The organism is Caballeronia sp. LZ032, from assembly GCF_031451315.1.
Taxonomy (GTDB): Bacteria; Pseudomonadota; Gammaproteobacteria; order Burkholderiales; family Burkholderiaceae; genus Caballeronia.
Genome location: NZ_JARUXP010000001.1, coordinates 2513426 through 2622408, shown reverse-complemented (window position 1 = coordinate 2622408; position 108983 = coordinate 2513426). Strand labels below are relative to the sequence as shown.

The 108983-nt window shown below is 64.4% G+C and carries 121 protein-coding genes, 1 tRNA gene, 1 pseudogene and 1 riboswitch (1 of these 124 cut by a window edge); of the genes and pseudogenes, 85 read left to right on the top strand and 38 right to left on the bottom strand.

The features are described 5' to 3' along the window. The 3 genes in view from QCE69_RS12330 to rsmA are tightly spaced (at most 31 nt apart) and all read left to right on the top strand, a layout consistent with a single transcriptional unit that may run on beyond the window. Positions 1-173: the 3' portion of a peptidylprolyl isomerase gene (locus tag QCE69_RS12330; protein WP_309809721.1), read on the top strand. The gene continues 1189 nt to the left of window position 1, outside the view; only the last 173 of its 1362 coding nucleotides appear in the window; its start codon lies beyond the left edge, outside the window; its stop codon occupies positions 171-173. A gap of 4 nt (positions 174-177) precedes the next feature. Continuing rightward, positions 178-1161: a 4-hydroxythreonine-4-phosphate dehydrogenase PdxA gene (gene pdxA / locus QCE69_RS12325; RefSeq protein ID WP_309930987.1), complete on the top strand. Its 984-nt coding sequence runs from the start codon at positions 178-180 to the stop codon at positions 1159-1161. Positions 1162-1192: 31 nt separating this feature from the next. After that, entirely contained in the window at positions 1193-2023 is an 831-nt protein-coding gene (gene rsmA / locus QCE69_RS12320) for a 16S rRNA (adenine(1518)-N(6)/adenine(1519)-N(6))-dimethyltransferase RsmA (RefSeq protein WP_309918347.1), read from the top strand. Positions 2024-2043: 20 nt separating this feature from the next. Here the strand turns inward: rsmA and QCE69_RS12315 are convergent, their stop codons facing one another. After that, the gene (locus QCE69_RS12315) at positions 2044-2292 is read right to left on the bottom strand and encodes a hypothetical protein (protein ID WP_309930985.1); all 249 of its coding nucleotides are present in this window, start codon (positions 2290-2292) and stop codon (positions 2044-2046) included. A gap of 174 nt (positions 2293-2466) precedes the next feature. Between QCE69_RS12315 and QCE69_RS12310 the strand changes: the two genes are divergently transcribed. Both QCE69_RS12310 and QCE69_RS12305 read left to right on the top strand, forming a co-directional pair. Beyond that, positions 2467-3723 carry a DNA repair exonuclease gene (locus QCE69_RS12310; protein ID WP_309930983.1) on the top strand — a complete coding sequence of 419 codons (1257 nt, stop codon included), beginning with the start codon at positions 2467-2469 and terminating at the stop codon, positions 3721-3723. 4 nt (positions 3724-3727) lie between these two features. After that, positions 3728-7189 carry an AAA family ATPase gene (locus QCE69_RS12305; protein ID WP_309930981.1) on the top strand — a complete coding sequence of 1154 codons (3462 nt, stop codon included), beginning with the start codon at positions 3728-3730 and terminating at the stop codon, positions 7187-7189. 22 nt (positions 7190-7211) lie between these two features. On the opposite strand, the gene QCE69_RS12300 is transcribed toward QCE69_RS12305, so the two are convergent. Beyond that, positions 7212-8036, bottom strand: coding sequence for a Sir2 family NAD-dependent protein deacetylase (locus QCE69_RS12300; RefSeq protein WP_309930979.1), 825 nt, complete (start codon positions 8034-8036; stop codon positions 7212-7214). After that, complete coding sequence (locus QCE69_RS12295; protein ID WP_309930978.1) at positions 8033-9130, bottom strand: WYL domain-containing protein; 1098 nt, start codon at positions 9128-9130, stop codon at positions 8033-8035. The genes QCE69_RS12300 and QCE69_RS12295 overlap by 4 nt, the downstream gene beginning before the upstream one ends. Positions 9131-9320: 190 nt before the next feature. Here QCE69_RS12295 and QCE69_RS12290 point away from each other — a divergent pair, with 190 nt between their 5' ends. The 54 genes from QCE69_RS12290 (at position 9321) to QCE69_RS12025 (ending at position 55776) form a co-directional block, all read left to right on the top strand. Then, positions 9321-9458: a hypothetical protein gene (locus QCE69_RS12290; RefSeq protein ID WP_309930976.1), complete on the top strand. Its 138-nt coding sequence runs from the start codon at positions 9321-9323 to the stop codon at positions 9456-9458. A 37-nt stretch (positions 9459-9495) separates the two neighbouring features. Beyond that, positions 9496-10392 carry a hypothetical protein gene (locus QCE69_RS12285; protein ID WP_309930975.1) on the top strand — a complete coding sequence of 299 codons (897 nt, stop codon included), beginning with the start codon at positions 9496-9498 and terminating at the stop codon, positions 10390-10392. A gap of 1 nt (position 10393) precedes the next feature. Next, positions 10394-10555 (top strand): hypothetical protein, encoded by a 162-nt coding sequence (locus tag QCE69_RS12280; RefSeq protein ID WP_309930973.1) that lies wholly within the window; start codon positions 10394-10396, stop codon positions 10553-10555. Positions 10556-10589: 34 nt separating this feature from the next. Then, positions 10590-10844: a hypothetical protein gene (locus QCE69_RS12275; protein WP_309930972.1), complete on the top strand. Its 255-nt coding sequence runs from the start codon at positions 10590-10592 to the stop codon at positions 10842-10844. 45 nt (positions 10845-10889) lie between these two features. Further along, the gene (locus QCE69_RS12270; RefSeq protein WP_309930971.1) at positions 10890-12587 is read left to right on the top strand and encodes a DNA-directed RNA polymerase; all 1698 of its coding nucleotides are present in this window, start codon (positions 10890-10892) and stop codon (positions 12585-12587) included. Between the two features lie 110 nt (positions 12588-12697). Further along, positions 12698-13624: a hypothetical protein gene (locus tag QCE69_RS12265; protein ID WP_309930969.1), complete on the top strand. Its 927-nt coding sequence runs from the start codon at positions 12698-12700 to the stop codon at positions 13622-13624. A gap of 92 nt (positions 13625-13716) precedes the next feature. After that, positions 13717-14337 carry an ssDNA-binding protein gene (locus tag QCE69_RS12260; RefSeq protein WP_309930967.1) on the top strand — a complete coding sequence of 207 codons (621 nt, stop codon included), beginning with the start codon at positions 13717-13719 and terminating at the stop codon, positions 14335-14337. Next, the gene (locus tag QCE69_RS12255) at positions 14318-14704 is read left to right on the top strand and encodes a RusA family crossover junction endodeoxyribonuclease (protein WP_309930965.1); all 387 of its coding nucleotides are present in this window, start codon (positions 14318-14320) and stop codon (positions 14702-14704) included. The genes QCE69_RS12260 and QCE69_RS12255 overlap by 20 nt, the downstream gene beginning before the upstream one ends. Positions 14705-14706: 2 nt before the next feature. Continuing rightward, complete coding sequence (locus QCE69_RS12250; protein ID WP_309930964.1) at positions 14707-14949, top strand: hypothetical protein; 243 nt, start codon at positions 14707-14709, stop codon at positions 14947-14949. Between the two features lie 61 nt (positions 14950-15010). Continuing rightward, complete coding sequence (locus QCE69_RS12245; RefSeq protein ID WP_309930962.1) at positions 15011-15217, top strand: helix-turn-helix domain-containing protein; 207 nt, start codon at positions 15011-15013, stop codon at positions 15215-15217. Positions 15218-15407: 190 nt separating this feature from the next. Then, positions 15408-15626, top strand: coding sequence for a hypothetical protein (locus QCE69_RS12240; RefSeq protein ID WP_309930960.1), 219 nt, complete (start codon positions 15408-15410; stop codon positions 15624-15626). Beyond that, positions 15626-15826, top strand: coding sequence for a hypothetical protein (locus QCE69_RS12235; RefSeq protein WP_309930958.1), 201 nt, complete (start codon positions 15626-15628; stop codon positions 15824-15826). Before QCE69_RS12240 ends, QCE69_RS12235 begins: the two co-directional genes overlap by 1 nt. Positions 15827-15966: 140 nt before the next feature. Further along, the gene (locus QCE69_RS12230; protein ID WP_309930955.1) at positions 15967-16680 is read left to right on the top strand and encodes a hypothetical protein; all 714 of its coding nucleotides are present in this window, start codon (positions 15967-15969) and stop codon (positions 16678-16680) included. 3 nt (positions 16681-16683) lie between these two features. After that, positions 16684-17310, top strand: coding sequence for an RNA ligase family protein (locus QCE69_RS12225; RefSeq protein ID WP_309930954.1), 627 nt, complete (start codon positions 16684-16686; stop codon positions 17308-17310). Then, entirely contained in the window at positions 17307-17477 is a 171-nt protein-coding gene (locus QCE69_RS12220) for a hypothetical protein (RefSeq protein WP_309930952.1), read from the top strand. Before QCE69_RS12225 ends, QCE69_RS12220 begins: the two co-directional genes overlap by 4 nt. Next, positions 17474-17731, top strand: a complete 258-nt coding sequence (locus QCE69_RS12215; protein ID WP_309930950.1) for a hypothetical protein — start codon at positions 17474-17476, stop codon at positions 17729-17731. Before QCE69_RS12220 ends, QCE69_RS12215 begins: the two co-directional genes overlap by 4 nt. Position 17732: 1 nt before the next feature. Beyond that, positions 17733-19394 (top strand): DnaB-like helicase C-terminal domain-containing protein, encoded by a 1662-nt coding sequence (locus QCE69_RS12210; RefSeq protein ID WP_409021182.1) that lies wholly within the window; start codon positions 17733-17735, stop codon positions 19392-19394. A gap of 8 nt (positions 19395-19402) precedes the next feature. Continuing rightward, positions 19403-19852: a hypothetical protein gene (locus QCE69_RS12205; protein WP_309930947.1), complete on the top strand. Its 450-nt coding sequence runs from the start codon at positions 19403-19405 to the stop codon at positions 19850-19852. 1 nt (position 19853) lies between these two features. Further along, a complete protein-coding gene (locus QCE69_RS12200; protein ID WP_309930945.1) occupies positions 19854-20075 on the top strand; it encodes a hypothetical protein in 222 nt (73 codons plus the stop codon). Beyond that, positions 20072-21940 carry a DNA polymerase gene (locus QCE69_RS12195; protein ID WP_309930944.1) on the top strand — a complete coding sequence of 623 codons (1869 nt, stop codon included), beginning with the start codon at positions 20072-20074 and terminating at the stop codon, positions 21938-21940. Before QCE69_RS12200 ends, QCE69_RS12195 begins: the two co-directional genes overlap by 4 nt. Continuing rightward, positions 21940-22347, top strand: coding sequence for a group I intron-associated PD-(D/E)XK endonuclease (locus QCE69_RS12190; RefSeq protein ID WP_309930942.1), 408 nt, complete (start codon positions 21940-21942; stop codon positions 22345-22347). Before QCE69_RS12195 ends, QCE69_RS12190 begins: the two co-directional genes overlap by 1 nt. After that, positions 22344-22910, top strand: coding sequence for a hypothetical protein (locus QCE69_RS12185; RefSeq protein WP_309930940.1), 567 nt, complete (start codon positions 22344-22346; stop codon positions 22908-22910). The genes QCE69_RS12190 and QCE69_RS12185 overlap by 4 nt, the downstream gene beginning before the upstream one ends. Before the next feature lie 181 nt (positions 22911-23091). Beyond that, positions 23092-23223 (top strand): hypothetical protein, encoded by a 132-nt coding sequence (locus QCE69_RS12180; protein ID WP_309930937.1) that lies wholly within the window; start codon positions 23092-23094, stop codon positions 23221-23223. 191 nt (positions 23224-23414) lie between these two features. Beyond that, the gene (locus QCE69_RS12175; RefSeq protein ID WP_309930935.1) at positions 23415-24212 is read left to right on the top strand and encodes a hypothetical protein; all 798 of its coding nucleotides are present in this window, start codon (positions 23415-23417) and stop codon (positions 24210-24212) included. After that, positions 24190-24759: a hypothetical protein gene (locus tag QCE69_RS12170; RefSeq protein WP_309930932.1), complete on the top strand. Its 570-nt coding sequence runs from the start codon at positions 24190-24192 to the stop codon at positions 24757-24759. The genes QCE69_RS12175 and QCE69_RS12170 overlap by 23 nt, the downstream gene beginning before the upstream one ends. Beyond that, entirely contained in the window at positions 24759-25361 is a 603-nt protein-coding gene (locus QCE69_RS12165) for a hypothetical protein (RefSeq protein ID WP_309930930.1), read from the top strand. Before QCE69_RS12170 ends, QCE69_RS12165 begins: the two co-directional genes overlap by 1 nt. Positions 25362-25509: 148 nt before the next feature. Beyond that, the gene (locus QCE69_RS12160) at positions 25510-25656 is read left to right on the top strand and encodes a hypothetical protein (protein ID WP_309930928.1); all 147 of its coding nucleotides are present in this window, start codon (positions 25510-25512) and stop codon (positions 25654-25656) included. 520 nt (positions 25657-26176) lie between these two features. After that, on the top strand, positions 26177-27697 hold the full coding sequence (locus tag QCE69_RS12155; RefSeq protein WP_309930926.1) for a portal protein: 1521 nt from the start codon (positions 26177-26179) through the stop codon (positions 27695-27697). Further along, positions 27694-28506 (top strand): capsid assembly protein, encoded by an 813-nt coding sequence (locus QCE69_RS12150; protein WP_309930923.1) that lies wholly within the window; start codon positions 27694-27696, stop codon positions 28504-28506. Before QCE69_RS12155 ends, QCE69_RS12150 begins: the two co-directional genes overlap by 4 nt. Before the next feature lie 110 nt (positions 28507-28616). Then, positions 28617-29615 carry a hypothetical protein gene (locus QCE69_RS12145; RefSeq protein ID WP_309930921.1) on the top strand — a complete coding sequence of 333 codons (999 nt, stop codon included), beginning with the start codon at positions 28617-28619 and terminating at the stop codon, positions 29613-29615. A gap of 93 nt (positions 29616-29708) precedes the next feature. Continuing rightward, complete coding sequence (locus QCE69_RS12140) at positions 29709-30263, top strand: hypothetical protein (RefSeq protein WP_309930920.1); 555 nt, start codon at positions 29709-29711, stop codon at positions 30261-30263. An 89-nt stretch (positions 30264-30352) separates the two neighbouring features. After that, positions 30353-32617: a hypothetical protein gene (locus QCE69_RS12135; protein WP_309930918.1), complete on the top strand. Its 2265-nt coding sequence runs from the start codon at positions 30353-30355 to the stop codon at positions 32615-32617. Next, positions 32617-33156, top strand: coding sequence for a hypothetical protein (locus QCE69_RS12130; protein ID WP_309930915.1), 540 nt, complete (start codon positions 32617-32619; stop codon positions 33154-33156). The genes QCE69_RS12135 and QCE69_RS12130 overlap by 1 nt, the downstream gene beginning before the upstream one ends. Next, on the top strand, positions 33113-33607 hold the full coding sequence (locus tag QCE69_RS12125) for a hypothetical protein (protein ID WP_309930913.1): 495 nt from the start codon (positions 33113-33115) through the stop codon (positions 33605-33607). The genes QCE69_RS12130 and QCE69_RS12125 overlap by 44 nt, the downstream gene beginning before the upstream one ends. Then, positions 33608-36163: a hypothetical protein gene (locus QCE69_RS12120; RefSeq protein WP_309930911.1), complete on the top strand. Its 2556-nt coding sequence runs from the start codon at positions 33608-33610 to the stop codon at positions 36161-36163. Then, entirely contained in the window at positions 36163-37080 is a 918-nt protein-coding gene (locus tag QCE69_RS12115; protein WP_309930908.1) for a glycoside hydrolase family protein, read from the top strand. Before QCE69_RS12120 ends, QCE69_RS12115 begins: the two co-directional genes overlap by 1 nt. A 4-nt stretch (positions 37081-37084) precedes the next feature. Next, positions 37085-41497: a hypothetical protein gene (locus QCE69_RS12110; RefSeq protein WP_309930905.1), complete on the top strand. Its 4413-nt coding sequence runs from the start codon at positions 37085-37087 to the stop codon at positions 41495-41497. 6 nt (positions 41498-41503) lie between these two features. Continuing rightward, on the top strand, positions 41504-43687 hold the full coding sequence (locus QCE69_RS12105; protein ID WP_309930903.1) for a phage tail fiber protein: 2184 nt from the start codon (positions 41504-41506) through the stop codon (positions 43685-43687). Continuing rightward, positions 43687-44031 carry a hypothetical protein gene (locus tag QCE69_RS12100; protein WP_309930902.1) on the top strand — a complete coding sequence of 115 codons (345 nt, stop codon included), beginning with the start codon at positions 43687-43689 and terminating at the stop codon, positions 44029-44031. The genes QCE69_RS12105 and QCE69_RS12100 overlap by 1 nt, the downstream gene beginning before the upstream one ends. Beyond that, on the top strand, positions 44031-44732 hold the full coding sequence (locus QCE69_RS12095; RefSeq protein WP_309930900.1) for a hypothetical protein: 702 nt from the start codon (positions 44031-44033) through the stop codon (positions 44730-44732). The genes QCE69_RS12100 and QCE69_RS12095 overlap by 1 nt, the downstream gene beginning before the upstream one ends. Before the next feature lie 7 nt (positions 44733-44739). Then, on the top strand, positions 44740-46431 hold the full coding sequence (locus tag QCE69_RS12090) for a hypothetical protein (RefSeq protein ID WP_309930898.1): 1692 nt from the start codon (positions 44740-44742) through the stop codon (positions 46429-46431). Continuing rightward, positions 46431-46625, top strand: a complete 195-nt coding sequence (locus QCE69_RS12085; protein WP_309912966.1) for a hypothetical protein — start codon at positions 46431-46433, stop codon at positions 46623-46625. The genes QCE69_RS12090 and QCE69_RS12085 overlap by 1 nt, the downstream gene beginning before the upstream one ends. A gap of 15 nt (positions 46626-46640) precedes the next feature. Next, complete coding sequence (locus QCE69_RS12080; protein ID WP_309930895.1) at positions 46641-46862, top strand: hypothetical protein; 222 nt, start codon at positions 46641-46643, stop codon at positions 46860-46862. Continuing rightward, positions 46862-47137: a holin gene (locus QCE69_RS12075; RefSeq protein ID WP_309930893.1), complete on the top strand. Its 276-nt coding sequence runs from the start codon at positions 46862-46864 to the stop codon at positions 47135-47137. The genes QCE69_RS12080 and QCE69_RS12075 overlap by 1 nt, the downstream gene beginning before the upstream one ends. Continuing rightward, the gene (locus QCE69_RS12070) at positions 47134-47466 is read left to right on the top strand and encodes a hypothetical protein (protein ID WP_309930891.1); all 333 of its coding nucleotides are present in this window, start codon (positions 47134-47136) and stop codon (positions 47464-47466) included. The genes QCE69_RS12075 and QCE69_RS12070 overlap by 4 nt, the downstream gene beginning before the upstream one ends. Continuing rightward, a complete protein-coding gene (locus QCE69_RS12065) occupies positions 47430-47750 on the top strand; it encodes a hypothetical protein (protein ID WP_309930888.1) in 321 nt (106 codons plus the stop codon). Before QCE69_RS12070 ends, QCE69_RS12065 begins: the two co-directional genes overlap by 37 nt. Positions 47751-47806: 56 nt before the next feature. Further along, complete coding sequence (gene terL / locus QCE69_RS12060; protein ID WP_309930885.1) at positions 47807-49612, top strand: phage terminase large subunit; 1806 nt, start codon at positions 47807-47809, stop codon at positions 49610-49612. 1484 nt (positions 49613-51096) lie between these two features. Next, a complete protein-coding gene (locus QCE69_RS12055; RefSeq protein WP_309930883.1) occupies positions 51097-51327 on the top strand; it encodes a hypothetical protein in 231 nt (76 codons plus the stop codon). 288 nt (positions 51328-51615) lie between these two features. Beyond that, the gene (locus QCE69_RS12050; RefSeq protein WP_309930881.1) at positions 51616-51834 is read left to right on the top strand and encodes a hypothetical protein; all 219 of its coding nucleotides are present in this window, start codon (positions 51616-51618) and stop codon (positions 51832-51834) included. An 85-nt stretch (positions 51835-51919) separates the two neighbouring features. Then, positions 51920-52336 carry a hypothetical protein gene (locus tag QCE69_RS12045; protein ID WP_309930879.1) on the top strand — a complete coding sequence of 139 codons (417 nt, stop codon included), beginning with the start codon at positions 51920-51922 and terminating at the stop codon, positions 52334-52336. A 97-nt stretch (positions 52337-52433) separates the two neighbouring features. Then, complete coding sequence (locus QCE69_RS12040) at positions 52434-53000, top strand: hypothetical protein (protein WP_309930878.1); 567 nt, start codon at positions 52434-52436, stop codon at positions 52998-53000. A gap of 314 nt (positions 53001-53314) precedes the next feature. Next, the gene (locus QCE69_RS12035; protein WP_309930876.1) at positions 53315-53488 is read left to right on the top strand and encodes a hypothetical protein; all 174 of its coding nucleotides are present in this window, start codon (positions 53315-53317) and stop codon (positions 53486-53488) included. Between the two features lie 795 nt (positions 53489-54283). Continuing rightward, the gene (locus QCE69_RS12030; protein WP_309930874.1) at positions 54284-54595 is read left to right on the top strand and encodes a hypothetical protein; all 312 of its coding nucleotides are present in this window, start codon (positions 54284-54286) and stop codon (positions 54593-54595) included. Continuing rightward, complete coding sequence (locus tag QCE69_RS12025) at positions 54595-55776, top strand: site-specific integrase (protein ID WP_309930872.1); 1182 nt, start codon at positions 54595-54597, stop codon at positions 55774-55776. Before QCE69_RS12030 ends, QCE69_RS12025 begins: the two co-directional genes overlap by 1 nt. 482 nt (positions 55777-56258) lie before the next feature. Here QCE69_RS12025 and QCE69_RS12020 read toward each other — a convergent pair. From QCE69_RS12020 to ydfG, 9 genes are all read right to left on the bottom strand, one after another. Beyond that, positions 56259-56334: transfer RNA gene (locus QCE69_RS12020), tRNA-Lys, on the bottom strand. A 139-nt stretch (positions 56335-56473) separates the two neighbouring features. After that, positions 56474-57223 carry a tol-pal system protein YbgF gene (ybgF, locus tag QCE69_RS12015; RefSeq protein WP_309918331.1) on the bottom strand — a complete coding sequence of 250 codons (750 nt, stop codon included), beginning with the start codon at positions 57221-57223 and terminating at the stop codon, positions 56474-56476. A 35-nt stretch (positions 57224-57258) separates the two neighbouring features. Then, positions 57259-57765 (bottom strand): peptidoglycan-associated lipoprotein Pal, encoded by a 507-nt coding sequence (gene pal / locus QCE69_RS12010; RefSeq protein ID WP_309809705.1) that lies wholly within the window; start codon positions 57763-57765, stop codon positions 57259-57261. 54 nt (positions 57766-57819) lie between these two features. Further along, positions 57820-59112, bottom strand: a complete 1293-nt coding sequence (tolB, locus tag QCE69_RS12005; protein WP_309809704.1) for a Tol-Pal system beta propeller repeat protein TolB — start codon at positions 59110-59112, stop codon at positions 57820-57822. A 145-nt stretch (positions 59113-59257) separates the two neighbouring features. Next, positions 59258-60376 carry a cell envelope integrity protein TolA gene (tolA, locus tag QCE69_RS12000; RefSeq protein WP_309930869.1) on the bottom strand — a complete coding sequence of 373 codons (1119 nt, stop codon included), beginning with the start codon at positions 60374-60376 and terminating at the stop codon, positions 59258-59260. Beyond that, positions 60373-60816, bottom strand: a complete 444-nt coding sequence (tolR, locus tag QCE69_RS11995; RefSeq protein ID WP_309809701.1) for a protein TolR — start codon at positions 60814-60816, stop codon at positions 60373-60375. The genes tolA and tolR overlap by 4 nt, the downstream gene beginning before the upstream one ends. A gap of 14 nt (positions 60817-60830) precedes the next feature. After that, the gene (tolQ, locus tag QCE69_RS11990; protein ID WP_016346195.1) at positions 60831-61508 is read right to left on the bottom strand and encodes a protein TolQ; all 678 of its coding nucleotides are present in this window, start codon (positions 61506-61508) and stop codon (positions 60831-60833) included. A 175-nt stretch (positions 61509-61683) separates the two neighbouring features. Then, positions 61684-62133 (bottom strand): tol-pal system-associated acyl-CoA thioesterase, encoded by a 450-nt coding sequence (gene ybgC / locus QCE69_RS11985; RefSeq protein WP_309930867.1) that lies wholly within the window; start codon positions 62131-62133, stop codon positions 61684-61686. Positions 62134-62260: 127 nt separating this feature from the next. Next, positions 62261-63007 (bottom strand): bifunctional NADP-dependent 3-hydroxy acid dehydrogenase/3-hydroxypropionate dehydrogenase YdfG, encoded by a 747-nt coding sequence (gene ydfG / locus QCE69_RS11980; protein WP_309809694.1) that lies wholly within the window; start codon positions 63005-63007, stop codon positions 62261-62263. 206 nt (positions 63008-63213) lie between these two features. After that, positions 63214-63312, top strand: a riboswitch (ZMP/ZTP riboswitch). A gap of 190 nt (positions 63313-63502) precedes the next feature. On the opposite strand from ydfG, the gene glyA reads away from it, so the two are divergent. From glyA to QCE69_RS11945, 7 genes are all read left to right on the top strand, one after another. Beyond that, positions 63503-64750 (top strand): serine hydroxymethyltransferase, encoded by a 1248-nt coding sequence (glyA, locus tag QCE69_RS11975; protein ID WP_309930865.1) that lies wholly within the window; start codon positions 63503-63505, stop codon positions 64748-64750. An 18-nt stretch (positions 64751-64768) separates the two neighbouring features. After that, positions 64769-65251 carry a transcriptional regulator NrdR gene (gene nrdR, locus QCE69_RS11970; RefSeq protein WP_309809690.1) on the top strand — a complete coding sequence of 161 codons (483 nt, stop codon included), beginning with the start codon at positions 64769-64771 and terminating at the stop codon, positions 65249-65251. Between the two features lie 157 nt (positions 65252-65408). Further along, positions 65409-65966, top strand: a complete 558-nt coding sequence (locus tag QCE69_RS11965) for a GspH/FimT family pseudopilin (protein WP_309930863.1) — start codon at positions 65409-65411, stop codon at positions 65964-65966. After that, complete coding sequence (locus QCE69_RS11960) at positions 65963-66346, top strand: prepilin-type cleavage/methylation domain-containing protein (protein ID WP_309918319.1); 384 nt, start codon at positions 65963-65965, stop codon at positions 66344-66346. The genes QCE69_RS11965 and QCE69_RS11960 overlap by 4 nt, the downstream gene beginning before the upstream one ends. Next, the gene (locus QCE69_RS11955) at positions 66343-67143 is read left to right on the top strand and encodes a PilW family protein (protein ID WP_309930861.1); all 801 of its coding nucleotides are present in this window, start codon (positions 66343-66345) and stop codon (positions 67141-67143) included. The genes QCE69_RS11960 and QCE69_RS11955 overlap by 4 nt, the downstream gene beginning before the upstream one ends. A gap of 3 nt (positions 67144-67146) precedes the next feature. Then, on the top strand, positions 67147-67650 hold the full coding sequence (locus QCE69_RS11950; protein WP_309930859.1) for a pilus assembly PilX N-terminal domain-containing protein: 504 nt from the start codon (positions 67147-67149) through the stop codon (positions 67648-67650). Between the two features lie 9 nt (positions 67651-67659). Next, positions 67660-68130 (top strand): type IV pilin protein, encoded by a 471-nt coding sequence (locus tag QCE69_RS11945; protein ID WP_309930857.1) that lies wholly within the window; start codon positions 67660-67662, stop codon positions 68128-68130. Between the two features lie 15 nt (positions 68131-68145). Here QCE69_RS11945 and QCE69_RS11940 read toward each other — a convergent pair whose 3' ends face one another. The 4 genes from QCE69_RS11940 to QCE69_RS11925 form a co-directional block, all read right to left on the bottom strand. Then, positions 68146-68649 carry a DUF3318 domain-containing protein gene (locus QCE69_RS11940; protein ID WP_309930855.1) on the bottom strand — a complete coding sequence of 168 codons (504 nt, stop codon included), beginning with the start codon at positions 68647-68649 and terminating at the stop codon, positions 68146-68148. A gap of 27 nt (positions 68650-68676) precedes the next feature. Continuing rightward, positions 68677-69057, bottom strand: coding sequence for a phage holin family protein (locus QCE69_RS11935; RefSeq protein WP_309919834.1), 381 nt, complete (start codon positions 69055-69057; stop codon positions 68677-68679). 195 nt (positions 69058-69252) lie between these two features. Beyond that, positions 69253-69555, bottom strand: coding sequence for a DUF883 family protein (locus QCE69_RS11930; protein WP_309809675.1), 303 nt, complete (start codon positions 69553-69555; stop codon positions 69253-69255). A gap of 293 nt (positions 69556-69848) precedes the next feature. Then, positions 69849-71039, bottom strand: a complete 1191-nt coding sequence (locus tag QCE69_RS11925; protein ID WP_309930853.1) for an acyl-CoA dehydrogenase — start codon at positions 71037-71039, stop codon at positions 69849-69851. Between the two features lie 133 nt (positions 71040-71172). Between QCE69_RS11925 and QCE69_RS11920 the strand changes: the two genes are divergently transcribed. Then, entirely contained in the window at positions 71173-71973 is an 801-nt protein-coding gene (locus QCE69_RS11920) for an IclR family transcriptional regulator (RefSeq protein WP_309930851.1), read from the top strand. A gap of 12 nt (positions 71974-71985) precedes the next feature. On the opposite strand, the gene kynA is transcribed toward QCE69_RS11920, so the two are convergent. Genes kynA through kynB form a run of 3 tightly spaced genes read right to left on the bottom strand, consistent with a single transcriptional unit; the run spans position 71986 to position 74831 of the window. Then, the gene (kynA, locus tag QCE69_RS11915) at positions 71986-72897 is read right to left on the bottom strand and encodes a tryptophan 2,3-dioxygenase (protein WP_309930848.1); all 912 of its coding nucleotides are present in this window, start codon (positions 72895-72897) and stop codon (positions 71986-71988) included. 13 nt (positions 72898-72910) lie between these two features. After that, a complete protein-coding gene (gene kynU, locus QCE69_RS11910; RefSeq protein ID WP_309930846.1) occupies positions 72911-74161 on the bottom strand; it encodes a kynureninase in 1251 nt (416 codons plus the stop codon). Positions 74162-74204: 43 nt separating this feature from the next. Next, positions 74205-74831, bottom strand: a complete 627-nt coding sequence (gene kynB, locus QCE69_RS11905; RefSeq protein ID WP_309918295.1) for an arylformamidase — start codon at positions 74829-74831, stop codon at positions 74205-74207. A 134-nt stretch (positions 74832-74965) separates the two neighbouring features. Between kynB and QCE69_RS11900 the strand changes: the two genes are divergently transcribed. Continuing rightward, complete coding sequence (locus QCE69_RS11900; protein ID WP_309918292.1) at positions 74966-75511, top strand: Lrp/AsnC family transcriptional regulator; 546 nt, start codon at positions 74966-74968, stop codon at positions 75509-75511. Between the two features lie 18 nt (positions 75512-75529). Here the strand turns inward: QCE69_RS11900 and QCE69_RS11895 are convergent, their stop codons facing one another. After that, positions 75530-76042: a flavin reductase family protein gene (locus tag QCE69_RS11895; protein ID WP_309809660.1), complete on the bottom strand. Its 513-nt coding sequence runs from the start codon at positions 76040-76042 to the stop codon at positions 75530-75532. A gap of 317 nt (positions 76043-76359) precedes the next feature. Between QCE69_RS11895 and msrA the strand changes: the two genes are divergently transcribed. Then, positions 76360-76929: a peptide-methionine (S)-S-oxide reductase MsrA gene (msrA, locus tag QCE69_RS11890; protein ID WP_309918290.1), complete on the top strand. Its 570-nt coding sequence runs from the start codon at positions 76360-76362 to the stop codon at positions 76927-76929. Between the two features lie 22 nt (positions 76930-76951). On the opposite strand, the gene QCE69_RS11885 is transcribed toward msrA, so the two are convergent. The 3 genes from QCE69_RS11885 to pdxH form a co-directional block, all read right to left on the bottom strand. Beyond that, on the bottom strand, positions 76952-78040 hold the full coding sequence (locus QCE69_RS11885; protein WP_409021205.1) for a DUF72 domain-containing protein: 1089 nt from the start codon (positions 78038-78040) through the stop codon (positions 76952-76954). After that, entirely contained in the window at positions 78037-79251 is a 1215-nt protein-coding gene (locus tag QCE69_RS11880) for a cyclopropane-fatty-acyl-phospholipid synthase family protein (protein WP_309918288.1), read from the bottom strand. The genes QCE69_RS11885 and QCE69_RS11880 overlap by 4 nt, the downstream gene beginning before the upstream one ends. A gap of 89 nt (positions 79252-79340) precedes the next feature. After that, complete coding sequence (gene pdxH / locus QCE69_RS11875) at positions 79341-79982, bottom strand: pyridoxamine 5'-phosphate oxidase (protein WP_309918285.1); 642 nt, start codon at positions 79980-79982, stop codon at positions 79341-79343. A gap of 293 nt (positions 79983-80275) precedes the next feature. On the opposite strand from pdxH, the gene QCE69_RS11870 reads away from it, so the two are divergent. Further along, positions 80276-81118 carry a tRNA threonylcarbamoyladenosine dehydratase gene (locus QCE69_RS11870; protein ID WP_309930844.1) on the top strand — a complete coding sequence of 281 codons (843 nt, stop codon included), beginning with the start codon at positions 80276-80278 and terminating at the stop codon, positions 81116-81118. Between the two features lie 76 nt (positions 81119-81194). On the opposite strand, the gene trxA is transcribed toward QCE69_RS11870, so the two are convergent. Then, positions 81195-82043: a thioredoxin gene (gene trxA / locus QCE69_RS11865; RefSeq protein WP_309918280.1), complete on the bottom strand. Its 849-nt coding sequence runs from the start codon at positions 82041-82043 to the stop codon at positions 81195-81197. A gap of 73 nt (positions 82044-82116) precedes the next feature. Beyond that, positions 82117-83016: a pirin family protein gene (locus QCE69_RS11860; RefSeq protein ID WP_309930842.1), complete on the bottom strand. Its 900-nt coding sequence runs from the start codon at positions 83014-83016 to the stop codon at positions 82117-82119. A 186-nt stretch (positions 83017-83202) separates the two neighbouring features. Between QCE69_RS11860 and QCE69_RS11855 the strand changes: the two genes are divergently transcribed. Both QCE69_RS11855 and QCE69_RS11850 read left to right on the top strand, forming a co-directional pair. Beyond that, positions 83203-83466 (top strand): hypothetical protein, encoded by a 264-nt coding sequence (locus tag QCE69_RS11855; RefSeq protein ID WP_309918276.1) that lies wholly within the window; start codon positions 83203-83205, stop codon positions 83464-83466. 148 nt (positions 83467-83614) lie between these two features. Continuing rightward, positions 83615-84496 carry an EamA family transporter gene (locus QCE69_RS11850; protein ID WP_309930838.1) on the top strand — a complete coding sequence of 294 codons (882 nt, stop codon included), beginning with the start codon at positions 83615-83617 and terminating at the stop codon, positions 84494-84496. A 19-nt stretch (positions 84497-84515) separates the two neighbouring features. Here the strand turns inward: QCE69_RS11850 and QCE69_RS11845 are convergent, their stop codons facing one another. Together QCE69_RS11845 and tsaE are read right to left on the bottom strand one after the other, a co-directional pair. Continuing rightward, complete coding sequence (locus tag QCE69_RS11845) at positions 84516-86036, bottom strand: N-acetylmuramoyl-L-alanine amidase (RefSeq protein ID WP_309930836.1); 1521 nt, start codon at positions 86034-86036, stop codon at positions 84516-84518. Further along, the gene (gene tsaE / locus QCE69_RS11840) at positions 86018-86596 is read right to left on the bottom strand and encodes a tRNA (adenosine(37)-N6)-threonylcarbamoyltransferase complex ATPase subunit type 1 TsaE (protein WP_309918266.1); all 579 of its coding nucleotides are present in this window, start codon (positions 86594-86596) and stop codon (positions 86018-86020) included. Before tsaE ends, QCE69_RS11845 begins: the two co-directional genes overlap by 19 nt. Before the next feature lie 18 nt (positions 86597-86614). On the opposite strand from tsaE, the gene queG reads away from it, so the two are divergent. The 3 genes from queG to xerD are packed head-to-tail and all read left to right on the top strand — an operon-like array spanning position 86615 to position 89348. Next, on the top strand, positions 86615-87868 hold the full coding sequence (gene queG / locus QCE69_RS11835) for a tRNA epoxyqueuosine(34) reductase QueG (protein WP_409021181.1): 1254 nt from the start codon (positions 86615-86617) through the stop codon (positions 87866-87868). After that, the gene (locus QCE69_RS11830) at positions 87865-88341 is read left to right on the top strand and encodes a methylated-DNA--[protein]-cysteine S-methyltransferase (protein ID WP_309930832.1); all 477 of its coding nucleotides are present in this window, start codon (positions 87865-87867) and stop codon (positions 88339-88341) included. Before queG ends, QCE69_RS11830 begins: the two co-directional genes overlap by 4 nt. Further along, positions 88338-89348 (top strand): site-specific tyrosine recombinase XerD, encoded by a 1011-nt coding sequence (gene xerD / locus QCE69_RS11825; protein ID WP_309930830.1) that lies wholly within the window; start codon positions 88338-88340, stop codon positions 89346-89348. The genes QCE69_RS11830 and xerD overlap by 4 nt, the downstream gene beginning before the upstream one ends. 20 nt (positions 89349-89368) lie before the next feature. Here the strand turns inward: xerD and QCE69_RS11820 are convergent, their stop codons facing one another. Further along, on the bottom strand, positions 89369-90529 hold the full coding sequence (locus QCE69_RS11820; protein ID WP_309930828.1) for an acyl-CoA dehydrogenase family protein: 1161 nt from the start codon (positions 90527-90529) through the stop codon (positions 89369-89371). Positions 90530-90634: 105 nt separating this feature from the next. Here QCE69_RS11820 and ybaK point away from each other — a divergent pair, with 105 nt between their 5' ends. Then, on the top strand, positions 90635-91126 hold the full coding sequence (gene ybaK / locus QCE69_RS11815; RefSeq protein WP_309918252.1) for a Cys-tRNA(Pro) deacylase: 492 nt from the start codon (positions 90635-90637) through the stop codon (positions 91124-91126). Between the two features lie 36 nt (positions 91127-91162). Continuing rightward, positions 91163-91798 carry a glycerol-3-phosphate 1-O-acyltransferase PlsY gene (plsY, locus tag QCE69_RS11810; protein WP_309918250.1) on the top strand — a complete coding sequence of 212 codons (636 nt, stop codon included), beginning with the start codon at positions 91163-91165 and terminating at the stop codon, positions 91796-91798. Between the two features lie 18 nt (positions 91799-91816). Here the strand turns inward: plsY and QCE69_RS11805 are convergent, their stop codons facing one another. Next, the gene (locus QCE69_RS11805) at positions 91817-92038 is read right to left on the bottom strand and encodes a hypothetical protein (RefSeq protein ID WP_309918247.1); all 222 of its coding nucleotides are present in this window, start codon (positions 92036-92038) and stop codon (positions 91817-91819) included. Positions 92039-92207: 169 nt separating this feature from the next. Between QCE69_RS11805 and QCE69_RS11800 the strand changes: the two genes are divergently transcribed. Continuing rightward, the gene (locus QCE69_RS11800) at positions 92208-93419 is read left to right on the top strand and encodes a DUF2252 family protein (RefSeq protein ID WP_309930825.1); all 1212 of its coding nucleotides are present in this window, start codon (positions 92208-92210) and stop codon (positions 93417-93419) included. A 91-nt stretch (positions 93420-93510) separates the two neighbouring features. On the opposite strand, the gene QCE69_RS11795 is transcribed toward QCE69_RS11800, so the two are convergent. After that, the gene (locus tag QCE69_RS11795; protein ID WP_309918242.1) at positions 93511-93996 is read right to left on the bottom strand and encodes a YajQ family cyclic di-GMP-binding protein; all 486 of its coding nucleotides are present in this window, start codon (positions 93994-93996) and stop codon (positions 93511-93513) included. A gap of 145 nt (positions 93997-94141) precedes the next feature. Between QCE69_RS11795 and murB the strand changes: the two genes are divergently transcribed. Then, complete coding sequence (murB, locus tag QCE69_RS11790; RefSeq protein WP_309918239.1) at positions 94142-95173, top strand: UDP-N-acetylmuramate dehydrogenase; 1032 nt, start codon at positions 94142-94144, stop codon at positions 95171-95173. 75 nt (positions 95174-95248) lie between these two features. Here murB and argF read toward each other — a convergent pair whose 3' ends face one another. Then, a complete protein-coding gene (argF, locus tag QCE69_RS11785) occupies positions 95249-96178 on the bottom strand; it encodes an ornithine carbamoyltransferase (RefSeq protein ID WP_309930823.1) in 930 nt (309 codons plus the stop codon). 540 nt (positions 96179-96718) lie between these two features. Between argF and QCE69_RS11780 the strand changes: the two are divergent. Continuing rightward, positions 96719-97036, top strand: a pseudogene (locus QCE69_RS11780) (DUF3579 domain-containing protein); the annotation flags it as partial. A 229-nt stretch (positions 97037-97265) separates the two neighbouring features. Here QCE69_RS11780 and rpsT read toward each other — a convergent pair. Beyond that, positions 97266-97544, bottom strand: a complete 279-nt coding sequence (gene rpsT, locus QCE69_RS11775; RefSeq protein ID WP_309918231.1) for a 30S ribosomal protein S20 — start codon at positions 97542-97544, stop codon at positions 97266-97268. Between the two features lie 422 nt (positions 97545-97966). On the opposite strand from rpsT, the gene murJ reads away from it, so the two are divergent. Continuing rightward, the gene (gene murJ / locus QCE69_RS11770; RefSeq protein ID WP_309918228.1) at positions 97967-99517 is read left to right on the top strand and encodes a murein biosynthesis integral membrane protein MurJ; all 1551 of its coding nucleotides are present in this window, start codon (positions 97967-97969) and stop codon (positions 99515-99517) included. Further along, complete coding sequence (locus QCE69_RS11765) at positions 99517-100362, top strand: SirB1 family protein (RefSeq protein ID WP_309918225.1); 846 nt, start codon at positions 99517-99519, stop codon at positions 100360-100362. The genes murJ and QCE69_RS11765 overlap by 1 nt, the downstream gene beginning before the upstream one ends. A gap of 54 nt (positions 100363-100416) precedes the next feature. Here the strand turns inward: QCE69_RS11765 and QCE69_RS11760 are convergent, their stop codons facing one another. The 5 genes from QCE69_RS11760 to lpxK form a co-directional block, all read right to left on the bottom strand. Next, on the bottom strand, positions 100417-101175 hold the full coding sequence (locus tag QCE69_RS11760; RefSeq protein ID WP_309918222.1) for a 3-hydroxyacyl-CoA dehydrogenase: 759 nt from the start codon (positions 101173-101175) through the stop codon (positions 100417-100419). Positions 101176-101375: 200 nt separating this feature from the next. After that, positions 101376-102041 (bottom strand): adenylate kinase, encoded by a 666-nt coding sequence (gene adk, locus QCE69_RS11755; RefSeq protein WP_309918220.1) that lies wholly within the window; start codon positions 102039-102041, stop codon positions 101376-101378. Positions 102042-102336: 295 nt separating this feature from the next. After that, positions 102337-103128: a 3-deoxy-manno-octulosonate cytidylyltransferase gene (gene kdsB / locus QCE69_RS11750; RefSeq protein WP_309918217.1), complete on the bottom strand. Its 792-nt coding sequence runs from the start codon at positions 103126-103128 to the stop codon at positions 102337-102339. Between the two features lie 23 nt (positions 103129-103151). After that, a complete protein-coding gene (locus QCE69_RS11745) occupies positions 103152-103367 on the bottom strand; it encodes a Trm112 family protein (protein ID WP_309809605.1) in 216 nt (71 codons plus the stop codon). After that, complete coding sequence (gene lpxK, locus QCE69_RS11740; protein WP_309930821.1) at positions 103348-104364, bottom strand: tetraacyldisaccharide 4'-kinase; 1017 nt, start codon at positions 104362-104364, stop codon at positions 103348-103350. The genes QCE69_RS11745 and lpxK overlap by 20 nt, the downstream gene beginning before the upstream one ends. Before the next feature lie 504 nt (positions 104365-104868). On the opposite strand from lpxK, the gene xseA reads away from it, so the two are divergent. The 3 genes from xseA to QCE69_RS11725 all read left to right on the top strand — a co-directional run bounded on the left by xseA (position 104869) and on the right by QCE69_RS11725 (position 107525). After that, positions 104869-106236, top strand: a complete 1368-nt coding sequence (gene xseA, locus QCE69_RS11735) for an exodeoxyribonuclease VII large subunit (protein ID WP_309930819.1) — start codon at positions 104869-104871, stop codon at positions 106234-106236. Between the two features lie 210 nt (positions 106237-106446). After that, positions 106447-107028: a Fe-Mn family superoxide dismutase gene (locus tag QCE69_RS11730; protein ID WP_309930817.1), complete on the top strand. Its 582-nt coding sequence runs from the start codon at positions 106447-106449 to the stop codon at positions 107026-107028. A gap of 344 nt (positions 107029-107372) precedes the next feature. Beyond that, entirely contained in the window at positions 107373-107525 is a 153-nt protein-coding gene (locus tag QCE69_RS11725; RefSeq protein WP_309930814.1) for a hypothetical protein, read from the top strand. 69 nt (positions 107526-107594) lie between these two features. Here QCE69_RS11725 and QCE69_RS11720 read toward each other — a convergent pair whose 3' ends face one another. Next, complete coding sequence (locus tag QCE69_RS11720) at positions 107595-108869, bottom strand: EAL domain-containing protein (protein ID WP_309918202.1); 1275 nt, start codon at positions 108867-108869, stop codon at positions 107595-107597. Between the last annotated feature and the right edge of the window lie 114 nt (positions 108870-108983).

Sequence of the window (108983 nt, the reverse complement as noted above, 5' to 3'; positions counted from 1 at the left end):
TCCAGGTGCTCGGCCGTCGCGAGGCGGAAGGCTCGGCGACGCAGCAGCTCGACATCGCACGTCAGGCGATCGGTCAGCGCAAGGCGGAACAGGCCTATTCCGACTGGCTGCGCGAACTGCGCGACACCGCCTACGTCCAGTACAAGGGCGTCGCTGCCCAGGCGCAGCAGTAAGCAGATGAGCACCGCCGACCCCCGCCCGCTCGCCATCGCCATCACGACGGGCGAGCCGGGCGGCGTCGGCCCGGAACTGACGGCGGCGGCGCTCGCGCAGGCCCGCACGCGCTGGCCGCAGGCGCGCTTCACGGTGCTCGGCGACCGCGCGCTGCTCGCCGAACGTGCCGGCGCAAGCTGGCCGGCGGCGGGTGAGCCTGTCGAACTGGAACATCACGCGCTTGCCGTGCCCGCCGAGGCAGGCAAGCTGAACGCGGCCAACGGGCGCTATGTGCTCGGCCTGCTCGATGCCGCCATCGACGGCGCCGTGTCCGGCTGTTTCGACGCCATCGTCACCGCGCCGCTGCAAAAGAGCACCATCAACGACGCCGGCGTGCCCTTCACCGGCCACACCGAATATCTCGCCGAACGCACGCATACGCCGCGCGTGGTCATGATGCTGGCGGGTTCGGGCGAGCGTCCGCTGCGGGTCGCGCTGGCCACCACGCATCTGCCGCTGAAGGACGTGTCGGCCGCACTGAGCGTGGCGGGACTCGTCGAGACCTTGCGCATCATCCATCACGACCTGCGCGCGCATTTCGGCCTGGCCGCGCCGCGCATCCTCGTCACCGGCCTCAACCCGCACGCGGGCGAGAACGGCTATCTGGGCCGCGAGGAAATCGACGTGATCGCGCCTGCGCTCGGACAGGCGCGCGCGCTCGGCATCGACGCACCGGGACCGTATCCCGCCGACACCCTGTTCCAGCCGCGCTATCTGCAGGACGCGGACTGCGTGCTGGCGATGTTCCATGACCAGGGCCTGCCGGTGCTGAAATACGCCACGTTTGGCGAAGGCATCAACGTGACGCTGGGCCTGCCGATCATCCGCACCTCGGTGGATCACGGCACCGCGCTCGATCTCGCCGGCACGGGCCGCGCGGACGCGGGCAGCATGATCGCCGCAATCGACGCCGCCGTCACGATGGCGCGCCACAAACGCACGGCCTGAAAGCCGCCGCGCGAGCTTCATTCAAACGAACATGCCGACCAAACATCAAGGCCATTTCGCGCGCAAGCGCTTCGGGCAGAACTTCCTCGTCGATCAGGGCATCATCGATTCGATCGTCGACACCATCGCGCCCCGCCGCGGCGAGCGCATGGTCGAGATCGGGCCGGGCCTGGCCGCGCTGACCGAACCGCTGATCGAAAGAGTGGCGACGCCGGAATCGCCGCTGCATGCGGTGGAGCTGGACCGCGACCTGATCGGGCGGCTGGAGAAGCGTTTCGGCGAGCGTCTGGTCGTGCATTCCGCCGATGCCCTCGAATTCGATTTCGGCGCGCTTGCTCAAGCTGATGAGAGCGGCAAGCCTACGCTGCGCATCGTCGGCAATCTGCCGTACAACATTTCGAGCCCGCTGCTGTTTCATCTCACGCGTTTCGCGCACCGGGTGATCGACCAGCACTTCATGTTGCAGGACGAAGTGGTGGACCGGATGATCGCTGAACCCGCCAGCAAGGACTACGGGCGCCTGTCCGTGATGCTGCAATACCGCTACGTGATGGACAAGCTGCTCGACGTGCCGCCCGAATCGTTCAATCCGCCGCCGAAGGTAAATTCCGCGATCGTGCGCATGATTCCGTTCGCGCCGCACGAGTTGCCCGACGTGGATGAGAACGCGCTGTCGGACGTCGTGAAGGCGGCCTTCGCACAGCGTCGCAAGGTCTTGCGCAACAACCTGTCGGCTTACCGCGAGTCGATCGATTTCGATGCCATCGGTTTCGATCTCACCCGCCGCGCCGAGGAAGTGCCGGTCGCGGAGTTCGTCGCGCTGGCGCAGGCGCTGCAACGCTCGCGCCGGGCGCCATCCTGACATCAGGACTGAATCGGGCACTACTGTGCGCCGGCATCGGCGAGCCGGTTCATCAGGCGTTCGAGCCTTGCACGCTGGTCACGCTGAAGTCCACGCGTCGCGCTCACCTGGCACACGCGGCTGCGCCAGTAAGTCTGGCCAAACAGCGAATTCGCGCCTTCCGCCGAGAGCACGCGTTCCAGATGGCGGATCGCGGCATCGACGTTGCCCGGCGTGTACGGGCTCGTGATCGCGGCGTGTCGCTGGTGTCGTTCGAGTGTTTCGTTCATCGTTCTGGCCTCGTGTCGCGTTGATTCCGGACGGCTGATTCTGTGGGCCGCGCGGGACATCCGGCGTCCCGAACGGTCAGGGCACACCGGGACACGATTTGTCCGGAGCGGCTGTCAGAATCGACCGCCCGGTCCTCGCGGGCCGGCGGCAACCTTTCATCACGGAGACAGCGCATGCGCTTCATACACGCGGCGGACATCCATCTGGACAGCCCTCTGCACGGCTTGTCCGCCTACGCCGACGCACCCGCCGACATGCTGCGCAACGCCACGCGCGAGGCCTTCTCGAGGCTCGTTACGGTCGCGGTGGACGAGCAGGTCGACTTCATGATCATTGCCGGCGATCTTTACGACGGCACCTGGCGCGACCACAACACCGGCATCTTCTTTTGCCGCGAGATGGGCCGTCTGCGCCGCGCGGGCATTCCGGTGTATGTGCTGTTCGGCAACCACGACGCCGAAAGCGAAATGACGAGCCAGTTGCAGCTGCCGGACAACGTCCGTACGTTCTCGGCGAGAAAGCCGCAGACCTTCCGCATCGACGCGCTCAAGGTCGCGCTGCACGGCCACAGCTTCAAGGAAAAGGCCGTCACGACGAACCTCGTCACCGCGTATCCGGCGCCGGTCGCGGGCTACTTCAACATCGGCGTGCTGCATACCGCGCTCGAAGGCGCCGCGCAGCACGCGAGCTACGCGCCGTGCTCGGTCGCGGAACTGCACGCGAAGCAGTATCACTACTGGGCGCTCGGGCACGTGCATGAATATGCGATCTGGCAGGACGCGTCGACCATCGTGTTTCCGGGCAATCTGCAAGGACGCAACATCCGCGAGACCGGGCGGCGCGGCGCCGTGCTGGTGACGGTGTCGGAGGCGGAAGAGGTGAGCGTCGAGCGGCTGTTCATCGACGTGCTGCGCTGGGAAGCCGTGAGCGTCGATGCCTCGCAGGCCGCGACGCTCGATGAAGTCGCGCGCGCGGTCGGCCGTGCGCTCGAAGCGCTGGTGGACGATGCGGCGTCGCCGGTGCCGCATGCCGTGCGCGTGACGATCACCGGCGCGACCCAGGCGCACGGCGAGCTGTTCGGACTCGCGACGCAATTGCGCGCCGAAGTGCTCGCGCAGATCGCGGCGATCAGCCACGACCGGCTGTGGCTGGAAAAGGTGAAAGTCGCGACCCGGCCGCTGTCGCAGGAAGTGCCCACGGCCGGACGCAGCGACGCGCTCGCCGACCTGCACGGCCTCCTGATCGAAGCGGAATCCGACCCGGAGTTTCTGGAGATGCTCAAGGAAAGACTGATCGTGCTGGCGACGCAGGCGCCGAGCGAGTTGCAGAAGGCCGTGCCCGAGCTCGAGCAGGTGCGCAACGGCCAACTGGCGGCGCTCGTGAGCGAGGTGCGCTCCGGGCTCATCGCGCAGCTGGCGGACGCGGAGTAAGCCCATGCGCATCGGCAGACTCGAACTCATCCGCTACGGCAAATTCACCGGCCACGACGTGGATTTCCCGGTGGCGGAGCATGACTTTCATTTTGTCGTCGGTCCGAACGAGGCCGGCAAGTCGACCATCAAGAACGCCATTGCCGAGCTGCTGTTCGGCATGCCGCACAGCTCGCCGCTCGCGTTCGTGCATCCGCAGAGCGATCTGCGGCTCGGCGCGTCGCTCGAACTGGACGGCTCGGCGTTCGCGTTTCATCGCACGAAGAGCCGCAAGTCGTCGCTCACGGCGCCGAACGGCGACCCGCTCGCCGCCGACGCGCTCACGCCGTTCCTCGGCGCCGCCGACAAGCACTTTTTCGAGCAGATGTACTGCCTGAATCACGACGCGCTGCGGCGCGGCGGCGACGCCATTCTCGATGCCTCGAGCGATGTCGGGCAGGTGCTGTTCCAGTCGGCGGCGGGCATCGCGAGTCTCGGCGACGTGCGTCAGCGCCTCGCGGACGAAGCGGACCGGCTGTGGGCCCGGCGCAAGTCGGGCGATCGGGCGTATTACGCCGGTCTCAAGCAATTCGACGAAGCCAGCGCCGAGCTGAAGACGGCCAGCGTGCGCACGGCGCAATGGCGGCGCGCGCAGGGCGCGGTCGAGGAGGCTGAGGAGAAGCGCCGCGAACAGGACCTCCAGCGTGCGGCGCTCGAAGCGCAGCGCGGCCGGCTCGAACGCGTGAGGCGCGTGGCGCCGCATCTGAACGTGTGGCGCGAGAAGAGCGCCGAGTTGCGCGAGCTGGGCGAGGTGCGGGAGTTGCCGGCCGACGCCGGAGCGACGCTGCAGAATGCGCTGACGCGGCTGGCGTCCGCTGAACGGGCGGTCGAATTGCATGTGGCTGAAGCGGCGCGCTTGCAGATCGAAGCGGATACCATCCAGCCCGACCGGACAATGCTCGCCGCGCAGGCGCGCATTCGTGCGCTCGATGCCGCGCGCGAACGCACGGCGAATCACGCCGGCGAGATCGCGCGGCTGGAAAACGAAGTGGACATGCGGCAGCGGCAGGTCGCGCAGCACAGCGCGCAACTCGGCTGGCCGCAGGACGAAGCGGGCGCGCGTCACGCGCTGCCCGGCGCGCTCGTGCTCCAGACCCTGTCGAGCCTGATGCTGGAGCGCGGCGGATTGCAGCAAACGGCGCGCAACGCCGGGCAGGCCGCCGATGAAGCCGCGAAGCAGATCGATATGCTGAAGACGCGGCTGGCTGGAATCGACGGCGGCGAGGTGTCGCCGGCGTTGCGTGCCGCCTTGCGCGCGGCGCAGAAGTATCGCGATTCGGGCACCGAGCAACGGCGTCTCGAAGACGCGAAGCGCGAAGCCGAGCAGGCGCTCGACGCGGGTCTCGCCGCGCTCGGACGCTGGACGCGGCCGGTCGACGCGTTGCAGTCGATGACGCTGCCAGCGCAGGAGCGCATCGCGACGCTGCGACGCGAGCGGCAGGAGCGGGCATCGCGCGTGACGCTCGCCGAGGATCGGCTGGACGAGGCGCGCGACGATCGGCGCGCGGCGCAGCATGCGCTGGACGAACTGGTCGAAACACACGACGTCGTGACCGCCGCCGAAGTGCGCGATGCCCGTGCGACGCGCGATGCCGCGTGGCACGCGATCCGTTCGGGCGAAGTTGCGCTTGCCGCGGGCGCGCCGGGCTTCGAGCAGCAGCTGCATGCATCGGACGGGCTGGCGGACCGCCAGTTGGGCTCGGTCGGGCAGGCGACGCAACTGACGGCGCTGAAGCGGCGCATCGTCAGCGCGGAAGAAACACTCGCGCGGCGTGAGGAAGCTGTGCGCGAAGCCGCGACCGCATTGACGCAGTTCAACGACGACTGGCGCGCGCTCGCCGTGCAGGCGGGCCTCGCGGAGATGCCGCTGGACGATGCGCCGGCGTGGATGGCATCGCGCGATGCGGTGCTGACGGCGGCGCAGGCGCTGCACGCTTGCAGCGCGGAACTGACGCGCGAAGCCGCCGATGCCGCCGCGCGCCGCGATGAACTCGCGCGTCAGTTGAGTGCATCCGGCGCACCGGAGGATCTGCACGCCGGTATCGATGCGCTGTGCGACAGCGCCGAGGCACGCATTGCCGCCATCGACGAAGCGGGCGTGACGCGGCGCAATCTCCAGGCACAGCTCGACGAAGCGCAGGCCGAACGCGGCGCACGCGAAGGCGCGGCCAAGGCGGCGCGTGAAGCGTTCGAGCGCTGGCAGCGGGACTGGACGGCGGCGCTCGACAAGGCAGGCCTCGCACGCGCCGTGGATTCGCAGGCGGCGGCCGAAACGGCGCTCGACATCGTGAAGCAGATCGGCGAGCAGTTGACGCACGTGGACGGCATTCGCAGCGGTCAGATCGAAGCCAGGCGCCACGCGCTTGCCACGCTCGATGCCGAGGCCGAGCAACTGGCGCAGGAACTCGACGCGTCGCTGACCGCAGCGGGCGCGTCGCGGATCGCGACGGAGCTGTCGGCGCGGCTCGATCGCGCCGTGGCCGCGCAGGCCGACAGCGATCGGCTGAAGAAGGAACATGCGGCGGCGGAGACGCAGGTGAGCCACGCGAGACTCGAAGTGGAGGAAGCGAAGGCCACGTTGCGGCCGCTCTACGAACTGGCGGCGGTGGACACGCCCGATGCGCTCGCGCCGCTGATCGCGCAATCGCATCAAAAGGGGCAGCTCAAGGCCGCCGCCGACGACGCGCGCGCCGCGCTCATCCAGGGCGGCGATGGCCTCGCGCTCGACGAGCTCGTCGCGGAAGTGGAGGGCGCGGACATGCCGAACGTGGCGGCGGAACTGTCGCGGATCGGCGCGGCGCTGTCGGAGTCGGTGAATGCGGCGCACGACATCGCGGCGGCGCTCGAAAGTGCGCGGCGCGAACTGGCGGCCATTTCTGGCGACGCCAACGCCGCCCGCGCCGAGGCGAAGCGGCAGGAAGCGCTGGCCTCCATGGCCGATGCCGCCGAACGTTTCGTCAAGGTCGAAACCGCTTCGACGCTGCTGAAATGGGCGATCGACCGTTATCGCGAACGCCGTCAGGGCCCGATGCTGTCGCGCGCCAGTGCGATCTTCGCCGAACTGACGCTCGGCAATTTCTCGCGGCTGGTCGTGGACTACGATCGCCAGCCGATGGCGCTCTCCGCGGTGCGAGTGAGCGGCGAGCATGTCGAGATCGGCGGAATGAGCGAGGGCACGCGCGACCAGCTGTATCTCGCGTTGCGCCTCGCGGCACTGGAGGAACATGGCGAGCGCGCAGCGTCGCTGCCATTCGTCGCCGACGACCTCTTCATCAACTTCGACGACGGCCGTGCGCGCGCCGGTCTGCGTGTGCTCGCGCAACTCGCGAAGCGTACCCAGGTGATCTTCCTGAGCCATCACGATCATCTGGTCGAGATCGTGCGCGAGGTGTTCGGGCCGCAGGTCAACGTGCGTTACATGGGCTGACGCGTCTTGCGCGTATCGTGCGTCAGGCGTCGTGCAGCAGGGCATCGAGGCGCAGAAGCGCATTGCGCGCGCCATCCGCGATGCCGACACCCCGGTCCGGCGCAATGGCGTGCTCACGCGGATTGATGCGGATCACGCGCGATCCGTTGCGTTCGCTGAAGCGCCTGACCGTGGGCAGCGCACGCCCCGCGCCGAGTTCGACGACCACCAGCCGTTCGACGCCGTGCAGCCACGCAGCCAGCCGGCGTTCCTGTTGCGCCGAGCGCCGCTCGATCCAGTTCCAGTCGCCGAACATCAGGATGTTCGGTCGCGCCAGCGCATGACAACGCGGGCAGCGCGGCGGCGCATTGAGCAGTTCACAGCGCGCTTCATCGACGACGGGATCGAAGCCGTCCGCGGACCAGAGATCATGCGTGCAGGCGTCCAGGCATTGCAGCGTGTCGATCGCGCCGTGACATTCGGCGATGCGCTCCGGTGCAAAACCCGCGCGCTGGAACTGGCCATCGACATTGCTCGTGAATACGAACGCGCCGTGCGGCATGCGCGCCGCCCAGCGCTTCAGCAGGTGGAAGCCCTCATGCGGCTGCGTTGCCCGGTACAGCGCCAGCCGATGCCCGTAGAAGCCCCACGTCAGTTGCGGATGGCGCACGAAGCCCGCGGGATTGGCCATGTCCTCGAACGAGAAGCCGTGATGCCGCAGTGCCGGATACGCGCGCCAGAACCCTTCCGGTCCGCGAAAGTCCGGCAAGCCCGAGTCGACGCCCATGCCGGCGCCGGCGGTGACGAGCAGGCCATCGGCGGCGCGGATCCAGGCGGCGGCCTGGTCGAGCAGCGCGGTGTCGTTCATGGCGACGTGCCTTCGACATAACGGTTGGCGAGCTTGCGATAGTCTTGCGCGAATTCATCGCGCAGGGTCTGCGGCGCGAGGATCTCGACGTTCGCGCCGAGGGCGCGCAGCCACCAGCGCAGTTTCAGGCTCGGCGTGACGGTGCCGGAGATTTTCGTGCGGCCGTCGGGCAGAGTATCGATCTGCTGATCCTTCGACATCGGCGATTCGCGCAGCTGATTGCCGGCGTGGCCTTCGAAGGCGAGTTCGAGACGCACAGCGGGCTCGGGCAGGAAATCGAACACCTGCTGCGTCTCGATGTACTTGCGCAGCTTGAAGTCCTCGGGATAGGTGAAGGCCTCGCCGGATTCCATCACCGAGCGAATCCGGTCGAGCCGATACAGCGTGCGCATCCATTCGGTTTCGCCTTTCTCGGGACGCGGCGCGCGCTTCGGATCCTGTGCGACCATGTACATCACGCCCGCCGATTCCACCAGCGCGAGCGGCCAGAGCGTGCGGGTCTTCGGTTCATCGGTCTGGCTGCCGCTTTCGTTCTTCTCGTTCTTTTCGCTCTTGTACGCGGGACGGTATTGCACGAGCAGTTCGCGCTCGAAGAAGGTCGCGGTCGCGACAGCCTGGAAGATCTCCGGACGCAGCTTCGGACGAATCAGCGTGAAGGCGCCATCGACGGAATCGATCTTGTCCGCCCACGCGCGATAGATGCGGCTGTCCTCTTTTTCCTGCGACAGCCGCGCCTCGGCGGCCTTGAAGAGCGGATCGATGTCGCGGGTCACGGCGTTCGGCAGCTTGTTGCCGGCGAAGCGCTGGAGGATATGGAACGCCACGGCCTCGGATGCGCTCATCAGTCCGACACCTTCCTGCAGACCGTGCAGCCAGGGCTTGCGTTGCCACAGCAGTTCGCGGCCGTTGAGCATCGAGACGACGCGGCCGTCCGCTTCGAGCGCCGTCAAGTGACGCTGCACCTTCTTCGTATAGCCGACGCGATGCCCGCGCTCCTCCAGACGGCGGCGAATTTCCGGCGTGGGAAGCCAGGCGGTGGCGTCCCGTTCGGTCGGCAGCACGCGGAGGATGGCTTCGTCGAGGCTGTTGGTCATGGCTTGGGCGAGTTGGGAACCGCGTTCGATTATAAGAAGCACCGGGACAGATTGTGTCCTGGTGCTCCGGCGGCACTCGCCGTGCTTCGATTTCAGATTGTTCTGGTGACGCCGCTCGATGGAAGCGGAAAGAATCCGCTCCCGGTCAGTTTATGGGTGGGGAACCGCTTTGCTATCGAGGGGCGACATCATGAGCAAGCGCGATCAAGTAGAAGTGTGCAAAGCGCTCACGCAAAAGAAAAGGGCTCAGCATGCGCTGAGCCCTTTGAATCTTTTGGTAGGCCGTACGGGATTCGAACCTGTGACCAACGGATTAAAAGAACGTTGAATGCAACGCACACCGTTGATTACAAAGGAGAATCCAGATGCTCGCACCTGACCGCGAATCGGATCAAACAGATACACCCCCCACGGTTTCCCCCACGGCGAAGCCAGTCCCTGTGGGGGCGAACGACTACTCGGCACAGCGCGAGTGGGAGCACTACCAAGTCCAGCGCGGTATCGAACGTTACCGCCGGACCCTCATCGCGCAGAAGCAGGACGGCACGACGATCGACCGGAATCTCGGCGAGGTCCACCACGGCCAGCGCATCGCCAGCGAACTGATCGGCCCGATGGTCGAGGCGGTGCAGGCGAAGAAGGCAGAGTACCTCGGGAAGCTCGAGGACCCCAAGTCGAAGCGGATCAACGACGCCTCGGGCATCTTCGGGTGTCTCGATGAGGAAACGATCGCCGCCTGTGCCGTCCTGACCGCCTTGGCGAATCCCGTCGAGGCCGGCTGGACGTCCGTGCGCCGCGCGTGCGCCGCTCGGCTGCGCCACGAGATCGAGTACCAGCAGTGGGCACGCCGGGAGCGCGAAGCCGAGAAGGCCCGCAAGGAGACCGGCGAGGACGGCATCAATATGTTCAAGCTGATGCTCAAGAGAAACAACGGGGATGTCGATAAACGAGTCTTCGACAAGTGGTCGAAGAAAACGACGACCCTGGTCAAGGAAGAGTGGACGCACGAGCAGACCATCCATATCGGGTCAGCCGTTATGTCCCTTTTCGTTGAAGCCAACGGATGGTTCGAGGTGAAGGAGCAGCGTGACGAAGGTCAGAAGTTCCCGAAGCTGGTCTTCGGGATGACCCAGACCGCGCTGGCCCTCACGGCGAGCCTGAAGCAGTCATGTGAACTCCAGCGGCCTTTCCTCGCACCGATGATCTGCGAGCCGCAGGATTACGCCTACCAACCTGAGCCTGAAAGTAAAGCGAGTTGCTGAGATGAACACTCAAGACACCAAGCGAATCACCCTGCCGTTCTTCGGCGCCACGATGCCGGTCGAAGTGCCGGTCCCGATCCGCCTCGGCGACCCCGCGTGGGAGCGTCAGGTTCACCCGATGGTCCGCGAGGCCGTCGAGGCGCGTTATTGCGCCCAGAAGTAAAGCGAGTCACTTACCAAACCACAGGAGCATCGCCATGGCAAGCCGCAAACCCGCAGCCTCGACCCAGTTGAAAGAAGCCCAAGCCAAGATCGCTGAACTCGAGTCGCGCATCAAGACCAGCGAGATGTACAAGGGCTGGGCCGAGAGCAGCAACAAGGAATCCCGCGCCGAACTCGACGACACCCACGCGATCCTCGACGTGATGCCCGGTGCGCTCCCGCGCAAAGACGGCGAAGGCAATAGCCGGTCGGCGCACGTCCGTCTGGCGTCGTATCTCGCCTCGAAGTAAAGCAAGTCACTTACTCACACCTCTCCGTTCACTGGACCTGACACCATGACGAAGCTCAACGGCGGTTACCTGACTCTCAAGACCGACGCGGTCAAGAGCAACGACTTCACCAACGCGCACACCGCGTCCCTCGACGTCCCGCTCAAGGGCGCCCACCTCGCGGCGCTGAACTGGATTCAGAAGACCCGCTGGGCGGTGAACCGCGACGTCCTCGACGTGGCGAATGCCTGCAAAAACCGGGGCCTGGACGTCCCGGGCTTCCCGGCCGGCGAGGAAATTCCGCTTCCGGAGTACCCGGCCCATCTCGAGAAGACCTCCGAGGAGTTCAAGCGGCACATCCGCGACCGCGAGAAGATTCACAACGAGAACGCGCGGAACGCCGGCATGCGGCTGAAGCTGTTCGCGATGCTGGGCATGGCCGACGAACTCGCCGACTTCCCGGCTCTGTGGTTCCCGCACTATGCGGACTTCCGTGGTCGATTCTACCCGCGCCCGCAGGACCTGCACACGCAGGGCGACTCGCTGGTCAAGGGCCTGCTCCGGTTCTCCGAGCCGGTCGCGGTGACCGACCGGGGCTGGTACTGGATTCGCGTGAACACCGCGAACTACTTCGGCTTCGACAAGGCGACGCTAGAGGAGCGCCAGCAGTGGACCCTGGATCATCTCGAGGGCATCCTGGCCGTCGCCAACGACCCGATCGACGACCACAAGGCGTTCGAGTTCTGGACCCAGGCAGACAGCCCGTGGGAGTTCCTTGCGGCCTGCTACGAGGTCAAGCGCGTCTGCGACTACATGATGGTCAACCGGACGGTCGAAGGCTTCCTGTCGACGATGGTGTGTCGCTATGACGCCACGTGCTCGGGCATCCAGCATCTCGCGGCCCTCATGAAGGACCCTCTCGCGGCCGAGCAGGTCAACGTGAAGCCGATGGGGATCCGGGCCGACATCTATAAGAAGGTGGCGGAACTGGTGAAGCAGGCGATCCAGCTTGACCTCGTGAACTCCACGACCGCCGAGATGGCGGCGCTGTGGGTCGGCAAGGTAGAGCGGTCGACCGTCAAGCGGGCGGTCATGACGACCCCGTACGGCGTCTCGGAGCGCGGCATCCTGACCCAGTTGATCCAAGACGGGTTCGCGGACCACATCGAGAACGGCAAGGAGCGCTATGCCGCCGCCCAGTACCTGACCGAGAAGATCGTCGGGGCACTGGACGACAGCATCGAAGCCCCGCGCACGGCCATGGGGTACTTCCGACAGGTCGCGGCGCACCTCGAAGAGAAGGGCCTGCCCCTCTCGTGGGAAACCCCGTCAGGCTTCTCGGCCAAGCAGGCGTACTGGAAGACCGCCGAGAAGCGCGTGTCGACCCTGAGCGGCGACGTGATGATCCGCTTCGAGGAACCGCAGGCTGGCTTCAAGCCGGGTAAGCAGGTCCTCGGGGCGGCACCGAACGTCGTGCACTCATTCGATGCGACGCACCTCGCGATGGTCTGCGTGAAGATGAAGGAGGCAGGCGTGCGCGACCTCGCGTTCGTTCACGACTCGTTCGGCTGTCACGCGGAGAACAGTGACCTCCTGCTGGCCGAGACGAAGAACGCCTTCGTCGAACTGTACAGCGAGGACACGCTGGAGCAGTGGAGGCAGTCCGTGATCCGGCTGACGGGGGTGGAAGACATCCCTGCGATCCCCACGCTCGGCTCCCTGGAGGTGTCCGCAGTCTATGACTCGGAGTTCTTTTTCTCCTGAAGTAAAGCGAGTTGCTTACAAGCGACTCATTGATTAAACCCGCACAGGGTGACGACCCTATCGGCTCGCTTCGGCGGGCCGTTTTCATTTCCTCTCTGGACTTTCAAACCATGACCAAGCTGACATACAAATCCGCCGCTGACCTGATCGCTGACTTCAAGGCTGGCGCGAAGTTCGAAGTCCGTGGCCTCTCGACGGGTACCAAGTCCGTCACTGACATCACTGCCCACAATTATGGCTTCGGTGGTTTCGCTGTGAAGCACAGCACCTATGAGTCCATGGATTGCTTCCGCGTCGACGGTACGCACCCGGGTGATTCGCGCGTTTTCCTCGTGAAGATCGCGGACGCTCCCGTGACCATCGGGAAAGGCGGGGTGTTCCCGCTGCCGTTCAAGACGTCGCAGGAGATCGTCGAGGCGTTCACGCGCGGCGCGAAGTTCGTCATCGAGTTGGACGGGAAGCAGAGCCGCGTCACTTCGCTCACGAAGCAGGGTGAGGACTTCAACGTGTTCAACGGCGGCACGTCCCCCTTCAGCCTGTTCCGCGCGAACGGGACACATCCGTTCGACTACAAGCTCATCATGACCGCCGCGCCGTCCCCGGCCCTCGCCGAGCAACTCAAGACGAAGCTGACGGCGCCGATCGAAGACTCCGTGATCGCCCCCGAGCCGTTCCTGAAGCGCGTGCTGGCCGGCGAACACTTCCACGTCCCGGCGACTCGCGAAGTCCTGCACTCGGTCGAGTTCAAGACCGGGGCACTGTTCGTCAGCTTGATCGACGAACAAGGTAACCAGCGCACTTCGGACAACTATAACCACGAAGGGAAGCACAAGTGGGTCGCCGGCCGATCGCTGGTGGCCGGCCCGCTCCCGAAGAAGCCTGAGCCGGAGCGCAAGCAGGTCAACGTCGACATCTACCGCCACGCCTTCAACGGCTCCCTGTTCGTCATCCGCGAAGGCGAAGTGGTCCCGAACATTCGCGGGATCAGCAACGCGACCAAGGTCGGCTCGACCGTCATCGCAGAACCCCAGAAGTAACCCCTCCACCTCCCCGCACCACCCCGGGATAGAGCGGCGCTCGGTCCCGGGCCGTCGCTCGCCCATCTCCTACATCATCTCAAGGCATTCAAATGGCAGAAGCAAAGAAGGGCAAGTCGAAGATCGTCGGCAAGTTCGTGACCCCCAAGGGCACGTTCAAGTACGCGTGGCTCGCCAAGCCGGACAACAGCGAGTACGGCAAGGGCAAGTTCAAGTGCGCGATCCTGCTCGAGCAGGGCGTGAAGGAGAACGACGACTTCGCCAAGAAGCTGAACGATCTCCACAAGGCCGGCAAGGGCAAGGCAGACGCCCGCCCGGCCAAGGACGGCTCGGCCCTGGCTGACGCTGCGATGGAAGAAGGCAACGACAAGAAGGAGTCGCTGCGAGGCCACTGGGTCATCACGGCGAAGTCGAAGCAGAAGCCGGAGCAGAAGGCGGCGGACGGCAAGACCGATCTCCGCGAGACCGCCAAGTCGGGCGACTACGGTCGCATGTCGATCGCCGCGTCGGAGTACGACACCGGCTCGAACAAGGGCGTCACGCTGTACCTGAACGGCATCAAGCTGCTCGAGCGCCACGCTCAGTCGAACCTCGGATTCGAAGACGAGTCCGGCGACTACGAGAACGACGACACGGAACCCTCGATGGACGAGGACGAGTCGGAAGGCAGCGGTGAAGGCTCGTCGGGTTCGAATGACGACCAAGATTTCTGAGTTCCGTCTCAACGTGGTGCCCTTGCCGGCACCGCGTCCCCGGGTGTCGAAGTTCGGCACCTACATGCCTGCGTCGTACAAGGTGTACCAGAAGGCCATCGCCGCAGCACTCCCCACGAAGCCCGCGACCCCGCTGACCGACGAGTTGATCGTCGCGATCGAGTTCGTCTGTAAGCCGATCGCGAAGTCGAAGTTCTCGACCCCCATGGGCGACCTCGACAACTTCGCGAAGGGCGTCATGGACACGCTCACGGACGAGGGCTGGTGGGAAGACGACCGGCAAATCATGTCTCTCCTGCTGACCAAGCGCTTCCCCGAACCGGGCGAAGCCCCGCACATCAACGTTGCAATTCAACCGACCGAATAACCATGATCCTCATCCTCATCAAGCTGCTCGACCGCCTCTCCGTCGCCATGGAATCCGCCATCGCACGCGAGCAGGCCAAGCTCGACGCCAAGCTCAAGTCGGCCGCTGACCTTGTGTCGCAGGCCAACGCCCACCGACGCGCCATCAACACGGGCCGCAAGGTCTCTGCCGTGATCGGCGCCGTGGTCGCAGATACGCAGCCGAAGGTCGTCGTCGCCGAGACGACGGACACGGAAGCGAAGTAAAGGCATCGCCCGGGCCTCACCGGGCGGCTCTCAACCACACCCTACTGACATGCAGACCAACATGAAACTCTCCCCGCAAGCCCAACTCGTCCTCCGTCACCTCCAGTCGGTGGGCAGCATCACCAACGTCGAAGCCAACGCCGTGCACAAGGTGCGCAGCGTGAGCCGCCGGATCACGGAGATTCAGGATGCCGGCGTGAAGATCGCCAAGGTCCGTCGCCGCGACCACACGGGCCAGGTCTACGTCCGCTACTCGCTGACGAAGTGAAGTTCGAGCACGTCACGTTCATCCCTGTCGCCAACGAGGCGGCGGGGGAACAGGTCTGTGACGGCTGTGTCTTCTCCGACCGCCGCACGTACATGGTCTCGGACTGCCATGCCCACGCGTGCTTCTCCGACGACTTCCCTGAAGGTCATCACCTCCGCGAAGCGCGGAACATCATCTGGGTTCGACCGCAATGAAGAAACTCCTGATCCTCGCCGTGCTGGCGCTGGCCGGTACGGCGCACGCCGCTGACCAACTCGTCGACACCGACAAGCACGAACTCCCGACGCACCGTCTGCAGTTCAGCGACACGCTGGACGTCGTGCAGGACCCCAAGAACAACGTCGTCTGCTACGTGGCCCGTCAGTCGGACAGCCACGCCATGCAGTTGCAGTGCCTGAAGGTGAAGTGATGAAGGCCAAGTTCCTCAGCTTCTTCGCGAAGCCTCTCGCCGTCCTGCTGCTCCTCCTGTGTCTCGTCGCCTATCCGTTCGCGCTGCTGCGCGAGGGGTTCGACCACATGCGGGCCGAGCACCGCTGGTGCTGGCAGGGCGGGTTCCTGAAGGGCATCCGCGACTGCTACCTGGAGTTGCGCGACCACTTCAAGGCGTGACATGCGCCGTTACCGCGACGTCCTAGTCCAGCCCGGCTGCGGCCTAGACCAAGCACTCGAGGCCGGGGATCGAACCCTGGCCTCTTTCATTTACGAGGCGTGCGAGGAGCAGTACCAGCGCACGCATTACGGAGCAGACAATGAGCCGACACATCTCCGACGCCGTAATCCACAGCAACCTGATCCCGACTGCGCATCAAGCCCAGACGTCGCTGATCTCTGACATCAAAGCGGAACCGATGCTGTTCCGCGCCGATCCCGCCTTCGCCTTCGTTCACGGCGACTTGCTGACGATGGACTTCCTCCACGCGGCAGCGACGCTGTGGGGCGACGGCACTATCGAATCCCTGAAGGGCTGCATCGTGGACTCCCGCCATCACATGCTGATGCCCGGGATGGTCCCGTGCATCCCCGGCTGGCACACGGACGACGCGCCGCGCAGCAAGGATTACTGCGACGGTCAGCCGAACATCTTCGATCCCGAGTACGAGACCCGGCATCTGCTGTGTGTCGTCGACGCGGGCACCGGGAGTCTCACCGAGTTCCTGCGCGGTCCCGTGGACCTCGACCGGCAAGTGATCGAGAGCCACCACACGGCGTTCGGTACGAACTTCTACAAGGCAGTGGACAGCCAGATCGAGTATGGCTCCGTCGCGGCTGACTGCGAGCGCGTGACCCCGCTGTCCGGCGACATCGTCGAGTTCGACGTCCACTCGTGGCACCGAGGCGTCCCCGCCAAAGCACGCGGCTTCCGATTCTTCATCCGGATCACCCGCAACTCCAAGCACAAGGTCGAGAACGAACTGCGCAGCAACGCGCAGGTGTACATCACCGACACCTCCTACGGATGGTAGCCCATGGAATTCAAGCCATTCCCTAAGACCCCGCGACTCAAGCGCGACATCATCATCACCGAGAAGCTGGACGGCACGAACGCTCAGGTGGTGATTTCCTTCGAGCCACTGGACTCGCGCTTCGGGGTCGACATGACAAACGTGATCGCCGTGAAGGAGTCGACGCTCCCGCGTCACTCGTACTTCATGCGCGTCGGTTCGCGCACCCGTTGGATAACCCCGGGTAAGACGACGGACAACTACGGCTTCGCCGGCTGGTGCAGGGACAACGCCGACGAACTCTTCAAGCTGGGCGAAGGCCAGCACTTCGGCGAGTGGTACGGCCAGGGCATCCAACGGGGCTACGGTCTCGACCACAAGCGCTTCGCTTTGTTCAACACGGCCCGATGGGGCGACCACAACTCGGACACCCCGAAGTGCTGCGAGGTGGTACCGGTTCTCCGTGTGGGGCCTATGGCGAGCGTGGAGTACGCCATGAACGAACTACGTGTACACGGCAGCAGCGCGGTCCCCGGCTTCGACCGGCCCGAGGGAATCATCGTCTACCACACGGCCTCGCAGCAGAACTTCAAGGTGCTGATCGAGAACGACCACATGCCCAAGGGCGAGACCAACAAGGAATCAGCATGAAAAAGCAGCAACCCCAGACGGTCACCGTCAAGTTCCGTGGCTACTTCGCAGCGAAGATCGGCGCGGACCTGTACCAGCTTCGCGGTCGCGGCGAGCGTCGGAACGTCAGCCACGCTGAACTCGTGTCGATGCTGAACGCCCGTCCGAAGAAGCGGGTGAGTAAGTGAGGCCGAAGACCTTCGCACAGGCGCAGGTCTCGTTCTTCTACCTCCTGCGCAAAGACGGGACGGTCTATGACGGCCCGTATCTGAGTAAGGGCCCCGCGACGTCGCGGCTGAAGTCCCTCCAGCGCTCGTATGACTGGGCAAAGCAGATGCGCCCGAACGAGGAACCGAAGTGCTCGCAGGCTTCCGCCTTCGATCTCGTTGAGGTCGTGTACGACCGCCGCCCTAACTGTCTCGTCCACAAATTCAAGGGGTGACATGCAGCAGCACGAATCCGATTCAACACTGCTGTCGAAGGGTCCGTGCGACAACTGCGGATCAAGCGACGCCAACGGGGAGTACGACGATGGGCACACGCACTGCTTCTCGTGTGGCAACACGATACAGCCGGAAGGAGATTCAACCCGGCGAAGTGATTCGAGTGGCGCTGTACGCGGGGGGCGACCAGCCGATCTTCTTCCTGGTGAGTTCAAGTCCCTCGGCAAGCGAGGCATCGAAGAGTCGACCTGCCGCAAGTATGACTACCGAGTGGGCAAGGACCACCACGGGAAGTCTGTGCAGATCGCGACGTACTACGACGCCTCTGGAAGCCCTGTAGCGCAGAAGCTCCGCGACGCCGACAAGAATTTCTCCTGCCTCGGCAAGATGAAGTCCGCCGGCCTCTACGGTCAGCATCTGTTCCGAACGACCGGCAAGAAGGTGATCGTTACAGAGGGCGAGATCGACTGCCTCTCCGTGGCTCAGGCGCTGTCCCTGAAGTGGCCGGTGGTCTCCATCGCCAACGGGGCACAGAGCGCAGCCAAGGCGCTCGCGGCCGAGATCGAGTGGCTCAAGGGCTACGACGAGATCGTCCTGTGGTTTGACGATGACGAACCGGGCCGCGCTGCCATCCAGGCGTGCGCCGCCGTGCTCCCGCCTGGCAAGCTGAAGTTCATCACGACCCCGCTCGAGTGCAAGGACGCCAACGAACTGCTGCTGAAGCACGGCCCCAAGGCCGTCGTGGACGCGACGTGGGAGGCGAAGACCCTGCGCCCGGACGGCGTGATCTCCGGCGAGGACCTGACGCCCGAACGGCTGAAGGCCAAGGCGGCACCGGGATGGCAGACGCCGTACCCCGTTCTCAACGACATGACTCGCGGCATTCGCCCGCGCCAACTCTGGCTCATCACGGCCGGCACTGGCGTCGGTAAGTCGACTGACGCTCGCGAGTTCATGTACGCGGCGCTGTGCGAGGGCAAGAAGGTCGGCGCCCTGTTCCTGGAGGAAAGCGTCGAGGACACCGGGAAGTACCTCGTGGCCCTGGACCACTCCGTGCCGGCCGAGGACCTCGAGGACAACCCGGGTCTGCTCACCGACAAGCAGTGGGAGTCCAGCTACAAGAAGCTGTTCGCAGGCGGGAACTACCAAGCCTACGATCACTTCGGCGCGACGGACGCAGACGGTCTCGTGAACAAGATGGAATTCATGGCGCTCAACGGCGCCGAGTTCCTGTTCCTCGACCACTTGACCATCGCGGCGACCGGCCTGGACAACGAAGGGCAGGACGAACTGCTGACCAAGCTCCGCTCCATGATCGAGCGGACGGGCTGCAGCGTCATCGCGATCGCCCACGTCCGCAAGGAGCAGTCGGGGTCCCGGACGGCCGAGGAGGGCGCACAGTTGTCCCTGTCCAGCATCAAGGGCAGCGGGTCGCTGAAGCAGATTCCGGACGTCATCGTAGCCAAGGAGCGGAACCAGCAGGCCGAGGACGAGGCGGAGCGGGACATCTCGCAACTGCGCGTGCTCAAGGTCCGCCGGGGCGGCAAGACGGGTCCCGCTGACCGTCTCAAGTACGAGCCGAAGACCGGTCGCCTGAAGCCTTTGCCCAAGGAGATCGACCAGATGGATCAGGACGAGTCGCCAGACGACGCGCCCTTCTAAGGAACCAGTTGGAATTCAAGGTATGCAAAGGCTGCGGCGGGAGATTCCCGCTCAGTCTTTTCTCCCCTGACCCTCGAGGTCAGAGTGGAGTTAAGGGGAAGTGCAAGAAGTGTGTCGCCGAAGCCAAACGTATCTGGGCCTCGACCAACTACACGAAGTTGATGCTCTCGCAAACAAGGGCGCGGGCGAAAAAGCTGGGCAGGGAGTTCAACCTGACGCTCGCCGACCTCGTGATCCCCGATCTCTGCCCTGTTCTGGGCATCCCTCTTTACCCCTCTGTAACAGGTCGTCGTGACCGGACCCACAGTCCGAGCATCGACCGCATCGACAGTAGCCGTGGATACACGCGAGACAACATCGTGATCGTGTCCTACCGCGCGAATGTCATCAAGAACAACGCTACTCCCGACGAACTCGACCGGGTGGCTTCGTTCTATCGCCAACTCACTGACCGCTGACATGACCGAACAAGTTCAAGCAGAGGACGTTGTCGTAGATCGACACGTCACTATCCGACGTCACGCGTTCATAGCGCATGACACTGACATCAACCAGCTTTCTCGAAACACCGTCCGCGCAGTCCAGGACGCCACCAGCCGGGCGTATGTCGAGGCCGACAGGCTGAACCGTCGCCCGGTGATGGTCGAGATCGTGATCTACGTGGCGCCGGAGAAGGAATGACTCCCACTACCGACCTCCCCATCCTCGCATGGGACTTGGAGACCGATGGCCTCCTGAAAGAACTCACTCGAATCTGGGTGCTCGCGATCGGCGAGGTTGGTAGTGACGAGATCACGACCTACACGGATTTCGACTCGAACTACCCCTCGCTTGCGGAGGGGGTACAGAGGCTGGTGTCTCACGTGGAGGCCGGTGGACTCACCGCCGCCCACAATGGCATCAACTTCGACCGCAAGGCTCTCAAGAAAGTCACAGGCGTCGATATTCCGTACACGGCGATCCTCGACACGCTGGTCATGGGCCGTCTCCGTGAACCCGAGCGCCTCGGAGGCCACAGCCTGAAGACGTACGGCGTCGAGATGGGGGTCCTCAAGGGTTCCCATGACGAGTGGGATCGCTACTCGGAAGAGATGCGGGACTACTGCGGCGACGACATCCGCGTCACCAAGGCTCTCTACGACCGGCTCAAGGTCGTGCGTGGCTGGGGCGAGTCCTGCGACCTCGAGCATACCGTCGCGTACCTCATCGACCTGCAGATGGAGAACGGCTTCCCGCTGAACATGCGGGAGGCGATGACGCTCGCAGCCTCTTTGTGGGAGCGCCGGGATGGGTACCTTGCCGAAATGCAACGGGTGTTCCCGCCGATCTTTGTCTCCGGCGGGGTTACGGTTCCGAAGAGATCAATGAACCGGGATGGGCGCTCGTTCACAGCCGGCGCTGCATACACCAAGTTGGTCTTGCAAGAATTCAATCCCGGCTCCGAGTATCACGTGGCGAACCGACTGAAGAAGAAGTACGGCTGGAAGGCCCCGCTGACTGAGAAGGGCAACCCGAACATCACGGAAGCCGTCCTCAAGAAGCTGGACTTCCCCGAGGTGCAGCCGCTCCTCAAGTTCGCCCGGGTCGACAAGCAGTGGACCCAGTTGGCCTCCCCGCCCAAGAAGAACGGCACGGGTGGCGGCTGGATTCACCACGCGGACGATGAGCACCGCGTGCACGGATACGTCAATTCGAACGGCGCCGTGACGGGCCGGATGACGCACAGCCGGCCGAACTCGGCCAACATCGATTCGGCCGAGGAGATGCGTGCGCTGTGGGTCCCCGGCTCAGGTCGGAAGATGGTCGGGATCGACGCCGAGGGTCTCGAACTCCGCGTGCTCGCTCATTACCTTGCGCGGTACGACAAGGGGCGCTTGACGAGTCAGCTTCTCGAAGGCGACAAGTCGAAGGGGACGGATGCTCACTCCGTGAACAGGGACAACACTGACCTGTTCAGCCGAGATGGCGCGAAGACTCTTCTGTACGGGAGCCTGTACGGGGCCGGCGATGAGAAGGCCGGGTTCATCTGGATCGCTGATTGGCGAGCCAGCGGTAAGCCGGTGGAAGAGTGGCCGGCATGGTGTCGTGTTGGTAAGAAGCTGAAGGCCCCCAAGGCCATCGGCAAGGTCGTCAAGGCTAAGCTCCTCGACGGTATTGTCGGCTTCCGTCAACTGATCGCAGACGTCCAGGCCGCAGCCAAGAAGCGTGGGTGGGTCAAGGGTGTCGACGGTCGTCGCATCCGCATCCGTTCGGAGCACGCCGCGCTCAACTCCCTGCTCCAAGGAACCGGCGCGATCATCATGAAGAAGGCCCTCGCGATCTTCTATGCGGAGATCACGGAAGTTCACGGCCTCACCCACGGGAATGAATTCGGGTTCCTGGCAGCGGTGCACGATGAATATCAATTGGAAGTCCTCCCCCAATACACTGAGTTAATCGGTGTGACCATGAAGAACGCCATCACCAAAGCGGGGGAGCACTGGGACTTCCGGTGCCGTCTCGATGGTGCGTTCGAAGTGGGCGACAACTGGTCCATGACTCACTAGTGAAGCGTGACAACCCCGGCCACTTCACAGGAGCCGCAAGCGAGCACTTCGCCGCTTCGTGGTTTCTGCGGAGTGGTCAGCAGGTCTATTGGCCTGCAGTACAGCAGGATGCGGCCGACTTCGTCGCGTCGACGCCCGATGGACTGAAGAAGGTTCAGGTCAAGACGGCAACGTGGAACAGGGCTTCGCCTCCTTGGGCGTACCTGCAATGTCGGACCCGCCCCACGAACACCTACCAGCATTACAAGCCGAGCGAGTTGTACGACCTGATGGTGGTCGTCGACCCCAGTTTCAAGCGCCTGTGGTGCATCCCCTCTCTGCTAATCACTTCGAGCAACCTTTGTCTGGACGGAACACATCCGAACCGGAAGCGCTCGGTGTGGGCTGACTATGAACATTCCCTATGAACAAGCTGACCATTGAAGACCTGAAGACCCTCGTCGTCAAAGCCCGCGACGTCCTGCCCGACGCCGTGATCTCCGGTGGCGCCCCGCGCGACATCCTGCACGGCGTCCCCGTCAAGGACATCGACCTGATGACCGGCTACGGCGTCACGAAGACCGTCCTCGAACGTCTCGCCGAGGCTGTCGGCGGCACGTTCACCGTCCGTGAACCGCTCGACCCGTCCGGCATGGAGGAGTTCGAGTGGGAGATCGACATAGGCCTGGGACGCCCGGCGATCAACGTGATCTGCCTCGACCCCTTCGAGATCACGGACCCGGTCGACAACCTGCACGACTTCGACTTCGGGCTGTCGCAGATCGCGGTGACACCGAATGGTGTCGTGATGACGCCGAGCGCAGTGCAGGACATGTACCTGCATACCATCTCGTACGAGGGCGACCGGGGCCGCGAGGATTGGCGCATTGCGTCGTCGGCCAAGCGGCTCAAGCGCCTCGAGGCCAAATACCCGCGCTGGGCGTTCGTCAACTGCGACGGCCTCCGCCAACGCCCGGAGTACACCCTGTGAAGAACGCTACCTGGAGTGTGAGAACTGCGGTGTCGGAGCGGCAGTTCGAATCAGCCGAGGGCTGGGTACGCACGGCCGATGGCGATGGCATCGCCTTTTCCCACACGGCTCGATATGGGGAAGACGTAACGGTCTTCTTCCCGTGGACCGCTGTCATCTCTCTGACGACGCGGAGGCCGCTGTGATCTCCCGCTTCCTCGCGTCCCTCTGGGACCACGGCTTCTGGACGCTCATGCTGCTCACCTCGCTCGCCGGCTGGCTCCTCGGCGGCTGGGTGGCCGTCACGCTGTTCCGTCTCATCTTCGGTCGCTGACATGACCGGCTCTCAACCAATCCGCTGATGGTGGTGCGCGAGGGTGCTTCCGCATCCCGAGTACCGCTGCTGCATTCCGGAGGAAAAACTATGACCCGCTTGGAGAAGTTCCTGGCTGCGGCCGCATTCACGGCCCTCGTAGGCGCGATGTCGATGATGTGCTTCGCCGTCTATATGGCCATCAGGCTCGCTTGACCACAGCCCTCATTGATGGCGACGAGGCGATCTACAAAGCCACCGTCATCAAGGTCGAGGAAACCGACTGGGAAGCCGAGACGTTCGGCGACCGTCCCCCGACCTTCGAGGAAGCCCTCGAGGCTTTCAACCGCATCGTCGCAGCTTGGGTTCGCGAGGTCGACGCAGACGACTACATCATCTGCCTGTCGCCCAAGCAGCGCGGCCTGTTCCGGCGCGGCATCTACCCGGACTACAAGGCCGCTCGCGGCGAGAAGCCCGAGCAGTACAAGCCGGTCGAGGACTTCGTCTTCGAGAACCTGAACCCCATTTGGTATCCCGGCCTCGAGGCTGACGACGTCATGGGCATCCTGAGCGGCCCGGGCAAGATCATCTGCTCGAACGACAAGGACATGAAGACCGTCCCCGGCATGCTCTACATCACCGGCAAGAAGACGCTGGTGGAGATCACGCCGTCCCGAGCGAACTACCAGTGGATGCTTCAGACCCTGACCGGTGACAGCACGGACGGGTTCAAGGGGTGCACCGGGATCGGCCCGAAGAAGGCTGAAGCCGCTCTCACCGAGGCCGGTACGACCCTCCCGAACATGGCCCGCGCGGCGCAGGACCTCTACCTCGCGCCGAAGACCGGCAAGTACCGTGACCAACTGCAGGACCTCAGCGACTTCCGCCGCGAGGCGGTGCTCGCACGCATCCTCCGACCAACCGATTACGACACCGAAACGGGCGTGGTCTCCTATGCCATCCCGGGGGTCAAGGACATTCACTTCAATGCAAGAGACAAAGCACGCTGACTTCCCGCAACTCGCTTTCCCACTCATCGGGATCGCGGGACCGGCGCGGAGCGGCAAGGACACCATCGGCAAGTACCTGAAGGACGAGTACGGCTACGCGCACCTGTCGTTCGCCGAGCCGCTGCGTCAGTTCGTCTGCAAGATCACGGCGATTCCCCGCGAGCATCTCGACGACCTGAAGGAAACGGTGGTCGACTGGATCGGACAGTCGCCGCGTCAGATGCTGCAGACGCTCGGCACCGAGTGGGGTCGCGGCATGGTCAACGAGAATCTGTGGGTCCTCTCGGGCATGCAGCAGGCCCTCGCCCTGGCGGAGCACGACAACCGCTACTCGATGTTCACCGACGTTCGCTTCGAGAACGAGGCAGATGCGATCCGCCAACGCGGCGGCATCATCATCCATGTCTCGCGCCCCGACGCGCTTCAGGTCGCGGCGCATGTATCGGAAGCTGGTGTCCCGTTCGAGCGTAATGACTGGCGCATCGTCAACGACAGGACGCTCGACGACCTGTACACGCGGGTCAACGAGATCATGGAGAACGTCTGATGCTCCCGATCCCGTCCTGGGCGATGAAGGCCATCGCGGGGATTCTCCTCGCGGTCGGCCTGTCCACCGCCTTCCTCCTGTACCGCTCCCACGTCTACAACGACGGCGTCACGGCCGGCCTCGCGCAGGCGGCTGCAACCCAGAAGGCCGCACTGGACAAGGCTCACGCGGCCGATACCGTCGCTGCCGCCAAGGCGACCGACGCCCTCAAGGCTCAACTCAAGGATGAACGTGATGCTCACCAAGCTCGCAAGACGGCTCTCGAGGCCGCACTCTCTGCTGCTCGCGCTGACGGTGTTCGTCTCAGCGATCAGCTTGCCCGGCTGCACAACGACGCAGTCGCCGGTCGTAGTCCGGGACCTGCCGCCGCTGCCGCCGGCACTGGCTCGCAAGGCGATCCCGCTGAAGGAAATGGGGCCAGCGTCGTCGCCGGTCCCAGCCAGTTCTCCCTCGCGGACCTGATGCGGAACGATGAAAGCAATTACACAATTTGCCGTAAGAATTCTGCAAGGCTTACGGCGATTCAGGACTGGTACGAAAGCCTCCGAAAAGGGGACGCTTCCGGACAGGCCCGAGCCGTCGCTGAAGCCCCCTCGGATTAAAACCGCACATGGTAGAGGAGGCCCTATACCTAAAGACTCTCTAAGAGGTCCCCTAGAGGAAGGGTCTGATCTTCCGGCCGACTGCCCGAGCACGACGCAACTGCGTACCGTCGCCAGTTGGCTCCTCAACCAATTCCCTGTGGAGGCGATGATCGACTTGGTGCATGCCAAGGACTACACCGCCGCCCACGAACTCACCGGGGCGCAGGATGCCATCCAAGCCATCTTCGAACTGGCAGATCGTATCGACGATGACCAGCGGATCGCGGACGAGCAAGCTCAGGCAGCTTCGTGAGTTCCTCCACACCTGCTCCTACCCCCACCTTCCCGACTGGACCGAGGGCCATCTCCGCGACAGCACGATCTGTCTTCGCCGCACTGGCGGCAGCATCGATGTTGCGGTGTGGTTCTTCCCTCTGGGAGGCTCGGGGACGTCCCTGCATCTCTGCGCGTCTCCGGGCGTACGGGGCCGGTGGGTGTCTCCCCGCGCTCTACGCGTTCTCAGCGACGCGGCGCGATCGTCCGGCGCTGCTCGGGTGACCGTAACGGCCATCGACGCTGGACCTCACTCGGGTCTCCTGGCCCGCTTGGGGTTCACGGCGAACCCGCACGATTACACCTACAACCTGGACCTGTATGGGAAAGCCCAAAGTAGACAAGGCTCCTGACGCGCCACAGCCATCGGCACCGGCTGCACGTCTCGTGGACGCCCCTGAAGACTCCCCGGTCGAGACGGCGGCGCAGAAGACCAACCTGCGTCGTTACCTGACCGCCCCCGCGTCAAGCTCCACCCAGTCCGGTGTCGGCGTCCAGCTTTGAAGTTGGAAGACCGCTACCGGGAACTGGTTCCTGACCGGGACCCGTATTTCCGGCGAGCGCAAGCCTGCTCGGCTCTGACCGTGGCAAGCGTGTGCCCTCCTGACGGCCAATCGCCGTCACAAGTTTTGCCCCAGACGTATTCGTCCTTTGGTGCTCGCGGTGCGACCACGGTCGCCTCGAAGCTCATGATGGCGTTCATGCCTCCTGGGGACTCTGCGTTCAACCTCGAAGCCAGCACTGCGGTGCTGATGCAAGAGGGTGTGCTGTCGCCTCCCCCGGACATCATCAAGGGGCTGGCGCAGTGCGAGCAGCTTATCAACGCCAAGATCGAAGCACTGAACTGGCGCCGGCAGACGTACCTCTCCCTGCTCAACCTCGTGATCGCCGGTAACGTCGGCGAGTACATCGCCCCCGATGGTCGGCTGAAGCTGTACCCGCTGTCGCAGTTCGTCTGCGTGCGGGACTTCAACGGCAAGGTGGTCGAGGCGGTGACTGCAGAGAAGCTGAAGGTCCGCTCGCTCCCCGACGACCTCCGCGCCCGAACGCGGAAGAAGGAGAACGAGGACGTCACGCTCTACTCGCGGTTCGAGTTGGTCAGCGAGAAGGTCTACGCGATTCAGCAGGACCTCGACGACGTCACAGTGACCGCGTACCGGCAGCACAACGGCATCATGCCGTTCAACGCCATCGCGTGGGAACTGGTGTCGGGTGAGAACTACGGCCGATCGCATGTCGAACTGAACTACTCCGACCTGATGGCGCTGGAGAAGACGTCGCAGCAGATTCTCGAGTGTGGCGCTATCGCCGCTCGAAACCTGATCTTCGTCGCTCCGAATGCCGCAGGCGGGAACCTCCGCAAGCGCATCATGCAGGCCCGCAATGGCGATGTCATCGCCGCTCGCGGCGGTCAGCAGGGTGACGTCCAGGCGTTCCAGTTCAACAACCAAGCCGCGATCCAAGCACTCGCCGAAGAGAAAGCAACTCTCAAGCAGGACCTGTCGGTAGCGTTCCTCCTGACCAATGACCTGCGCCGCGACGCCGAGCGCGTGACGGCTTACGAACTCCAGATGCTGGTGTCGGAGATCGAGCAGGGCATGGGTGGTGTGTACTCGTACCTCGGCCCCGAGATGGTCGGCTGGCGTATGAGCAAGCTCATCGCGCAGATGCAGTCGAAGAAGGAACTCCCTGACATCGGCGATCACACGCAGATCACGGTGACGACCGGACTGGCTGCACTGGGCAAAGACGCGAAGCTGAAGAAGGTCCAGTCTTTCCTGGCGCTCCTCGCGAACACCCCGCAGGCTTACCAAGAGGAAGCCGCGATGTACGTGAAGTTCGACACCATTCTCACACCCGCCGCAGCCGCGCTGGGATTCCCCGAGTCCATCAAGACCTCGCAGGAAGTCCAGCAGGAACAGCAGCAGAAGCAGCAAGCGCAGATGCAGGCCGACATGGCCTCCCGCGCGGCTGGTCCTGTCGCTGGTGCTATGGCTCAACAGGCTAACCCCGCTCAATGACGACGGAAGCAACCACTCCTACGACCCCCACCACGCCAGTGACGCCCGAGGCTGCTCCGCTTATCCCGGACAGCCCCGAGTATCGCGCGGCGATGATCGCGAAGGCTGAAGGCCAGAGCGGCACCCCGACCCCGGTGGCGCCCACGGAGACGACTAAGACGGAAGGCGCGAAGCCTACGGAAGCTCCTGCGGACAAGCCGGACCCCAATGCCCCCGCCCCGAAGCTCACGGACGATTCCGCCGCCCCCAAGGACGGCGCGGACAAGCCCGCTGAGAAGACGGACGAAGGCAAGGACGTCCCGGCCTTCGACTTCGCGAAGGCATTCGAAGACGGCACGATCGTCGACGCGTTCAACGCCGAGAAGCCCGATGCTGCCCTGACCGGCGCACTGGCGAAGGCGCTGGGCGTCGGGGGCGAGCAGGTCGAGCAGATGCTGTCGCAGTTCCGCGCCGGCCAAGTCGCGCTCCAGACCCAGGCGACGCAGGGCCTGTACGAAGCGGCCGGCGGTCAGGCGCAATTCAACGAACTGATCCAGTGGGGCCAAGCGAACCTTACCCCGCAGCAGCGCGAGTATTACGACGGTCAACTCAATGGCCCTCACGCCAAGGACGCGATCGAACTGCTCGTCTCGAAGATGAACGCTGGGAAGGACCCGAGCCTCATCAACATCAACGGCCGGACCACGCCCACGATCAGTGGCTACCGTGACCAGTCGGAGATGGTCGCAGCAATGGCGGACCCCCGCTACAACTCGTCGCAAGCCTATCGCGATGAGGTCACCGCGCGGGTCGCTCGCTCCGCGTTCTAAGTAATACGTCCCGCGCCTCTGGCCCCGGCACCTGCCGGTAAGTCATGCGTGGGATTTCCCTTCCGCGTCGCCCGTTCGGGTAGCGCAAACTCCTCTCATACAAACACTACATGACGTTTTCCGCAAACCCGGGCAACCCGGTAGCGTTCGGTAACGGCCAGTCGAACCCGGCTGACGATCGCTCGCTGTTCCTGAAGATGTTCTCGGGCGAAGTGCTCACCTCGTTCACGGCTGCAACGCTGACGAAGGGCAAGATTCGCGAGAAGAACATCACGTCGGGCAAGTCGTACCAGTTCCCGCGTACCGGCACCTCGACCGCCGAGTACCTCGCGCGTGGTCAGGAGATGCTGGGCAACCCGTTCGCAACGGGCGAAGTGGAAGTGACGATCGATGCTCCGATGGTCGCTCACCACGCTCTGTGGGACTTCGACCAAGCGATGTCGCAGTTCGACGTACGCGGCCCGATGACGGCCGACATGGGTCAGGCTCTGGCCCGTATGTACGACCAGAACAACTTCCGCCAGATCGCCCTCGCTGCGCGTACGGCTGCTGTCGGCCCGTTCCCGGGCGGCGACAAGATCGCCAGCGCCGGCCTCGCGGCTGACGGCACCACGGGCCTGATCGATGGTCTGGCCTGGATGGACGCGATCCGCAAGGCGAAGCTCCTGAAGAAGCACAAGAACCTCCCGGCCTCGGCCCCGTGGTATCTCGTGGTGTCCCCGGAGACCTTCGACGCGATCAAGTACGCGAAGAACTCGGCCGGTCAGTTCGTCAACCTGAACTCGCTGATCTCGCTGGCAACGGCGGGCGTGGGCGCAGTGCCGACCGAAGCGATCCGCTTCGAAGGCGTGACGATCCTGGACTCGAACCTGCTGCCGAACGCGAACGACACGGCGAACACCGGCGTGTTCTCGAAGTACCGCGCGGACTTCTCGAAGACCCTCGGCCTCATGTGGCAACCCGACGCGGTCGCTGTGCTGACCCTGATGGGCATCTCGACGGAGACCTTCCGCGACGTTCGTCGTCAGGAAGACTTCATCGTGTCCAAGCAGGCTGTCGGTCACGGAACGCTCCGCGCTGAGTGCGCAGTCGAGTTCGCCTCGGCGTAATCCCTGTGGGGACTATCAGTTAATTCTGGTGGTCCCCATTTTTTTCGGCACTTTCCGTAATCACCTATGGGCGCTATCACACGACTGCAGGCCGTGAACCGCATGCTGTCCGGTTCCAGCGAGGCGATCGTCCTCGTCGAGCAATCGGGGCAGGGCGATTACGCAAACTGCTCCAGCATCCTTGACGCGGTGACCCTCGAGGTCTCCATCAAGGGCTACGAATTCAACACCCGGGTCACCCAGTGGTCCCCGGACGCCAACGGGAACATACTGATCCCGGGCAACGTCCTGCGAGTCCGGACCACCGATCCGAACTGCGGCATCTTCGAGGCAGACGGGCGGCTCTACGACAAGGTCAAGAACACCGACGTCTTCACGGTCCCCGTGGAGGTCGAGTACGTGACCCTGCCGACGTTCGAGAACCTACCGACCCCGATCCAGATCGAGGTCCGCGAGCGGGCCACCCGCCGGTACCAGAAGTCCTACGTCGGCTCCCAGCAGTCCGACCAGATGCTCCGCGAGGACGAGGCTGTGGCGCTTGGTGTCTCCGAGGCCGCGCAGTCCGAGTCGGAGAACTACAACATGCTCGACGACAACCCTGACATGCAGTGGCTGCGTCGCCGCACCTTCACCAACGGGACGCTCTAATCCCCTCTGACCAACTCGTGCAGGCCCGGGTCGGGTCCCTGCATGCGGGCGTGAGCCGTCAAGCTCCGCTCCTGCGATCCCCGTCCCAGATGGACGAGATCATCAACCTGCTGCCCTCCGTCGAGTATGGCGGTCTCGCTGACCGCGTCGGCGCCACGAGCCTCGGCTGCTGGGCGGCGGCGAACTTCAAGGGCGCGGACAACTTCATGTTCCGCACCACGGACGGCCAGCAGTGGGCGGTGCTCCCTGGTTCCGCCGCCGGTACGCTGCGCGTCTTGAACCTCGCGGCAGGTGTCGAGGTGACCGTCACCGCCGGCCCGTACGTCCAGCAGTACCTCGCTGTGGGTAACGGCGCCGGGCTGCGATTCCTCCAGATCGAGGACACGGTGCTCATCGTGAACCCGAGCGTCACCGTCCGGTTCAACGCCTCCACGGCGCCCGAGCCGAACACCCGCGCGTACCTCCAGATCAAGAAGCTGTCGAGCAACGACCAGACGTTCTACATCGGCGGCTCGATGGGATCGGCGTCGATCCTGTACGCCGGCTCGAGCCAGACCCGGACGCGCGAGTATGTCGCTGACCTGCTCATGCAGAAGATCGGGGCCAACATGCCCGGCATCGGCGTCTCGCGGATCGGTAACGTCCTGCGCATCGTCGGCACGGCGGATCAGATCGCGTCCTTGACGGCGAACAACGACTGGGACTCGACGGCCCTGGTGTTCACCAAGGGGCACGTGACGTCCCTGGACGACCTGCCGCCGGTCATGTTCTCCAACGAGCCGCTGCTCGTCGACCTGTCCGCCGGCAAGCGGGAGACGGCGTACTGGGTGACCTACGACGCCTCGTCGAACTCGTACAAGGAGACCTCGTGGCTGGACTATGGCGCCTCCTCGGGATCGCTCGACCAGAGCACAATGCCTGTACGCCTACACCAGACCGGCCCCTCGTCGTTCGAACTGCAGCCGGTCGACTGGACCGAGCGCAAAGTTGGGGACGGCTACAGCAACCCGCCGCCGCCGTTCGTCGATAACGTCCTGCGCGACCTCGCGCTGTGGAAGGGGCGCCTGTGGTTCCTCTCGACTGGCTGGCTTTGCGCCTCCCAGCCGGACGACTACTTCAACTGCTTCGCCGGGACGGCCCGGGAGGTCCTGGCCTCGGACCCGATCAAGCAGCAACTCGACGGTGACCTCGGGAAGGGCAACTATCTCGAGACGATGCGCGACGCGCTGATGATCTTCACGGACTTCGCCCAGTCGATGATCGACGGGTCGACTCCCCCGACTCCGCAGAACACCACGATCGGGGTGGCTACCCGCTACGTCACCGATGGCAACTGTGGACCCGTGGCGATCGGCGACGCGCTCTATTACACCGGCACGGAAGAGGGCAGGTCCGTCCTGTGGGAGTACCGCTTCTCCCAAAGCGGCGAGGCGAACCAAGCCGACGACCTGTCGATGCACGTCCCGCGCTACTGCCCGGGCAGCATCCGGACGATCTCCGGCTCGACGCAGAGCAACCGTCTCTTCCTGAACTCCTCGCTGGACCCGGGCACGCTCTACGTGTACTCGACGTTCCGGCAGGACGGTCAGCGCAAGCAGATGGCCTGGAGCAAGATCAGCTTCAACGGCGTGGGCAGCATTTGGCACCACTGGGTCGACAAGGGAAACCTCTACGTCATCGCCCAGCACACGGCCGGTGGTTACGTCCAAGTCTTCTGGCTCCCGCTCAACTCGAACCTCGGCGAGACGCGCAACGACGACCTCCGGATCGACTACAAGCGGCCGGTTGCCCTGTCCTGGAACGCTACGCTGCAGCGGTATGAGTTCGCCCTGCCGGTCGGCTTCGAGCAACTGCCGGACCTCCGCGTCCTGTACCCGAACGACGTCAACGGCTGGTGGACCTCCTACACCCCGGCGCTCGCGTGGACCGGCAACCAGTGGATCGGTTACTTCACCACGGGCACCGGGCCGTCCCTGAACGTCAACGTGTCGGCGGTGGTCGGCTCACGCCTCATCCGGACCATGCGCTTCTCCCCGTTCTACCCGAGCGCGGGCGACGCCGGCAATACGCCGATGGGTCGGCTCCAGCTTCACCGGCTGCACATCGACGCCCTCAAGGCCGGCGACTTCACGGCCACCGTGTCCCGCAAGGATCGCGGCGATGCCTCCTATCAACTATCCCCGATGGTCGTCGGGTCCGGCCTCGGGCCTCACACCGATGGCAACCAGACATACGGGTTCCCCATCAACTGCGAAGGCCCCAAGGCCACCGTGACCATCACGACCGACAGCACGTACCCCTTCGTCGTCACGGGATACACCCTGTCCGGCCGGTACATCAACACCCGAAACTGATGATCTTCCTTCCTGCCAAGCCCCATCACATCAAGACGCTGGCCGCAAACCTGCGCCCCGAAGACCGCGCCGAACTGGCGGCTGCGTACGGGCGTGACCACGACCTGTCGGTGCTGCTGATGGGCGGGCTGGATGGGGACCAGTGCGAGGTGATGCTCTCGGACGCCGGCCTCGTGCTCGGTGTCTGGGGCTACGGGCCGCTCTCCGAGACGGACCCGTCCTTCGGCTTCATCTGGATGCTGGCGACCCCAGCGCTCCAGCGTGAGGCCATCTCCTTCCTGCGTGCGTGCGAGCCGTCGATCGACAAGGCCCACGACCGTTACACGACTCTCGTCGCCACGCCGTGGCGCGGGAACCCCCTCCATATCAAGTGGCTCGAGTGGTGCGGCTTCGTGCTCACAAACGACACCGACGCCCAATTCCCGGTTTATACCCATGTGCGGACCTCTAGCGATTCCGGCGGCGATGTTCGTAGTGTCCGCTGCCGGGGCGGCGATGCAGTACTCGCAGTCGAACAAGGCGATCAAGGCGCAAGCTGAATCCGCCAACCAGAACCTCTCCCTCAAGTACGCGGCAGACGCGCTCAATCAGCAGGCCAATGAACGGCAGGCGATGGAGCAGCGCACCGACCTCGCCATGAATGCAGCGCGGAAGCTCGCGCAGGCACGCGTGGTCGCCGGTGCCGGCCGTGGCTCCCTCGCCTCGATGGCCCGGAACATCCAGGCCGGTACCGATCTCGATCTCTCGCGGATCGACGTCTCGCAGAACAACGCCAACACGGCGCTCCTGCAGAACCAAGCGGCGGCGCAGATCAGCACGGACAACACCCTCGACGGACTCTCGTCGCAGGCGTCGGCGGCTCAGGCCAACCTCGGCCTCTCCCTCACCAGCGCAGCGGTGTCTTCGGCAGGCGCGGCGTACGGGAACGTCCAGAAAGAACAACTCGCCAAGAAGTACTCGTACTTCGGCGGATACCAAGGCGGCGCATAAATGGCTCAAGACGAATTCACCGGGGCACCCTCGGTCTCGACGCAGTATCAGGAGGCACGGGCCGCTCAGGTGGACCCGTCCGCCAAGGTCGGGGGCATCAAGGCCCTCGGCGACGCATTCGGAAACTTCTTCAATAACACGCAGAAGTCACTGACCCAGCTTAACAGCGACGTCGAGACGGAGCGGGTGCAGTACATCAAGGACGAGAACAAGCGCATCTCCGAGCAAGGGAAGGCAGACGCCATCTCGGGCAAGGACCGCGACGTCCTGTGGTCCGACCGGGGCGCGTACAACGACGCCTACACGGACTCGCTGGCGACGCAGACCGCGTCCCAGATCGGGCTGAAGCTGCAGGACGCGGCGCTGAAGATGCCCCTGGACGGCTCCGCGAACTTCGAGGACGTCGCCAAGAAGGTCATCGACGATCAACTCGGCCAAGGCACGGGTGACGCTCAACTCGATTCGCTGATCCGGGTGAAGCTGTTCCCGACCGTCAAGAACATGCAAGGCTCCATGCAGGAGCAGGTGCATCAGACGGTCGAGAAGAACATGACCAACTCGATCAGTCAGTCGGCGGTGTCTGATCTGTATTCCCCGACCGGCTTCACGACGGACTCGTGGAACTCCGGGCGATCCAAGTTCCTCTCGGTGACTCACGGCGACACGGCGCAGGCCGACAAGCTGATGATCGCGTCGATGGCGCAGGGCGTCCAGAACTCCTACCAGGGCGCAGCGGTCCTCAAGGCCGCGAACGACTCCGGCTGGGCGGCGCAGAATCCCGAGGCGTACGCGGACCTGTCCGAGAAGGTCATGACGCGCATGTCGCACCCGCACTCCTTCGAGGCGCAGCAGGCCCTCACCGGCTGGCAGGCGGACAACATGGCGGCGTCGATGAATCCCATGACGCCCGCGTCCTACTGGGTCAACCAGATCGCGAAGTTCCACTCGCTGGACAGCCAGTACGGCCTGGGCATCCAGTATCTCGCCCCGGTCATGGAAGCCGCGAAGCAGGCGGCGAAGGTCAAGGCGAACGTCAACACGTTCTCCTGGGCCATCACCAACGGCGCCACGGCCGAGGCCACGGCTGCTCACTTCGGCGTGGGCAAGGACAAGATCATCGACCAGTCGATGCCGTCGTGGATCACCCAGCAGGCGGGCGATCACTTTCCCGAACTGGCGAACACCCTCAACGGATCAACGGGTGAACTCCGGCCGCTCCAGGACCCGAAGGCCGTCACCCAGTTCGCCCAGATGATCTCGAACCCGGCGGTGCGGGACGCTTCTGGCGCCGGCATGCCGGCCATGTACAAGACGCAGATGGGGCAGGCGCTGGCCGGGAACGACCCGGTGGCCGCTGGCCGTGCCTTCGACTTCTACGACCAACTGCGTGCGCAGGTCGGCGACGGTCAGATCGACCGCTACTTCTCCGACGACGAGGCCCGACTGCGCTACCGCGCGATGAAGCTCGTGGCCGGGAACTACCCGGACCGGACGTCGGCCGCGAAGTTCATGATGGAGAACCGGATCGACTCGAAGACTCTCGCGGACGCCTACGACAAGCGCGACGTCGGCGGGATCGCCAAGGTCCTGTACCCGTCGAAGAAGCCGGAGGAAATCCAGGCGATGTTCACGAAGGACCGCGACGGCATGCTGCTCAAGGCAGTGGGCCGGGACGGCTTCTTCAAGAACCCGCACGTCGCCATGACGGCCGATGACGAGAACGAGTTCAACGGCCTGTTCGTCAGCGCCGCTGCGCACCTCAAGTCTGTCGGCGTGGACGACCCGAAGCAGGCGCTGCAGATCGCGACCGACGTCTACGCCAAGACGCGCATCGCCCGGCCGGGGCCTGACGGCAACGTCATCCTCCAGCGCGACACGTTCAACGGCGCGGGCCGTGTGGTCGGTGCTCCTCTCAACTCGGACCCGAGCCACCCGTACTCCGTCACGAAGGGCTACGCGCCGATGTACGCGCCGGTCCCGATCAAGAACGCGTTCGGTGTGGTCGAGGACCCCCTGAAGCTCGCGCGGCAGTCGCTCGACGACATGCAGAAGCGGGCGCCGGGAGTTCTCGGTGACAGCGACGGCCTCTACCTCGGCGCCCCCGAGACGAGCACCGGCCTGTCCCCGGTCATGAAGACCGGCTCGCTGGCGCAGGTGCAGTTCGCGCCGGGCCAGGACGTCGCTGTGATGCGCGAGTTTAACCGCGTGGATCAGACCGTGCAGGACCCGTACTGGCGTGCGACGGCCGAGGCGGACGACAAGCTCCTTCGGTCGAAGACCCAGTCTCATCTCGTGACCACGAAGGTCCCCTCGGATACCAAGGATGCGGAGAAGTTCTTCCGCGACACCTTTGGCGACGGCGTGATCGTCCGACGCATGCCCTCGGGCGCGTGGGGCGTCTACAAGGGCTACACGATCGAAGGGACCACGGCGGCGGCTGAGAAGGCGCGGGCCGAGAAGGAGACGAAGTTCCAGAGTCAGGCCGGCATCCGGCAGGAGTGGAAGGAACTGACGACGGGCGTCGGCTATGAAGGCCAAGTCACCCCTGTGAATTAATGGACACCACACCTCAACCCCCGATCCTGAACGACCCGTGGACGGAGACCCCTGCCGCTGATGGCAAGCCTCCGATCCTCCGGGACCCTCGCCAGGAACTCGCAGTCCCCCCACGCAACACCGACCCCGAGCACGTCCTGTCCCAAGCGATCGACGACAACGTCAATCAGCAGGTCAGCGCGGGGTCCCTCTTCCTCAATCAGGTGAACCAGCAGCAGGGCGAACACGGCCCGCTCTGGAGTCTCCAATCCTTCTTGGATCACATGACGAACAACACACCTTCGGCTCCCCCGTTCCCGGGCGCACCGCAAGGCCCGTGGGTCTCGATGGCGAACGAAGCCATCGGCGGCACCGAAGGTCTGGCGGAACGCGCGTACTGGGGCGTCTACTCGAAGAACCGGAAGCCCGGCGACATCTACGTGAAGCCCGGGCAAGTCACGGCGGACACGAAGGACGAAGTGTCGGTCGGCTACGGCTACAACATCACCGGCAACGGCATCGAGAACTCCCGCAAGCTGTTCGCTCAGATCGGCATCGACTCTTCGCGCTTCGACAAGATTCTCAACGGCGAAGGCACGATCTCGCCCGACGAGGCGCTGCGTCTGCGCGAGGTGAAGATTCAGGAGATGAATGGCTACCTGAACAACCTCACCGGCAACGCGCCGCTGAAGGACAACCAGCGGGCCGCACTGGTCTCGATGGTCTACAACTTCGGCCCCGGCGGCTTCAAGAAGACCGGCATCCCCGACCTCATCAAGCAAGGCGCGAGTGACCAGACGGTCGCCAACGCAATCGCGAACGCATCCCCGAACCAGAAGGCGCTCCAAGGGCGTCGCAAGGCCGAGGCGATGCTGTACGCGGGCGTGAATGGCGCGGTCCAGCAGGTCGCCGGCACAACTACCAACTACCTCAAGTAAAGCAATGGAACCCACGTCGAACATCATCGGGCCGGAGCAGGACTACACCGACACCCTCGTCACCGGGCAGACGGCCCCCGTCAAGCCCACCGAGATTGACCCGGAGTACGTCCACCTCCACCAGTCCCATGCGCTCGACGTGGCCGCTGCTACGTGGCGTACGGAGACCGCGATCGGGCAGGCGCTCAACCTGACCGACGCCCTGTCCGGTGTCCAGACCCCCCAGCAGGACCCGTCGTACAACCCGTACACGGACGTCAACGAACACAAGGAGGAGTTCAAGGACCTGCTCCCGCTGATCGACAGCGGCGAGTTCAACCTGAACTCCCTCGACTCCCCGCAGCTTCTCCGCGCCTACGCGAAGGCTGCGCGGCAGAACATGAAGGATCGCGAGACCATCGCGAACGGTACGCTCGGCGGGCAGGTGCTCGGCATGGGCGCCTCGATGCTCGACGTGACCTCGCTAATCTCCCTGGGCGGGCTGGCGACGTCCGGCGTCAAGGCAGCGACTCTCGCTGGCCGGGCGCTCACTGGCGCCGCCATGGTCGGCATCGACTCGGCCGTGCAGGAAGGCGTGCTCCAGTCGCTCGACCCCGTGCGCCCCAAGGAGGACGCCTACTACAACATCGGGACCGGCGTGGCGCTCGGCGCTGCCCTCGGGCCGATGATGAAGTTCATGCATCCGGACAACCCCCTGCACGGCGCGGACAATCCGTTCGCCCGCGAGAACGTCCAGAAGGGCGTCCTGGTGGAGAACCGGACTGGTCAGCTTCCGGAGGAAGGGCACCAGATCACCAACGACCCCAACCAGCCACACACCGGCGGCTTCGGGGCTGACTCGATCGGCGCTGCTGCCGTCTCCCGCGACACGCTGGGAAGCATCGCGGCCGACGAGGCTGACGCGACGATGTTCGCCGTGGGCAAGTCGCGGCTGGCGAAGGCCGTCGACTGGGCGCTCGCGACCCGCTGGACTCCGCTGGGCCGTCTCAACGGCTACACGAACTCCACGGTGCGGGACTCCCTCCTCAAGATTTACGACCACGGCGGTCTCCTCACCGGCGCCAACTTGAAGGGCGAAGGCGGCGGGATCGACGCGGAGACGCGCAAGGTCATCTTCGACCAGCGCATGGTCTCCGTGCTCCACGCGATGGAGAACTCCCGCGTCGCCGCGAACAGGGAACTGGGCCAGTCCGGCGCAGGGATCGCAGCGAAGTCGATGCTGTCCTCGGTCACCCAGGGCGCAGTCGACAAGAACATGGTGCAGTCCGAGGTTTTCAACCGGGCCGCTATGGACTTCGCTGTAGGTCACGATGTCGGCTCCAGCCTCGAGGACATCCGCGCGGGCGCGATGAAGCGCCTGACGGACTCGGGTCTGACGAATGAGCAGGCCGCGAAGGTCCTGCCTCACATCGAGACGGCTGGGAACAGCGCCATGGACGGCATGACCGACCTGATGAAGCGTGCGGTCGATCGGGGTCTCGTGGACCCGGAGGCCATCACCAAGGGCCGGAACTACGTGCCACAGCTTTGGGACCGCGCTGCGATCGACGCGAATCCCGAGGACGTCAAGGCGATGCTCATGGAAGTCTCGCGTGGTGCGCCGGACGAGCAGTGGCTCAAGGACAACGGCTTCATCGACGCCGGCCGTCCCCTCGCCGAGGGCGAAGAGGTACTACCCAAGTCGTGGGAGGAACTCAAGGCGTCGGGAGACGCCACGAAGGCAGCAGAGGCTCAGCGGCTCTGGGGCGGCGATGTCGACGAGGAAGCACGCTCGGCTGCTGATGCCCGCGTCCGCGCGGCGCAGAAGGCGCAGCTTCAGGCGCAGGAGAACATGGCCGACATCCTGAAGGAATTCAAGGGTGCCGACCGGGACTGGCGCAAGGCCAAGCTGTCGGAGATGAAGGTCGCCGGCCGGCTGCAGGAGCGCGGTGCGTACACCCGGCTCATTGCCTCGGCGTCCTATCGCGCCGACAAGGCGCAGGCGCGGATCGACGAAGTCCTCAAACGCACGGGCGGGGTGGACCCTGACCAGTGGCATGCGGAACTCGGACAGATTCTGCAGGACAACGGTATCGCCGTTGACCAGCTTCTCGCTGACCGCAACGCGGCCCACAAGGCGGCGTCTGACGGCGAGGCGCTCACTGCGGCTCTCCGGGGCCAGCGGGACGCACACAACGAGAAGCTCGGCGCCATCAAGGCCGAGCGCAAGGACGTCCTCGCAGAACGCGCGGACATGCGCGAGAACCTCGGCGGCAACGAACTGGCCCGTGCCCTCACGCCGAACAACCAGGAACGCGCCGCCCTCAACGCGGATCGCCGGGCCACCCAGGCCGAGCGTCAGCAGACCCTGAACGACCTGAAGGAAGCCATCGCCGAGAAGCAAGCGGCGCAGGAAGACCTGAAGGCAGCGAACGCAGCGATGCGCCGCGCCAGTCAGGAGCAGCGTGAGACCCGCTCGTGGTTCGACGCGGTGGGCAAGGAAGTCGAGGAGATGAAGAAGAACGAGGGCGAGGCACTACTGGCCCCCGGACTGAAGCAGGCGTCCGAAGATACCCTCGCCAAGCTTGACGCCCTGAAGGCCGAGTTCGAGAAGGCAACCGCCGCTCGCCGGGCCGCACGGGAAGCCCGGGCATCCTCGGGACTCGACAAGCTCGAAGCGGAGCGCACGACCAACCTGACGGCCCGGGAACTTCGCAAGGCGGTCTACGCCCAGCGCAAGCTCGACGGCGCCCCGGCGGTGGAGAAGTGGGTCGACGACTTCGTGAATTCCTATCGGAGTCTCGACCGGTCGCCGCGCGGCTTCGCGTTCGACGAGATGCCGGACTCCGGCCGGATCAAGGAGCGTCGCTTCAACTTCACGGCCGAGCAGCGACAAGCCTTCATGGACAAGGGCTACCTCCGGAACAACCTCGCGGACGCGTTCAGCATGTATCACCAGGACATCGGTGGCCGGCTGGCGCTGCACGAGGCCCTCGGTGGCCGCAAAGTGGATCAGATCATGAAGGACGCCGCGCAGGACTACAGCGAGCGCATGGGCCGCGCCGGCTCCGACAAGGAACGGGCACAGCTTCAGAAGGAGTGGGAGGTGGCTCAGAAGGACCTGCAGGCTGCTCACGATCGAGTGCTCGGCCGGTACGATCCCAAGGACCACAACTCGCTCGTCTGGACCGCTGACCAGCTTCGCATGCTGGGCGTCAACCGGTTCATGGGCGGCTTCGTGTTCGCTGCGATCGGCGACATCGCCACGGCTGCGCTGCAGTCACCGAGTTCCCCGCTGAAGATTCTCACGGCGAAGGGCGCCCGGGACTACGCGTACATCGTCAAGCAGGCGGCGAAGGGCGACGAGGGCTTCCGGGAACTCGAGCGGGTCATGGGTTCCTTCGAGGCCGGGCTGTTCATGCAACTGTCCGATCGTCAGATGGGACGCGGGACCGCTGCTGACTACATAGGCATCGGCACCGGCCGCACGAAGCAGATAACCGGCGCCATCGAGAAGGGCCTGGAGACCACCGCGACCCTCGGTTCCAAGCTGACGGGCCTGAAGGCGGTCTCGGACAACTACCGGCGCACTGTGGCGCTCGTCGAACTGGCGAACATCCGCGAGTGGGTCGGCAAGTGGGACACCCTCGGCGCGTCCAAGCAGGCGCGGCTGGCCGCTGTCGGGATAGGCGAGCGGGAAGCCAAGGCGCTCAACGGTCTCTTCACGAAGTACGGCGAGGAGCAGAACCGTGGCCTGTTCTCCCCGAACATGCACAAGTGGCTCGGCGACCGTAACGGCGAGGAGATGAAGGACGTCCTCGAGGCGGCGCTCATCAAGTCGCAGAAGCGTGCGTCCTACGCCAGCGGTCTCGGCTCGCAGCCTCTGCTGATGGACAAATGGTACGGGAAGATGTTCCTGCAGTTCCAGAACATGGCCTTCCAGTTCACCGACCGGTTCCTCCGCGCGGGCCTGCAGCATGGCTTCGTGACGGGCGATCACATGCGGTTCGCGCATGCGCTCGGCTGGTCGATGGCGGCGGGCGCCCTGATGTCCGTCCTCGCTGAGTTCCGCAAGCCGAACGGCGACGTCACGAAGATGTTGGATAACCCTGCCTCGCTCGCCTACAACGTCGTGCAGCGCAGCGGCATCCTCGGGTTCTCGAACCCGTACATCGACGCCACCGAGAAGCTCCTCGACCCCACGCTGAAGGCATCGTTCAACACCTCCCTCCAAGGAGGCGCAACGAAGTACTCCGCCAACTCGTGGGCCGCTGGGTTCCTCGGCCCGTGGTACTCGACCTTCGACACCATCCAGCAGTCCGGTGCCGACTCCGCGAACGGGAAGTTCTCCGACGCGGCGGCGAAGGCGGCTCGGCTCATCCCCTTCAATCAGCAAACGCAATTCGTTAAACACCTCGTCGCCATGAACGGCGAATAAGGAAACGTGCTCACAACCTACACCACGGACGGTTCGCAAACCGTCTTCACGTTCGATTGGCCGTACCTCGATCGAACGCACGTCTTTGTGACGGTAAATGAAGCGCCCCGTCCGTTCGTGTGGGTCGATGACTACACTCTGAAGATCACCACGACGTTCGGGGACCCCTTCGAGTCGGGCCTGACGCTCAAGATTTTCCGGGCGACTCCCGACGTCGTGTCCTTCGCGGAGTTCAAGGACAACTCGAACCTGACAGCCGATGACCTCAACCGGGCGCGGCTTCAGGTTCTCTTTCTCATTCAGGAGCGCAGCGGCGGGATCGCGGGGTACGTGGGGCAGGCAATCCAGTCTGTCACCAACGACCTCCAGTCGATCTCCGGTGCGCTCGGGGACCTCCAGTACATTCGCGGGGTTCTCGAAGCCGGTCTCCAGACGCTCGACGATCTGCAGGCCAGCATCACGCGCATCGACAACGGCGCGAAGTCTCTGCAGGATCAGATCGACGCAGAGATCAAGGAGCGGGTCGACGCGGGGGCGATCCTCACGACCCAGGTGAACACCCTGTCGTCCACGGTCGACAACCGCATCACCTCGTTCTCTTCGCAGGTCCAGCTTCTCCAGTCGTCCAACGACATCCTCGCGAACAAGCAGGACGTCCTCGAGGCCAAGTTCGACAACCTCGACCTGACGCCACTCGATCCGACTGACGACCGCGACGACGCCCTGATCGCTGCGTCCATCATCTCGACGGCTGTGACCGGCGTGAAGCTGGACCTCGCCCAGAAGCAGCAGATCGAGGCGTACGCGCACGACATCACGACCCTCGAGGCGACGATCGACCAGAACTGGATCGACGCCCAGGCGCTGGTGCAGACCGAGCGCGAAGCACGAGTCGAAGCTGACACGAATGTCGCCGGCCAGATCAGCGCGATCACGGAGCAGATCACCACGCTCCAGTCGACGGTGGACGACAACATCGCCCAGGTCGTGCAGACCATGCAGACTCAGGTGGACACCGTCAACGGCAAGGTGACCAACCTCAACGCCCAGTACGTCCTGAAGGTCCAGGTCCAGCGCACGGACGGCCGGCCGGTGGTGGCAGGCATTGGTCTCGCTGCGACATCCAATGGCGACGTCACGAACTCCGAGATCATCCTCACGGCCAACCGGCTGCTGTTCGTCGACCCGGCGGCGCCGGACGGCGTCGTCAAGCCGATCTTCGAGTCGGGTCTTGTGGACGGCCAGAACACCTTCGTGATCCCCGCGAACGTCCTGGGCGACAAGACCTACCCAGGGCGTCTCCTGGTGGACGGCGCGATCGACACGCGGACGCTCGCAGCGAACGCGGTGACGGCCGACAAGATCGTGGCTGGTGCAATCTCGACCGACAAGCTCCAGGTCGGCCTAGGCGTCAACCTGCTGCAGTTCTCGGAGATGTTCGAGGGCGGCGGGGACCTCGGCGGCGCACGGGGCTGGCACTACAGTTCCTCGCCGAACCGGGACATCAACGTCGGCTTCTCGGCAGCGCAGGCCCGCACCGCGTTCCCTACGTACAACGTGGTGGGTGGCAACACGTCCTACATGCTGTCCACGTGGACGAACGGCGTCACGGACCTCTCTGGATACGAGTTCGTCTACTCGGACCCTGTCCCTGTCGTGGGCGGTAGCTGGTACGAGTGCTCCACGTACTTCCAGAATGCGCGGTGTGAGGCGGACATCGGCATCATGTGGCTGGACGGTAACGGCGCACAGTTCGCCTCGAGTGGCTTCAAGGGTACGGCCGGCTTCTCGTCGGCATACTCGGCCAACAGCCAAGGGGCAGGCTTCGCCTTGTCCCAGTACGGCCGGATCGGCGGAAGGGCGCAGGCTCCAGGTACGGCGGTCAGTGCCCGCTTGGCGATCCGCAAGGGTTTCCACGCGGCGGCTGACGGCAGCAGCTACCTGTTCTGGGTCAAGCCCATGCTGGCCCAGACCTTCTCGAACACGTCCGTGCTGTCGCCGTACAGCCCGGGCGGTCTCGGGACAACCATCACGCCGTACGGTATCTCCACGCCGTCGCTGTCGGCCCTGTCGGCCACGATCGGGCTACTGCGTACTTCCGCCAGTGGTCAGCGCCTGGAGATCGACTCGAACCAGATTCGGGTCTACGACGCCAACAACGTCCAGCGCGTCCTGTTCGGGGTCTGGTGATGCCAGCAGGACTTCTTGTGTGGGACGAGGCCGGCCGGCTCGTGGTCGACACGACCACCTTCCTTGGGCGCTATCTGGGGCAGGCAGTCATCGGGAACGGCACGGGGTCCATCGTGAACGACCAGTTCACGCAGGGGATTCCCTGGGCCATCCCGGTGATGGACAACGCGTCCCCGATCGACCCGAACGCCTCGAGCACCTTCGGCTTCGTCGACATCTACTCGTGGATGACCACGCCCTCCTGGTACTTCTCGGACAACCAACTGGTCTGGACGCGGGACCTCTCGAAGACACCCACGAACTGGCAGTCGCCCACCTGCACCTTGATCTACGGAGTGAACTGATGCCGGCTGGGCTTCAAATCAGAAACGACAGCAACGTCCTGCAGGTCGACGGAGTGAACCAGCACATGGTCTTGCTCCGCGCCGGCGTCATGACGACTGGGCACCTCGCGTCTGGGCGTACCGACATCGCCTCAAGCATGGCTACGGTCGCGCAGAACAACGGCGAGATTCTCGCGATTCAAGCGGGAGGCGCCGGATTCTCCATCGCCGGCCGGTACGGCGGGGTGACCACGGTGTACTTCCAGGGGATCGGTGAGGGAACGCTGATCGCCTACTGGGTCTTCGGACCCTACACGCCGTCCGGTGTCAACTACGGGATGCTGATCCGGGACGTGAACAACGTGCCCATCTGGGACACCGGCCGGCCCCCTATGCGCGTCGTGCAGACGGTCTCGGGCCTCGGCACATTCACGGTCGGGGTGGCGGGAAAGACCTACGCCCTGGCGGCGGTCACGCAGTACGGGAAGCTGGAACGCAGCGGCGCCGGTCTCCCCGGTCAGCCGGGCAACCAGAATCTGCTCCAGACGTTCACCACGGGGTACGGGGCGATCAGCGGACAGACCGTGACGATCCAGAACAGCTTGACGATCGGCGGTGTCTACGGACCCGTCAGCAGCAGCCAGATACCGGCGGGCTGGGGCGGCGTCTGGGACAACCAGCAACAGAACACATACACGGTCCTCGACGTGACCAACTACTAGGAACTCAATGGCATGGTATGCAACGGGGACCGTCGCGGTGACGAATGGAAGCAACGTCGTCATCGGGACCGGTACTCAGTTCATCACGAACATCAAGTCGGGCGACATCTTCATCGCGCTGGATAACGGGCTTCTGTACGAGGTCGACCAGATTGTCTCCGCGACTCAGCTGACCCTCAAGCGCGAATACGCAGGCGTGACGAACGCCTCCGCCGTGTACGAGATCGTCCCGACGACGTCCAACCTGAAGACGCTCGCGCAACAGGTGACGGACCTCATCGCGATCTATCAGGAAATCCCCCAGAGCGCTACGGACGCGCAAGCAGCGGCAGCAGCGGCTCAGGGATACCGCGACACCGCGAAGACGTATCAGGACAACGCGGCGGCTTCCGCCTCGACAGCCTCGGGAGCCGCTACGACGGCGCAGGGCTACCGGGACACCACCAAGACGTATCAGGACAACGCGTCGGCGTCCGCTTCTGCGGCAGCGACCTCGAAGACTGGGGCCGACACGGCGAAGTCCGGAGCGGACTCCTCGAAGACCGCTGCTGCGGCCTCGGCCACCTTAGCCGGCAATTGGGCGGCACAGGCGTCCGGTACCGTCGACGGTACCAACTACTCGGCGAAGTATTACGCCCTTCAGGCCCAGCAGTATGCGGCATCGATTACGCTGCCCATCCCGATCACGTCGGGTGGTACGGGGGCGACCTCGGCAGCAGCCGCACTCGCGAATCTTGGTGCTGCTCCCCTGGGAGGCGCCACCTTTACCGGGGCCAGTGGTCTGAACTACGCGAGTGCGTCGTGGGCGATCAGCGACAGCAGCGGAACAGGACAGGCGAAGGTGCTGCTCCGCTCGGGCGGTACGTCAGTGTGGGGACTGAATAGCATCTCGACTAGCGGGTTATTCCGCCTGGACCGCTACGTGAGCGGCACATTTGCGGACAGCCCGTTGACTGTCGCCAACGCCACCGGGGTCGTCACGCTTTCGCAGCGGCCTGTCTTCGGCACGGCGACTCCCTGGGACTCCGCGAACCTCCCATCGGTCGCCGGGCGTCTCCTGAACATCCAGGTCTTCACCTCAAGCGGGACGTACACCCCGACCGCTGGGACCACCAAGGTCATCGTGAAGGCGGTAGGCGGGGGCGGCGCAGGCGGCTCGACCGCAGCGACCGGCGCAGGGCAGTCCGCAGTTGGCGCGGGCGGAAGCTCGGCCGGCTACGCGGAAGTTCTGCTGACCGCTGGATTCAGCGGCGTGGCCGTCACTGTGGGCGCTGGCGGTACCTCGGCCGCAGCCGGCGCGAATACGGGGAACGCTGGGGGCACGACCAGCTTCGGGACCATCATCTCCTGTCCGGGAGGCAGCGGCGGCGCCGGGGGTAACCCATCGGCATCTGCTGCCGTCAACCCGAGCGCCGGTGTCGTCGCGCCCACCATCTCGAGCGGGACGGTCATCAACGCGCTCGCCGGACAGCCCGCGCCGAACGCACTGGTCCTCGTCGCTGGCGCGGTCGCGATCAGTGGGTACGGCGGTAGCGGCCCTCTTGGCATCGGCGGTCAAGGTCGGCAGACGACGGGCGCAGGCATCGTCGGGACCGGCTACGGAGTCGGCGGCGCTGGCGCAACTACCTCCGCGTCCGGCGCTGCGCAGGTCGGCGGCGCTGGCCGTCAGGGTGTCCTCATTGTCTACGAGTTTGCTTGATGAATCGCTACGCAGTTGTATCGGATGGTGTCGTCACCAACGTCGTTCTCTGGGACGGCACCTCCGAATGGGAGACGTCCTCGGACGCCGTCCTGCTTCCCCCAGACTCCCCTGTCTCCGAGGGGTACTCCTACACCGCCGGTGAGTTCACCGCGCCCCTCAATCCGCCGCCCCGTCCGGACGGCTTCATCTAATCCCTGGAATCAACCATGACCCACAAGACCAAGATCATCCTCGTCAAGCACGGCCAAGTGTCGGCCATCGCCTTCCCCGGCGAGCGCATCGACAACACCTACGGCACGGTGGCGGCTGAAGTCCCCCACGATCACCCGATCGGCGTGGGCGACCATTACCCGGCGAAGGACGCAGTCCCGGCAGAACCGGTGAAGGCGAAGGCCGGCAAGAAGGTCACCGAGACCCCGGCCGCATAATGGTCGACCAGTTCTCGTTCCGGCAGCTTCTGCTGGTACTGGTCGGAATGGGAGTAGTCATCGGGATCGGTAAGCTCTTGGCATCCGACGAGAAGTTCTCGTGGCGTCTGGCAGTCGGCCGCGCCATCGTGAGCGCCGGCCTCTCAGTGGCCGCTGGCGCCCTCATCGCGTTCATCCCGGGCCTGAACCAGATGGCCCTCATCGGGCTGGCAGCAGCCTCCGCAGTGATCGGTGAGCAGTTCCTTGAGAAGCTCATCCACCTGAAGTCTGAATGACCAAGGGACGCCCTGAGCGTCTCACAGTCCTCGGGCGTCGGTTCAGTGTGACCGATGTCCCCGAGGACATGCGTGGCGTCGTCTACGGTCTCATGGACCCGGACACCCGGCGACTTCACATCGCCGACGACATGACCGGCTTCGACACGGTCGACACCCTCATTCACGAAGTGATGCACGCGATCCGCTACACCCAAGGCCGTGAGAACGGCGGAGAGGTGGAGGAGGACTACGTGCGCTCACTGGCGACCGGGATCACCAACGTGTTCCGGGACAACCCCGGGTTCCTCCGGTGGATCGCCTCGACTCTCAAGAAGGATCAGACATAAGCGACAACAGCGACCTCATCCGGCAGAAGTTTGAAGACTGCCTGATCGAGGGTCTGAAGGGCCAGCCCCTGACGACGAAGGACGGAGTCGTACGCGACCCGTCGACGGAAGAGATGGTATTGGTCGCGCCGGAGGCATCGTTCCTCTCGGTGGTCCGTGCGTACCTCAAGGACCTGACGGGCGACGCCCCGAAGGACAAAGCCCCGACGACCGGGAAGGCGCAGGGACTCCTGGCGGAGTTCGAGCGTAAGTCGAAGCTGCCGTTCGGGCAGCGTGCGAATTGAGCGGACGCCCTTGGTGGTGGGCCTCGGATGATCCTCTTCGCGAGGACTTCCGGAACATGGCCTATCTGGTCTGGGAGCACATGGGCCTCCCAGCCCCGACTCCGCGTCAGTACGACATCGCCTACTTCTTACAGTTCGGCTGGGCCGGGTATGGGGTAGACGATGACGGCAACATCTTCGAGTGGTTCGGCCCGGAGGACGTAGAGCCGGATCGCGCCGGCGTGCGCCGTCTCGGTGACGCCGACGAGAAGTTCCGAGAAGACATCATCGAAGCTTTCCGAGGCATCGGGAAGTCATACCTGACCGCAGCGTTCGCGCTGTGGCGGCTGTACCGCAACCCCTTCAGCGAGAAGATTCTCGTGGTCTCGGCGTCCGGCACGAAGGCGAAGGAATTCGTCTCGATGGCGAAGACGCTCCTGATGACCATGCCGATCTTCGAGCACCTCGTGCCGCGCGAGGATCAACGCGACACCGCGTGGTCGTTCGACGTGAACGGCGCCTCGATCTCCCAGTCCCCCTCGGTGAAGGCCGTGGGTATCACTGGGCAGATCACCGGCTCCCGCGCCACGCTCATCATCGCGGACGACATCGAGGTCACGGACAACTCCCGCACCGAGGAAGCTCGGGAGCGGCTGCTGCACAAGACCAACGAGTTCTCAGCGATCAAGGTGACGGGCGGGGCGGACACGATCTTCCTCGGGACACCTCAGACCGAGGAGTCGATCTACACGAAGCTCATCCGCAGCATGGGCGCCACCGGCTGGATTCTGCCGGCCCGGTACCCGATGGCGGACAAGCGAGACTCCTACGTCTTCAAGCGGGAGGGAAAGACCGACCTGGACTGCCTCGCGCCCTGTGCGCGTCGCGTGGACCGGGACCCGGGACTCCAGTGGAAGCCCACGGACCCCGAGCGGTTCAACGAGATGGAACTGACGAACCGGGAGGCCAAGGGCCGCTCGTACTTCGCCCTGCAGTTCCAGTTGGACACCTCCCTGTCGGACGCCGAGCGGTACCCGTTGAAGCTCCACGACCTCATCGTGATGGCCGCGAACCCGTTCAAGGCTCCGCAGATCGTCCAGTGGGGTCACGATACCGGCCACAAGAACAAGCGCACCGACCTCCAGAACTTCGGCTTCACCGGGGACTACTGGCTGTCACCTCTGTTCATCGACACCGAGTGGCGGGAGTATGAGCAGTCGCTCCTGTTCGTCGACCCGTCTGGCCGAGGGAAGGACGAGACCGCCTGGGCCGTCGTGAAGACGCTCAACGGCATGCTGTACGCCGTGGAGTCCGGTGGTGTCTCGGGAGACCCGGGGACGGCTATGGCTGCAATCGCCGCCGCCGCGAAGAAGCACAGGGTCCACGAGATCGTCGTCGAGCCGAACTACGCTGGCAACATCTGGATCAACGCTTTCGAGCCGGTCCTGACCAAAATCTGGCCGGCCGAGAAGGTGGGCGACACCGCTGGCTGCACTGTGCGGGAAGCGGAGTGGAGCCGGGCACAGAAGGAACTCCGGATCATCGAGACGCTCGAGCCGGTCATGGCGACCCACCGTCTTGTCGTTGACGAGGCTGTGGCGGCTGATGCCGTCCTGATGTACCAGTTGACTCACGTGACCCGCGAGCGCGGCTGCTTGACTCACGACGACCGCTTGGACGCACTGGCCGGCGCCGTGGCCGCTTTGATGGCTACGCTCCGCGTGGACGTCGATCAGGCTGCGAAGGAGATGAAGGAGGCCGAGGAGGACGCCCTGCTCGAGGAGTTCGTCGAAGGGTGTCTACGATCCGCTGCCGGTGAATACCAGCAGCGCACCATCTATGGAGAAGAGGTATGGAGCTACGAGACGGGCAGGCACCTGTGACGCCCGAGGACGACTCAGTCGTTCCCTACGTCACGTGCCACGCCTGCGACGGTACGGGTTCGCTCCTTGATCCGGACGGTGACGTCCCTGACTACGGGTGGTGACTTAGCGACCCGAGCACGCTCACGGGCCTCCCTCTCCGCACGGGGAGGCCACGAAGCGGCCCAGAGGACCACGATGACGAAGATGAGTCCGAGGACAAGGAACGGTGCAAGCATGGTCAGTAGAGTTCTCTGGTGCGCCTCTGCTCCGCATTGAAGTCTGAGCACCCCTTGAGTGCCGCCTGCTGCATACCCGAAGGGGAAGCACCACGGTACTCTTGGGACGTCCATACGTCTCGCTGGAGGGCTTGGTAAGTGTCGATGAAGCTTTGCCCCGGGCGGGCGTGTCGCAGGGCGTCCTGGGCCGCCTCAAGGGTCTCTCCGGCGTCTCGGGACACCACGGCCTCACGGGCAATCTCAGCGTAGGTCTGGCAGTCGATGATCTGCGGGCGATGCGCCCAAGCGGCGGAGGTGGAAAGCAGGAGGAGCGCTGCGATGGCGGTTGTTTTCATTATGGTCTCTCAGAGTCCCCGGGTCGTCCCGGTGTTGGGCAGATTGTAATATCGGCTGTAAACTCCTGACAATAGAGGGGCGCCTGAAAAAATATCCCGAAAATGCGTGACAAGGTGTGTTCGGCCGCGCGGGCGCGAATCCCCCGTGCCCTCCCCGGTCGGCTCATGGCCGGCACCACCCCGGAAGTGAGGCTGGACGGAAGCGCGGCGGCAGGGCTGGGACGGCAGGCGAGTCCCCACGGCAGGCCCCACGGTGCACAGGACGGCGGGCGCAATCCCTTGCTGCGTAAGGCTCTGAGGGTATTGGGCATCGGACTGGTATGACGATGGTCCGGGAGTCGCTGGACGGCGGGTGAGTCCGGGCGCGTCACTGGACTGAGGCAGGAGGAGGGACAAGCGGGTGTTTGTGAGTGCATGCGTGCACTTGCGAGCACCTGTTTTATTGCTCTCACGGTCCGGAGGCATAGGGACGGCCTAGTGACCTCTCAGCCCTCGCGTGCTGCGCACGCTCGGAACAAACGAGGGACGCACCTGCCGCGCATGCCCTCCTATGACTCACCGTGAGTCCCTTTGATGGTCTCTGATCTGCCTGGGCGATATGCGGGCGCATCGTCCCTATGACTCATCCTGACGGCGGGCGCATTGATTGAAACCGCACAGGGTGAAGGCCCAAGCCAATCCGGGCGATTGGCACTGTGCTTTCTCTTTTGTGTGCAGGTGCTATCGACCACTGAAGACTGGCGGGCGCGTCGCTGTGAGTCACTACGCGGGCTAAGGGTCTGCCGCTGACGATCGGATTAATGTCCCCACGTTTCAGTCAACTAATCAACAACTCGCTTTACATGCGATGAGACCTGACCTATAGTCCGTCTCACGGTGCCGCAACGCACCACCCGACTAACGCAAGTTGATGAGTGCAAGGGGCTTTACCATGACTCAGATTGACATTACGCTGTCTATCAATGACGCGGCAAACCACATCATCGCGAACGATCTGGACTACGCGGACCATGCTGACCTCCCGCAAGGCTACACGCTCGCCGCGCATGCTGACGGCGTCTGGGTTGTTGACGCCCGCTTTACTTGCAACATGGACGATATGCCGCGCGTCGTCCGCGTAATCAACGCGCCTCTCTGGGGCCGCAACCTAATCGAGTGCTGACCATGACTGACCGCATCATCGCAACGTGCACCTATGCAGCCATCGCGCTGTTCCCGTGCGTCTCTGGCCTCATGGCCGTCATCGTTTTTCGTATCGCTGGGGTATGACCATGCTGGACTTCTGGACGCTTGATGACATCGCTGACGCGGTCCCCGCCATCGCTGAGTATCTGGAGGAAACCCGCGCGGCAGAGTAGCGCAAAACGATGAGGTCGAAACGCTTCACTGTGAATCAGGGGGCGTCTGCGGATTGGGTCCGCACTGAAGAGACCAATCAAGGGGAATAGAGATGGCACGTTTGACCGTACGCGTTCAGGGTGAATGCAACCAGCAGGCGCTTTTCGACGTCATCGCGGGGCAGGGCCGCAACGTCACGGCGGCATGCGGCTTCGATCGGGGCGGGTGGACTGCCGTGGAATTCGACGTGAAGCCGGGTGAAAAGGATTGGGGAAAGCACCTCTCATCTCTGTTCCCGCGCATGCGGATGTCATTCGACATCGCGGTTTAACAGGTCGAAACCCGGGACGTCTCCGGGTCCGCACGTGAGGCGTGCGCTGACGAGACCAGACACTCAACTATCAAGGGGAATCACCATGACTGACCTGACCAACTTCGCCGACATTCTGGACGTCCGCGACATCATCGAACGCGTGGAGGAACTGGAGACCGAAGGCGCGAACATTGCCGACGAACGCGAAGACGCGGGACTCGAAGGCCCTGACGCTGACTGGGAGGCCGAAGAGGGCGCGGAACTCCGCACGCTTCGCGCACTGCTCGAGGACCTCGAAGGGAACGGCGGGGACCATCAATGGGAAGGCGTATGGTATCCCGTGACCCTCATTCGTGACTCGTATTTCACGGAATACGCACAAGAACTCGTGCAGGACATCGGCGACCTCCCGGCGGGCCTGCCGTCTTACATCGAAGTCGACTGGGAAGCAACCGCACGGAACATCCGCATGGATTACACCAGCGTCGAATTTGACGGCGTGACCTACTGGTATCGCTGAAAGTAGCGCGAATCGCTGTGAGGTCGAAACGCTACCTCGCGTAGCGTCTGCCGGTAGTGCCGGCACTGACGAGACCATTAACTACCGGAGAAACACCATGACTCACCTTTACGACGGCGACACTTTCACCCGCACTGGTCCTGACGGCGTGGAGCGCACCTTCCGCGTCAACTTCGAGCACGACACGGACGCAGACGCGCCATGGGAGCGCAATGATGGTCACGGCGTCGTCTCCGATTGGACCACGCGCGACAAGCGGCCGGGCGAGCGCGTGCTGACGTCTGACCGTGGCTCCTACCGCTACTACGACGTGCAGGAAAGCACGCGCATTGCAAAGCGGGACCTGTGGGACGCGCCTCCCTTCGGCCAAGGCACGCGAGCACAACACGCAGCACGCGCCGTAAATGCGGACTTCGAGTATCTGCGCCGTTGGTGCGCGGACCTGTGGTCCTACGTTGGCGTCGTGGTCACGTCGATCCCGGAGGGCGCGGACCCTGACGAGGTAGACACGGACTACTCCCACGCCCTGTGGAGGATCGAATCCGACGCGGAAGACTACCTGCAAGAGGTCGCGGCCGAATTGGCGGAAGAGATTGAACGCGAGCAAGTGAAAGAGGGCGCCGAGCGTCAGCACTGGGACGCGCGGGACGTCATCACGCGGTGAAGTAGCGCGAGTCAAAGAGGTCGAAACGCGCTACCCGGCGCGTCTCACGGTATCTCCGTGACTGATGAGACCAACACGAAGAGGTGAAGAGATGAAGCGCTATCACTGGCGTATGACAGACGACTACGGGAACGAGGTGAACCTAGATTGCGACTATGGGTCGCTGACGGTTGACGCAGCGTATGAATTCCACGCAGCCGGACGGGAGGCCGCATGACTCCCCGCGACCGCCTCCGCGACTCCCTGTACGCCGTCGCATGCTGGGCGTGCCTCTGCGCTCCGCTGTTCGTCGACTACTTGAACCGAGGGTAACCATGAGCCGCTACGGTTTCAAGGTGACTCACACAGACGGCGCGGTCCATTACTGGTATGCCTACGCAGACGCCGAACGCGCAGCATGGATCGATTTTGCTGCCCACTACGCGCCCATCACGCAGGTTTTCTGCGTGGCACTGGTGACCGATGAGAAAGAAGAGGAGGTCAATTAAAACGCGTTTTGAGCGGCCGGACGTCAAGTGGCTACCTCCCTATCCACCCGCCCATCCCAGAGGCACCACGGCCCTCCCAATGACCACCGCGATGCAGTTTAACGCGGGGCCTGTCAATCAATCCCCGAATTTGCGGCACCTTTCTGTTGCATCTCGTCGAATCGACGCCGTAAAGGGACGCGTAAAGTCCCGATTCGTCGGTGTAATGCAACAAGTCGTTACATGAAAGGGAAGAAATTACCGGCGCCGGAAGGCCCCGAAAAGTGGTTGAGCCGGGACGCGGATTAAAACCGCACAGGGTGATCCTGAGCCGTCCCTATGACTCTATAAGAGGTCTCTATGAAGAGGGGGAGCCACCCTCAGAGTCCTCCTACAGACTCATACACAGAAGCAACTTCTGAGTCTGAAGCCACGTCCTCCAATAAGAGAGGGCTGGAGATTTCATTGCTTGAGACGGGAACAGCCGCATCGTATGCTCTCGATTATTTTTACTCAGGGGAAAGTGAATGACAGTACAAATAGACGCTTCAGCCAAGGTCCTACGTAAGCGGTTTGGTACGTGGCTCAAAGAGAAGCGCGAGGACGCAGGGCTGACCCAATTGGACGTAGCGGCCTTCCTGGACTACGCGTACCCAGTCATGGTGAGCCAAGTGGAACGCGGTGCATCTGTGTTGCCTGAGCACGACCTCCGACTCTGGTCGGAAGTGTTACGAGTTAATTCGAAGGAATTCGCCAAGCAGTTTCTCTATCACTGCCGGCCCTTCATCTATGAATGCATGTACGGAGTCGACCCATATGTTCGCGAAAAGCTCCCCCGAGGAGCAAAAACAACCCGGAGCGCACCGGGTGTCAGGTCTCCGCGCCGTTCACCTCAAAGCAAGTGAGGCGTGGCCGGAGTTGGTGGGGGAATTCGAGGAGGAGTATCCAGAGACCCCATGGTTCTCTCTGGGAGTCGAAGAGTTCCAGATGGTCGTCGAGTTGACGGACTGCTACCGCGTCCGGACGTTCGAGGGACATCACCTTGTCGGCACGGACGACGTTGAGGCTCTCTGGGCTGCGCTGGTCCGCGTCATGGCGGTTCAAGGGTTCAGCCTTCGGGGGGTGTGATGGGCGTCTACAAGCGGCCGGACAGCGATGTCTGGTGGTATGAGTTCGAACTCAACAAGAAGCGCTACCGTGGGAGCACGAAGACCACGAGCAAGCGGGATGCGCAAGCGGTGCTGGTCGACAAGCGGCGCGAGGCGCAAGAAGACCAGCAGCAGGACCGGCTCGGGGTCAAGCGGTCGACCCTCTACGCCATCGCGCTGAAGTGGCTCGAGGCGTCTGAGACGACTCACGCGGATCACAAGAACAACTTGAGCCGTGTGCGCAAGCTGTTCGGGGACGAGTTGGTCCAGGAAGGCAAGGGGTGGACTCTGAAAGAGGGCAACCGCCCGGGCCTGCCCAAGGACCTGATGGTCCACGAGATCACGCAGGAGACTCTGGTGACGCTGAAGGGTCACCGGATGAAGGAAGGGAACAGCGCGGCCACCATCAACCGCGAGATCAGTCTCGTGCAGTCCCTGATGGGCTACGCGCAGTCCCTGAGCATCGTGATGCCCACGAAGCCGATTATCTGGTCGGAGCGCCGCAACCGCGCCGCGTCCCTCAAGATGAAGGAGTCGAAGGGCAAGCTGAGGTGGCTCACGATGGAGGAGGAGCAGAAGCTCCTGAAGGAACTGAAGCGCCGGGTGAAGCCGGGCGACCGTTCAGCCTCGGACAACTTGGACCTCGTCACGATGCTCCTCGACACTGGAGCGCGGTACGAGGAGGTCGCGGGACTTCGCTGGCCTCAAGTTGACCTCGAGGGCGCCGTCATCCACCTCTACCGGTCGAAGGTGGACAACGAAGGCGGTGTGCGGATGACGAAGCGCGTCCTTGCGATCCTGAAGCATCGCCGGGAGGAGACGCGGGGCCGGACGTTCGTATTCCCCGCGCACGTCATCACGGGGCAGGGTACGACGGACTGGGATCGGGCGGACGACTGCCGGGGCCATGCGACCGGCGCGATCCAAGCAGCGATCGACGCGTGCGAGTTGAACGACGACCCGACGCTGGACCGGGTGACTCCTCACACGCTCCGCGACACCTACGCGTCCCGGCTGGTTCAGGCCGGCGTGAGTCTGCTGAAGGTGAGTCACCTGCTCGGTCACGCGGACGAGTCGATGACGAAGAAGTATGCGCACCTGTGCCCGGATATGACGGGCAGGGAAGCAGCAGCGGTCCTCGACGGACTGCACGCGGATTAAAACCGCACAGGGTGACGACCCTATCGCCAGCGACTGCGACCGGACACTGCAAGAGCCGGGATGGCTGGAGGTAGGGTCTTCTTTTTGTCCCCACTGTAAAGCGAGTTGATGAGTTGTGAGATACTTACGACTCGCCGTACTCGGGAAGGCCCGGGAGATACCCGGTCAGCTTGTAGGCGGCAGTGAATTCGAACTGGCAGGACTCACAGACGTATTCCTGATAGACGCGTGCGGCTCCAACAGCGCAAGCGCCCATCGTTACATTCGGTGAGTTGCAGGAAGGGCAGATGAGGGATTCGAATCGCGTCACTGGGACCACCCAGTCGTCAGAGTCCATCACGATGTCTCTCCGAAGCGATCCGATGGTGACCCCACAGGCTGCACGGGGTCCCCACGTAGGGCACCACGGTAAAGCTCCCCACAGTAAAGTGACTTGCTTTACCCTGCTGTCTTTAAGATGTTGATTTTGAAGCAGATTCTGTTGGTAGGCCGTGCGTGACTCGAACACGCGACCAACGGATTAAAAGTCCGCTGCTCTACCAGCTGAGCTAACGACCCAAAAGAGGCGAAATTATAATCTGCGAATTGGCTTTTTGTCAACCAAACCGCATCGCAAACCGGCCAATGTCCTCAGAAAAAACGCCTGCGGCATGACTTCCCGCAGGCGTTCTCTCTCATTGCTTGCAGCAGGCCTCGATCACTTTACCTGCGACATCTTGCTCTGCGCCGTCGTCGCGACTTCCGTACCGGAGTATTGCGAGATGATCTGCTGGAGCGTCTGCTTGGCAGCCGCTTTCTGGCCTTGCTCGATCTGGTTGTTTGCGATCGCAAGCAGCGCTTCGGGTGCTCGCGGATGCGTCGGATAACTCTTCACCAGGTTCTGCCAGACCGCAGTCGATCCCTTGTAGTCGCGCTGGGCATAGAGCGCGTTGCCGAGCCAGTACTGCGCCGTCGGCTGATACGGGCTCTGCGGATACTTCGCCACGAACGTCTTGAACGACGCCGCGGCGTTCTTGTAATCGCCGCTACGGAATTGAGTCGACGCCGCGTTGAACGCTTCCGTCTCGCCGGGCTGCACCGAACCGGTCATGCCGTCGATCGTCTCCTGTTGCGGCTCGAATTTCTTAAGGCGCGAGTCGAGATCGGCGTAATAGTCCTTCTGCTGCTTTTGCAGCGTCACGACCTGGTTGGTCAGATCCTCGTTCTGCCCGCGAACCGTCGCGACCTGTTGATTCAACTGGTCGATGCGGTTCTGCTGATCGAGGATCGTGCGTTGCGCGGCCTGCAACTGATTCGACAGACTGTCGGTTTTCGTGCGCAGGTCGAGCACGGCCTTGCGCGCTTCGTTGTCGTCGAAGACGCCGGCGTGCGCGGGCACGCCGAACATCGTCGAACCCACCACGCAAGCGGCTGCGGCGGCGCGCAGCAAGGGAAAGCGATACAACATAGAGCGACTCACCCGTGACAGGTTACGTTACGTGATTACTGCTGGTATGCGAGATCCGCACGGCGGTTCTGCGCGTACGACGCTTCGTCGTGACCCGTCGCCATCGGCTTTTCCTTGCCGAGGCTCACGGCTTCCATTTGCGAATCGGCCACGCCCATCAGCGACATCGCGCGACGCACGGCTTCCGCACGCTTCTGGCCGAGCGCCAGGTTGTACTCGCTCGTGCCGCGTTCGTCGGTGTTGCCCTGGATCAGGACGTGACGCTCCGGATGGCTCTTCAGATACGACGAGTGTTGTTGCAGCAGCGGCTGATAGTCGTCCTTCACGGCGTAGCTGTCGAAGTCGAAGAAAATGCTGCGCTTGGCGAGCGGGCTGTTCGGGTCGTTCAACGGGTCGATGTTGACCTGCTTCACGTCCGTCGGGTTCGGCTGCGTGCCGACTGCACCCTTGTTCTGGCCTTCGTCGAGCTTCACGCCCGAGTGACAAGCCGCCAATGCGCCGACCATCGCAACTGCCAGGCCGATACGAAGTTTCGACATCATGGTACCTCTCCTTGTGTTGTAGCTGAACGTTGTATGTGAACGTTATTGCTGGACTTATTGCATGAACGGACCCCAGGACGGCTCGCGCACCGCACCGCCCTGTACTGACAAGACTTGCCGCGTGCGACCATCGGTCGATACGGCTGCCAACACGCCACGTCCGTTCACTTGGGTGGCGTAGAGGATGTACTGACCATTCGCCGCGAAGCTCGGCGATTCGTCATGCGTCGTGTCGGTCAGCCCCGTTGCCGTGCCGGACGCGAGGTCCAGCAAGTACAGCTTGAAGCCGCCGCCAGTGCGCGAAATGTACGCGAGTTGCTTGCCGTCCGGGCTCACGCGCGGGCTCGTGTTGTACGCGCCGGTGAACGTGACCCGCTGGGCCGCGCCGGCGCTTTCACCTGCCGCCGGCATCTTGTAGATCTGCGGCTGGCCGCCGCGATCGCTCGTGAAATAAATCGAGTTGCCATCAGGAGAGTAGAACGGCTCGGTGTCGATCGAGCTGCCCTGGGTCAGACGGCGCAGGCCGGAGCCGTCTGCATTGACTTCGAAAATCTGCGTGTTGCCGGTGCGCGAGAGCGCGACCGCGAGCTTGCGGCCGTCAGGCGACCACGCCGGGGCGCTGTTGTTGCCCTTCTGGTTCGACACGACCACGCGACGTCCCGTCGGCAGATCGTGGATGTACACCACCGGCTTCTTGCGCTCGAACGACACGTACGCCACCTTCGTGCCGTCCGGCGACCATGCCGGAGAGATGATCGGCTCGGGGCTGGAGAGGGCGATCTTCGCGTCCTGACCATCCGAATCGGAAATCTGCAACTGGTAGCGGCCGCCCGTCTGGATGACATAGGACAGACGCGTGGCGAACACGCCGCGGCCGCCGAGCAGCTTGGCGTAGATGTAGTCGGCGATCTTGTGCGCGCTCATGCGCAGGCCGCTTTCGGCGCTGACGAGCGACAGGCCGCCGAGGTTCTGCTGCTTGACCGTGTCGTAGAGACGGAAGCGCACTTCGTATTGACCGTTCGGCAGCTTGTTCACGCTGCCCGATACGAACGCGTCCGCGCCCTTGGCCTTCCAGGCGCCGAGATCGACCGTGTCGCCTTCGGAGACGGGCGTGCTGCCCGCGTCGATGTTCGTGAACTTGCCGCTGCGCTGCAGATCCTGGCGGATGATCGCGCTGACCTGCTGCGGCGAACTCGCTTCATTGGCGAAGTTGGCCGTGGCGATCGGGAATTGCGTGGAGCCGACGCCGGTCACGAGTACGTTCAACTGGGCGTGTGCGGCAGTGCCGGCTGCGATCAGGCAGGACGCGACCAGCGTTCTCAGGCCAAGCTTCGTCATCAAACTCATGCTGTATAGGTTCCAGAAAAAAGCGTTTTCAAGTGTCCGCGGATTGCAGAACAGACCCGCGGACGCACGATTCGTTCCCGCTGCTTAATGCAGGCTTTCAACGCGCCTTGGCTGCTGTTGCCAAGGCATCGCGTGTTCTGCGTCATCAGCTTCCGGCCGGGCGCAGCGTGATCGTGAAGTGATCGGGCGCCTTGCCGTCGGTGTCGACAGGCATCGGATCCGATCGTTGCACCGCGCGCAATGCCGCCTGATCCCATTGCTCGTTGCCGCTCGAGCGCGTGATGTTCGCCGACAGCAACGTGCCCGACGGCGAGCAGCGCACCGACACGACCGTCTCCAGTCCGGCGGTCTCACCCGCCCACACGATGTTCGGCCGCACGCGGCGCTGCACCTTCTCCGCATAGCCGGGCGAGGTCGCATTGCCGCCCGCGCCCTTGCCGGTGCCGCTCTTGGCAAGCCCTTCGCCGCTCGACGCCGTGCCGCCGCCCAGCTGACCCTGCAACTGCGCGAGGCGTGCCTTGCGCTCTGCATCGACCTTGGCCTTGGCTTCGGCGGCCGCCTTGGCTTTCGCATCGGCAGCGGCCTTGGCTTTCGCATCGGCGGCAGCCTTGGCCTTGGCGTCGGCTTCAGCCTTTGCCTTGGCTTCCTGCTGTTCCTTCAACTGCTCCTGCTTCTGTTCCTGCTTCTGCGCCTCGGCTTGCTGCTGGCGCTGCTTGTCCTGCTGTGCTTTCTGTTGTTGCTGCTTCTGCAATTCGGCCTGACGTTGCTGCTCGATCTGCTTCTGCTTGTCCTGCATCGCTTTCTGCTGCGCGGCCGCGGCTGCGGCGGCTTGCGCGGCCTGCTGCTGGCGCTTCGCTTCCGCTTCCTGCTGGGCCTGTTCCTGCTGGCGACGCTGTTCGGCCAGCTGCGCCTCGCGCGCGGCGGCTTCCTGTTGCTTGCGTTTCTTTTCCTGCAGCGCGATGTCCGCGTCTTCGTCCTTCGCGGGCGGCGGCGCCGGCGGCGCCTTCGCTTGCGGGACGGGTGGCGTGGGGGTGGGGCGGGGCGTCGGCGCGGGCGTGTCGGGGAGTTCGGTCCAGATCTCTGCTTCGGCGCCGGCGGGCGTGTTGTTCTGCCAGTTGATGCCGTGATACAGCAGCCAGATGAGCAGCAGATGCATCAGCGCGGCCAGCGCGAACGCGCGGCCCGTGCCGCGCTCGCGCGGCGGGCGGAGAGGGCGTGCGGACGCGCCGCGCGCTGGCTGATGCTTGTTCTGCGAAACGGTCATTGCGATTTGACGAGCAAGCCGACGCGCTTCACGCCGCGCGACTTCATATCGGACATCACGTTCATGACGACCTCGTACTTCACTGTCTTGTCGGCGGCGATCACGACGGGCTGGTCAGGATGCGACTCCTGGCGGTTCAGCACGAACGTGTTGAGATCGTCCTTGGTCATCTTCTGCTCTTGCGTGGCGCCGTCGTCGTTCTTGTAGCGGACGTTCATGCTGCCGTCGGCCTTGATGTTGATGACGACCGGCGGTTGCTGTTCCTGCGGTTGCGCATTGCCGACGGTTGGCAGATTGATGATCGAAGGCGAAACGAGCGGCGCCGTCACCATGAAGATGACGAGCAGCACGAGCATCACGTCGATGTACGGCACGACATTGATGTCGGCCATGGCGCGGCGCGAACTGCCGCGCATGCTGGAACGAATCGGGCCTGCCATCGAGGACTCCTTTCTCAGTGCGCCTGACGCTGCAGGATGTTCGAGAACTCTTCGATGAAGGTCTCGAAGCGGATCGCCAGGCGATCGATGTCATGCGCGTAGCGGTTGTAGGCGACCACGGCCGGAATCGCGGCGAACAGGCCGATGGCGGTTGCGACGAGCGCTTCGGCGATGCCCGGCGCGACGTTCGCGAGCGTGGCCTGCTGCACGTTGGCGAGGCCGCGGAACGAATTCATGATCCCCCAGACCGTGCCGAACAGACCGATATACGGACTCACCGAACCGACCGACGCGAGGAACGCGAGATTCGCTTCGAGCACGTCCATTTCGCGCTGGAAGGCGGCGCGCATGGCGCGGCGGGAACCGTCGAGGATCGCGCCCGGATCGGTGATGCGGCGCTCCTTGCCCTTCAGGAATTCGCGCATGCCGGATTCAAAGATACGCTCCAGCGCGCCGATGGTGTGGCGATTGTTGGCTGCGCTCTGATAAAGCGCCTGCAGGTCGCCGCCCGACCAGAAATCGCGCTCGAAACGCTCGGTCTGCGCACGTGCGCGGCGAATGGCAAACCATTTGCGGAAGATGAAAGTCCAGGACAGGAGCGACAGCAGCAGGAGCAGCGCCATCACCGCCTGCGCGAGCAGGCTCGCGTGAATGACGAGGGAAACGATTGACAGGTCTTGAGTATTGTTCATAAAGGTCCGCTGTAACGTCCCGAACGGGGCGTCCGGTCAAAGCGTCATGCTTTCGTGAAACGAATGTGAATAAAACGAAAGCCGCGCCGTGGCCGGCTCGTGTTCAGTAGTGCTTCCTCTGTTGCACGGTGCATCGACCGTCTGGAGGTGCGACAAGTTCATCGGTCAGGTTCGGTCAGGTTGGGTCAGGACCGGCGCTGCGCCTGGCGGCGTGCGGGCCGCGCCGCAGTCCGTCGGTCACTGCGTCGGGAATCGCGACCGGACGGATCGATGCGCGCGCCACCGACGCGACGCGAATGTCGCCGGTCGCTAGCAGCACGCCGTCGCGCCACGCTTCCTGATGAAAATCTACCGATGCGCGTCCGAGTCGTTCGATGCGGCTCTCGATCCGGATGACATCGTCCAGACGCGCCGGCGACGAGTACTCGACGAACGTGCGCCTCACGACGAACACGATGCCTTCGGACTCGGCGAGAACCTGCTGGTCGATGCCGCAAGCGCGCAGCCATTCGGTGCGCGCCCGCTCGAAAAACTTCAGGTAGTTCGCGTAGAAGACGATGCCGCCGGCGTCGGTGTCCTCGTAATACACCCGAATCGGCCACTCGAAGGTCAACGGATCACTCACCTGTGTGCTGCCTTGCACGCGCCGTGGCAGGTCAGACCGCCCCGGCTCGCTTTTTGACAAATATTCATCGGCGGCATTTTACCGGAAGCGGACGCGACACCGCCAAATCCTTAGGCGGATCCGCGATTCAGGCGCGGTGAATTTGCAACGGTGCGAAGCTTTGCGCGATCGGCATGATCTCGATTGCGTTGACGTTCACATGCGCGGGGCGCGTGGCGATCCAGTAAATGGAGTCGGCAATGTCCTCGGGCGTGAGTGCCTGCGTGTTCTTGTATACAGTGTCCGCCTTCGCGTCATCGCCCTTGAAGCGCACGTTCGAGAACTCGGTGCCGCCCACGAGTCCTGGCTCGATGTCGGTCACGCGCAGCGCGGTGCCTGCGACATCGGCGCGCAGGTTCAGGCTGAATTGCCGCACGAACGCCTTGGTGGCGCCGTAGACGTTGCCGCCCGCATACGGATAGGTGCCCGCGACCGAGCCCATGTTGAACACGTGACCGCGATTGCGCTGGACCATGCCGGGCAGGATCGCGTGCGTGATCGTCACAAGGCCCGTGCAGTTGGTGTCGATCATGTTCTTCCAGTCGTCGAGACTGGCGCGCTGCGCGGGCTCCAGGCCGAGCGCGAGGCCGGCGTTGTTGACCAGCACGTCGATCTGGGCAAAGGCCTCGGGCAGTGAAGCGATGGCGTTCCGGACGGCGGCTTCGTCGCGGACATCGAGTTCGAGCGGCAGGAGGGCATCGCCGAGTTCCTTCGACAGCGCGACGAGCCTGTCCTTGCGGCGCGCCGCGGCGATCACGCGATGGCCGCCCTTGACGAAGGTGCGGGCAATGGCAGCGCCGAAGCCGGCGGATGCACCGGTGACGAAGACGATCATGGGCGGACTCCGGATGAGGTTGAATGTGCAGAGCCGGAGCAAATAGGGACGCGCGTCCGGCAACGGCGCAAAGGGTACTTCCATTGATGCATCGCGGCAAGCAATCACGGGTGCGAACGATCGTGCTTTAAGCACCGTCCCGCGCCATCCGGCGGGCCTGGGGAGCCGGTTGCCTAAAGCGGGGCCGCCCATTACACTACAACGCTCAAACCCCGCGTGACTGGCGATAGAATCTTCGGATTCAAGGTGGAGCGACCCACCAGGAAGCGCGGAGCGTCGTTTTGCCGTTCGCCTGGGCAGCTGAGATCCGCACGCCGTTGCTGCGTTGCCGGTGGCTGTCCGCCTTGCGAAATCGGATTCTTCCCTCATCCGTCGCGCCTGGACATCCTCGGTGTCCAGCGTCCCCTGCGTCTGCCTTGAAGTCTGCTTTGAAGTCAACTTCGAACATGGCGCGCGCGCGATCCGGTCAACCTGTATTGAACTCACGGAAAACGTATGTTTGACAGAGCCGAAAGTACCCTCGCCAAAGTCGATCCCGAACTGCTCAAGGCGATCGAGCAGGAAAACCGCCGCCAGGAAGATCACATCGAACTGATCGCGTCGGAAAACTACACCTCGCCCGCGGTCATGGCCGCGCAAGGTTCGCAACTCACCAACAAATACGCCGAAGGCTATCCGGGCAAGCGCTATTACGGCGGTTGTGAGTACGTGGATGTGGTGGAGCAGCTCGCCATCGACCGCGTGAAGCAGCTGTTCGGCGCGGAAGCGGCGAACGTGCAGCCGAACTCCGGTTCGCAGGCCAACCAGGGCGTGTTCTTCGCGGTGCTCAAGCCGGGCGACACGATCATGGGCATGAGCCTCGCCGAAGGCGGCCACCTGACGCACGGCTCGCCCGTGAACATGTCGGGCAAGTGGTTCAACGTCGTGAGCTACGGCCTGAACGAAGCTGAAGACATCGACTACGAAAAGACCGAAGCGCTCGCCAAGGAACACAAGCCGAAGCTGATCGTCGCGGGCGCTTCGGCGTTTGCGCTGAAGATCGACTTCGAGCGTCTTTCGAAGATCGCCAAGAGCGTCGGCGCCTACTTCATGGTGGACATGGCGCACTATGCCGGCCTGGTTGCCGCCGGCGTGTATCCGAACCCGGTGCCGCACGCCGACTTCGTCACCACGACCACGCACAAGAGCCTGCGCGGCCCGCGCGGCGGCGTGATCCTGATGAAGGCCGAGTTCGAAAAGCAGATCAACTCGGCGATTTTCCCGGGCATCCAGGGCGGTCCGCTGATGCACGTGATTGCCGCCAAGGCCGTTGCGTTCAAGGAAGCGCTCTCGCCGGAGTTCAAGACCTATCAGCAGGCCGTGGTCGAGAACGCGCGCGTGCTGGCGGAAACGCTGGTGAAGCGTGGCCTGCGCATTGTCTCGGGCCGGACGGAAAGCCACGTGATGCTGGTCGACCTGCGCGCGAAGAAGATCACGGGTAAGGCTGCTGAAGCCGCGCTCGGCGCCGCGCACATCACGGTCAACAAGAACGCCATTCCGAACGATCCGGAAAAGCCGTTCGTCACGAGCGGCGTGCGTCTCGGCTCGCCGGCCATGACCACGCGCGGCTTCGGCACGAAGGAAGCGGAGCTGGTGGGCAACCTGATCGCCGACGTGCTCGACAACCCGGAAGACCAGGCGAACCTCGAGCGCGTGCGCGCTCAGGTGTCCGACCTGACCAAGCGTTTCCCGGTCTACCGTTAATCTGCGAGTCCGACGCTCATGCGCTGCCCGTTCTGCCGACACGAAGACACCCAGGTCGTGGATTCTCGCGTGTCGGAGGACGGCGCGGCGATCCGGCGCCGGCGCCGCTGTCCCGCGTGCGACAAGCGCTTCACCACGTATGAACGGGTGGAGCTGGCGCTGCCCTCGGTCGTCAAGAAGGATGGCAGCCGCGTGGAGTTCGACCGGCGCAAGATCGTTTCCAGCATGCAGCTCGCGCTCCGGAAGCGGCCCGTTGCGGCGGATGCAGTGGATGCCTCCGTCGCGCGCATCGAGTATCAGCTGCTCGGCAGCGGCGAGCGCGAAGTGCAGAGCGAGCGGCTCGGCGAACTCGTCATGAACGAGTTGCGCCAGCTCGACACCATTGCCTACGTTCGTTTTGCTTCCGTCTACAAGCGTTTCGAGGATGTCTCCGAATTCGAGGACGTGCTCGAGGAATTCCGGCGCGCCGCGCCGAAGAAAACCACCACGCGCAAGCGCTGATCTTTCACGCATCTCTTTCTCCCAGACAGGTTTCCAGCCGTTCGTCCGCGCAGTGTGCCGGGCTTCGGGCGGCATGAACACTCGTCCATTCGGCTAATGGCGGGCGGCATGCTTTGTCGTTAGATTGGGCTCTCCGGCTCAATCCACTCGATAAGGCATGCAGATGGTCCAGAAGCTTCACCGGATACCTCCAGGTGTCACGCTCGTCGAGCTGTGCGTCGTGCTCGCCGTAACGGCGATCGTCGCGATGTTCGCCGCGCCCTCATTCGTGTCCTGGCAAATGCGCGATCAGGTCGATGCCCGCGCGCATGCGCTCTTTTCCACGCTTTCACTCGCTCGCGCCGAAACCATTCGGCGCGGCGTGCGCGTCACGCTTTGCCGGATCGATGCCGCGCGTCGTTGCCTCGCGACCGGGCGTAGTTGCGAGGGCGGCGCCATCGATTGGTCGTGCGGCTGGGGACTGTTCGTCGAGCGAGAAGGCGTGCCGGTGTTGTTGCGGTTGCATGCGGCGATGTCGTCGGTATCCATCGCGGGAACGTCGAGTGACATGTCCTTCACGCCGCCCTCGGGGCAGGTGATCGGCGGATTTCGCAGTTTCGAGTTCGCTTCGCGCGGCGGCGAATCCTCCGCGAGCGCGGCGCCGCGGCGCTGCATCCGCCTTGCGGCGGGCGGGCGCGCGCGCATGACGCAGGGCGCCTGTGGAGCATCGGCATGAAGCGTGTTCAACGCGGTGACTCGCTGGTCGAGGTGATGATTGCGCTTTCGCTCACGGCGGTGACCGCATTAGGGCTGACCGGCCTGCAGAGCGCGCTGGCGCGGGGCGAGCGCATGGCGCTGCTGCGCGAGCGCGCCGCGCTCATTGCGGATTCCGTGGCCGAAGGGATGCGCGGCGACGCGGATAGCGCGGCAATCCTGTCGCAATGGCGCACGAGAGCGGCGTCCATGCTTCCCGCAGGCGACGTCGCCGTGTTCGATCGCGCAGCCGGCGTGCATGTCGCGACCGTGAGCTGGCACGCGGAGGAGGGCGGGCAGGCCTGTCCGGAGCCGCAGGCGCCGCCGCGCTCGTCGTGCGTTGCCGTGGCGTTCGCGCGATGAATCCGCGCTTCCACTCTTCACGCTCGCGCGGGCACACGCTGCTCGAACTGAGCATCGCACTTGCGCTGGGGCTGTCGATCGTGAGCGCATGTCTCTCGCTCTACCGCGCCCAGCGCGCGGCTTTCGAACGCGCCGCCGACGCAGTGCGCATGCACGAAGCCGCGTCGGTCGCGCTGGACATGCTCGGCCAGCAGTTGCAGATGGCAGGATTCAGCGCCGACCTCGACCCGCACGCCGGGCTGGACGCGCCTATCTTCGGTTGTGCGCAGGGGCGCGTGATCGGCGAGGAGGGGGTCGCTTCCTGCGAAACGCTCGCGAGCCGCTCGGACGGCGTGCAGGTCCGCTACGCGGCCGACGTCATCGCTACATGGCCGACTTCTGGCGGCGCGCCCACCGACTGCCTCGGCCAGGCAGTCCCCGACACCTACGCCACCAATCGCTTCCACGCGAAGGCCAGCACCTCCACCGGCGAGCCCGAACTTTATTGCGAAGGCAACGGCAAGCAGGCGCAGCCGATCGTCGAGGGCGTCGAGCGTATTCGCGCCCTGTACTGGCTGCCGGGCGCGCCTGTCGCGCTGGCCGCTTCGGGTATCGCTCGCGGACGCTGGAAGGAGGTGCATGCGGTGGATCTCTGCGTGCTGGTGCGCGGCTTCACGGCGCAGGCGAAACGCCGCGTTAATCATGTCGATTGCGACGGCGTCCCCGCCTACAGCGACGACGGCCGCGCCCGACAAGCCTTCTGGCGGCGCGTCGCGCTGCGCAATGCGCCGCTTCTGTCGGCGCGCGAGGCCGGTTGAGCCATGAAAGCACGCTCACCTTCACGCTCACACTCGCGCGGCGCCACGTTGCCCATCGTCCTGATGCTCGCCGCGATGATGCTGGTCACCGCGAGCGCCTGGCTGCAAACCTCGCTCGTCGCGGCGCGCTCGACGGTTGCCACGCGCGAACGGGTCCAGGCATTTCACGCGGCGGACGGCGCGCTGCTTCGCTGCAGCGGAATGCTCGCGGCCGCGCTGCCGGCCATGAACAGCGAGCCATCGCGCTGGCGCTCGAAGGCTTCGTTCGAAGGCGCGGCACCGCTGGCCGTTAGGCCATTCGATACCTGGCCATATGCCTACCGCGCGCCGCAATGCCTGATCGAAGCGTGGACGCATCCGCCGGGCACGGCCGAGGTTTCCTACCTGATCACCGCGCGCGGTTTCGGCGCCACGCCGGACTCGGAAACGTGGCTGCAGTTGCGCATCGACGTCGCCGACGACGTCAGCGCGCAGCATTGGCGGCGCGTCGTCGCCAGGCCGTTCTGAGAGGTGCGCATGGAACGCGTCGAAGCAACGAGGGAAGCAGCGTTCAGTCTGCTCGAATTGATGATCGCGCTCGCCGTGGCCGCGGTCATGGCGGCTTTCGCCGTACCGGCTTATCGGACTCATGTGACGAAGGCGCATCGCGTCGATGCCGCCACCGCAGCGCTCAAGGCGGTCCAGTTCGTCGAAACGGCGCGGCTCGGGCAGGTCGCGGCCAGCGCCGATGCCATCGTCCTGAGCGCGGGTTTCGATCAGGCGCCATCAAGCGGCAGGGCCGTCTATCGCCTCACCGTGCTGCCTGAGAACGCGACCAACGGCGGATATGGAATCGAAGCCGCGCCGGTCACCCCCGGCGAGATGCAGGATGACGCGTGCGGTGTGTTTGTCGTCGATGCCACCGGACTGCGCTGGAATCGCGCGCCCGGTGCGACCGCGCCGTTGGACACGGCACAGTCGGTTGCCTGCTGGGCGGGGAGAATGTAGTGGGGCGGAAGGGAATCAGAACACCGTCGGATCGACGGCGTCATTTGAAGTCTCGGGCGTGTTCGACTTCATCTGCTGATAGATGCGCCAGGCTTCCCAGCCGGCAAATCCGAGGCCGCCCCACTTGAGCAGCGGCTTGGCGCCGCTCAGGAGTTTGGTCCGCACCGTCTTGGTGAGCACGAGCGAGGCGACGGAGCCGATGATCGGATACTGCTTGAACAGCACGCCGATGTTCTTCGAGCCGAGCAGCGATCCCAGCATCCCGCCGACGCCGCCCCCCGACGCGCCACGGCCGCGTTTGCTCCAACGGCTGGTGCCGCCGCCTGGCATCAGAAAGCGCAGGAAGCTGAAATGCGTGATGGACGAGCGCAGGTCGTGCGTGGCCTGGCGCATTTCCATGCGTTCAACGTCCGCGCGCGCAATCAGCAATTCCTTGCGCAGCGCACGCATGTGGGGTGTGCGCAGCTTCTGCATCTTGTCGCGCTTCGGCGTCTTGAAGGTGTCGTCTTGTTGGCTCATGGCGGATTCAGGTGCGCGGATCGGGGATCAACGAAACATGTCGCGGTCCTTGCGGAACTCGGAGAGTGTGTCGTCGAACAGGTGCGGCGCGTCGCGCAGGTTGCTGCGCGCCCGCAGGCCGCATGCGATTGCAATCAGCGCGTACAGCAGCGTGATGCCGCCCAACGCCTGCCAGCGGTACGTGTCCCAGAAGAAAATTGCGATCAGGACGGTCAGCGAGATGAGCGCCATCATCGCGAGCATCATGGCGGTAAGTCCAAGGAACAGGACGCCGATCAGACGTTCCTTCTCTTCCTGGAGCTCGATGCCGATCAGTTCAAGGCGCGTCTCGAAGATGGCGAAGGCGGAGGTCAAGATGCGTCGCAATGGTCCGGGGGACGATTGCTGCGGTGGCCGTTCTGTCGTCATGGCTTGAATGCGAGAAGCGCAGTGGTGCCGCTTGGTGTGCTTCCGGCCGGCGCGCGGAGCGGCCAGCCGGTACGAATGTCGAGCCGGACGCCCGGGCAAGGCGCTTACGGTTCAGTCCACTTGCGACCCCGACGGATACGGATTCAGCAAACAACGGGCCATTGCCCTCGACAGCGAGGCAGGCCCGTGCGTTCTCTACTTTCGATTGATGAGCAGGCCGATCACCATGCCGAGGCCGGCCGCAATGCCAATGGACGCCCACGGATGTTCATGCACATAGTCATCGGTGGCGCGCGCCGCTTTCTTGCCTCGTTCGATGACGACGACTTGCGCATCGGCGGCCTTTTCCTTCGCCTGCTTGAGGCGGGCAAGCGCGGTCTCGCGAAGCTCGGAGGCGCGTTCACCGGTGGCGGTCGCCGCTTGCTTCAAAAGGTCTTCGGCGTCAGCGAGTACGGTTTTGATATCCGACATGAATCGCTCCTTGTTGATTTCTGACATTAAAGGCTCCAATCGATGAGGCTACGCGAATCGTAACCAAAGATGGGGTCGCTGACGAGGAGGCTGACTCTCGCGGGCCAGATGACGCAGATTTCATTCCAGTTCCGCGAATGACACCATGACGCGGACCGCGGCGCTGTGACTGGTCAAAGCTTCGACATCATCTGGAATGGATACGATCTGTCCCGTAAAAGTTTCAGAGGCGGATCGAAAGTTACAAAGGCTGGCGGTTCTGAAACGCAAAAAGCCGGCAAGTGCCGGCTCTCTCACACTATCGAAATAAAGCCGGGCCGTCAGAAAAACGCCTGGATGCCCGTCTGCGCGCGTCCCAGGATCAGCGCGTGAATGTCGTGCGTGCCTTCATAGGTGTTTACCACCTCCAGATTCACCAGATGCCGCGCCACGCCGAATTCATCGGAGATGCCGTTGCCGCCGAGCATGTCGCGCGCAAGGCGGGCGATATCCAGCGCCTTGCCGCACGAATTGCGCTTCATGATGGAGGTGATCTCCACCGCGGCCGTGCCTTCGTCCTTCATGCGTCCCAGACGCAGCACGCCTTGCAGACCCAGCGTGATTTCCGTCTGCATGTCGGCGAGCTTTTTCTGGATCAACTGGTTCGCCGCAAGCGGCCGGCCGAATTGCTTGCGGTCCAGCGTGTATTGCCGAGCCGTATGCCAGCACGCTTCGGCGGCGCCGAGCGCGCCCCATGAAATGCCGTAACGCGCCGAGTTCAGGCACGTGAACGGACCCTTCAGGCCGCGCACGTCCGTCAGCAGGTTGTCTTCCGGCACGAACACTTCGTCCATCACGATCTCGCCTGTGATCGACGCGCGCAGTCCCACCTTGCCGTGGATCGCCGGGGCCGACAGTCCCTTCCAGCCTTTTTCGAGGATGAAGCCGCGGATGTCGTCACGGCCGTCTTCCTCCAGCTTGGCCCAGACCACGAACACGTCCGCGATGGGCGAATTCGAGATCCACATCTTCGTGCCGGAGAGGGAATAGCCGTCCTGCACCTTCTTCGCGCGGGTCGTCATGCCGGCGGGATCCGACCCGGCGTTCGGCTCGGTCAGCCCGAAGCAGCCGATCCATTCGCCGCGTGCGAGCTTCGGCAGATACTTTTCTTTTTGCGCGTCGCTGCCGAAGGTGTTGATCGGCACCATGACGAGCGACGACTGCACCGACATCATCGAGCGATAGCCCGAATCCACGCGCTCCACTTCACGCGCGATCAGGCCGTAGCAGACGTAATTGAGGCCCGGGCCGCCGTACTGTTCCGGAATGGTCGGTCCGAGCAAGCCGAGTTCGCCCATCTCGCGAAAGATCGACGGATCGGTCTTTTCCTCGCGGAACGCCTGCATGACGCGCGGCTGAAGCTTGTCCTGCGCGTAGGCGCGGGCCGCGTCGCGCACCATGCGCTCGTCTTCGCTCAGTTGCTGATCCAGCAGCAGCGGATCTTCCCAGTTGAAACGGGCGGCTTCGGCCATGTGCGATCTCCTGAATTCAGTGAAAGCGCTGCCCCGGGCGGGATGTCGTATCAAGAGCCCGGGCACGCGCGCTTGACATGCGTTCCGCTAGGCGAAACAATGTTTTGCAAATCAGCCTTGAGTCTAGCATCCGATGTCAGCCGACTCCAATCGAAATTCCACACCCGCTTCATTGCGCCATGTCGCGCCGGAAGATCTCGACGAGCGCAAGTTCGTGGTCGCGCTGGCGCGCGGGCTCGATCTGCTGCGTGCGTTCCGTCCGGGCGAGACACTGCTCGGCAATCGTGATTTCGTCGAACGCACCGGCTTGCCGAAGGCGACGGTCAACCGCCTCGCCTACACGCTGACGATACTCGGCTATCTGCGCTTCGACGAATCCGCCGGCAAATATGCGCTCGACACCGGCGTGCTGTCGCTGGGTTTCACCTTGCTGGCGGAGTCGGACACGCTCGAACTGGCGCGTCCGCACATGCGCGCGCTGGCCAGGGAGATCGGCGCGGCGGTGTCGCTGGGCTGCCGCGACGGGCTCGACATGATCTATCTCGACACCATCCGCAGCGAGACCGCGCTGACGCTCGGCCTCGCGCCCGGCTCGCGTCTGTCGATGCTGACGAGTTCGATGGGCCGCGCCTGGCTCGCCGTACAGGAACCGGCGGCGCGCGAGGCGCTGCTGGATGAACTCGGCCGCAACGAGGGTGCGGACAAGGTCGATGCGGCGCGCGCCGCGCTCGACGAATTCGCGCGCGACGGCTGCTGCTACTCGTTCCGCGAATGGCACGACGACGTCAACGCCGTCGCCGCGCCGTTCCGCGATTTGCGCAACGGGCGCTGGCTGGTGCTGTCGAGCAGCGGGCCAGCGTCGTCGATGGGCGAGGCGTACTTCCGCGAGACCATCGGCCCTCGTATCAAGGCGCTGGCTGCGCGGCTGGCCTGAACGCTCGAGCGCTTACAGCACCGTCCGGACGTGCCACAGCTCCGGAAACAGCACGACATCGAGCATCTTGCGCAGATAGGACGCGCCGGCCGTACCGCCCGTGCCGCCCTTGAAACCGATGATGCGTTCCACCGTCGTCACATGCCGGAAACGCCATTGCCGGAACGCGTCTTCCAGGTCGACCAGTTCTTCCGCCATTTCATAGAGGTCCCAGTGCCGCGACGGATCGCGATACACCGCGAGCCAGGCCGCTTCGACGGAGGGGTCGTGGAGGGTCGGCTGCGACCAGTCGCGGTTGAGGCGCGCGGGATCGATCTCGAAACCTCGCCGGGCCAGCAGGCGAATCACTTCGTCGTAGAAGGACGGCGCTTCGAGCGCTTCCCGCACCTGCGCGTGGATTTCCGGGCGATGCGCGTGCGGCTTCAGCATCTGCTCGTTCTTGTTGCCGAGCATGAATTCGATCTGCCGGTACTGATGCGACTGGAATCCCGACGATTGCCCGAGATACGGGCGCATCGCGGTGTATTCGGAGGGCGTCATCGTCGCGAGGACGTTCCACGCCTGCACCAGCTGCTCGAAAATGCGCGACACACGCGCGAGCATCTTGAACGCGGGCGGCAGTTCGTCGCGATGCACCGCCGCCAGCGCCGCGCGCAGTTCGTAGAGCGCGAGCTTCATCCACAGCTCGCTGGTCTGATGCTGCACGATGAACAGCATCTCGTTGTGATCCGGCGAGAGCGGATGCTGCGCGCTCAGGATCGCATCGAGGCCGAGGTAATCGCCGTAGCTCATCGAGTCGGTGAAGTCGAGCTTGGCTTCGTGCCAGCCTTCTTTCTGATCGACACCGGCGGTGTCGCCCGTGTCGCCCGTGTTGGTCGTGCTGGGCGCGCCATGCCCGAACGGGCAGCCTTGGGTCTGGGTCATGATCGTCGTCCGTTCAGGTCACCGACGCCCGCTCGGCGAATTCGGGCGCCCGCCAGCTTTCGGTCGCGAGCACGTCGCGCAGGATCTCGACGGCATCCCACACATCCACGAACCGCGTGTAGAGCGGCGTGAAGCCGAAACGCAGGATGCGCGGCTCGCGATAATCGCCGATCACGCCCCGCGCGATCAGCGCCTGCATCACCTCATAACCATGCGGATGCTCGAAGCTCGCCTGCGAACCGCGTTGCGCGTGCTCGCGCGGCGTGGCCAGCGACAGCGGAAATTCGCCGCAGCGCGTCTCGACCAACTGGATGAACAGATCGCTCAGCGCGAGCGACTTGCGGCGCAACGCCTGCATGTCGGTTTGCAGGAAGACATCGAGACCGCATTCGACCAGCGCCATCGAGACGATTGGCTGCGTGCCGCACAGGAAGCGTCCGATGCCGTCGTCCGGACGATAGACCGGGTTCATTTCGAACGGCTTCCGATGGCCCCACCAGCCGGACAGCGGCTGCGAAAACGCGTTCTGATGGCGCTTCGGCACCCAGACGAAGGCCGGCGAACCCGGGCCGCCATTCAGGTACTTATAGGTGCAACCGACCGCGTAATCCGCGCCGACGCCGTTCAGGTCGACCGGCACCGCGCCCGCCGAATGCGCCAGATCCCACACGGCGAGCGCGCCCGCGCGCTGGATCATCGGCGTGAGCGCGGCCATGTCGTGCATGGCGCCAGTGCGGTAATTGACGTGCGTGATCATCGCGAGCGCCGTGTGCTCGTCGATGGCGGCGGGCAGTTCGGACGGATCGTCGACCAGGCGCAACTCGTAGCCGCGGTCCAGTTGCTCGATCAGGCCTTGCGCGATGTACAGGTCGGTCGGGAAGTTTGAACGTTCGGAGACGATCACGCGGCGCTTCGGATCGCGCTCGTGCGCCAGCTTCAGTGCAGCGGACAGGACCTTGAACAGATTCGTGGAGATCGTGTCGGTCACGACGACTTCATCCTCGACCGCGCCGATCAACGGCGCGAGCTTGTTGCCGAGGCGCTTCGGCAGCGCGAACCAGCCGGCCGTGTTCCAGCTGCGGATCAGGCCTTCGCCCCATTCCGCGCCGATCACGCTCGCCGCGCGCGTCGCAGCGGCCTTCGGCGGCACGCCGAGCGAATTGCCGTCGAGATAGATCACGCCGTCGGCGAGGGCGAACTGCTCGCGCAGGGCGCGCAGCGGGTCGTCGCGGTCTAGCGCCGCAGCTTCGTCACGATGTCGCATCAAAAATTCCATTTCTGTAATAAAGATCGGCTATGACTATGAATCAGGCCAGCGGACGCAGGACGGCGCGCACCGGGCTGGCGTCGAGCGTGGACAATTTGAGCGGCAGGGCGATCAGTTCGTAATCGCCCGGCGCGACGGCATCGAGCACCAGGCCTTCGAGGATCGCCATGCCGTGCGCGCGGATGCGCCGGTGCGCGTCCATGGTTTTCGATTCCTGCGGATCGAGCGACGGCGTATCGATGCCGATGAGCCTCACGCCGTGCCGGGCCAGCAGGTCGATGGTCTCGGGCGCGACCGCGGTGAAGGCGCTGTCCCAGGCGTCGAGCGGCGCATTCCGGTAGGTGCGCAGCAGGACGCGCGGCGGCATGCCGTCGAGCTGCCCGGCAACATGCTCCGGCAGCACGAGCGGCGCGACGCCGACGCAATGCACGACCCGGCACGCGCCGAGATAGGTGTCCAGCGCGACGGCGCCGATCGGCGCGCCGTGTTCGTCGTAATGGAGCGGGGCGTCGGCGTGCGCGCCGGTGTGCGGCGACAGCGTGAGCCGCGCGACGTTGACCGGCGAGCCCGCTTCCATGCGCCACACGCGTTCGATGCCGACAGGCGTATCGCCCGGCCAGACGGGCGTGGCGGGTTCGATGGGCGGGGAAATATCCAGCAGCGTCATGACGCGCCTTAGCAGAAAGCGTGGAGATGCGTCAAATCATAGTCGTGTTGTCTCGCAAGGTGCTTGCGAAATAAATACCCAAAAGTGTCGCGCTTAGAACATAATTCGATGAAACGGGCCTAGGGGAATCAAAAATGACCGGCTTCACGCTCGATGCAACGGATTGCCGAATTCTGGCGGTACTGCAGGAAGATGGACGGATCAGCAACCTGGACCTGGCGGAGCGCATTTCGCTCTCGCCGTCGGCGTGCCTGCGCCGAATGCGTCTGCTCGAAGAAGAAGGGGTGATTGCGAGCTATCGCGCGTGTCTCGACCGCGAACGCCTCGGCATCGAACTCGAAGCGTTCGTCCACGTCTCGATGCGCAACGACGAAGAAAACTGGCACGAGAAGTTCGCCGCCGCCGTGCGCGACTGGCCGGAGGTGGTCGGCGCGTTCGTCGTCACCGGCGACACGCACTACGTGCTGCGCGTGCTCGCGCACAACCTCAAGCACTATTCCGACTTCATTCTCTCGAAGCTGTACAAGGCGCCCGGCGTGATCGACATCCGCTCGAACATCGTGCTGCAAACGATGAAAGACGACGCGGGCGTGCCGGTCGCGCTGATCGACCAGCCGGCCGTGCGGATCGAGAGGGCGTCTTCTGCGGTGGCCTCAGGGACGTCTTCAGCGGCGTCCTGAGCGAAGCGAAGTTCCGAATCAGTCCAGCGGTCCGAGGGTATGGAACCCGCCCGCCTGAAAGACGAGCGGCGCGGCGGGGTCGCCGTCTTCGCGCACGCCGCACCGTTCCACTTCGCCGACGAAGATCACGTGATCGCCTTCGTCATAGCGGCTGCGGTTGTGACACTCGAACCAGGCGATGGCCCCGTCCAGCACGGGCATGCCGCTGTCGCCGGCCGCGTGCGACACGCCCGCGAAACGGTCGCCCTTGACCGTCGCGAAGCGCCGGCACAAGTCGAGCTGCGACGCCGCCAGCACATTGACCACGTAATGACTGTTCGAGCGGAAGACCGCCATGGACGCCGACCGGGTCGCGAGGCTCCACAGCACGAGCGGCGGGTCGAGGGACACGGAGTTGAACGAGCTTGCCGTAATGCCGATGGGCTGGCCGGACGGCGTGAGCGTCGTGATGACGGTGACACCGGTCGCGAACTGGCCGAGTGCGGTGCGAAACGCTGACGGATCGAAATTCGGGGCTTTGGCGCGTGTCATGGTGCGGATGGGCGGTCGAGTCTGCCGTGTGCTACCGAGCCGGCCGCGCGTCGCGCTTCAGTCGGTGAGACTTTTCGGAAGTCATGTAAAAACAGGTGATGTGTTGCGATTCTAGCGGAATCGGCTGTGGCCGGACGTTCAAGGCCGTACCGGGCAAGCAGGTTTTCTGCCTGCGATGCCATTCAGCGTCGCCTGTCCAAACCCAATAAACTCGATGAATGCATCCCGGCCGCGCACGCATTGAAGAAGCGGCCGTGCGCATCCATATGCATGATCCGCGGCAAGCGCCGCATGCACTTGATGAGGAGTTGCGCCTTATGACTCAGCAGACCCAGCAGAATGAGCAGGCCGGATTTGAAACCGCGACGCTCGGCGGCGGTTGTTTCTGGTGTACCGAAGCGGTGTTCCTGGCCGTGCAGGGCGTGGCATCGGTCGAATCGGGCTACGCGGGCGGCAAGGTGCTGAATCCGTCGTACGAACAGGTCTGCGGCGGCGACACCGGCCACGCCGAAGTGGTGAAGGTCGTGTTCGATCCTTCGGTCATCGGCTTCCGGGAAATCCTCGAGATCTTTTTCGCGACCCACGATCCGACCCAGCTCAACCGCCAGGGCGCCGATACCGGCACGCAGTACCGCTCCGTCGTGTTCACGCATTCGGACGAGCAGCGCAAGATTGCGCTCGACGTGATCGAGGAACTCCAGCGTGAGGATATCTACGGCGGCAGGATCGTCACGGAAGTCAGCCCGCTCGACGGCAACTACTATCCCGCCGAGGCCTATCACCAGAACTTCTTCGCGCAGCATCCGGAGCAGGGCTACTGCGCGGCGGTCGTCGGGCCGAAGGTCGCCAAGTTCCGCAAGAAGTTCGCGCATCGCCTCAAAGCATGAGGACGTAAAGGCGTGAGCGCGCCTACGAAGCGCGTTCGCATGCCGCCGCAATGCCCCGCGCGAGCTCGAAGCACGTGAGCGGCGCGGAGCCTTCCGCCTTGTTGTTCGCCGCGATCACCACCGGCTGGCCCGCGATCGCATATTGCGCGGCCAGCTCGGCCAGCGCTTCGCGCGTGTCGAGATCCTCGTCGACGATCCGGTCGAACGGCTCGTACTTTGCCTTCGCCTGTTCGTAGCGGAAGCCGCTGTGCAGGCTCCAGCGCACGACGAGCGGTCCCAGGCCGTCTTCATCCAGCAGCGCGAGCGCTTTCGCCTGGCGGCGCACGTCGGGCATGCGCGCGTGCACGCCGATGCAATAGCGCACCTTCGCCTCCCGCAGCGCGCGGATGAAACGCGGCGTGAGCATGACCGCGTCGCGTATTTCCACCGCGTAGCAGGCGTCGCCTTCGAGCGGCGGCAGCGCCTTCAGGAATTCAGAGAGACGATCGATGAACAACGCCGGCTCGACCACCAGCGCATCCGGCAGCGGCGAGAACTGGAACACCAGCGCGCCGGCCTTCGCACCCAATCCGCCGATGCACGGCGTCACGAATTCATCGATGGCAATCTGCGCGTTCAGGAAAGCGGGATTGTCCGCGTCGGGCGCGCCGCGTTCGCCGCGCACGAAGGCATCGGTGACGGAGGCCGGCGCCTTGACGATGAAGCGGAAATGTTCGGGCACCTGCGACGCGTATCGTGCGTATTCGGCGAGCGACAACGGCGCATAGAACGAGCGGTCGATCGACACGCTTCTGAGCAGCGGATGCGCGCCATAAGCGGCGAGACCGTCGCGCGAAAGCTTGGTGTTCGAATAGTCGTCGCCATAGACGATGCCGCGCCAGCCCGGAAACGACCATGTCGAGGTGCCGAGATGGATCGAATCGGGAAGGCGTTGCGCAAGCAGTTCGAGTTCGGGCTGCGACGGAGCGGGCAGCACGCCGCGCGCTTTGGTGGACTTCGGCGTCGGCAGGGGCTTCGCAGGCTCACGCACCACCGGCGCAGGCTCGCCGAACAGGTCGAGAGTGTCCTCGTCCGGCCCGCCTGCGCCGTGCTGCGTGAGGTCGCGGTTCAGAGCGCCTTCTCGTAGATATAGCGCCGCGACCACGGCAGCGTCTTTGCGCTGCGTCCCGCCTTGCGGCAGATCACCTGGTAGATCGACACGTCGTCGTTTTCGAATGCATACGCGCACCCTGCCAGATACACGCGCCAGATACGGAAATGCTCGTCGTCCACGAGCTTCTTCGCTTCCTCGGCATTGGCCTCGAAGCGGTCGGCCCACAGGTCGAGCGTGTGCGCGTAGTGGCGGCGCAGGCTCTCGACGTCGAGCGCCTCCAGCCCGCCTTCCTGCATCGTCTGCAAGGCGAGGCTGATGTGTGGCAGTTCGCCGTCCGGGAACACGTATTTGTCGATGAACTCGCCGCCGCCGAAGGACGTTTCACCGCTGTCGGCATCCGACGAGGTGATGCCGTGATTCATCGCGACGCCGTCATCGACGAGCAGCTCGCGGATCTTCGCGAAATAGGCCGGCAGATTCTTGCGCCCGACGTGCTCGAACATGCCGACGCTCGTGATGCGGTCGAACTGCCCCGGGATGTCGCGGTAATCCTGCAGGCGGATCTCGATCCTGTCTTCGAGTCCGGCGGCCTTGACGCGTTCGGTCGCCAGCTTGAACTGGTTTTCCGAGAGCGTGACGCCGACGCACTTCGCGCCGAACTTCTGCGCCGCGCGAATCACGAGCGCGCCCCAGCCGCAGCCGATGTCGAGCAGCGTGTGCCCCGGCTGCACCTGGATCTTGGTCAGGATGTGGTCGATCTTCTTGAGCTGCGCGGTGTCGATGTCTTCGTCGCCGTTCTCGAAGTACGCGCAGGAGTAGACCATGTTCTTGTCGAGCCAGAGCTGGTAAAACTCGTTCGACACGTCGTAGTGGTACTGGATGGCTTTCTTGTCCGACGCCTTCGTGTGCGTGAAGTAACGCCGCACGCGGGCCAGCTTGCTGGCGTTGGTCACCGTGCTCTTCGCGAGCGAATAGCCGATGTTGATGATGTCGCTCAGCTTCCCTTCGATGTCGATCTTGCCCTTCACATAGGCTTCACCGAGATTGTCGAGGGTCGGTTCGAGCAGGTATTGCAGCGCGGTCGCGCTCTTCACATGCAGCGTCACCTGAGGCGCGGCGAACTGGCCGAAGTCATGCTGCTGGCCATCCCACAGCACGAGACGCGCGGGCAGGTTGGCCCGGTCCCGCACTTCCTCAACCCATTGCGTCAGCTTCTTCTCCCAGAACATGCTTGTTTCTCCGCGCTAAGAAAATCAAGGGGAAGGCGTGTGCCTTCATGCTCGTTGCCGTTGTCGTCTCGCTTGCCGCAGTGCTCGCGTCAGGGCGCGAGTCTCGTGATTCGCCATGCGTCGTCCGCACGATCCCGCGTGTAGACGATGCGGTCGTGCAGGCGCGAAGGGCGTCCCTGCCAGAATTCGATGGTGTCGGGCACGACGCGATAACCGCCCCAGTGCGGCGGACGCGGCGGCGCGTCGCCGTAGCGGGCGATCATCTCGCGCTCGCGCGCTTCGAGCGTCGCGCGGCTGTCGAGCGGCTCGCTCTGCGGCGAGGCCCACGCGCCGATCCGCGAACCGAGCGGACGCGAGGCGTAGTAGGTGTCGCTTTCCGCGTCGCTGGTCTTTTCGACGCGCCCCTCGATGCGCACCTGGCGCTCGAGTTCGATCCAATGGAACAGCAGGCTTGCCGCGGAGTTGGCGGCGAGCTCGCGGCCCTTGCGGCTGTCGTAATTGGTGAAGAAGACGAAGCCGCGTTCGTCGACGCCCTTGATGAGCACGATGCGGGCAGAAGGCCGGCCCGCTGCATCGACGGTGGCGAGCGTCATGGCGTTTGGTTCGGGCAACTTCGCATCGAGTGCTTGTGCGAACCAGGTTTCGAATTGACGCACTGGGTTCGGGTCCACGTCGGCCGCGTCCAGCGCGCCGCGCGAGTAGTTTTGGCGAAGATCTGCGAGGGTCGTCATTTTTATGCAAACGCTACAGTCGCGACAGTATAGCCAACGTGAAACGATCTTGCCCTGATTACCCGGGCGCGACTCCGGAGGCACAGGAAGGATCGTGAGCGGCTATCACGTCACGGGTTTCGATAAGGCAGAATACGCAATCCGGCCGTATTTTGCATGAATCCGTACCCCTGAACGAAACACCGACAGGCATTTGAAAGCGTGTGTTGAGGCAGCACAAGCTTCGGGCGATTTTCGGCTTGTGGCAGGCTTCAGATTTGCTTTCAGTGCAGTGTGCTTTTACCTCGTCCGCCATGAACGCTTCTTCCGTTTTCCCCGCATCCCTCCCTGCCGACGACGCCGACCGCGAGCGCCGTTTCGGCGGCATTGCGCGTCTGTACGGTGCGCCCGCGCTGGCCGCGTTCGAACGCGCGCACGTCGCGGTGATCGGCATTGGCGGCGTCGGTTCGTGGGTGGCGGAGGCGCTGGCGCGCAGCGCGGTGGGCCGCCTGACGCTGATCGATCTGGACAACGTCGCCGAGAGCAATACGAACCGTCAGATTCACGCGCTCGACGGCAACTACGGCAAGGCCAAGGTCACGGCGATGGCCGAACGCATCCGGCTGATCGATCCGGCGTGCGAGGTGCGCGAGATCGAGGACTTCATCGAGCCCGGCAACTTCGATGCGGTGCTCGGCACCGGCTTCGACTACGTGGTCGACGCCATCGACAGCGTGCGCACGAAGACCGCATTGATCGCGTGGTGCGTGAAGAACAGGCAGGCGTTGATCACGGTGGGCGGCGCGGGCGGGCAGCTCGATCCGACGCGCATCCGCATCGACGATCTCGCGCTGACCATCCAGGACCCGCTGCTGTCGAAGGTGCGTGGCCAGTTGCGCAAGCTGCACGGCTTTCCGCGCGGCCCGAAGGCGCGTTTCAAGGTGAACGCGGTGTATTCCGACGAGCCGCTGATCTATCCCGAAGCGCCCGTCTGCGATCTGAGCGAGGGCGCGGAGCATCTGGAAACCGGCGGCGGACAACAGGGGCCGGTCGGGCTCAACTGCGCGGGCTTCGGTTCGAGCGTGTGCGTGACGGCGAGCTTCGGCTTCGCGGCGGCCGCGCGCGTGCTGAGGGATCTGGCGAAACGCGCGGGCTGAGCGTCGCGCGTTGCCAATGCAAAACGGCCAACTGCACGAGCTGGCCGTTTGTCTTTGAGGGAGCGTCGAGCGCCGCTCAGTTCATCGCCGCGCTGAGCCTGCGCCGCCAGCGCGAGACGACGTCCGGCTGATTCGCGGCAAGTTCGAAGACCGAAAGCATGGTCTTGCGGCCGACATCGTCCATGAAGGCGCGGTCGCGCACGACGATTTCCAGCAGATGCTCCAGCGCGCCGTCGAATTCGCGGCCCGCGATCAGCCGGTTGGCCAGCGCGAAACGGGCGTCGAGATCGTCCGGATGGGCTTCGACGGCGGCGTACAGGGCGTCGGCGGGCGGGAGATCGGCGGCTGCGTCGGCGGCGTCGAGCTCGGTCTTCAGCGCGTTGTAGCGTGCGTCGATGCCTTGCGTCGTCTTCGGCGACAGCAGCTTGTCTTCTTCCTTCGCTTCGTCGTAGCGGCGCTCGGCGATCAGCCATTCGATCAGGTCGAGACGGGCGTCGTCATAGCCGGGATCGAGCGCGATGGCGGCCTTGATGGTGTCGATGGCGAGCTTGCGATTGCCCGCCGCCCAGGCGGCCTGCGCGCTGAGCCGTTCGGCGTCGGCCCCGGCCGGCACGAGCCGGTCCAGGAATTCGCGCAACTGGCCTTCCGGCAGCACGCCGATGAACTGGTCGACCGGACGGCCTTCCGCAAAGGCGATCACGTGCGGAATGCTGCGCACCTGAAAGTGCCCGGCGAGCTCCTGGTTTTCATCGACGTTCACCTTGACGAGCTTCCATTTCCCGGCGGCTTCGGCTTCGAGCTTTTCGAGCATCGGTCCGAGCGTCTTGCACGGGCCGCACCACGGCGCCCAGAAATCGACGAGCACGGGCGCCAGCATCGACGCGTTGATGACATCGTTCTCGAAAGTGGCGAGGGTCGTTTCCATGCGTTCTCCAAGTGCCTGCAGTCAATCTCGTTCAAATAGGGACGATGCGCGGTTTTTCAAGTTCCGCCGCGCGTCAGGCTTCCGGCGCCTGCGGTTCGCGGCGCTGCGGCGGCAACGGGATGAACTCGCTTTCGCCGGGCACGTGGCCCATGCGCTGTTCGCTCCAGGCCGTCTTGGCCGCCGCGATCTTGTCGCGCGAACTCGACACGAAATTCCATTCGATGAAGCGCGTGCCGTCGAGCGGCGCGCCGCCCAGCAGCATCGCGACGGCGCCGCCGGCGCTCGTGAGCCGCACGTCGGCGCCCGGCGCGAGCACGGCCATCTGCTGTTCGGGCAGCGCTTCGCCGTCGAGGCTCAGGTCGCCGCTGACGAGATAGATGCCGCGCTCTTCGTGCTCGGTGTCGAGCGTAATCGCGCTGCCGGGCGCGAACTGCGCGGCCACGTAGAACGTCGGCGAGAAAGTGCGCGTGGGCGCGGTGGCGCCGAACGCACTGCCGGCAATCACGCGCAATGCGACGCCATCGCGTTCGATCTGCGGCAGCGCGGCGGCGGCGTGATGCTCGAACGACGGCTCCACCTGTTCGCTCGCCACCGGCAGCGCCACCCACGTCTGGATGCCGTGCATCGTCTGGCCGGCGGCGCGCTCCGCGTCGGGCGTGCGTTCCGAATGGACGATGCCGCGTCCGGCGGTCATCCAGTTGACGTCGCCGGGAACGATCTTCTGCACTGAGCCTACGCTGTCGCGATGCATGATCGCGCCTTCGAACAGATAGGTGACGGTCGCGAGCCCGATGTGCGGGTGCGGACGCACGTCGAGACCCTTGCCGGGCACGAGCGTTGCGGGACCGATGTGGTCGAAGAAGATGAACGGCCCGACCGTCCGGGCAGCCAGGGCGGGCAGGACACGCCGCACTGTCAGGCCGCCGACGTCGTGTTGGTGAGGCTTGAGCAGCGTGCGCGGGGTCGAGGGCATGAGCGGAAGCGGACGTGATGGGAGTGCCGGATTGGCGCTCGCGGAACTTTCGATTCTACCGGCCGACGCCGCGCGGCGCAGATGCGCTTCCCGGTTCTGATTCGGTCCTCCATCTTCTGCCGTCGCGTTCTCGAAAATGCGCGCAGCCGCGCGCGACGTCATCCAACCTGACTGGGGAGTAAAGACATGAGCAAGAACAAACTGTTGATGGCCATTGCCGCAGGCGTCTTCACCGCGACCGCCGCGGGCGGCGCGTTTGCACAAACGTCGTCGGGCAATTCGTCGGGGGCAATGGGCAACGATGCCGCCGCAGCGACCACGGATAATTCGAGCGGCATGACCCAGCACAAGAAGCCGCGCAAGCATATGGCGCGTCCGTCGTCGGGCAAGAAGACGCCTGAGGCGACCACCGGCAACAACGCGGCGGCCGAGTCGGGCCAGAGCAAGTAATACGCTGCTGCGTGTCTACCGGCGCTCGCGTCCCTTCGGTGGCGCGAGCGCCGTGCTGTTTTGTGCACGATCTGACAAGCGCAACAAAGCGTCGCTCAATTACACTTTGCGCCTCGACAACATTGCGTCAGGCACGAGGGGAAGGGCGATGTCGCCAAGGGACTTGCTGATCGCCACGGTGGTCATTTTCGCGTGGGGCGTGAACTTCGTCGTCATCAAGCTGGGCCTGCACGGCGTGCCGCCGATGCTGCTCGGCGCGTTGCGCTTCGCGTTGGCCGCCACGCCCGCGGTCTTCATCAAGCGTCCCCAGATCCCGCTGCGCTGGCTCTTCGCTTACGGTCTCACCATCTCGCTCGGACAATTTGCGCTGCTGTTCTATGGCATGTCGGTCGGCATGCCGGCGGGGCTTGCTTCGCTCGTGCTGCAGGCGCAGGCCTTCTTCACGCTGTTCTTCGCTGCAATGTTCCTCGGCGAGCGCGTTCACGCGGCCAATCTCGTCGGACTCGTGATCGCCGCGGCCGGTCTTGCGCTGATCGGCATCCAGGGCGGCCACGCCATGACCCTGACCGGCTTCCTCTTCACTCTGGCAGCCGCCGCGATGTGGGCGCTCGGCAACGTCGTGACGAAAGCGATGGGCAAGGTCGATCTGCTGTCACTCGTCGTCTGGGGCAGCCTGATCCCGCCGTTGCCGTTCCTCGCGCTGTCGCTGATCTTCGAGGGCCCGGCGCGCATCGAATCCAGTCTCGCCGCCATTCCGCTCGTGTCGGTCCTCGCCATCGGTTATCTCGCGTTCGTCGCGACGATCGTCGGCTACAGCCTGTGGGGCAAGCTGCTCGCGCGCTATCCGGCGGCGAGCGTCGCACCGTTTTCGCTGCTCGTGCCGGTGATCGGACTGGTGTCGGCGGCGGTGTTTCTCGGCGAAGACCTGAGCGCCGCGCAGATCGCCGGCGCGGCGCTGGTGATGGCGGGACTGGTAGTGAACGTGTTCGGCAAGTGGCTCGTTCAGCGGCTGATGCCGGCGGCGCGCTGAACGAATTCCTGCGCGAGTCTCAAGTCATGCGGCTTTTCGCGAGCGGCGGATTGGCCGCGAAGTAGCGCTTGATGCCCTTGAGAATGGCGTTGGCCATCTTGTCGCGATAGGCGTCGTCGTTGAGGCGCGTTTCCTCGTCCGGGTTGCTGATGAAGGCCGTTTCCACGAGGATCGACGGAATGTCCGGTGCCTTCAGCACGGCGAAGCCCGCTTGTTCGACCGAACCCTTGTGCAGCTTGTTGATACCGCCAATCTCGTTCAGCACGAAGCTGCCGTAGCGCATGGAATCGCGGATCTGCGCGGTCGTCGACATGTCGAACAGCGCGCGGTTCACGCTGGCATCCTGCGACTTCACGTTGATGCCGCCCACCTGGTCCGACGCATTCTCCTTGTTCGCCATCCAGCGCGCCGCCGCGCTCGACGCACCATGGTCCGACAGCGCGAACACCGACGAGCCGCGCGCATCGGGCGAGGTGAAGGCGTCGGCGTGAATCGACACGAACAGGTCGGCGGACACGCGCTGGGCCTTCTGCACGCGCACGTTGAGCGGCACGAAGAAGTCGGCGTCGCGGGTCATCATCGCGCGCATGTTCGGCTGGGCGTCGATCTTCGCGCGCAGCTTCTTCGCGATGTCGAGCGCGATGTGCTTCTCGTACGTACCCTGACCGCCGATCGCGCCCGGATCCTCGCCGCCATGTCCCGGATCGATCGCGACCGTCAGCAGGCGCGTGGTGCCGGCGCCCTGCTTGGGCGCGGAGAAGGTGTATTGATCTTCGTCGTCCTTTTGCGCGATGACCGGCGGCGCGGACGGCACGCGCGGTTTCGGCGCGGGCTTCGGCACGGGGATGGACGGCGCCGCGGGAACGGCCGGCGCGGCGTCGTTCTGCGCGTACTTCTGGAAGAACTCGTCGGTCGAGTCGGACGCGCCGGGCTTCTGCGCGGTCGTCGGCCCGGACAGTGTGGCGGGCGGCGGCGCGGACGGATTCGGATTGGCGCGGTCGAGCGCTTCCTGCTTGCGCTCGGTTTCCGCGAGCAATTCCATCAGCGGATCCGGCGCGACGGCCGGGTACAGGTCGAACACGAGCCGGTACTTGTAGCTGCCGATCGGCCCCAGCGTGAACACCTGCGGCTTCACCGATCCCTTCAGGTCGAACACCATGCGCACCACGTGCGGCTGATATTGCCCGATGCGCACGGCCTGGATCTGCGGATCGTTCGGCGCGATCTTCGAGACGAGGTCGCGCAGCGCCTGGTCGAGATCGATGCCGGAGAGATCGACGACGAGCCGGTCCGGTCCCTGCAGCATCTGGTTGGTGTTCTGCAGCGGCTGGTCCGATTCGATCGTCACGCGGGTGTAGTCGCGCGCGGGCCACACGCGCACGCCGAGCACCGAGCTGGCATGGGCGAGCTTCGGCGCGACGAGCGCGAGCACGAGCGTCGAAGCGCCTGCGCGCAGCACCTGGCGGCGACGCCAGTTGTGCGGCGCGGTGGCGCTCGATTCGATCGAGTGGAACGGCTTGATCAACATCTTTCGAGACATGTCTTTCCTGTTTCGCTAAACGCCCGCGCGGTCAGCACGCGGCCTTCTTCTTCGTTCGAATCGCCGGGCGCATCATGCTCGCCCGGCAGCGATAGCTGGAACACGAGATCCGGCACGCCGAGCAGTCCGCCTGCCTGCTGCGGCCACTCGACCAGGCACACGGCACCCCGGTCGAAATATTCGCGAAAGCCGGCATCGGCCCATTCGGCCGGATCGGCGAAGCGGTAGAGATCGAAGTGATAGACGTCGAGCGGACCGCTGCGGGTAGCGAGCGAGTACGGCTCAACGAGCGTGTATGTCGGACTCTTGACGCGGCCCTCGTGCCCGAGCGCGCGCAAGGTCGCGCGCACGAGCGTGGTCTTGCCCGCGCCCAGATCCCCGATCAACTGGACTTGCAGGCCCGCGAAACGTTCAGGCGAAATGAACTGGCGGGTGGCGTCGATGGCCTGCGCGAAGCGCGCGCCGAACGCGAGCGTGGCCGCTTCGTCGCGCAGGTCGAAGCGGCGTTCGAGCAGCGCGGCAGAAGAATCGGGCGTGATGCGGTCGGGGCTTTCGGGCATTGCTCGTAAAATATCGTGATGAACCGATTGCCGGAACATTCCGTTGAAATCACGACCGCGTCCAGCGACGCCGCCGCTGAGTCCGTCTCAGAGTCGCGCGCCTCGACTCGCATGGAGGAGGCTGCGCTGGCGGAACTCGCGCACCGCATCAAGACCTGGGGGCGCGAGTTGGGATTCGGTGCGGTCGGCATCAGCGATATCGACCTGGCGGATGCCGAGCAAGGCCTTGCTGAGTGGCTCGAAGCAGGCTATCACGGCGACATGGATTATATGGCCAAACATGGGATGAAACGCGCGCGGCCGGCCGAGCTTGTGGCCGGCACGCGACGTGTCATCACCGCGCGGATGGCCTATCTGCCCGCGGCGACGCTCGCACAAACGGGCGCTGAAAGCGTCGCGACAGGCGACGGTCAGAAGAACGACTGGCGTGCCATCGAGTGGTCGCGGCTTGCGCAGCCCGAGCAGGCGATGGTCTCGGTCTACGCCCGCGGCCGCGACTATCACAAGGTCATGCGGCAGCGGCTGCAGCAGCTCGCGGAGCGCATCGAAGGGGAGATCGGCGCCTTCGGCTATCGCGCGTTCACGGATTCCGCGCCGGTGCTGGAGGTGGCGCTGGCGCAGAAGGCGGGCAATGGCTGGCGCGGCAAGCACACCTTGCTGCTCGATAGCGACGCGGGTTCGCTGTTCTTCCTCGGCGAGATTTTCGTGGACGTGCCGCTGCCCGTGGATCCGGATCCCCAGCACGACGGCGCGCACTGCGGGCAGTGCACGCGCTGTATCGACGCCTGTCCGACGGGGGCGATCGTCGCGCCGTATCGGGTGGATGCGCGGCGCTGCATCTCGTACCTGACGATCGAACTGCATGGCAGCATTCCCGAAGAGATGCGTCCGCTGATCGGCAACCGTGTCTATGGCTGCGACGACTGCCAGCTGATCTGTCCGTGGAACAAGTTCGCGCAGGCTGCGCCGGTCGCGGATTTCGACGTGCGTCACGGGCTGGATCGCGCGACGCTGGTTGAACTGTTCGCCTGGAGCGCGGACGATTTCGACACGCGCATGCAGGGCAGCGCGATTCGTCGCATCGGGCACGAACGCTGGCTGCGCAATATCGCGGTGGCGATGGGCAATGCGTTGCGCGCATCCGGGCTCGATGCCCGCGAGCGGGAGGCCATCGTCGCCGCATTGGAAGCCCGTGCGGACGATGCTTCTGCGCTGGTCCGTGAGCACGTAGCGTGGGCGCTAAAGCAAGAGAGCCAGGGGGAACAACCATGAAGCCATTCGATGCCGTGATCGACGCGCCGTTCGGCAAGGTGGGCATCCGCGCCGATGAAGCGTGCGTGCGCGAGATCGTCTATTTGCCCGATGACGCGGACAGCATCGAGCCGCATGGGACGCTGGCACGCGAAGCGGCCGGGCAGATCCGCCGTTACTTCGACAGTCCGTCGATGCGCTTCGAGCTGCCGCTCGGCATCGGCGGTACGGCGTTTCAGCGGCGCGTGTGGCAGGGCATCAGCGGCATTGCGCAGGGACAGGTGTGGACCTACGGGCAACTGGCGCGGGTGATAGGCAGCGTGCCGCGCGCGGTGGGGCAGGCGTGCGGCTCCAATCCGCTGCCGATCGTGATACCGTGCCACCGGGTCGTCGCGGCGAGCGGAATCGGCGGATTCGCGCATCATCCCGGCGACGGTTTCTATCGCAACGTGAAGCGCTGGCTACTGGCGCATGAAGGTGTATCCATCGCATGACGAGCGCAATCAACGCAACGGACCCAGCGGACACCGCGGACGCAACGGACGCGACGGACGCGGCGGACGCGGCGATCGACCCGGTCCACACGCCCGACCCGGTCCACACGCCCGGGCTGGCCGCGAGCCGGGACGCCATCGACCTCTTCTGCGACGCGCTCTGGCTCGAACACGGCCTTGCCAAGAACTCGCTCGAAGCTTACCGGCGCGACCTGAAGCTCTTCGCCGAATGGCTCGGCAAGACGCGCGGCGCGTCGATCGATGCCGCCGTCGAGAACGACATGAACGGCTACATGGCGGCCCGGCGCGGCGACAAGGCGACTTCGGCGAACCGGCGTTTGTCCGTCTTCCGCCGCTACTACGCATGGGCGATGCGCGAACATCGTACCGCGGCGGATCCGACGCTCAAGCTGCGTTCGGCCAAGCAGCCGCCGCGCTTTCCCTCCACCTTGAACGAAGTGCAGGTCGAGGCGCTGCTCCACGCTCCCGATACCGACACCCCGCGCGGCCTGCGCGACCGCACCATGCTCGAACTGATGTACGCGAGCGGCCTGCGCGTGACCGAGCTAGTGACGCTGAAGACGGTGGAACTGGGCCTGAACGAGGGCGTGGTGCGCGTGATGGGCAAGGGTTCGAAGGAACGCCTGGTGCCGTTCGGCGAGCAGGCACACGAATGGATCGAGCGTTATCTGCGCGAATCGCGCCCGGCATTGCTCGGCCCCCGCGCCGCCGATGCGCTGTTCGTCACCTCGCGCGGCGAGGGCATGACGCGCCAGCAGTTCTGGAACATCATCAAGCGCCATGCGCTGAACGGCGGCGTGCATGCGCCTCTCTCGCCGCACACCTTGCGGCACGCGTTCGCCACCCATCTGCTCAACCACGGCGCGGACCTGCGCGTCGTGCAACTCCTGCTCGGCCACTCCGACATCTCGACGACCCAGATCTACACGCACGTGGCGCGCGAGCGGCTGCACAAGCTGCATCGCGAGCATCATCCGCGCGGGTAGGCCCGAACGTTGGAAGCGCTTCAGATTTCCGCGCCGCGCATGAGTCCGCGCGCGATGATCACCTGCTGGATCTGCGACGTGCCTTCATACAGCCTGAAGAGCCGCACGTCGCGGTAGAAGCGCTCGATGCCGTACTCGGCGACATACCCCGCGCCGCCATGAACCTGCACCGCGCGGTCCGCGACGCGTCCGCACATCTCGGTGGCGAAATACTTCGCGCATGACGCTTCCACGGACACGTCGCGTCCTTCGTCGCGGCGGCGGGCCACGTCCAGCACCATGCATTCAGCGGCGTAAAGCTCGGCCTTGCTGTCGGCGAGCATGCCTTGCACCAGCTGGAACTCGCCGATGGGCTGGCCGAACTGACGGCGCTCCTGGGCATAGGCAACGGCGTCGCGCAGCATGCGCCGGGCTGCGCCCACCGCGATGGCCGCAATGTGAATGCGGCCCTTGTCGAGCGTCTTCATCGCCGTCTTGAAGCCCACGCCTTCCACGCCGCCGATCAACTGGCTCGCCGGCACCCGGCAGTTCTCGAAGATGACGTCGGCAGTATGCGCGCCGCGCTGGCCCATCTTGCGGTCCGGTTTGCCGATGGAGAGCCCAGGCGTGCCGCGCTCGACGATGAACGCCGAGATGCCGCTCGCGCCCTTCGCTTCCTGAGGGTCGCCGGTGCGCGCCATGACGGTGTAGAGGCCGGCTTCGGGCGCGTTGGTGATGAAGCGCTTGGTGCCGTTGAGCACGTAGAACTCGCCTTCCCTGCGCGCGCTGGTCTTGAGCGAGGCCGCGTCCGAGCCGGCATCCGGCTCAGTGAGACAGAACGAGCCGATCAATTCGCCGGAAGCAAGCTTCGGCAGATAGTGCGACTTTTGCGCCTCGGTGCCGTCGAGCACGATACCGATGGAGCCGATGCCGTTGTTCGTGCCGATCACCGAGCGGAACGCCGGCGAGGTCTGCCCCAGTTCGAAAGCGATGCGCACTTCCTCTTCCATGGTGAGGCCGAGACCGCCATAGGCTTCGGGAATGGTCAGGCCGAACATGCCGATCTCGCGCATGGCGCCGACGAGGTCCGCGGGGATCTCGTCGGTTTCGTCGACTTCGCGCTCGCGCGGCACGAGCTGCTCGCGCACGAAGCGGCGAATGGTGTCTTCGAGAAGGGTCTGGATTTCGGTGTCGCGGATCATGGAATCTCCTTGTGCTGGAGAACGATCGTGCCACAGGTGCCGGGGCACGCACACTCGGCCATTCGGCCAATGGTGACGCGCCGGACGCGCCGCTACAATGCGTCCATGTCGAAAAGCAAACACGTATCCGAAACGCCCGCGACGCAGTTCCTGCGCCGTCATCAGGTTGCGTTCGGCGAGCATCCGTATGAGTACGTCGAGCACGGCGGCACCGAGGAATCCGCGCGCCAGCTCGGCGTGGACGAGCATCAAGTCGTCAAGACGCTGGTGATGGAAGACGAGTACGCCAAGCCGCTCATCGTGCTCATGCACGGGGATCGCACCGTGTCCACCAAGAACCTCGCGCGGCAGACAGGGGCGAAGCGCATCGAGCCGTGCAAGCCGGAAGTCGCGAACCGCCATTCGGGCTTCCTGGTGGGCGGCACGTCGCCGTTCGGCACGAAGAAGGCCATGCCGGTGTATGTCGAAGCCAGCATCCTCGAACTGGACCGCATCTATCTGAACGGCGGAAGGCGTGGTTATCTCGTCAGTCTCGCGCCGGAGGTCCTGACGCGCCTGCTGCATGCCACGCCCGTGCAGTGCGCAAGCGTCGATTAGAATGCACTCCGCTCTCGTCACCACCGAAAAGACACCATGATTCCTTTGATCGTCGCCGTCGTGTCCTATCTGATCGGCTCGATTTCATTTGCCGTCGTCGTCAGCCACGCAATGGGTCTCGCCGATCCGCGCTCCTACGGCTCCGGCAACCCCGGCGCCACCAACGTCCTGCGCACCGGCAACAAGAAGGCCGCGATCCTCACGCTGATCGGCGATGCGTTCAAGGGCTGGCTGCCAGTGTGGGTCGTCGTGCATTTCGGCGCGAGCTTCGGCTGGGATCCGGCGCTCATCAACACGGCCACGGCGCTCGCGGCCATCGCCGTGTTCCTCGGGCATCTGTACCCGGTTTTCTTCCGCTTCCAGGGCGGCAAGGGCGTGGCCACGGCGGCGGGCGTGCTGCTCGCCGTTCATCCGGTGCTCGGACTCGCCACGCTGCTGACCTGGCTCATCATTGCGTTCTTCTTCCGCTATTCGTCGCTGGCGGCGCTCGTCGCAGCGGTGTTCGCGCCGTTCTACCAGGTGTTCCTGTTCGGCCCCAGCCGTATTTCGCTCGCGGTGCTGGCCATGAGCCTGCTGCTCATCTGGCGGCATCGCGCGAATATTTCGAAGCTGCTGGCGGGGCAGGAAAGCCGCATCGGCGACAAGAAGAAGGCTGCGGGAGCAGCCGAATAAGATGCCGGCCGGACCGGCTCAGCTGACGAAGACCACGTACGTATCCGCCGGACTTGAATAGAAGAAGCTCGCGATGCGTCCTGCACGGACGGCGGACAGGATATCGGCGATGCCGTTGACCTCGGCGCCGTCCTTCCTCTTGCCGACGATGATCGACGGCCCGGGCGTGCCCGGCGAGCCGCGCCTGATGCCAACGAGCCGTCGGATCGCGCCTTCCTGTGTCGTGAAATAGTTGTCCATGCGTGCGTGGCGGTGCGTGGCTTGCAGTGATGGGCCAAGCCTAGCCTGTATCGTCTGATGATTATGTTGGGCAGGGCACACTCGCATCCGCCATGCCCGCTGTAAGACGACTGCAAGACCGCGGCACGCATTCTGCGCTTGGAGCGTTCGAACCTGGGCGCAAAGGCACATGAACAAAATCACAAGAGCAAGGAAGGGGCTGCCTGAAGCCGAGGGCCGGCAGGCCGTACTGACGGAACGACGCCGATGGAAGATGGCGCGTTCCCCGCACGCCTACGTCAGGGGCAATACGGAGCGCTTCTACGAGTGGGTGCTCGAAGCAAACGGCGATACCTTGCCGCACGGACCCGCTGTCTGGATTTGCGGCGACTGCCACACGGGCAACCTGGGCCCGATCGCCAACGCGAAGGGCAAAGTCGAGATCCAGATTCGCGATCTCGATCAGACCGTCATCGGCAATCCGGTGCATGACCTGGTGCGGCTCGGGCTGTCGCTTGCAACGGCCGCGCGGGGCTCGTCGCTGTCCGGACTGAATGTCGTGCGCACGATCGAGGCGCTGGCCGCCGGCTACGAATCAGCGTTCTCGAATCTGGACATCGAGTCCCGGCGTCCCGAACCCGTTCACGTGACGATGAAAGAGGCCGTCCGGCGCTCGTGGCAACATCTCGCGCGCGAACGCATCGAGAATCTCCATCCGTCGATACCACTGGGCAAGCGGTTCTGGCCGCTCGCGAAGGGCGAGCGTCGCGAGATCGAAGCGCTCTTCCAGGAGAAGGACATCGCCAGCCTCGCGACGGGCCTGCGGGGCCGCGACGACTCCGGTGACGTCGTGATGCTCGACGCCGCCTATTGGGTAAAGGGCTGCAGTTCGCTCGGCCGCGCGCGCTATGCGGTCTTGCTCGACGTGGATGGCGGCGTGGTCGAGGGAGACGATCTGTGTCTCATCGACATCAAGGAGGGCGTGAAGGCGGCCGCTCCGCGTTACAAGGACGTCACGATGCCGCGCGACAACGCGTTGCGCGTCATCGAAGGCGCGCGGCATCTTTCGCCGTTTCTCGGCGAACGCATGCGGGCGGCGCGTCTGCTCGATCGCGCGGTCGTCATTCGCGAACTGCTGCCGCAGGACATGAAGCTCGAAATCGAGCAACTGGACAAGGACGACGCGATGTACGTGGCGCACTATCTGGCCGCTGTGGTCGGCAAGGCGCACGCACGGCAAATGGAGGCGGCGACGCGGAAGGAATGGCAGGCCGACTTGCGCCGCAACCGGTCGAAAACCATCGATGCGCCGTTGTGGCTCTGGAACAGCATCGTCCAGCTGGTGAGCAGTCACGAGGCCGGCTATCTGGAGCATTGCCGCCGTTACGCGACCGGGACTTGAAGGCCTCGGAAGTCAAAAAGCGGCCGATCAAACAAAAGCCGTTCCGGTACAACCCGGAACGGCTTTTCCGAAAGCTGAAATCCGCGAACGATCAGTCGCGGAAATTGTTGAAGTCGAGCGGCGTATCCGTGACGTCCTTCTTCAACAGTGCAATGGCGCTTTGCAGGTCGTCGCGCTTGGTGCCTTGCACGCGCACCGTGTCGCCCTGAATGCTCGCCTGCACCTTGATCTTGCTGTCCTTCACGATCTTGACGATCTTCTTCGCGAGGTCGCCCGACACGCCCTTCTTCACGGTGACGACCTGCTTGAGCTTGTCGCCGCCGATCTTTTCCTGCTTGCCGTAGTCGAGGAAGCGCACGTCGACGCCGCGCTTGGCCATCTTGTTCAACAACACGTCCTTGACCTGGCCGAGCTTGAAGTCGTCGTCGGCGTAGAGCGTGAGTTCACGCTCCTTCTGCTCGACGCGCGAATCCGAGCCCTTGAAATCGAAGCGCGTGGAGATTTCCTTGTTCGCCTGCTCGATGGCGTTCTTCACTTCGATCATGTTTGCTTCGCTGACGACGTCAAACGACGGCATGTGCCTTCTCCTTCGTTGAGGCAAGCGCGCTGGGCGCGGCTCGCATAATGGCATTGGTTATAATTCGATCTCCCGTCATTCTACCGACGCGGCGCCGAGTTCCCCAAGGCCGCGCCGATTCTCCTGAATCTCCCTGCGGTCATTCATGCCTCACGCATCCCACGCGCCCGAACTTCTCGACGCTTATTCGCTGCGCTCGCACAACACGTTCGGCTTCGACGTGCGCGCGCGCCATGCGATGAAGATCGACAGCGTCGAGGCCGCGTCGCTGCTGTGCCGCGATGGCCGCCTCGCCGGGATCACGCAACTGGTGCTCGGCGGCGGCAGCAATCTCGTATTGACGCGCGACTTCGACGGCGTGGCGCTGATCGTGAATATCGAGGGCAAGCGCGTGATCGCCGAGGACGCCGGCTCATGGCTCGTGGAAGCCGGCGCGGGTGAGAACTGGCATGGCTTTGTCGCGTGGACGCTCGCGCAGGGCATGCCGGGGCTCGAGAATCTCGCGCTGATTCCGGGCACGGTCGGCGCCGCGCCCATTCAGAACATCGGCGCCTACGGGCTGGAGATGGGCGAGCGCTTCGAGCGCCTCAGCGCCGTCGAACTGGCGACGGGCGCGCGCGTCGAGTTCGATCGCACCCAGTGCGCGTTTGGCTACCGCGACAGTTTCTTCAAGCGGGCAGGGCGCGGGCGTTTCATGATCACGTCCGTGGTGTTTCGCTTGCCGAAGCGCTGGCAGCCGCGCGCGGATTACGCCGACATCGCACGCGCGCTCGAAGGCGCCTCTGGCTACGACGCGCAAGCGATCTTCGACGCCGTGGTCGCCGTGCGCCGCGCCAAGCTGCCCGACTGGACCGTCTTGGGCAACGCGGGCAGTTTCTTCAAGAATCCGGTCGTGAGCGCGCAGGCGTTCGACACGCTCAGGCAGCGCGAGCCGGGCATCGTCTCCTATCCGCAGGCCGACGGCAGCGTGAAACTCGCGGCGGGCTGGCTCATCGACCAGTGCGGATGGAAAGGGCGCGGCATCGGCGGCGCGGCGGTGCATGATCGTCAGGCGCTCGTGCTGGTGAATCGCGGCGGCGCGACGGGCGCGCAGGTGCTCGAACTGGCCAGAGCCATTCAGCGCGACGTGCGGGCGCGCTTCGACGTGGAACTGGAAATCGAGCCGGTGACGCTCTGAAAGCGTGGCTCGCAAAAGAAAAAAACCCGCTGGCGCGGGTTTTGTACGTTCAGCATGATGAGCGTGCTGCGGGCTTCAGTGATTGAGCTTGCCGAGCAACAAATACTCCATCAGCGCCTTCTGCACGTGCAGACGGTTTTCCGCTTCATCCCAGACGACGCTCTGCGGACCGTCGATGACCTCCGCGCTCACTTCCTCGCCGCGATGCGCGGGCAGGCAGTGCATGAACAGCGCGTCGGGCTGGGCGCGCGCCATCATGTCGGCATCGACGCAATAGTCGGCGAACGCCTTCATGCGCGCTTCGTTCTCCGCCTCGAAGCCCATGCTGGTCCACACGTCCGTGGTCACGAGGTGAGCGCCCGTACAGGCTTCGTTGGGATCGTCGAATTCCTCGAAGAACGGCTTGCTGTCTTCGGAGACCAGCGCGGCGTCGAGCTTGTAGCCTGCCGGCGTCGACAGCCGCAGCCTGAAGCCGAGAATCTGCGCCGCCTGGATCCACGTGTACAGCATGTTGTTCGCGTCGCCGACCCACGCGACCGTCTTGCCGTGAATCGGCCCGCGATGCTCGTAGAACGTGAAGATGTCCGCGAGCACCTGGCACGGATGGTATTCGTTGGTGAGACCGTTGATGACCGGCACGCGCGAGCTTTCCGCGAATCGCTCGATGATGTCCTGGCCGAAGGTGCGGATCATGATGATGTCGACCATGCGCGAGATGACCTGCGCGGAATCCTCGATCGGCTCGCCGCGTCCGAGTTGCGTATCGCGCGTGTTCATGAACACTGCGTGGCCGCCGAGCTGGAAGATGCCGGCTTCGAACGAAAGGCGCGTGCGCGTGGAACTCTTCTCGAAGATCATCGCGAGCGTGCGGTCGTGCAGCGGATGATAGGTCTCGTAGTTCTTGAACTTGCGCTTCAGGATGCGCGCGCGTTCGAGCACGTACTCGTAGTCATCGAGCGAAAAATCCTTGAACTGAAGATAGTGGCGAATTTTCTTGGAGGTCATGAAACGCAAGCGGCGGCTCCGAACCGGCGCGTGGCGCTGCACTCTGTTGCGAGGCGCCTGGCCGGACGGCGCCGCCGTCGGGAGTGGTATCGCGTTTGAGCATAAAGGATTTCACGATGTTTGACGAGGCCGTCCGCGCCGTCACATGCGCCGCACGTGCCCGTCCGACGGCCTTCACGGACGTCTTCGCAGCGTGCGTCGTGTTTGTGTGCGCTGCGGAAAAAAGGTCGCTGCGGTATAATCGCGTTCGCTCGTTTCAACAGTTCTGCAACATCAAGCACCGTTTCACTCGCATGTGCGAAGGGGCTCGCAAGCGTCCCGCAGGCGTGTATTTGTGCGTGTTTTGTGCATACGGATCGCGGTGAATGACCCAGTGCTGTCGAGTCTGCCATCCTCTCGCGGACGCGAATGTTCCTCCTCAACGGAGAGCAGCTCGCGAACAACCGCCCGGCGCCTTTCGCTGCGCTGGCTCCCGCGGTTTCCGTCGTGCGGATGTGCGTTCGCCGGTGCGCGTCACCGGCCGTCAACAGGTATTGCTACATGGCTGAATCATCCCCTACCGAATATTTCATACAAGGCATCACCAAGAACGGGAGGAAGTTTCGGCCGAGCGACTGGTCGGAGCGCCTGTGCGGTGTGATGTCGGGTTTCGGTCCGAAGGCAAGAGGGCCGAACGCACGGCTGCAGTATTCCATCTACGTGCGTCCGACGATGATCGGCGACATCAAGGTCGTGATCGTCGATTCCCGCCTGCGCGACATCGAGCCGATGGCGTTCGACTTCGTGCTGAACTTTGCGAAGGACAATGACCTGCTCGTGACCGAGGCGTGTGAATTGCCGCCGCATCATGGCACGCAGGGCGCGTCCGCCACGCAGACCGCGCCTGCGCACGAGCAGCCGCGGCAGGAATCCGAGGTGCCGAACGCTGGAAGTCCGCACGCCCAGTCGTGAGCCGACCGGAGCAGAGCAGACGCAAAAAAGCCCGCTGAAGCGGGCTTTTTCGTTACTGCGCAGCGGAAACAGGAAGCTGCTTCGACGAACGCCGGAACGCGGAAAGCGTAAGGCGCCCGCCTGAAGCGGGCCGGAATTACTGGGCAGCCGGGGCTTGCAGGCCCTTGATGGCTGCAGCCAGGCGGCTCTTGTGACGAGCGGCCTTGTTCTTGTGGACGATCTTCTTGTCCGCGATGATGTCGATTGTCTTGATCGACGACTTGAACACTTCGGCAGCCTTGGCTTGGTCGCCGGCGTCGATAGCCTTGCGAACTGCCTTGATGGCCGTGCGGAACTTCGAGCGCAGCGCCGAGTTGTGCGAATTGGCTTTAGCGGCCTGACGGGCGCGCTTGCGAGCTTGTGCGGTATTTGCCATGACGGTTCCTTGTCCTGTTTCTGCTGTTACTTGTCTGGAGCGCGCGGGCCGGAGAGGGCCTTGAACTGGCCTGAGCCGGTGGTTCGAGCGTGCTGCCTTGTCCTGTTTGTCTTGCCTGAACTCCCGGGAACGCGTGCAGTGACGCAGCGTTGTGATGGCCCGGGAACCGCTGATACTTCGCCGGCCGGAGCCGGGGAGAGACGCGAAGCTCCACGGATCCGGATACACAAGGGGCAATCCGGGCGTTTTCGGAGCTTCGAAACCCGCGATTATAGCAACGGAACCGGAGTCGTGACAAGCGCGACGTCATCCGCGCGATGGCGCGCAGGATTGGCACGATCGGTCAAGGTTGCGGGCTTTGCCGCCAGCGAGCGGCGGCGTGTCGCAGACGCGCCGCACGTGGCCCGTATAATGGGCGCCCCATGAATCTATTCCGAGCCCTACTGACGGTCAGCGGCTTCACGCTGCTGTCCCGCGTGACCGGCCTGATCCGCGAAACGCTGATCGCCCGAGCCTTCGGCGCCAGTCTCTATACCGACGCGTTCTACGTCGCGTTCCGTATCCCCAACCTGCTGCGGCGTCTGTCCGCCGAGGGTGCGTTCGCGCAGGCGTTCGTGCCGATCCTCGCCGAGTTCAAGAACAGCCAGGGCCACGATCCGACCAAGGCGCTCGTCAACGCCATGTCGACCGTGCTGACGTGGGGGCTCGTCGTGCTGTCGCTGGCGGGCATGGCGGGCGCGAGCTGGGTCGTGTTCGCGGTGGCGTCGGGGCTTGCCCACGAAGGCGCCGCGTACGGCCTTGCCGTCGAGATGACGCGCATCATGTTCCCGTACATCGTCTTCATCTCGATGACGACGCTCGCGTCCGGCGTGCTAAACACCTACAAGCAGTTCTCGCTGCCCGCGTTCGCGCCGGTGCTGCTCAACGTGGCGTTCATCTTCGCGGCGGTGTTCGTCGCGCCGCACTTGAAGGTGCCGGTGTATGCGCTCGCCTACGCGGTGATCGCCGGGGGCATCCTGCAGTTGCTCGTGCAGCTGCCGGGCCTGAAGAAGATCGACATGATGCCGCGCATCAGTTTCAACTTCCGGCGCGCGCTCGCGCATCCGGGCGTGAAGCGCGTGCTGCTCAAGATGGTGCCCGCGACCTTCGCCGTCTCGGTCGGGCAGCTGAGCCTCATCATCAACACGAACATTGCATCGAACATCGGGCCGGGCGCCGTGTCGTGGATCAACTACGCCGACCGCCTGATGGAATTCCCCACCGCGCTGCTGGGCGCGGCGCTCGGCACCATCCTGCTGCCGAGCCTTTCGAAGGCGCACGTCGACGCCAATAACGACGAATACTCCGCGCTGCTCGACTGGGGCCTGCGCATCACCTTCCTGCTGGCCGCGCCAAGCGCGGTCGCGCTGTTCTTCTTCGCCGAGCCGCTCACCGCGACGCTCTTCCACTACGGCAAGTTCGACAGTCATTCGGTGGTGATGGTGGGCCGCGCGCTGTCGGCGTACGGCATCGGGCTGATCGGCCTGATCCTCATCAAGATCCTGGCGCCGGGCTTCTATGCGAAGCAGGACATCAAGACGCCGGTGAAGATCGCGATCTTCGTGCTGGTCATGACCCAGGTGAGCAATTACCTGTTCGTGCCGATCTTTTCCCATGCGGGCCTGACGCTGTCGATCGGCCTCGGCGCGCTCGCCAATGCGTCGCTGCTCTTCGTGGGCCTGCGCCGCCGCCAGATCTACCGGCCGTCCGCGGGCTGGGCGCGTTTTGTCGTGCAGCTGCTCGGCGCGTGCCTGATTCTTGCGGGCGTGATGCACTGGGTGGCGATCAATTTCGACTGGATCGGCATGCGCGCCACCCCGATGCTGCGCATCGCGTTGCTGGGCGCGAGCCTGGTCGTGTTCGCGGCGCTATATTTCGGTATTCTTTCCGCGATGGGCTTCAAGTACGCCTACTTCAAGAGACGCACGCTTTGATGACGACAACGCGTATCCTCGACTACTTCTCGTCGCTGATGGCGGACGACGACACGCTTCCGCTCACGGAAGCGGCGTTGTCGCTGGCCCAGGACGCGTACCCGGATCTCGACATGCAGACCGTGCTCGCCGAGATCGACGAGCTGGTCGTGCGCGCCCGCCGCCGCCTGCCCGACGACGCTGACGTCCGGACGCGCGTCGATGCGCTCAACCGATACTTTTTCCGCGAGCTGGGTTTCTCCAGCAATCTCAACGATTACTACGATCCCGACAACAGCCATCTGAATGTCGTGCTGCGGCGCCGGCGCGGCATTCCGATCTCGCTCGCGGTGATCTATCTGGAAATGGCCGACCAGCTCGGCCTGCCGGTGCGGGGCGTGTCGTTTCCGGGGCATTTCCTGCTGCGCGTCGCGTTGCCCGCAGAAGATCTGATGCTCGATCCGACCACCGGCCAGACGCTCTCCGAAGCGCAGATGGTCGAGATGCTGGAGCCGTATGTGCAGCGTGCCGGCGAATCGATCGGCAGTGCGTTGCGCGTGCTGTTGCAGCCCGCGACGCGGCGCGAGATCGTCGCGCGCATGCTGCGCAACCTCAAGTCCATCTATCTGCAGACGGAGCGCTGGCAGCGCCTGCTCGCGGTGCAGGAGCGGCTGGTGATCACGTTGCCGCACAGCATCGAGGAAGTGCGCGACCGCGGCTTCGCCTATGCGCGGCTCGATTACCTGCGTCCGGCGCTGGAGGACTTGCAGCGCTACATCGAACATCGGCCCGACGCGGAAGATGCGACGGTCGTCGAAACCGAACTGCACGAGCTGCGGCAGCGCACCCAGCAAAACGGCGACTGAATAAAAAACGGCGGACTTCGAAAGAAGCCCGCCGTTTTCATAACTGAAACGCCATCACTTCGGCTGCATGCGGATCGCGCCGTCCAGACGGATCACCTCGCCGTTGAGCATCGGGTTGTCGAAGATCTGCTTGACGAGCATTGCGTATTCGTCGGGCTTGCCGAGGCGCGGCGGGAACGGCACCATCGCGCCGAGCGCGTCCTGCACCTCCTGCGGCATGCCGAGCAGCATCGGCGTCTCGAACAGGCCCGGCGCGATGGTCATCACGCGAATGCCGCTTCTGCTCAGGTCGCGGGCGATGGGCAACGTCATGCCCGCCACGCCGCTCTTCGAGGCCGCATAGGCCGCCTGGCCCATCTGTCCGTCGTACGCGGCGACCGACGCCGTATTCACGATCACGCCGCGCTCGCCCGCGCCGTTGGGCTCGTTCTTCGACATCACATTGGCCGCGAGCCGGATCATGTTGAAGGTGCCGATGAGATTCACCGCGATCACTTTCGAGAACAGATCGAGCGCATGCGGGCCGTCCCGGCCCACGGTCTTTGCCGCCGGTGCGATGCCCGCGCAGTTCACGAGGCCGCGCAGCGTGCCGAGCGACAGCGCCGATTCGATGGCGCGTTGACCGTCGCTTTCCTGGCTCACGTCGCACTTGACGAACGCGCCCGACAGTTCCTGTGCGAGCGCTTCGCCCGCGGCCTCGTTCATGTCGGCGAGCACGACCTTGCCGCCGAGCGACGCGACGAGGCGCGCCGTCGCGGCGCCCAGGCCCGATGCGCCGCCGGTGATGAGGAACACGTTGCCCTGAATCTCCATGTCTCTTCTCCTTTGTGTGATGCATGCAGGCGAGGGCGGGGTGGATGCCGCTCGCCGGAAGTGTGTCGTTGTGGTGTCCTTGTGGGAGCCGCGTCGATTGTAGCGAAGCCGCTCGCCGCGCCCGCGATCGGCAGGCGTAAAAAAACCCGCTCCTGGGAAGCGGGTTCTGGAGAACGCGAAGAACGCGAAGCGAAGCGCGCTTACTTCAGCGCGTCGAACACGCGCGTGCGGATTTCATCGACAGTGCCGAGACCCGAAATTGCGCGGTACGCCGGCGCCTTCAGGCCATTCGGCGCGGTGCCGTTCTTCGCCCAGTCGTTGTAGTACGAAATCAGCGGCTTGGTCTGCGCGACGTACACGTCGAGCCGCTTCTTCACGGTCTCTTCCTTGTCGTCGTCGCGCTGGATCAGCGGTTCGCCGGTGACGTCGTCGGTCATGTCCACCTTCGGCGGATTGAACTTGACGTGGTACGTACGGCCCGACGCCGCGTGAACCCGGCGGCCGCTCATGCGCGTGATGATTTCGTCGAAGGGAACGTCGATCTCGAGCACGTAGTCGATGGCGACGCCCGCCTCCTTCATTGCTTCGGCTTGCGGCAGCGTGCGCGGAAAACCGTCGAACAGATAGCCGTTCTTGCAGTCATCGGACTGGAGGCGTTCCTTAACGAGATTGATGATGAGCGAGTCCGGCACCAGTTCGCCCGCGTCCATGAAACGCTTCGCCTCGACGCCGAGCGGCGAGCCAGCCTTGACGGCCGCGCGCAGCATGTCGCCGGTGGAAATCTGCGGAATGCCGAATTTTTCCTTGATGAAGTTTGCCTGGGTGCCCTTGCCCGCACCGGGTGCCCCCAACAGGATCAAACGCATGGTGATATCTCCGAATCGTCTAGAAACCGCTTCACGCCGCGAGGCTCGTTGACATCCGATGGCCTGGCTCGTGCGGCGTCGACGACAGGGCGCGCAGCCGACTGGAGACGGCGGGCACCTGCGGACAGCGGCGCAACGTTGAGCGTGGCGCTGGCCGGAAGGCTCGCGCAATCGTTCGATTATGCCACGGCTCTTTACGGCCGCGACCGTAATAACGCGCATAGGAAACCCCGAGAACCGCGCCGGCCGGGCGTTCCGGCGGGGTTTACACGGGTTGTCTCCAGCTTTCAGTGTTTCAGTTCGACGCGGGGAAGAGCGCTTGTACGCGGGCGAGATCGGCAGGCGTATCGACGCCCGGCGGCGGCGCATCCTGCGTCACGCGCACCGCGATGCGTTCGCCATGCCACAGCGCGCGCAGTTGTTCGAGCGCTTCGGCGGCTTCGATCGGCGCCTGCGCGAGGTTCGGAAAGTCGCGCAGGAACTTCGCGCGATAGGCGTACAGGCCGATGTGGCGCAGCACGTTGTCCGGCACCGCGGGCAGTTGTCCGAGCGCGGCGACGTCCGGCCAGTGCGGCTGCCAGAGATCGCGCGTCCAGGGAATCGGCGCGCGCGAGAAGTACAGCGCGATGCTCTTCGCATCGAGCACGACCTTCACAACGTTCGGATTGAAGACGTCGGCGGGATCGTGGATCGGATGCGCGGCGGTCGCGATGGCGCAGGCGGGAAACGCCGCGAGGTGCGACGCCACGTCGCGGACGAGTTGCGGATCGATCAGCGGTTCGTCGCCCTGCACGTTGACGACGATGGTGTCGTCGGCCCAGCCGAGCCGGGTCGCGACTTCGGCGAGGCGGTCGGTGCCGGTCGGATGATCCGAGCGCGTCAACATCACTTCGATGCCGTGATCGCGCACGGCTTCGACCACGCGGTCCGAGTCGGTCGCGACAATCACCTGGCGCGCGCCCGATTCGCGTGCGCGCTCGGCGACGCGCACGACCATCGGCTTGCCGCCGATGTCGGCGAGCGGCTTGTTGGGCAGACGGGTGGACGCGAGGCGCGCGGGAACGACGGCGATGAACGGTACGGACATGTCAGGCATGGTCAGGCTGCTGATCAGACGTCGCCGGCCGGCTTGAGCGGCTGGATCGGTTCGACGGGCGTGCCCTCGACGGTCTGGCGCGCTTCATCGACGAGCATCACGGGAATGCCGTCGCGGATCGGATAAGCGAGTTTGTCCGCGCTGCAGACGAGTTCCTGCGCGGCGCGGTCATAGCTGAGCGGGCCTTTGCAGATCGGACAAACGAGGATTTCAAGCAGACGTGCGTCCACGGAGTTTCTCCACAACAAGAGCGATGAGGCGCGGCCGGAGCACGGCTTGCACCGGAACGACCCAGATGCGTGCGTCGCGCCAGGCGCCCAATTTTACTGCATCCTTTTCGGTGATCAGGATCGCATCCGCCTCTACGCCGGCGAACGGATTCTCGCGATAGGCGTAGTGATCCGGGAAGGCGCGCGTCGCGGGGGTAATGCCCGCCGCGCGCAGCGTCGCGAAAAAGCGCTCGGGCGAACCGATGCCCGCCGCCGCCGTCACCCGCTCGCCGGCGAACTCGCCGAGCGGCCGGCGTACCGACGGATCGTCGAGCAGCCATGCGTCGCCGGTCTCGAGGTCGAGCGAGAAGGTGTCCGGCCACGGCGGCAAGGTGCGCTCGTAGGGACTGTTGATAAGCGTCGCATCGCGGCGGCGCGACATCGGCTCGCGCAACGGGCCCGCCGGCAGCAGGAAGCCGTTGCCGCCCAGACGATCGTCGAAGACGACGAGTTCGAACGCGCGAGCCAGCCGATAGTGCTGCAGGCCGTCGTCGGACACAAGGACGTCGACATTCGGATGCGCCGCGAGCAGCGCTCGCGCGGCGGCCACGCGGTCCGGGCAGACGAACACCGGCGCGTGGGTGCGGCGCGCGATCAGGAGCGGTTCGTCGCCGACCTGCGCGGCCTCGCTGGCCGGCGTCACGCTGAGCGGCTTCGGCACTTTCGCGCCGTAGCCGCGCGACACCACGCCCGGCTGGAAGCCGGCGGCGCGCAGTGCTTCGACCAGCGCGATGACGGTCGGCGTCTTGCCCGTCCCGCCCACCGTCACATTGCCGACGACGACCACCGGCACGCCCACGTCGATCCGCTTGAGCCAGCCGAGTTCGAAACATGCGCGGCGCAGCGCGGCGATCGCGCCGAACACGCAGGCGAAGGGCGTCAGCGCCCAGGCGACCGGACCGCGGCGGCGCCACTCGCGGGCGAGGAAGTTTTCGACCGGCGGCTTGAAATCAGACATGGACCGCCTTTACGCGGAACGCCGGCGGGACAGAAGCGGAACAAAGCGGATAAGGCGTGGCGTGCAACGGCAGCTCCTCGAGTGTCGGTTGGCGTTGAACGGATCGACCGGCGATGGCGACGACGCGCCGCGCTTGCGCATGCGTGCCGGGCCGGTGCTGGAACCCGGCACTCTAGCGCGCGCGGGCCGTGCGCGCCAGTCGCCCGGTCGTTTCCGGGCCTGGCTTCAGCACCGCGCGCCTGTGGATAACTCTGTGAAAAACTTCCGGAGCTGGAAGCAGCAAGCCGCGTCAGGAAAGAGTTGCTTCGGCGAAGACAGTGTTCATATCAATCTATTTTCGCAAAATCAACGGCTTAGGACGAATCCTAAAGCTTTCACAGGCGCGCGGCGACGGGGCCGGTAAGTCTTTCTGTGTGGACACTTGCTACACTGCCGTACCTCGCCGAGCGGTTCCTGTCCATTGGGCCAATCAGCCGTAGCAGCCTGTTTCTTTCCGGTTCAGCCATGACTCCCGATTCCCTGCCATCGCCAGGCGGCGAAGCCGTCATTCCCGTTTCCGCGCTCAATCGCGCGATCAGTTCGATGCTCGAGCGCAGCTTTCCGCTCGTCTGGGTGTCGGGCGAGGTGTCGAACTTCACGCGGGCGGCGAGCGGCCACTGGTATTTCTCGATCAAGGACGCGGGCGCGCAGATGCGCTGCGTGATGTTCCGCGGCCGCGCGCAATACGCCGAGTTCACGCCGCGCGAAGGCGACCGCATCGAGGTGCGCGCGCTCGTCACGATGTACGAGCCGCGCGGCGAACTGCAACTGAACGTCGAGGCGGTGCGGCGTACCGGTCAGGGGCGGCTCTACGAAGCGTTCCTGCGGCTCAAGGCGCAGCTCGAAGGCGAAGGGTTGTTCGCGGCGGAGCGCAAGCGCGCGCTGCCGTCGCATCCGCGCGGCATCGGCATCGTGACGTCGTTGCAGGCGGCGGCGCTGCGCGACGTGCTCACGACGCTTGCGCGGCGCGCGCCGCACGTGCCGGTGGTGGTGTATCCGGCGCCGGTGCAGGGCGCGGGCGTCAGCGCGAAGCTCGCCGCGATGGTCGAAGCCGCCAACGCACGGCGCGAGGTGGATGTGCTGATCGTGTGCCGCGGCGGCGGGTCGATCGAGGATCTGTGGGCCTTCAACGAGGAAGTGCTGGCCCGCGCGATTGCGGAGAGCGCGTTGCCGGTGGTGAGCGGCGTCGGCCACGAAACGGATTTCACCATCGCCGATTTCGCCGCCGATGTCCGCGCCCCGACGCCCACGGCCGCCGCCGAACTCGTAAGTCCGCAACGCGTGCTGTTGTTGCGCGAACTCGATCATCGTCATGCGGCGCTCGCGCGCGGTTTCGGCCGGGCGATGGAACGCCGTGCCCAGCAGCTCGACTGGCTGGCGCGCCGGCTCGTGAGTCCCGCTGAGCGGCTGGCGCGGCAGCGTGAACATTTGCGGCAACTGTCGGGGCGTCTGGTGTCGGCGGGGGCGCGGCCCGTGCGCGATGCGCGCGCGCACTTCGCGCTGGTTCAGTATCGCTGGCAGCGCAAACGCCCGGATGTCGCTGCGGCGCGCGAGCAGGTGTCGAGGCTCGCGCAGCGCCTGCAACGCGCGCACGAGCGCCGTGCGGAGCGCGAGCGCGCGTGTGTGTCGGAACTCGCGGCGCGCTTGCAGGTGCTCAGTCCGCAGCGCACGCTGGAACGCGGCTATGCGGCGTTGATCGATGCCCAGACGGGACGCGCGCTGCGTGCGCCGAACGCATTGAAACCGAAGCGTCCGCTGACGGTGCATCTGGCGGAAGGATCGGCGGATGTGTTGCTCGCCGATGTCCAGCCGCGTCTGTCAGATGAATTCTGATGCCTGAAAACTGGCGTGTTCAGGCGTACATTCAAGGACGCCGTGCAGCCCGTGGAAGCACTTTTTACGCCGTCCAAGGCGATTGGAAATCGATCTTACTCATAAAGGGCACACGGTTTGCTGGGTTATCCCAACTCGCCTACAATCCATTGCTCCACTGCCTCACTCCCCCGCAAACACACATTCCACATAGAAAGGAAGGCTCGCATCATGGAACATAAGCTCCCGCCGCTGCCGTTCGAAAAGAACGCGCTCGCTCCGCACATGTCGCAAGAAACGCTCGAGTATCACTATGGCAAGCATCACCAGACCTATGTGACCAACCTGAACAAGCTGATTCCGGGTACTGAATTCGAGAACCTGTCGCTCGAAGAAATCGTGAAGAAGTCGTCGGGTGGCGTGTTCAACAACTCCGCTCAGGTCTGGAACCACACGTTCTTCTGGAACAGCCTGTCGCCTCAGGGCGGCGGCGCACCCACTGGCGCGCTGGCTGACGCGATCAACGCGAAGTACGGCTCGTTCGACAAGTTCAAGGAAGAGTTCGCCAAGGTTGCCACCGGCACGTTCGGTTCGGGCTGGACCTGGCTCGTGAAGAAGACCGACGGCAGCCTCGACATCGTGTCGACCAGCAACGCCGCCACGCCGCTCACGACGGACGCCAAGGCGCTGCTGACCATCGACGTGTGGGAACACGCGTATTACATCGACTATCGCAATGCGCGTCCGAAGTTCATCGAGGCTTACTGGAACATCGTGAACTGGGACTTCGCTGCGCAGAATTTCGGCGCGTAAGTTTTGGGTTGTTGCGGCCCGGTGGGTCGCTTCGGCAAGAGCCGCATCGATTCAGTTCGATGCGGCTTTTTGTTTTTGGAGCTCGGACAATGACACTTATGTGCGGCGGGGAGGAGTCGAGCTCAAAAGACCAACGGCTGCCCAAGGGCAGCCGTTGTAGGCGGGACTCTCTATTCACCGTGAGGTGAAACACCCACTCCAGGTGGGACCCGGTTTCCCGGGCGGCGCTACGCTTTTCTCACCCGCTCCGCGTAGTTTTACGAACCTTAGCAGACTGCACGCCCCATCCCAGCGCGACAAATCCCAAAACCCTAAAATATCGCTTTGGATCCCCGCACACCGCCATGAGACACCTCGCAGGCTTATGCGTCGCAGCCTGGTCCGCCGCCGCGCTGCTGTACTTCGGACGTCATTCCGTCGCGCTGATCGTGCTGTCCGGCGTGGTCATGCTGGCGGGCTTCGATCTCGTCCGTCCCGAACCCGACCACAACGCCTGATTCCAGAAACGAAAAAGCCTCCCCGATGGAAGGCTCCCGTTCCGTCAATCAGGCGCAACGCGCAACCCGCTACCGCCGTCGCGGCATCGCTTCCCAGTTGATGTCGACGCACAGCACCTGCAACCCATAAGGCGTCTGCGCCGCGATCGACGCCGTCACGCACAGATGCGCCTCGTTGATCGACAGATACGGCGCCGTCAACTGAACCCGTCCCGGCGCGCGCAGCGCCTCGATGAAATACGGGCGCCGCTCCCAGCTCGCGCCTTCGGAATGCAGCAGCGGGCTGAAGCGTTTCGCGCGCTGCGACGTGCGCACGATGGGCACCACGTTATCGCCGATCTGCCGTCCGGCCTGATCGAGCAGGAAGCAGCGGGCGGTGTCGGCGAGTTGCAGCAGTTCGCTCGTGGCCGCAACGAGCGTTTCACCCTCCATCAGTTTCACCGACGCCCGTTCGAGCCCGCTCACATACGGTTCGAGACGCGTTGCCTGGGCGCGGTCGCGCGCGCCGATGCGCTCGCGCGATGCCGCCGTCAACGCATCCATCACGCTTGCCGCAACCTGCGGATGCACGGCATCGACGCTCGGCTGCGCGAAATATGCGCCCTGCACGAAATCCACGTTGCACTCCAGCGCGATCAACGCATCACGTTCGGTCGAAAGACCGCCCATCAGCACGAGCTGGCCGGACTCGTGCAGCAGCGACACAAGCCGCGGCAGCACGCGCTCGATATGCGAATGCTCGGTGGCCTGCTGAAGGATGCAGCGGTCGAGCGTCACGATGTCGGGCCGCAATTGCCACACGCGATCGATGTTCGAATGCTTGACGCCGAAACCGTCCAGCGCAATCAGGAAGCCCGACTTGCGCAGCGAATCGATGATCTCGGTAAAGCGCGTCGTTTCGCCGCCGGCCTGCTCGGGCACCTCCAGCACCACGCGCTGCGGCAACAGTCCAATGTCCTTCAGCGCCGCGACCAGAGCGTCGCCGTAGCTCATGTCCATCAGCGCGGCGGGATGCAGGCTCAGGAAGAGCCATTCGTCATGGCTGTCGAACGCGTTGAAATTGCCAAGATGAAGGGATTCGGCGAGCCGTCCGAGTTCGAGCAGATCGCCGCGCCGCGCGGCCTGGGTGAATACTTCGTGCGACGGCACATGACGATGTGTGTCGTCGCGGGCGCGCAGCGAAGCGTGATAGCCGATGGCGCGCCGGTGCGACACCGAGAACACGGGCTGAAATACGCTGAAGACGGTGTATTCGCCGTACAGCACGGTGCGTCGCGAGCCGTCGTCGCCGGCGACGGGGCGCGGCGGCTGAAAGCGGGGAGGGTCGAGATCAACCATGCTCATGGTGTCGAGGCATCGGGGCAGGGAAACTGAACAGCGCTAGTTTACAGGAACGGCTTACCTCCGTTTGAGCAAAAAGCGTGCAAATTCAAGCCGCAAGCGGCTTCCGGCAGGCTT

What these genes read in the sequence shown, in the direction of transcription:
- murJ (WP_309918228.1), top strand. Translation starts at nt 97,967, where the DNA reads ATGAATCTATTCCGAGCCCTACTGACGGTCAGCGGCTTCACGCTGCTG.
- xseA (WP_309930819.1), top strand. Translation starts at nt 104,869, where the DNA reads ATGACTCCCGATTCCCTGCCATCGCCAGGCGGCGAAGCCGTCATTCCC.
- QCE69_RS11895 (WP_309809660.1), bottom strand. Translation starts at nt 76,042, where the DNA reads ATGACACGCGCCAAAGCCCCGAATTTCGATCCGTCAGCGTTTCGCACC.
- QCE69_RS11935 (WP_309919834.1), bottom strand. Translation starts at nt 69,057, where the DNA reads ATGACGACAGAACGGCCACCGCAGCAATCGTCCCCCGGACCATTGCGA.
- tolA (WP_309930869.1), bottom strand. Translation starts at nt 60,376, where the DNA reads ATGACCGTTTCGCAGAACAAGCATCAGCCAGCGCGCGGCGCGTCCGCA.
- msrA (WP_309918290.1), top strand. Translation starts at nt 76,360, where the DNA reads ATGACTCAGCAGACCCAGCAGAATGAGCAGGCCGGATTTGAAACCGCG.
- QCE69_RS12110 (WP_309930905.1), top strand. Translation starts at nt 37,085, where the DNA reads ATGGAACCCACGTCGAACATCATCGGGCCGGAGCAGGACTACACCGAC.
- QCE69_RS11830 (WP_309930832.1), top strand. Translation starts at nt 87,865, where the DNA reads ATGAAGCCATTCGATGCCGTGATCGACGCGCCGTTCGGCAAGGTGGGC.
- tolB (WP_309809704.1), bottom strand. Translation starts at nt 59,112, where the DNA reads ATGAGTTTGATGACGAAGCTTGGCCTGAGAACGCTGGTCGCGTCCTGC.
- ydfG (WP_309809694.1), bottom strand. Translation starts at nt 63,007, where the DNA reads ATGATCGTCTTCGTCACCGGTGCATCCGCCGGCTTCGGCGCTGCCATT.
- plsY (WP_309918250.1), top strand. Translation starts at nt 91,163, where the DNA reads ATGATTCCTTTGATCGTCGCCGTCGTGTCCTATCTGATCGGCTCGATT.
- rsmA (WP_309918347.1), top strand. Translation starts at nt 1,193, where the DNA reads ATGCCGACCAAACATCAAGGCCATTTCGCGCGCAAGCGCTTCGGGCAG.
- QCE69_RS12135 (WP_309930918.1), top strand. Translation starts at nt 30,353, where the DNA reads ATGGACGAGATCATCAACCTGCTGCCCTCCGTCGAGTATGGCGGTCTC.
- QCE69_RS11955 (WP_309930861.1), top strand. Translation starts at nt 66,343, where the DNA reads ATGAATCCGCGCTTCCACTCTTCACGCTCGCGCGGGCACACGCTGCTC.
- QCE69_RS12270 (WP_309930971.1), top strand. Translation starts at nt 10,890, where the DNA reads ATGACGAAGCTCAACGGCGGTTACCTGACTCTCAAGACCGACGCGGTC.
- QCE69_RS11920 (WP_309930851.1), top strand. Translation starts at nt 71,173, where the DNA reads ATGTCAGCCGACTCCAATCGAAATTCCACACCCGCTTCATTGCGCCAT.
- QCE69_RS11870 (WP_309930844.1), top strand. Translation starts at nt 80,276, where the DNA reads ATGAACGCTTCTTCCGTTTTCCCCGCATCCCTCCCTGCCGACGACGCC.
- QCE69_RS12160 (WP_309930928.1), top strand. Translation starts at nt 25,510, where the DNA reads ATGATCGACTTGGTGCATGCCAAGGACTACACCGCCGCCCACGAACTC.
- QCE69_RS12025 (WP_309930872.1), top strand. Translation starts at nt 54,595, where the DNA reads ATGGGCGTCTACAAGCGGCCGGACAGCGATGTCTGGTGGTATGAGTTC.
- tsaE (WP_309918266.1), bottom strand. Translation starts at nt 86,596, where the DNA reads ATGCCCGAAAGCCCCGACCGCATCACGCCCGATTCTTCTGCCGCGCTG.
- QCE69_RS12070 (WP_309930891.1), top strand. Translation starts at nt 47,134, where the DNA reads ATGACCAAGGGACGCCCTGAGCGTCTCACAGTCCTCGGGCGTCGGTTC.
- QCE69_RS12165 (WP_309930930.1), top strand. Translation starts at nt 24,759, where the DNA reads ATGCTCCCGATCCCGTCCTGGGCGATGAAGGCCATCGCGGGGATTCTC.
- ybaK (WP_309918252.1), top strand. Translation starts at nt 90,635, where the DNA reads ATGTCGAAAAGCAAACACGTATCCGAAACGCCCGCGACGCAGTTCCTG.
- QCE69_RS11855 (WP_309918276.1), top strand. Translation starts at nt 83,203, where the DNA reads ATGAGCAAGAACAAACTGTTGATGGCCATTGCCGCAGGCGTCTTCACC.
- QCE69_RS12220 (WP_309930952.1), top strand. Translation starts at nt 17,307, where the DNA reads ATGAAAAAGCAGCAACCCCAGACGGTCACCGTCAAGTTCCGTGGCTAC.
- QCE69_RS11845 (WP_309930836.1), bottom strand. Translation starts at nt 86,036, where the DNA reads ATGTCTCGAAAGATGTTGATCAAGCCGTTCCACTCGATCGAATCGAGC.
- QCE69_RS11760 (WP_309918222.1), bottom strand. Translation starts at nt 101,175, where the DNA reads ATGGAGATTCAGGGCAACGTGTTCCTCATCACCGGCGGCGCATCGGGC.
- QCE69_RS12055 (WP_309930883.1), top strand. Translation starts at nt 51,097, where the DNA reads ATGACTCAGATTGACATTACGCTGTCTATCAATGACGCGGCAAACCAC.
- kynA (WP_309930848.1), bottom strand. Translation starts at nt 72,897, where the DNA reads ATGACCCAGACCCAAGGCTGCCCGTTCGGGCATGGCGCGCCCAGCACG.
- QCE69_RS12285 (WP_309930975.1), top strand. Translation starts at nt 9,496, where the DNA reads ATGCTCGCACCTGACCGCGAATCGGATCAAACAGATACACCCCCCACG.
- nrdR (WP_309809690.1), top strand. Translation starts at nt 64,769, where the DNA reads ATGCGCTGCCCGTTCTGCCGACACGAAGACACCCAGGTCGTGGATTCT.
- tolQ (WP_016346195.1), bottom strand. Translation starts at nt 61,508, where the DNA reads ATGAACAATACTCAAGACCTGTCAATCGTTTCCCTCGTCATTCACGCG.
- QCE69_RS12145 (WP_309930921.1), top strand. Translation starts at nt 28,617, where the DNA reads ATGACGTTTTCCGCAAACCCGGGCAACCCGGTAGCGTTCGGTAACGGC.
- QCE69_RS12305 (WP_309930981.1), top strand. Translation starts at nt 3,728, where the DNA reads ATGCGCATCGGCAGACTCGAACTCATCCGCTACGGCAAATTCACCGGC.
- QCE69_RS11800 (WP_309930825.1), top strand. Translation starts at nt 92,208, where the DNA reads ATGAACAAAATCACAAGAGCAAGGAAGGGGCTGCCTGAAGCCGAGGGC.
- QCE69_RS12195 (WP_309930944.1), top strand. Translation starts at nt 20,072, where the DNA reads ATGACTCCCACTACCGACCTCCCCATCCTCGCATGGGACTTGGAGACC.
- pal (WP_309809705.1), bottom strand. Translation starts at nt 57,765, where the DNA reads ATGATGTCGAAACTTCGTATCGGCCTGGCAGTTGCGATGGTCGGCGCA.
- QCE69_RS12225 (WP_309930954.1), top strand. Translation starts at nt 16,684, where the DNA reads ATGGAATTCAAGCCATTCCCTAAGACCCCGCGACTCAAGCGCGACATC.
- QCE69_RS11900 (WP_309918292.1), top strand. Translation starts at nt 74,966, where the DNA reads ATGACCGGCTTCACGCTCGATGCAACGGATTGCCGAATTCTGGCGGTA.
- glyA (WP_309930865.1), top strand. Translation starts at nt 63,503, where the DNA reads ATGTTTGACAGAGCCGAAAGTACCCTCGCCAAAGTCGATCCCGAACTG.
- QCE69_RS12295 (WP_309930978.1), bottom strand. Translation starts at nt 9,130, where the DNA reads ATGACCAACAGCCTCGACGAAGCCATCCTCCGCGTGCTGCCGACCGAA.
- QCE69_RS12240 (WP_309930960.1), top strand. Translation starts at nt 15,408, where the DNA reads ATGAAGAAACTCCTGATCCTCGCCGTGCTGGCGCTGGCCGGTACGGCG.
- QCE69_RS12265 (WP_309930969.1), top strand. Translation starts at nt 12,698, where the DNA reads ATGACCAAGCTGACATACAAATCCGCCGCTGACCTGATCGCTGACTTC.
- QCE69_RS11940 (WP_309930855.1), bottom strand. Translation starts at nt 68,649, where the DNA reads ATGAGCCAACAAGACGACACCTTCAAGACGCCGAAGCGCGACAAGATG.
- tolR (WP_309809701.1), bottom strand. Translation starts at nt 60,816, where the DNA reads ATGGCAGGCCCGATTCGTTCCAGCATGCGCGGCAGTTCGCGCCGCGCC.
- QCE69_RS12100 (WP_309930902.1), top strand. Translation starts at nt 43,687, where the DNA reads ATGCCAGCAGGACTTCTTGTGTGGGACGAGGCCGGCCGGCTCGTGGTC.
- QCE69_RS12260 (WP_309930967.1), top strand. Translation starts at nt 13,717, where the DNA reads ATGGCAGAAGCAAAGAAGGGCAAGTCGAAGATCGTCGGCAAGTTCGTG.
- QCE69_RS12185 (WP_309930940.1), top strand. Translation starts at nt 22,344, where the DNA reads ATGAACAAGCTGACCATTGAAGACCTGAAGACCCTCGTCGTCAAAGCC.
- pdxH (WP_309918285.1), bottom strand. Translation starts at nt 79,982, where the DNA reads ATGACGACCCTCGCAGATCTTCGCCAAAACTACTCGCGCGGCGCGCTG.
- QCE69_RS11730 (WP_309930817.1), top strand. Translation starts at nt 106,447, where the DNA reads ATGGAACATAAGCTCCCGCCGCTGCCGTTCGAAAAGAACGCGCTCGCT.
- QCE69_RS12170 (WP_309930932.1), top strand. Translation starts at nt 24,190, where the DNA reads ATGCAAGAGACAAAGCACGCTGACTTCCCGCAACTCGCTTTCCCACTC.
- QCE69_RS11965 (WP_309930863.1), top strand. Translation starts at nt 65,409, where the DNA reads ATGCAGATGGTCCAGAAGCTTCACCGGATACCTCCAGGTGTCACGCTC.
- QCE69_RS11850 (WP_309930838.1), top strand. Translation starts at nt 83,615, where the DNA reads ATGTCGCCAAGGGACTTGCTGATCGCCACGGTGGTCATTTTCGCGTGG.
- QCE69_RS12125 (WP_309930913.1), top strand. Translation starts at nt 33,113, where the DNA reads ATGCAGTACTCGCAGTCGAACAAGGCGATCAAGGCGCAAGCTGAATCC.
- QCE69_RS11945 (WP_309930857.1), top strand. Translation starts at nt 67,660, where the DNA reads ATGGAACGCGTCGAAGCAACGAGGGAAGCAGCGTTCAGTCTGCTCGAA.
- QCE69_RS11805 (WP_309918247.1), bottom strand. Translation starts at nt 92,038, where the DNA reads ATGGACAACTATTTCACGACACAGGAAGGCGCGATCCGACGGCTCGTT.
- xerD (WP_309930830.1), top strand. Translation starts at nt 88,338, where the DNA reads ATGACGAGCGCAATCAACGCAACGGACCCAGCGGACACCGCGGACGCA.
- QCE69_RS12250 (WP_309930964.1), top strand. Translation starts at nt 14,707, where the DNA reads ATGATCCTCATCCTCATCAAGCTGCTCGACCGCCTCTCCGTCGCCATG.
- rpsT (WP_309918231.1), bottom strand. Translation starts at nt 97,544, where the DNA reads ATGGCAAATACCGCACAAGCTCGCAAGCGCGCCCGTCAGGCCGCTAAA.
- QCE69_RS12310 (WP_309930983.1), top strand. Translation starts at nt 2,467, where the DNA reads ATGCGCTTCATACACGCGGCGGACATCCATCTGGACAGCCCTCTGCAC.
- kynB (WP_309918295.1), bottom strand. Translation starts at nt 74,831, where the DNA reads ATGACGCTGCTGGATATTTCCCCGCCCATCGAACCCGCCACGCCCGTC.
- QCE69_RS12085 (WP_309912966.1), top strand. Translation starts at nt 46,431, where the DNA reads ATGAATCGCTACGCAGTTGTATCGGATGGTGTCGTCACCAACGTCGTT.
- QCE69_RS11860 (WP_309930842.1), bottom strand. Translation starts at nt 83,016, where the DNA reads ATGCCCTCGACCCCGCGCACGCTGCTCAAGCCTCACCAACACGACGTC.
- ybgF (WP_309918331.1), bottom strand. Translation starts at nt 57,223, where the DNA reads ATGTTGTATCGCTTTCCCTTGCTGCGCGCCGCCGCAGCCGCTTGCGTG.
- QCE69_RS12230 (WP_309930955.1), top strand. Translation starts at nt 15,967, where the DNA reads ATGAGCCGACACATCTCCGACGCCGTAATCCACAGCAACCTGATCCCG.
- QCE69_RS11820 (WP_309930828.1), bottom strand. Translation starts at nt 90,529, where the DNA reads ATGATCCGCGACACCGAAATCCAGACCCTTCTCGAAGACACCATTCGC.
- queG (WP_409021181.1), top strand. Translation starts at nt 86,615, where the DNA reads ATGAACCGATTGCCGGAACATTCCGTTGAAATCACGACCGCGTCCAGC.
- QCE69_RS11880 (WP_309918288.1), bottom strand. Translation starts at nt 79,251, where the DNA reads ATGTTCTGGGAGAAGAAGCTGACGCAATGGGTTGAGGAAGTGCGGGAC.
- QCE69_RS12280 (WP_309930973.1), top strand. Translation starts at nt 10,394, where the DNA reads ATGAACACTCAAGACACCAAGCGAATCACCCTGCCGTTCTTCGGCGCC.
- adk (WP_309918220.1), bottom strand. Translation starts at nt 102,041, where the DNA reads ATGCGTTTGATCCTGTTGGGGGCACCCGGTGCGGGCAAGGGCACCCAG.
- QCE69_RS12235 (WP_309930958.1), top strand. Translation starts at nt 15,626, where the DNA reads ATGAAGGCCAAGTTCCTCAGCTTCTTCGCGAAGCCTCTCGCCGTCCTG.
- QCE69_RS12255 (WP_309930965.1), top strand. Translation starts at nt 14,318, where the DNA reads ATGACGACCAAGATTTCTGAGTTCCGTCTCAACGTGGTGCCCTTGCCG.
- QCE69_RS12290 (WP_309930976.1), top strand. Translation starts at nt 9,321, where the DNA reads ATGAGCAAGCGCGATCAAGTAGAAGTGTGCAAAGCGCTCACGCAAAAG.
- QCE69_RS12245 (WP_309930962.1), top strand. Translation starts at nt 15,011, where the DNA reads ATGAAACTCTCCCCGCAAGCCCAACTCGTCCTCCGTCACCTCCAGTCG.
- QCE69_RS12040 (WP_309930878.1), top strand. Translation starts at nt 52,434, where the DNA reads ATGACTCACCTTTACGACGGCGACACTTTCACCCGCACTGGTCCTGAC.
- QCE69_RS11960 (WP_309918319.1), top strand. Translation starts at nt 65,963, where the DNA reads ATGAAGCGTGTTCAACGCGGTGACTCGCTGGTCGAGGTGATGATTGCG.
- QCE69_RS11765 (WP_309918225.1), top strand. Translation starts at nt 99,517, where the DNA reads ATGACGACAACGCGTATCCTCGACTACTTCTCGTCGCTGATGGCGGAC.
- QCE69_RS12300 (WP_309930979.1), bottom strand. Translation starts at nt 8,036, where the DNA reads ATGAACGACACCGCGCTGCTCGACCAGGCCGCCGCCTGGATCCGCGCC.
- QCE69_RS12030 (WP_309930874.1), top strand. Translation starts at nt 54,284, where the DNA reads ATGTTCGCGAAAAGCTCCCCCGAGGAGCAAAAACAACCCGGAGCGCAC.
- kdsB (WP_309918217.1), bottom strand. Translation starts at nt 103,128, where the DNA reads ATGTCCGTACCGTTCATCGCCGTCGTTCCCGCGCGCCTCGCGTCCACC.
- QCE69_RS11925 (WP_309930853.1), bottom strand. Translation starts at nt 71,039, where the DNA reads ATGGCCGAAGCCGCCCGTTTCAACTGGGAAGATCCGCTGCTGCTGGAT.
- QCE69_RS12075 (WP_309930893.1), top strand. Translation starts at nt 46,862, where the DNA reads ATGGTCGACCAGTTCTCGTTCCGGCAGCTTCTGCTGGTACTGGTCGGA.
- QCE69_RS11720 (WP_309918202.1), bottom strand. Translation starts at nt 108,869, where the DNA reads ATGAGCATGGTTGATCTCGACCCTCCCCGCTTTCAGCCGCCGCGCCCC.
- QCE69_RS12050 (WP_309930881.1), top strand. Translation starts at nt 51,616, where the DNA reads ATGGCACGTTTGACCGTACGCGTTCAGGGTGAATGCAACCAGCAGGCG.
- trxA (WP_309918280.1), bottom strand. Translation starts at nt 82,043, where the DNA reads ATGGAAACGACCCTCGCCACTTTCGAGAACGATGTCATCAACGCGTCG.
- argF (WP_309930823.1), bottom strand. Translation starts at nt 96,178, where the DNA reads ATGACCTCCAAGAAAATTCGCCACTATCTTCAGTTCAAGGATTTTTCG.
- QCE69_RS11725 (WP_309930814.1), top strand. Translation starts at nt 107,373, where the DNA reads ATGAGACACCTCGCAGGCTTATGCGTCGCAGCCTGGTCCGCCGCCGCG.
- pdxA (WP_309930987.1), top strand. Translation starts at nt 178, where the DNA reads ATGAGCACCGCCGACCCCCGCCCGCTCGCCATCGCCATCACGACGGGC.
- QCE69_RS12275 (WP_309930972.1), top strand. Translation starts at nt 10,590, where the DNA reads ATGGCAAGCCGCAAACCCGCAGCCTCGACCCAGTTGAAAGAAGCCCAA.
- QCE69_RS11950 (WP_309930859.1), top strand. Translation starts at nt 67,147, where the DNA reads ATGAAAGCACGCTCACCTTCACGCTCACACTCGCGCGGCGCCACGTTG.
- QCE69_RS12315 (WP_309930985.1), bottom strand. Translation starts at nt 2,292, where the DNA reads ATGAACGAAACACTCGAACGACACCAGCGACACGCCGCGATCACGAGC.
- QCE69_RS12150 (WP_309930923.1), top strand. Translation starts at nt 27,694, where the DNA reads ATGACGACGGAAGCAACCACTCCTACGACCCCCACCACGCCAGTGACG.
- QCE69_RS12200 (WP_309930945.1), top strand. Translation starts at nt 19,854, where the DNA reads ATGACCGAACAAGTTCAAGCAGAGGACGTTGTCGTAGATCGACACGTC.
- lpxK (WP_309930821.1), bottom strand. Translation starts at nt 104,364, where the DNA reads ATGTCTGATTTCAAGCCGCCGGTCGAAAACTTCCTCGCCCGCGAGTGG.
- kynU (WP_309930846.1), bottom strand. Translation starts at nt 74,161, where the DNA reads ATGCGACATCGTGACGAAGCTGCGGCGCTAGACCGCGACGACCCGCTG.
- QCE69_RS12120 (WP_309930911.1), top strand. Translation starts at nt 33,608, where the DNA reads ATGGCTCAAGACGAATTCACCGGGGCACCCTCGGTCTCGACGCAGTAT.
- terL (WP_309930885.1), top strand. Translation starts at nt 47,807, where the DNA reads ATGGCCTATCTGGTCTGGGAGCACATGGGCCTCCCAGCCCCGACTCCG.
- QCE69_RS12045 (WP_309930879.1), top strand. Translation starts at nt 51,920, where the DNA reads ATGACTGACCTGACCAACTTCGCCGACATTCTGGACGTCCGCGACATC.
- QCE69_RS12035 (WP_309930876.1), top strand. Translation starts at nt 53,315, where the DNA reads ATGAGCCGCTACGGTTTCAAGGTGACTCACACAGACGGCGCGGTCCAT.
- QCE69_RS12210 (WP_409021182.1), top strand. Translation starts at nt 17,733, where the DNA reads ATGCAGCAGCACGAATCCGATTCAACACTGCTGTCGAAGGGTCCGTGC.
- QCE69_RS12115 (WP_309930908.1), top strand. Translation starts at nt 36,163, where the DNA reads ATGGACACCACACCTCAACCCCCGATCCTGAACGACCCGTGGACGGAG.
- QCE69_RS12095 (WP_309930900.1), top strand. Translation starts at nt 44,031, where the DNA reads ATGCCGGCTGGGCTTCAAATCAGAAACGACAGCAACGTCCTGCAGGTC.
- QCE69_RS12130 (WP_309930915.1), top strand. Translation starts at nt 32,617, where the DNA reads ATGATCTTCCTTCCTGCCAAGCCCCATCACATCAAGACGCTGGCCGCA.
- QCE69_RS12080 (WP_309930895.1), top strand. Translation starts at nt 46,641, where the DNA reads ATGACCCACAAGACCAAGATCATCCTCGTCAAGCACGGCCAAGTGTCG.
- QCE69_RS12090 (WP_309930898.1), top strand. Translation starts at nt 44,740, where the DNA reads ATGGCATGGTATGCAACGGGGACCGTCGCGGTGACGAATGGAAGCAAC.
- murB (WP_309918239.1), top strand. Translation starts at nt 94,142, where the DNA reads ATGCCTCACGCATCCCACGCGCCCGAACTTCTCGACGCTTATTCGCTG.
- QCE69_RS11795 (WP_309918242.1), bottom strand. Translation starts at nt 93,996, where the DNA reads ATGCCGTCGTTTGACGTCGTCAGCGAAGCAAACATGATCGAAGTGAAG.
- QCE69_RS11930 (WP_309809675.1), bottom strand. Translation starts at nt 69,555, where the DNA reads ATGTCAGAAATCAACAAGGAGCGATTCATGTCGGATATCAAAACCGTA.